Origin of the sequence: Streptomyces sindenensis, assembly GCF_014649035.1 — a bacterium.
Taxonomy (GTDB): domain Bacteria; phylum Actinomycetota; class Actinomycetes; order Streptomycetales; family Streptomycetaceae; genus Streptomyces; species Streptomyces sindenensis.
Window position 1 is genome coordinate 1 of sequence record NZ_BMSG01000031.1, and the last position, 89759, is coordinate 89759.

Sequence of the window (89759 nt, forward strand, 5' to 3'; positions counted from 1 at the left end):
CGACGCACCATGACCAGGATCATCTCTCACCACCCGATCCCCTTTGAAGACGACCCCTAGGGGCGAGCCGACCGGGGCCGGGGCCGAGGGGGCGGTGGGCGCACCGGAGGAGGCCGTGGTCAGGCGGCCCGGGTTGAGCGTCCGCCTCAAACTCACCCTGAGCTACGCCGGGTTCCTCATGGTCGCGGGGATCCTGCTGCTCGCGGCGGTGTGGGTGTACCTCCTGCAGTACGTTCCCGATGACTGGGACCAGCGCATGCTGCACGAGAACCCCAACCGCCAGCTCCTCGCGTACACCTTCGCCCCGGCGGCGGGCACCGTCCTGGCGATCCTTCTCGTCTTCGGGCTCGTGGGCGGATGGTTCCTGGCCGGCCGGATGCTCGCCCCGCTGACCCGCATCACGGAGGCCACCCGCACTGCCACGCAGGGATCGCTCTCCCACCGGATCCGGCTGCCCGGCCGCAAGGACGAGTTCCGTGAACTCGCCGACGCTTTCGACACCATGCTCGCCCGACTGGAGGCGCATGTCGCCGAGCAGAAGCGCTTCGCGGCCAACGCCTCCCACGAGCTGCGCACGCCGCTGGCCGTCTCCCGGGCGCTGCTGGAGGTGGCCCGTGCCGATCCGGACCGCGACCTCGGCGAGATCATCGACCGGCTCCATACGGTCAACAGCCGGGCGATCGACCTCACCGAGGCACTGCTCCTCCTCAGCCGGGCGGACCGGCGTTCCTTCACCCAGGAACGCGTCGATCTGTCCCTGGTCGCCGAAGAGGCCGCCGAGAGTCTCCTCCCTCTCGCGGAGGAACGCGGCGTCACCCTGGAGACGCGGGGCGACATCGCCGCCACGACCGGATCGCCGACGCTGCTGCTCCAGCTGACCGCCAACCTCGTGCACAACGCCATCGTCCACAACCTGCCGGAAGGGGGCACCGTCCAGGTCTCGACCGGCGTCCGTGCCGAGACCGTCATGCTGGTGGTCGAGAACGCCGGTGCCCCCCTTTCCCCCGAGCTCGTCCCGACGCTCACCGAACCCTTCCGGCGGGGCGCCGAGCGGCTGCGGACCCACCACGCGGGGGTCGGCCTCGGGCTGGCCATCGTCGAGACCATCACGCGCGCACACGACGGGACGCTCGTCCTCGCCCCGCGCGCCGGCGGCGGACTGCGCGTCACGGTGGAATTTCCCTCGGCCTGCGGGAGTGAGGACCGGGGACCGGCGCGGACGCTCCCCTCCCCCTGAAGCGACGGGGTCCGGACCCGGTACGGCAGGATGGTGCCATGAGCGTAGTCAAGATCAATGTGCTGACCGTCCCCCAGGAACAGCGCGAGACGCTGGAGAAGCGCTTCGCGTCCCGCGCACACGCCGTGGAGAGCTCCGACGGCTTCGAATGGTTCGAGCTGCTCCGGCCCGTCGAGGGCACGGACAACTACCTCGTCTACACGCGCTGGCGTGACGAGGCCTCCTTCCAGGCGTGGATGGAGGGCCCGATGAAGGCGGCCCACCAGGGCGGCGACGCCTCCGGCGGCGAGCGCCCCAAGCCCGCCGCGAGCGGGTCCACGGTGTGGTCCTTCGAGGTCGTGCAGCAGGCGGCGCCGAAGGGCGCGTAGTCGAGCGCGCACCGATGTGCCGGCCTGCCCGGCCGGTCCTTGACCGGCCGGGCAGGCCGCTCCCCCTGACCGCGGGGCGGCGGGAGTGCCGGCCCGGACCCCGGGCCCGCACTCCTGCGCCGTGTCAGTCCCAGGGTGCACGCGGTCTCCTCCCGGCGGTTGATTCCCCCCGTCCCGCGCGTTTTTAAGATCATTCTTCGGAGAACATCCGGGAACTTCGGGTAACGCGCGCAGAACGGACTGATCGACCGGTGGAGCACCACATGACGCTGCTGGATGTACTGCTGGACGCGGCCCGCGAAGCCCCCGGGCAGATCGTCGTGCATGTCCGTGGCGACGGAAGCGAGCTGACGGTCACCCTGCGCGAGCTTCTGGACGACTCGCTGCGGGTGGCCGGGGGCTTCCGGGATGCGGGGGTCGCGCCCGGGACCTGTGTGCCGTTGCTCGCCGATCGCAGCGAGGACTTCCAGCCGATGTTCTGGGGCGCGATGGCGGCCGGTCTCGTTCCCGTTCCGCTGGCCCCCGATGCCCGGCGGGTCCTGCCGGTGTGGGAACACCTGGGGCGGCCGCCCCTCGCTGTGGACGCCTCGGCCGGACCACTCGTCGATGAGCTGCCCGACGGTGCACGCGCCCTGCCCCTCGATGCCCTGCGCGAGGGACAGGCGCTGCGCGAACCCTCACCGGGCGGGCCCGACGACGTGGCGTTCCTGCAGTTCTCCTCGGGCAGCACCGGTGCGCCCAAGGGTGTGGAGGTGACGCACCGCGCGGTGCTGGCCAATCTGGAGCAGATACGGGCCGCCTCGGCACTGAGCGCCGACGACGTGGTGGTCAGCTGGATGCCGTACTTCCACGACATGGGGCTCATCGGTACACATCTCGCTCCGCTGGCCGCCCGGGCCCGGCAGGTCAAGATCGGCCCGCTGGCCTTCGCCAAGCGGCCCCGTCTGTGGTTCGAGGTGGCGGCCCGGCACCGGGCGACGGTGCTGTCCGCGGCCAACTTCGCCCTGGCGCTGGCCGTGCGCCGCGTTCCCGACGATGTTCTGGCCCGGCTGGACCTCTCGCCCGTACGGCTGCTGCTGGTGGGGGCGGAGCCGATCGCGCCCGCGGTGTGGCGTTCCTTCGCGGCCAAGACGCGGCCCGCGGGGCTGGATCCGGCGGCGGCCCAGCCCGTCTACGGCCTGGCCGAGGCGACGCTCGCGGTGACCTTCCCGCCGGCGGGGGACGTGGCCGAGCCGCTGGTCCTGGACCGGGCGTCGCTGAGCGGTGGTGTGGCGGTGGACGCCGAACCGGGCGTGGGAGCGGTCGAGTTGATGGACGTCGGGCGGCCGGTGGCCGGCTGCGCCGTGCGCATCGTCGATGACGGGGGCGAAATACTCGGGGACCGGCGGGTCGGGCACATCATGGTCCGCGGTCCCCAACTGGCCCGTGGCTACCACGGCCTTCCCCGCGTCAGCGCGGAGACGTTCACCGAGGGGTGGCTGCGCACCGGTGATCTCGGGTTCCTGCGGGAGGGCCGACTGTGCGTCACGGGCCGGCACAAGGACGTGCTGTTCCTCAACGGCCGCACCTTCCACGCCACGGATCTGGAAGAGGTGGCGGCGGCGACACCCGGGCTGCCGCCCGGCGCCCCGGCGGTGGTCGGTTCGACCGACCCGGTCACCGGTGCGGAGCGCGTCGTCGTGTTCGTCCCCTGGGCGCGGCCCCCGCGCGAGGCCGCGGAGGTGCTCGAACGCGTCGCGGCCCGGGTGCGCGAGGCGTTGTTCCATGACGATGTGCGGGTGCTGGCCCTGCCGCCGGGGGCGTTCCCCCGTACGACGAGTGGCAAGCTGCAGCGCCGGCGGTTGCGGGAGCGTTTCGAGGCGGGTGCGTTCGGGGCTGCCGCGCGGTCGGAGGGTGTGCGGCCGGCGGGCGGCAACGGTGCTCCGTCCTCGGCTCCCCGCGCGGACGTGCCCCGGGCCGAAGCGCCCCGGGCGCGGGCTCGGACCGTCGAGGCCGTCCGGGAGGTGTGGGCCCGGGTGTTGGCGCGGCCCGCCGAGTCGATCGGTGCGCACGAGCCGTTCGGGAGCCTCGGGGGGACGTCGCTCAAGGCGATGGAGGTCCTGGTGGCGCTGGAGGACGCCTTCGGGGTGACGCTGCCACCGGCGGTCATCCGCGACCACGGCACGGTGGCCGCCCTCGCCGGTCACCTTCTGACGGTGGCGCCCGGTCCGCCGTCGTCCGCCACCGCCACCGACGCCGGCACCGGGACGACCGGAGAAGCCGGGAAGGACGGGAAGGACGGGCAGGACGGGAAAGCCGTCGCCGCCGTCATCGGGATGGCGTGCCGGTTCCCCGGCGCCGAGACCCCCGAGGGCTTCTGGGACCTGCTCATCGACGGGTACGACGCCGTCGCCCCCGTAGCGTACGGGCGTTGGGACGACGACGTCCACGACGCCCGGGCCGTTCCCCGGAAGCGTTGGGCAGCGCTCCTGGAGGACCCGGCCGCCTTCGACGCCGACCACTTCGGTGTCGGCGAGGACGAGGCCCGCGCGCTCGACCCGCAGGCGCGACTCTTCCTCGAACTGGCGCACGAGGCACTCGAACGCGCCGGATACGCGGGGCCCCGTCGGCGTGGCCGACGGATCGGCGTGTTCGCGGCGGCGGGCGACAGCGGCTACCGCGAAGTGCTGGACCGGGCTTCGGCCGACGGCTCTCCCCTGCCGGCCTCACTCACCGGAAACCTGCCCGCCCTCATCGCCGCGCGGGTCTCCCAGAGCCTCGACCTCGACGGGCCCGCACTCGCCGTGGACACCGCCTGCTCGTCGGGTCTGGTGGCCCTGCATCTGGCCCGGCGCAGCCTGCTGGACGGCGAGTGCGACCTCGCCGTCGTCGGCGGGGTCAACCTCCACCTGACCTCGACCCCGCACCGGCTCCTGGAAGAGGCCCAGGCCCTGTCCCCCACCGGGCGCAGCCGCGCTTTCGGCGCCGATGCCGACGGCTTCGTCCCCGGTGAGGGCGGCGCGGTGATCGTCCTGACCCGTCTCGACGCGGCCCGGCTCGCGGACGACGAGGTGCTCGCGGTGGTCCGGGGCACGGCCGTCAACAACGACGGCCGCTCGATGAGCCTCATGGCACCCAATCCGCTGCGGCAGCGCGAGGTCATCACCCGGGCGTACGAGGCGGCAGGTGTAGATCCCGCGTCGGTGACCTACGTCGAGGCCCACGGGACGGGCACGGCCGTGGGTGACCCGATCGAGCTGCGGTCGCTGGCCCACGCGTTTCCCGTACGGCCCGACGGCGAGCCGCGGTTGCTCGGCTCGGTGAAGACGAACATCGGGCATCTGCTGAACGCCGCCGCGATGCCCGCTCTGGTGAAGGTCGTGCTGGCGCTGATCCACCGTCGGCTGCCGCCCTCCCTGCACCACACCCCGCCCGCGCCGGGGCTCGCCCCAGCAGGCTTCTCGGTGGTCACCGAAGCCCGGGACTGGACGTCCGCCGGGCCCCTCGTCGCGGGCATCAACGCGTTCGGTTTCGGCGGCACCAACGCCCATGCCGTACTGGAGGAAGCCCCGCCCCTGCCCCCGGGGGCCGTCTCGGCCTCGCCGTCGGGTGCCGTCCGGGAGGCCGGCGTCGAGGGACCGCACCTGCTGACGCTGTCGGCGCGGAGTGCGGGTGCGCTCCGGGACGCGGTGGGCCGCCTCGCCGCGCATCTGGAAAGCCGTCCGGAACTGGGCGAGGGCGATGTCTGCCGGACCGCGAGTACGTCCCGGGACGAGGGGCCCCACCGGCTCGCCGTCGTCGCCGACGGTGATCTGCGGGAACGGCTCACTGCCATCGCCGCCGGGACAGGCGGGGCAGACGGAGCAGGCGGGCGTACCGCGTCCGGTGGATCCCGTGGATCCGGCGTGCCCGGGGCGCATGTCGTCCGTTCCCGGCCGCGCGTGGCCTTCCTGTTTCCCGGGCAGGGTGCGCAATCCCCCGGCCAGGACCGGACGCTGTACCGCACGGCTCCGGTGTTCCGGGACACGTTCGACGAGGCGTCCGCTCTCCTCGGCGCTGTCTGCGGGCGGCCCCTGCGGGACTGGGGGCTGGACCCGGAGGTGGATCCGGCCGCGCAGGCCGTGACCGAGGTGGCGCAACCGCTCCTCGTCGCCTCCGGGGTGGCGCTCGCCCGCCAGCTGCGCAGCTGGGGTGTGGAGCCCGAAGCGGTCGCCGGGCACAGCGTCGGAGAGATCACCGCCGCCTGTGTCAGCGGGGTGCTGACGCTCCGGGAGGGGGTGCGATTCGCGGCCGAACGGGGTCGCCTCATGGGTGCGTTCACCGATCCCGGTGCCATGCTCGCCGTTCGCGGGGGTGAGGAGGCCGTCGCTGCGGCGGTGGCGGAGTCGGGCGGGAGCCTCTTTGTGGCCGCGTACAACGGGCCCGGACTCCAGGTCCTGTCCGGGACCGTCGCCGCCGTGGAGCACGCCGCTCTCGCTCTCGAAGCCCAGGGCGTCCCCACACGCCGCCTGCGGGTCTCGCGGGCCTTCCACTCACCGCTGATGCGTCCGGTGGCCGGCCGGCTCGCCGACGCGGCCCGTGCGCTGACGCCGCGGGTCCCGTCCGTGCCGCTCATGAGCACGGTCACCGGTGCCTGGCAGCCGGTCCTCGGCCCGGAGTACCTGCGCGACCACGCCGAGCGCCCGGTGCTGTTCGGGGCGGCCGTGGAACGCCTGGCCCGGGAGGGGTACGACACCTTCGTGGAGATCGGCCACGGGGCGACGCTGTCGGGTGCGGTCCGCGCGGCGGCCGAGTCGTGCGCGCCGGGTGAGTCCGGTGGTGGCGTCTCGGTGATGTGCGCCCTGCCCGGGCGTGCCGCCGAGCCGACGAACGACGCCTCGCCGCCCGCTGACGGGCGCGGCGGGCGCGGAGAGCTGCTGGAGACCGTCGGCCGGCTGTGGTCGCTCGGCATGCCGCTGGACCGGACCGCGCTCGACGCGGGCCACCGCCGGGTCCCGCTGCCCACCTACCCCTTCCAGCGCCGCCGTTACTGGGCCGGTCCATCCGCGCCCCGTCCTCTGCTGCACCGGGTCCTGTGGGAGGACGACGCCCTGCCCGGAGAGGGGGCGGGGGTGGCGGGGTCCGTGTGTTCGGTGCTGCTGACCGGACCCGACCCCGCGTCGGTCGACCGGCTCGCCTCACAGCTCGCCGCCGCGGGGGTGCGTCGGTACGGAGCGGGCGACGCCGGGCGGCCGGATGCCGTGGTCCTGGTGGCCGGGCCTGCTCCCGCCCAGGACACCGGCGATGCGCTCGACGGGGCTCTCGCTGCCGCGTCGGCCGCCTTCGGCGAGGCCCTCGTGCGGTTCGACGAGACGCACGCGGACCGGCTCCTGGTGGTGACCGAGGACGTGTATGCCACGGGCACCGTACGGGAAAGGCCGCGGCCCGCCCATGCCGTCCTCGGCGGACTCCTGCTGGCGCTGCCGCAGGAGACTCCGCGTGCTGCGGCCACCGCCCTCGACCTCTGCTCGTCGGACACCCCGTCCCAGCGTCTGACGGCCGTGCTGGCCGAGCTGGAGTCGGGTGGTACCCCGGGCGGCGCGGCCATCGTCGCCTGGCGCGCGGGACGCCGGCTCACCCGCCGTTTCGTCCCCCTGCCGACGCCCACGGGCGGCCCCGGGACGGGGCGGTCACCGCTGCCGCCCGACGGCACCTTCCTCATCACCGGGGGCGGTGGCGGAATCGGCGCCGCACTCGCCCGGGACCTCGCGGGCCGGGGCCGGCCCACCCTCGTCCTCACCGGACGCTCCCCCGGGCTTCCCGCGGACCTGGCCGACGAGCTCCGTGCGCTCGGCGCCACCGTCCACTACCGGGTGGCCGATGTCTCGGTGGAGCGGGAGGTCGACGCGCTCCTCGCCGGACTGCCCCGCCTCGACGCCCTCTTCCACGCCGCGGGTGTCGTGCGGCCCGGCACCCTGCGGAACAGGCGCCCGGAGGAGACGGCGGACGCCCTGGCCGCCAAGGCGCGGGGCACCCTGCTGCTCTCCCTGGCCCTGCACCGGCACGGGCTCGACCCGGCGGTCCGCGTCGCCTTCTCCTCCGTGAGTGCCGTGCTGCCCGGGCTGGCGGGCGCGCTGGGTGACTACGCCGGTGCCAACGCCTTCCTCGACGCGTTCGCCGCGTCGGAACGCCAGGCTGGCAGGCCCTGGCAGTCCGTGAACCTCGCCGCCCTGGCGGGGACGGGCATGGCGGCGGCTCTCGGCACCGGGGCGGAAGCGGGCTCGGCCACCGTACGGAACACCGGAGGGCGGCCCGTTGCTCTCGCTCCGGCGCTGGCGGCGCTCCGCACGGCGTGCGGTGTCGACGCGGCGCAGTTGCTGCTCGCCGATCCGGCACGGCCTTCGCCGCCCGTGGCACCGCGGTCCCCGGAAGCCCCGGCCACGGCAGCGGAAGCCACCGGAACGGGAACGGCGGTATCCGGGGGAACCGGCACCGGCTCCGGCACCGCCGCCTTGCTTCGGCGGCTGCTCGCCTCGGCGCTGCGGCTGCCCACCAGCGACGTTCCGGACGACGAGCCGTTCCTCGCTCTCGGCCTCGACTCACTCGCCGCCGTCGACCTCGTCAGGCAGCTCGAACGGGAACTCGGCAGGTCTCTGCCCGCCACCCTCTTCTTCGAGTACCGGACCGTCGCCGAACTGGCCACGCACCTCGACAGCGCGCCTGCCGTCGTCGCCCTCGCCCTCCCCGGTACGCCGGACCCCGTCCCGGACGGGTCCCCCTTCCCGCTCACCCCCGTCCAACTGGCCCTGCACACCAGCAGCCGGCTCCACCCGGATGTCCCGGCCCACGGTTACCTCCGCCAGACCGTGCGCGGCCCCCTGGACACCCGGCTCCTGGGCCGGGCGCTCGCCGCGCTCGCCGACCGGCACACCATGCTGCGGATCCGCATCGACGACTCCGCCGGCACCGAGGGCGGGACCGGTTCCGCGTCACCCGTCCAGTACGTCGCACCGCCCGCCGATCTCTCCACCTGGTACGAGGTCCGCGAGCTGCCCGGTCGTATCGAGGAGCTCGAAACGGCCCTGTGCAACCGGCCGTTCGATCTCGCCGCCGAGCCTCCCGTGCGCGCGGTCCTCGCTCGGGAGAGCCCCGAGTTCTCGCATCTGGTGCTGGTGATCCACCATGCGGCCGGTGACGGATACAGCCTCAACGTCCTCGCCGGGGAACTCTGGTCCCTCTACACCGCTTTCGCCCATGGGGAGACACCGACGCTGCCCGCGCTCGGCACCGACTTCGCGCGGTACGCGACCGCTGCCGCCGAACAGCGGTCCTCCACGGACGGCGTGCGCGATCTCGCCGCCGACCGGCGGTACTGGGCGGACCGGCTCGCCTCCCGCGGCGAGCCGTTGCGGCTGCCGTACGACGGTGATCCGTCGGCCCTTCCCTCGGCTCCCCTGACCACGCATCAGAGCGGTATCGACCTGTCGCTGACCGCCGCGTTGGAGAAGCGGGCAGCGGGCCTGGGGGTTAGCCTGTTCCATCTGCTGCTCGCCGTGCACGTGTGCTGTCTGGCCCGGTGGAGCGGGCAGCGCGAGATCGCGGTGAACGTCGCCCGCGCCCGGCGGGACGACCGGCTGGCAGGTCTGGACCGGCTCGTGGGGCCGCTGGCCGACACCCTCCCCCTGCTGTGTTCGACAGACCCGGACGAGCCGGTCGGGACCCTGGCCGGACGGCTGGCGGGGATCTGGCTGGAGAGCGAGCAGCACGCCGGGGTCACCGGCCTGGACCTGGCACGGCTGCTGCCGTCGGACCCGGTCGGGTCCGGGCCCCGGACGGCCGGTCCGGCCGGCTTCAGCTTCTCGCGCTTCCCGGCCGCCGTCGACGAGCGGTGTCCGGTGAGCGTGCGGCCGACCGCCGCCGGCACCGCCACCGCCGCGACCCGGCTGAGCCTGCTGTGCTGGCAGGACGGGGAGGTCCTGCGCTTCTCGTGGAACTTCCCCGTCCGGCTCTTCGCCCCGGAGACGGTGGCCCGCCTGGACCGTGAATTCCACGACGCGTTGGCCGCGGCGGCCGCCGCACCGGCCGCCACGGCCCTCCCGGCCTCCGGGTCCGGGCCCGCCACGCTCGTACGCCGACTGGTCGAGCGGTTCCGGGCCACCCCGGACGCGGTCGCCGTCGACACCGGCGCCGCCACCCTGACGTACGGCGAACTCGACCGTGCCTCGCAGACTCTCTCGGCCTCTCTCCTCGCCCGGGGCGTCACCCCGGGCGGCCTCGTCGGGCTCCTCACCGAGCCCGGCGCCGACACCGTCGTCGCCGTCGTCGCGGCCCTGCGTGCCGGGGCGGGCTGGGTTCCGTTGGACCCGGGGCACCCGACCGCGCGCCTGGTGGACCAGCTCACACGCTCGGGGGCCCGTGCGGTGCTCTGTCACGCCGCGACCCGCGCGGTGGGGGAGGCGCTCGGCGACGTGACCCTGGTGCCCGTCGACGTACCGGCGTCGCCGCTCCCGCAGGATCCCGTGCGCTACGGGAGCGGGGCACCCACGCCTGGCCCCTTGGCCGACGCCGATGCCGATGCCGACACCGTCACCGACGCCGACGGCATCGCGTACGTGATCTTCACCTCCGGGTCCACCGGACGGCCCAAGGCCGTGCCCATCACCCACCGGTCCTTGGAGAACTACCTCGACTGGGCCATCGAAACCTTCGGCTACGACGAGCACGACCGGCTCGCCCAGACCGCGTCGCCCTGCTTCGACGCCTCCGTCCGCCAGCTCCTCGCCCCGCTGCTCGTCGGCGCCACCGTGGTCACCGTCGACTGGGACCTGTTGCGCGATCCCGACCGGCTGCTGACCCACGTCGAACGCCGCCGAATCACCGTCTGGAGCTCCGTCCCCACACTCTGGGAACAGCTCCTCAGCGCCTCCGAGGCACGCGTACGAAGCGGTGCGCCGCTACCGGACCTTTCCGCACTGCGGTGGGTCCATGTCGGCGGCGAGGCCCTCTCCCCCGCGCACGTACGCCGCTGGTTCGACCTCTTCGGCGGCGGTCAGCGCATCGCGAACCTGTACGGCCCCACCGAGGCCACCATCAACACGAGCTGCCACATCATCCGCGACCGGCCCGGCGACCAGGTGCGGCGACTGCCCATCGGCCGCCCGGTGTCGGGTACGGAGGTGGAGGTCGTCGGTCCCGACGGGGAGGCGCTGCGGTCCGGTGAGGCGGGCGAACTCCTCATCGCCGGAATCGGTCTCACCCCGGGATACCTCGGGGAGCCCGCCCTGACCGAGGCCGCGTTCACCCTTCGGCGCGGGCGGCGCTGGTACCGCAGCGGCGACCGCGTGCGGCGTTCGCAGGACGGCACCCTGGAGTACCTCGGGCGGCTGGACGACCAGGTGAAGATCCGGGGCAACCGGGTCGAGCCGGGCGAGATCGAAGCCGTGCTCCAGACGCATCCCGACGTCACCCACGCCGTCGTGCTCGCCGAGGACGGACGCCTCGCCGCCTTCGTGACCCCCGGGCCCGGAGCAGACGGGTCGGCCGAGGCGGACGCCGTGGAACTGCGGCGCCATCTCACAGAGTCGCTGCCCGCGTACATGATTCCGTCCCGGATCACCCGCGTCGACACGATGCCTCTCACGGGCACGGGCAAGATCGATCGCCGTGCGCTGGCGACTCCCGGGCAAGCGCCTCCTCGTTCGCCCTCCCGTACGGCGGCGGCCCGCACCGCGCCCCGGACGCCGACCGAGATCCGGCTCGCCGCCATCTGGTCCGCGCTGCTCCGGGCGGACGAGGTCTGCCGCGAGGACGACTTCTTCGCCCTGGGCGGTGACTCCCTGCTCGTGCTGGAGGTGTTCGCCCGGCTGGAGCAGCAGGGCGGATCACCACTCCCCCGGCCTACCGTCATCTACCGCAACCGCACGCTCGCGGCCCTCGCCTGCGCCGTGGACGCGGCGGCGGACGAAGTCGTCGGCACCGCCGCCGTCGCTACCTCCGCCGTCGACACGGCCGCCGTCGATACGGCCGCCGTCACCGGGGTGCCCGCTCCCTTCCCTCTCACCCCCGCCCAACGGGGCTTCCTGCTGGCCGAAGCGATCGCGCCGGGCACGACGTCGTCCTGGCTCACCCGGTTCCGCCTGCACGGCCGCCTCGACACGGCCCGCTTCCAGAGCGCGGTGGACACGCTCGTCGGGCGCCACCCGATGCTGCGCACGGTCTTCCCCGCCGGGGCGCGCCCGGCCGTCCAGCAGGAACTGCCGTCCTCGCTGCGTCTTCCGGTCGACTTCGAGACCCTCACCGACCCGGGGCAGGTGGAGGAGCGCGTCACCGCCGAGCGGGCGCGCCGTTTCGAACTCTGGGCCTGGCCCCTGCTGCGTCTGCGGGTGCTCACCCTCGCTCCCGACGAGCACATCCTGGTGGCACACGCCCACCACATCATCGGCGACGGTTACAGCGCCGCGCTCCTGGTGCGGGAGCTGATCACCGTGTACGACGCCCTGGCCCGGGGCGAGGTGCCCGCTCAGGCGCCCCTGCGCAGTGCCTTCCGCGACCACGCCGTCCGCCTCGCGGAACGCGCGGATGCCACCACGACGGATCCCGGGGCCCCGCCCCGTGCCGACCGGTGGGCCCGGCTGAGCGCCCCCTACCGGCCTCCCGTGCTCTCCGCCGGTACCGACAACGGCGGTCCGTCGGACACCGGCGGTCGGTCCGACACCGGCACTCGGTCCGACACCGGTTCTCGGTCGGACACCGGTTCTCGGTCCGACACCGCGGCGAATCCGCTCTTCCACACGCACGGGTTCACGGTCGACGCCGGCCAGGTGGAGGCGTTGCGCAGTCTCGCCGTGCGCATGGGAACCACCCTCTACGCCCCCGTGCTCACCGCCTACTACCGGGCGCTCGCAGCCACCACCGGCCGGGCGGATCTGGTGCTCGGTCTCGCGGTGAGCGGCCGGGACGACGCCCTGCCCGACGTGCACCGGGTGTTCGGCCCGTTCGTCACGGCGGTTCCGCTCCGGCCCGCGGGTCCCGCATCGGGGCGGGGGGACGGCACGGGGTTCGAGGGCGATCTGCGGCGCCTCGCCGAGGAGGCCGCCGAAGCGCGGATGTACGAGGGCGCTGTGCCCTCGCTTCCCAACGGGCTGCCCCTGGCCTCGCAGTTCTTCTTCACCTATCTGGACTTCTCCGCCCTGGGCCCGGAGAGCGGACAGACGCTGACGGTCGCCCGGGAGGACGGCAACAGCGTGTACACACCGCCTCCGGCCGGTACGGATGTGTTCCTGGCGGCCGGACCGGAGGGCGGGCGGCTGCGGATCACCGTCCGCGCGTCGGCCACGGCGTTCACCCCTCGGGCGCTGGCCGCGTTCGCGGACGCGGTGCGCGAGAATCTGGCGCGCGCGGTGGCCTCCGCCGGGCCCGCAGGCACCGGCACCGGTCCCGGCGGGCCCGGCACGACGAGCCGTCCCGAGGGGCCCGGCACGTCTGACCGCGCCGGCCGGGCCGAGGCGGTGGACGCCGCGCTCGTCGGCTACCTGCCCTCCCCGGCCGACCTCGCCCGGATGGCGGGACTGCCGGAGACGGCCTTGCCTCGCGAGGAGTTGCGGAGCCTGTTGTTCCCCGACGGGCGGCCGCGGCTCCTGGAGACGCTGCGCACTCCGCTGGGCCGTTCGGGGTTCGTGTGCGTCCCCCTGTTCGCGGACGAACTCGCCCCCGGCGACGGTCTGCTCGGGCACACCACACGCGGCGTGGACCTCGCCTCGCGTCTCGGGGCGCGGGCCGTGTCCCTGGCCGGAATGATCCCGTCGCTCACCGGCTACGGCTTCGATGTCCTGCGGGCCGTCGGGACGGGCGGATCGGCTCCTGCCATCACCACCGGTCACGCGGCGACCGTCGTGTCCGTCGTCAGCACCGTGCACGCCGCGCTCGACGCGACGCGGCAGCAACTGGGCTCCCTCACCGTCGCGTTCGTGGGGCTCGGCTCGATCGGATCCTCCTCGCTGGAGCTGCTGCTCGCTCTGGCCCAGGAACCGCCCGCCCGGCTGCTGCTCTGTGACGTACCGGGCAGCCGGCCGCGTCTGAAGGAGCTGGCCGACGGCCTTCTGGAACGCCGCCTCGCCGAGGTCGTGGAGGTGTACGAGTCGGACCGGGGGCTGCCCGACGCCGTGTACGGGGCCCGTCTGATCGTCGCGGCGGTCAGCGGGGGCGGCACGCTCCTGGACGTCGAGCGTCTCCGCCCGGGTACGACGGTGGTCGACGACTCGTTCCCGCACTGCTTCGACACCACGCGCGCCTTCGGGCGGATGGAACGGGCGCAGGACGTGCTGGTCGTCGGGGGCGGGCTGCTGAGCGCCGGGCCCGCCGAGCGGCAGGTGGCCGAGGGGTTGCCGGCCGCCGCGGAGGCCGGCTATCTGGCGCAGCCGATGGTGGCGGACACCGTCGCGTCCTGTCGGCTGGAGTCCCTGCTCCACGCCTCGGATGCCGCGGTGCCGCTCGTCCACGGTCCGGTCGACGCGGCCACCGGGCTTGCCTACTGGGAAGCGGCAAAGGCGGCGGGCATCCGCGCCGCGCCCCTGCACCTCCTCACCCGCACCATCGGCCCGGGGATGATCGACGGCGTTGTCAGTGGTCGGGACTAGGTTCGTTGATGTCCCGCCACGAAGGCGTGGACGTCCCCTTCGGCATGTATGGGAGTTGGCGCGTTGTCGGTCTGGGAGCAGTCGAGTACCGCGCGGGTGATGGCGCCCGCGCGCCCGCGGAAGCTGGCCAAGGTGCCATTCGTCGAACTGGCCGACGGGCGGTTGCAGGGGGTCGTCTCCAGCGGGTCGGACATCGGGCGGGTGTACGTGTCGTCGGTGGCGGCGCGGACGTACGCGTTCGCGTGCAGCACCAACAACAACCGGCCCTGCGGCGGTGCGCGCGGCATGTTCTGCAAGCACATCCAGGCGCTCGTCGGCGAGGCGGTGCTGCAGTACGGCGCCGAGCGCGTCGCCCGTTATCTCGCGGTGGAGCCCCCGGACGGGGAACCGGACGCGCAGTCCGTCACCGCCGCCATGGCCGCGACGCGGCCCGAGAAGGGTGATTCCTCGGCGGCCGCCCAGGTGTTCAGCCGGTTCCTGCGGCACCTCGCCTATCTCGAACTGGCCCCGGTCACCGCGCCGTTGCCCGAGATGCAGTGGTTCCCGCCGACGCGGGCGGTGGCCTGATGCGCGCCGATCTGCTGTCCGATCCGGTCGAGGGGCTCGACGAGGCGCTCGCCGCCGTCGAGACCTTCGACCAGGCGCTGGTGTCCGGTCTGCTGCGGCCGGGGGCCGCACAGGCGGCCGCGGTCGCCGGGCTCGCCGAGTCCGTCGCGGGGACGCCGCTGGCCGTCCGGGTCGCGGAGGCGGCCGAGCGGGCGGCGGCCGGGGCCGCCGGGGAGGATCACTTCGTGGCGCTGGCAGCCGCCCGCGGCGCGCTGCTCGGCTCCGTGCACGACGCGTTGACGCTGCGCATCGACGAGGCCGTCGGCAGGCCCGCCCCCGAAGAGAAGCCCGGCCCGGCCACCGCCGGGCCGGAGCACGGGACGAACCTTCTCGCGGCGGCTCGTACGTGGCTGTGCGACCTCGCGCGCAGCGGCTGGCGGGGCATCGACCACGAGCTGGTCGCCGGGGCCGCCCCGGTGGTCTCCGCGATGCTGCCCGAACCGGTTCTGCGCCGTCGGGCGACGCTGCTCGACGGGTTCGCCGCCGAGCTCGCCGCGTCCTGCCCGGGGGCGACCCTGGAGCGGGTTCCGGTGCGCCGCTGGGCCGATCTGTGGTCCCGTGCCCTGCTGTTGACGGTCCCGGGCTCCGCAGGGGAGCGGCCCGACGGGTCGGTGACCGGGCGGCTGCTGCCGCTCGGCGTCGATGTGCAGGAGCATGCGACGGCCGTACAGGCCCAGGTCCATGCCGTGTTCGAGCCTGCGGACGGGGGCGCGCCCCGGCTGGTGCGTGCCGGGGTGTCGGCGCCGAAGCCCGACACGGTCGTCGGGGCGGGGCTGTGGCAGCTGCTGCGTCCCCGGATGTCGTTGCTCGGTGCCGTGAGCGAGGGCCGCTCGATGGAGCTGGCCGACATGCCGGTGACGGCCGAGGGGGATCTGGTCTGGGACGACGAGCGGGCCCGTGCGGGCGAGCCGGCCGATCCCTTCGCCACGGCGCGGGTGAGGCTGTCGGCGGCGGCGGCCTTCCGGGTCGCTCCGCTGGACCGGCATCCCGTGCGGATCGCCGTGCCGGTGCTGCTGGAGGGGTACGCCGCACACAGCGAGGAGGGGCGGCTCGCGTTCGATCTCGCCGGGCAGCGCCTTGCCGTGGACACCGACCGGATACCCGCCGCCGGCCCGCTGACGCCCGAGGCGGTCGCCGCCTCCCACTCCTGCGTCGGTCTGCTGCGCTGGGATGCCGGGGAGTTCCTCCTCCAGCCGCTCGCGGTCGAGACGACCGTGCGGAAGAAGACCGTCGCCGTGCACGCCGGGGCGTGGGCGGGCGGCACCTCCGACAAGGCCGGTCTCCGGGCGGAGAAGGCCGCCACGGATGCCGTCGCCGTGCTGCGCGAGCGCGCCGGAAGGCTGTTGCGGAAATGACCGAGGACCTCACCGGGCAGTCGCCCGGCCCCGTCGCCGACCCGTCGCCTGCCGGGCCCGACCCGTACGAGAACCGCCGTCAGGTGCTGTACTGGCGGCTCCTGGCCCGTCTCCTCGACGGTGAGGAGCAGCCCGCCCTGGAGTCGGCGAGCCTGGGGGTGGTCGAGGACATCGGCCTGCCGTCGGCGCTGCTCGATCCGGGGACATCGCTCGACTCGGTGGTGCAGCGCCATCCGGAGCTGGCCGACGAGTTCGACGGGCTGATGACGCCACAGGACGATGCGGACGGCGCCCGTGACCGGGCGGCGGAGGTACGGCGCGCCGCGCTGGTGTCGAAGGTGCTGCTCAATGTCTTCGCGACCGGTTCGAGCGCGGTGACCGCCGAGCAGTTGGCGCGCTGGCAGTCCGACGCGGGCTGGCTGGAGCGTGCGCTGGGCTGTCCGCCGGGCGGACTTCGCGGCGGACGCGCAGGGGGCGCGGGTCTGGACGCCGGCGGTCTCGGCCCCGAGCTGGCGGCGATCGAGGCGGATCTCGTGGGGCGCATGCGGTTGCGGGAGGTGCTGGCCGATCCGGCGCTGGCCGCGCGGCTGACGCCCAGCATGTCGCTGATCGAGCAGTTGCTGCGGGACAAGGGCAATCTGTCGGGTGTGGCCCTGGCCAACGCGAAGTCCCTCATCCGCCGTTACGTCGACGAGGTGGCCGAGGTGCTGCGTACGCAGGTGGAGAAGGCCACCGTCGGCGAGCTGGACCGTTCGGTGCCGCCCAAGCGGGTCTTCCGCAATCTCGACCTGGACCGCACGATCTGGAAGAACCTCACCAACTGGAGTGCGGAGGAGGAGCGGCTGTATGTGGACCGCCTCTACTACCGGCACGCGGTGCGCCGGACGACACCGCAGCGGTTGATCGTCGTCGTGGACCAGTCCGGTTCGATGGTCGACTCGATGGTGAACTGCACCATCCTGGCCTCGATCTTCGCCGGGCTGCCCAAGGTGGACGTCCATCTCATCGCCTACGACACCCGCTCGATCGACCTCACACCGTGGGTGCACGACCCGTTCGACGTGCTGCTGCGCACGAATCTCGGCGGGGGCAACGACGGGCCCGTCGCGATGGCGATGGCGCGCCCGAAGATCGCCGAGCCGAAGAACACCGTCATGGTGTGGATCTCGGACTTCTACGAGTTCGACCGTTCCCAGCCTCTGTTCGAAGGCATCGAGGCCGTTCACCGCTCCGGGGTGAAGTTCATCCCCGTCGGCTCGGTGACCAGCTCCGGGCGGCAGGAGGTCAATCCGTGGTTCCGGGAGCGGTTCAAGGCTCTGGGCACGCCGGTGGTCTCCGGGCACATCAACAAGCTCGTGCACGAACTCAAGACATTCCTCACCTGAAGTCCTGCGGGGTCCTGCGGGGTGTGGTCGCTGCCCGTCATCGCGTGCGCTCCCCTGCCGTGCCCCCCTTCTTCTCACTTTTCCCGCCTGTTCAGAAAGGCTTTTTGATGTCCGACGTGTTGCGTGCCCCCGCCGAGACCAAGTACGCCGAGGAGCTCGACTGGCTGGAGTCGATCGACGACAGCCCGAAGCCGTTCTCCTGGCGGCTCTCCCCGAAGATGGTGCGGCTGTTCATCCTGGGTTCCGAGCGCGCCGACGGCCTGGACCGGGAGATCTCACAGAAGTGGTTCGGCGACCGGAGCTTCGTCGAACGGTCCATCGTCACCCTCGCCTCCGACCGGGGTCTGCTGCTGATCGGAGACCCGGGCACCGGCAAGAGCTGGCTGGCCGAGCTGCTGTCCGCCGCGATCTCCCGCAACTCCACGCTGGTGGTGCAGGGTACGGCCGGCACCACCGAGGACCACATCAAATACGCGTGGAACGTGTCCATGGTCATCGCCAAGGGGCAGTCGCGTGAGTCGATGATCCCGTCGCCGATCATGACCGCGATGGAGACGGGCGCCATCGGCCGATTCGAGGAACTGACCCGTTCCACCAGCGATGTCCAGGACGCACTGATCTCGATCCTCTCGGAGAAGTACATCTCCGTCCCCGAGTTGCAGAACGACGGTACGGACGCGGGCGACAACATCGTCTTCGCCAAGCCCGGCTTCTCGATCATCGCGACCGCCAACAGCCGCGACCGGGGTGTGAACGACCTGTCGTCCGCGCTCAAGCGCCGGTTCAACTTCGTACGCATTCCGGTCGTGACGAACAGGAAGAGCGAGGCGGAGATCGTCCGCTTCCGCACCGAGGAGCTGCTGCGCCGCCACGCGATCGACCTGGACGTGCCGCCGACGCTCCTCGACGTCCTGCTCCGGAGCTTCGCCGATCTGCGGGCCTCCGCAGCGGCGGCCGGCAGCGACGACGAGAAGCTGGAGTCCTCGCTGTCGACGGCCGAGCAGATCGGTGTGCTGGAGGACGCCGTCCTGCACAGCAACTTCTTCGGCGAACGCACCCTGACCGCCCGGACCCTCGCCTCCTCGCTCGTCGGCTCCCTCGCCCGGCGCGACCCCGAGGACCTCGCCATCTTCAACAAGTACCTGCACGGTGTCGTCGAGCCGCGCAGCAAGCAGGAAGGCGGCTCCTGGCCGGAGTTCCTGGACGGCGGCCGCGACACGATCGCCACGCTGTCATGACCGGGTCCCCCACGAACGGGCCCGGCCGGGCGCCCTCCACCGACGGGTCCGCCCCGACGTCCGCGAACAGCCCCGGGCAGGCGTCCTTCGCGGCCTTGCGCGAGCAGCTGCACGAGGCCGCGACCGCCTTCGCGGACGGGCCCGGCGCCCTGGAGGGCATCCTCCTCGGCATGGTCGACGACGTCGACCGGGCGGTGCGCGAGCCGCTGGAGATCTTCCCGGTCTGCCACCACTCGCCCGCCTCCGCCCTGGCCATGGCCCGGCGACTGCGCGAGAAGCAGCCCAAGGTCGTGTATCTGGAGCTGTGCGAGGACATGGCGCCGCTCCTGGACGAGCTGCGCAACTGCCGCCTGCCGGTGGCGGTCCAGGCGTTCGCGAGCGACGTCGACGGGTTCCCCGCCGAGTGGGCGCCGCTGTCGGTCGTCGCCCCGATCACCGAGGCGTCCGCCGAGTACCAGGCCATCGCGTACGCCCTGGACACCCCGGGCGTCGAGCTGGTTCTCGTCGACCGGTCCTCGGACCATGTCTTCCAGTGGGACAGCCGCCACGGCGATCGCACCCCGCAGGAGCCGCCCGCTCCGGCGGACGGGGTGCCGGAGCCCGAGGCGGCGCTGCACGGCGAGGCGGTCGGCGTGGAAATCGGCGACCTGCGGCCCCGCTTCGCCGAGCTGGAGGAGCATCTGCTGCGCCACGGCAAGGTGCGGCACTGGTCGGAGTGGTGGCACCAGTACGTCGAGGTGCCGCTCGGCGACAGCGATCACGAGGCCTACCGCCAGGTGATGTTCCTGGTCGGCAGCCTGTTCCGGCGGCTCGCTCCGGGCGACGGGGACCGGGTCCGCGTGGACGAGGACCGCGAGCGGTACATGTGGACCCGGATCCGCGAGCACCTGGCAGCCGGCGGGGCGGACCCGGAGGACTGCCTGTATGTGTGCGGCGCCTTCCACGCGGCCAGCCGGGTCGAGGAGTTCGGCGTGGCGGGCAGCGGATCGTTCACCGTCTCGCCCCGGTCCGCCACTACCTGGCAGCACGGGCTGATCCCGTCCAGCCATGCCGCGATCGAGGCGCAGTTCGGGCTGGCTCCGGGGTCGGTGTCGATCGCCGCGACCCAGTGGGCGAAGAACCTCAAGCGGACCCGGGTGCAGCCCTACCGGCTGGCGGGGCAGGACGGCGCGAAGAAGCCCCGCGCGACGAAGAAGACCGCCCCGGCCATCGCCGCTCCCCCGCCGGAGGCGGCCGATGACCGGCTCTCCGGGTTCCTGCGGCGACCGCCGGTCCTCGACACGCTGGACGAGGCCGAGCTGCTGGGCTGGTCGGTGGACATCGTGCGGGCCGCGCGGCGCAGCGGCTATCTGGCGTCGACCGCCGACGCCATCGCGGTGTTCGAGACGTCGATCCTGCTCGCCGGAATGCGGGACCGGGCCAAGCCCACCCCGTACGACTTCCAGGACGCGGCGATCACCTGCATCGAGAAGGACGCGGTGCCGGGCCGGCGCGATGTGCGGCGGCTCGTCGAGATCATGATGGGCGGCGACCGGATCGGCCGGGTCGGTTACGACGCGCTGCCGCCGCTCGCCCGCGATGTGCACGACCGGCTCGCTCCGCTGGAGCTGAAGCTCCAGCAGCGGGGTGTGCAGCGTGCCCTGCTGGACCTGAACTCCCGCCCTGAGCTGGCGGCGTGCTCGGACGTGCTGTGGATGCTGCGTCGGCTGATGCCGCACGGTGCGGCCCGGCCGATCATGGGTGAGCGGAAGCTCGGCGAGAGGTCGATCCAGGAGTCGTGGGACCTGGCGCTGGGCACCCATCAGCGGGCGCTCATCGAGCTGGGGTACGAGGGCGTGAGTATCGAGCAGGTCCTCGAACAGCGGCTGCGTCGCGATGCGTACGGGCCGCGGGCGACGACGGCGGTGGTCCTCGCCGCCGTCGAGGACGCCACGCTGTATCTCGGCAGCCGTCGGCTCGCCGATGAGCTGGGTGCCCGCGCCCTGGAGGTCCTCGCCGCCGAGCGCACGGTGGACGGGGCCCCGGAGGTGCTGCGCCGGGTGCGGGGGCTGCTGGCGTACTACCGGACCGCCGAGCCGGTGCTGCCGCCGTGGGTCGAGTCGTTCGTCAAGGCCGGTTACGCGCACTACTGCACCCTGCTGCCGACGGCGTTCACGGACGAGGACGCGACCGTGGGGCAGGTGGCGGCGATGCTGGGCTTCCTGTTCAGCATGGAGAGCCTCGCGCTGTCCCTGGGCTGCGACCGGGCCCAGCTGGAGCTGGCCGTCGCCCAGTCCCGCCCCACGGACCCGGAGCGGACGGCGCTGCTGTGGGCGGCGCAGGTGCAGCTCGGTGCCCTGTCGCGGGCCGAGCTGCGGGAGCGCTGCGGTGAGCTGCTGGCCAACCCCATGGTGGTGCCAGCCTATCCACGCTATCTGAGCGGCTTCGTACACGCGTTGGTGCCGGTGCCGGGGCTGGCGGACGTGGTGGTGGAGGCCGTGTCCAACGCGTTCGGGCGGCTGCCGGACCCGGTTCTGCTGCCGTGGCTGCCGAGCCTGATCACGACCCTGCGCGCCGGAGCCGCTGATCTGGCCCCGCTGTTGATCCGGGAGGCGGGGCGAATCTTCCCGGCCCGGCTCGCGGCGCTGGACGCGTGGGTGCCGCCGTGGCGGGAGGTGCCGGAGGCGGGTGCGCCGGACGGCGGCCGGAGGAGGGCGGCCGGTGGCGGGAGCCGTGGCGCCGGACTGCTCTTCGCCCACCCGGGGACGCTCGACGCGGTCGCGGAGCTGCTGGGCTGCGACGGTACGTGGGCCGCTTCCGGCGACGGCCCGGCGGGCGCGCACGGCGCCGCACTGGCGGGCCGTCACCCGGACACCGCGATCGCGTGGGAGTCGCTGCTCACGGGTGCGTGAGCGTGGTGTGCGGTGCCGGGGCGATTTGAGCCGCCCCGGCACCGGCCCGGGCATCGCTCAGGTTCCGGTGCCGCGCCGTCGCCTCTCCGCGCCCGGCACCCGCCCGCCGCCCTTCGCCCCACCGCCCCCCTTCACCCTTCGCCCCGTTCACCGCGCCGCCTCTCCGCCCTCAGAGCCCGATGCCGCCCGTGGCGTCGATGCTCTGGCCGGTGACCCAGCGGGAGTCCTCCGAGGCGAGGAAGCCGACGACGTCGGCGATGTCGGCCGGCTGGCCCATGCGGCCGAACACGGAGTGCGCGGCGAGAACCGCCGCGGCCTCGGGCGTCTCGCGCCGCCGGGCGTTCATGTCGGTCTCCACGAAACCGGGTACCACGGTGTTCGCCGTGATGCCTCGCTCCGCCACCTCCTTTGCCACCGCAAGCGTCAGTGTCTCCAGCGCGCCCTTGGTCATGGCATAGGTCACGGACTCCGGAAAGGACCGGTGGGCGGCGGCGGACGAAATGTTGATGATCCGGCCCCGGTCCCGCATCAGGGTCAATCCCCGCTGGATGAGGAAGAGCGGCGCTTTCACGTTGACCGCGAACAGGCGGTCGAAAACCTCGGGTGAGGCGTCACTTATGCGACCCGACCCGCTCACACCGGCGTTGTTGACGAGAATGTCGAGCACGGGGTCCTCTCCCCGGTCCGCCATTCCCGCGCCGAACGCCTCGTACAGGGCTTCGACGTCCCCCGGCACCCCCAGCAGGGACCCCAGCGCGAATGCCTGTCCGCCCGCGCGCGTGATCTCCTCGACCACTTCCTGCGCCACGTCTCCCCGCGCACCGTAGTGAACGGCGACCAGGGCCCCGTCACGTGCGAGCCGCCGGGCGATCGCCCGGCCGATCCCGCGGCTGGCACCGGTGACCAACGCGACCTTTCCCGTCAGCGAACTCATGAATCGTTCCCCCTGGCTCGGCCTTTCCGCAGATTTCGCGAAGCGCATTCACCCTACCCATCGGCCGCGACGAAATGCGCGACCGCGAAGTGGTGACCGCCCCGCCCCGGCAGTGGCACCCGGAGGCGACGGGAGCCGTGGACGGGGCGGGGCGGGCCGCACCGGGCGCACGAACCCGGCATCTGTCTGCTTGATATTGCTTGAAACGGCTGCCTAATATGCAGCTTCGAGCATCGATCGCCGCGAACAGGGAGCACTGATGACGCACGTGGCTCAGGAGCTGGCCAGCCAGCCCGACTGCTGGCAGGTGGCCGCCGGCATGGCGGACGGGCTGTCCCACCGGCTTCCGGCAGCGGGCGAGCGCATCGCCGTGGTCGGCTGCGGGACCTCGTACTTCATGGCCCAGGCCTACGCTGCCCTCCGGGAGGGCAGCGGCCAGGGCGAGACCGACGCCTTCGCCGCCTCCGAGTTCCCCGCCGGGCGCCCCTACGACCGGGTCGTGGCGCTCAGCCGCTCGGGCACCACGACGGAAGTGCTCGGGCTCCTCGGCCGGATCGGTGACACGACCCGCCGCACGGTGGTCATCGGCGACCCCGACACCCCGATGGCCGCCATGGCCGACGACACGATCGTGCTCGAGTTCGCCGACGAGAAGTCCGTCGTGCAGACCCGCTTCGCGACGTCGGCGCTGACCCTGCTCCGCGCCCATCTGGGGCTGCACAGCGACGCGGTCGTCGAGGACGCCCAGGTCGCGCTCGCCGAGCCGCTGCCCGCCGGTCTGGTGGAGTGCAGCCAGTTCACCTTCCTCGGGCATGGCTGGAGCGTCGGGCTCGCCAACGAGGCGGCGCTGAAGATGCGCGAGGCCGCGCTCGCCTGGACCGAGGCGTACCCGGCGATGGAGTACCGGCACGGCCCGATCAGCATCTCCACCCGCTCCACCGCGACCTGGATGCTCGGCGAGGCCCCGTCCGGGCTGATGGACGAGGTGCACGCGACCGGCGCCCGGTGGGTGGCGGGCGGCCTCGACCCGCTGGCGGAGCTGGTCCGGGTGCAGCGGCTGGCGCTGGCCATCGCGAACACGCGCGGCCTCGACCCGGACCGGCCGCGCCACCTCACCCGCTCCGTCATCCTCAGCACCACGGCCTGACGGCGACACCACGGCCCGACACGCCGGGCCGTCCCTTCCCGCCCGCCGGTCCTCAGCCGCTCAGCCTCATCCCGGAGTCGCCATGCCCCTCGCCGCCACCGGCGATCTGATCGCCGAGGCCACCGCACAGCACCGTGCGGTCGCCGCGTTCAACGTCATCACCCTGGAACACGCGGAAGCCATCGCCGAGGGCGCGGAGGCGGCGGGGTCACCGGTGATCCTGCAGATCAGCGAGAACGCCGTCGCCTACCACCGGGGCCGGCCGCGGCCGATCGCGCGCGCCGCGGCGGAGGTCGCGGCCCAGGCCGCCGTCCCCGTCTCCCTGCACCTCGACCATGTGCAGTCGACGGAGCTGTTGCACCGGGCGGCGGACTGCGGTTTCAGTTCGGCGATGTTCGACGCCGCGCGCCTGCCGTACTCGGAGAATCTGGCGGCCACCCGCGCCGCCGTCGTCTGGGCGCACGAAAGGGGCCTGTGGCTGGAGGCCGAGCTCGGGCAGGTCGGCGGGAAGAACGGGGAGCCGCCGCTGAACGCCCATGCGCCCGGGGCGCGTACGGATCCCGAGGAGGCGCGGTCGTTCGTCGCGGCCACCGGGGTCGACGCGCTGGCCGTGGCGATCGGCACCTCGCACGCCATGACCTCGCGGGACGCCGTCATCGACCACGATCTGCTGGGCGGACTGCGGGCGGCGGTGCCGGTTCCGCTGGTGCTGCACGGTTCGTCCGGGGCCTCCGACGAGGAGCTGGCCCGCGCCGTGGCGGGCGGGATCCGCAAGGTGAACATCGGGACCGCGCTGAACATCGCGATGACCGGGGCGATACGGGAACGGCTGGCCCAGGACGACCGGGGCGTGGACCCGCGCCGGTATCTGGCGGACGGCAGGGACGCGATGGCCCGGACCGTGACCCGGCTGATGGCGGTGCTGGCCCCGGGGCGGGCGCACGCCGCGTGACGACGAGGACGGCGGGGACGGCGGGCGGTGCGCCCGTCGGCCCCGGCGTCTTCATGACGTCTCATCAGGCCCTCCCCTCCGGCCCCCAGTCCCGCAGCAGGGCCGTGAGGTCCGCCCGTACCCGACGCCCCGGGGCCGGCGCGATCGACCCCGCCGACGGCACGGCCAGTACCCGGCAGCCCGCCGCCTCCGCAGCGGCGACCCCGGTGGGGCTGTCCTCGACCGCCAGACAGGCCTCGGGCGGCAGCCCCAGCCGCGCGGCCGCCTTGAGATAGGGGTCCGGGAAGGGCTTGGAGCGGTCGCTCTCGCCGTCCGCCACGGTCGTACGGAACGCCTCGCCGCCCAGGGTGCGCAGGACCGTGTCCACCACCCGGCGCGGCGAGGCCGACACCAGAGCCGCGGGCGGGCCTTCCCTCTCCAGCCGGTCCAGCAGGACACGTGCTCCGGGCCGGAGTTCCACGCCCGCCGCGACCGAGGCGAGGAACGTGTCCTCCAGCTCGGCCTCCAGCCCGGCGACGGTGGTGGGCTCCGGGCACAGCTCCGCGAGGGTGACGGCCGTGTCGGCGCAGGTGCGGCCGAGGACCGAGGCGCCCTCCGCCTCGGTGAGATGGTGACCGTGGGCCGCCGCGACGGCACGCGACGCCTCCAGCCAGAGCGGCTCGGTGTCGACAAGCGTGCCGTCCATGTCGAGGAGCACACCGCGCGGCACGGTGGACACCTCCCGGCCGTCGAGCGTCCAGTGCGCGTCGGGCGTACGGTCCAGGGCCGCGTACACCAGGGCGGCGGCGTCTTCGTGCCGGACGGGGCGGGCGGGGCGGGCCCCGGCGGTGACGTCCGGGCCCGCGCAGGCGAGCCAGGCGGTGCGTTCGGCCGGGCTGTCGCCGCCGTGGCCGCCCTCGTCGCGGTGCCCGTGGTCGGTGACGACGAGGACGGTCCAGGCCTCGTCCCCGTACGTGGGCCGGGCGCGCAGGGCGGCGAGGAGGTCGCCCAGACGGTGGTCGGACGTCTCGACCGAGGTCTCGTACGCGGTGCCGCAGCCGAGATGGTGGGCGGTCTCGTCGGGGGCGCCGAGGTAGACGAAGGACGCCTCGGGATCCTCGTGGGTGAGGACGGCCACCGCGTCGCGCACGGTCGAGGCATCGGCCTCCTCCCAGGCGGCGGGGGTGTCGGCGGCCGGTGCGTGGTGGGTGAGCCGGGTGGGGCGACGGAGCATCGGGCCGCCGTCGGCAACGGTGACCAGCGGTTCCCAGGCCGCCGCGACATAGGTGCGGCGGCCGTCCTGACGGGCCAGGCGGGTGGCGAAGTCCGGGAAGACGCCGAGGCGGTGGCCGCTGAAGTCGTTGCTCCACACGGCGTGCTTGGTGACGCGGACGCCGGTGACGACGGTCGCCCAGCACGGGCCCGACATGGTGGGGGTCTCCTCCCCCACGGTCACCGGGGCCAGGAAGCCGGCGTCGGCCACCGCGTCCAGGTGCGGGGTGGGCACCCGGCGCAGGGTGTCGAGGCGCACCCCGTCGATGCCGACGACGAGCACACGGCGGGCACGGGACATGGCGGGTCTCCCGGTGAGGTACGTGGGGTGGGTACGGGACGGGTTCAGGCCTGTTGGTGCAGGGTGCGGGGGTCCACCGCATGGGCGAACGGCAGGCCGTGCGCGTACCGTTCGAGTTCGTCGACGGCGGCGTCGGCGAGCCGGTGGAGTTCGCCGCCCTGGGAGCCTGCGATGTGCGGGGTGAGCAGGACGTTCGGCAGGTCGTAGAGGGGCGATTCGGGAGGCAGGACTTCAGGTTCCGTATGGTCGAGGACGGCGTTCAGACGCCCGGTGACCGCTTCCTTCACCAGCGCCTCGGTGTCCACCAGGGAGCCGCGTGCGGTGTTGACGAGAGTCGCCCCGTCCCGCATCAACGCGAGGCGCGGGGCGTCGAACAGATGGCGGGTGCCGGGGAGTTCGGGGGCGTGGATGGTGACGACGTCGCTCTCGGCCGCCAGGGTGTCGAGCTCGGTGCGCTCCACGCCGAGGGCCCGGGCGTCCGCCTCGTCGAGGTACGGGTCGTGGACCAGGACGCGCAGGTCGTAGGGGCGCAGCAGTTCGATCACGCGGCGGCCGATGCGGGAGGCGCCCACGATGCCCACGGTGCGGCGGTAGTTGCCGACACCGGGGAACCGTGCGAGGAGGTTCACCCGGGAGCGTGCTTCGCGGTAGACGCGGGCGCTCCCCAGGATGTTCTTGTTGGCGAAGAGGATCGCGGCGACCGTGTACTCCGCGACCGGGAGCGCGTTGGCCGCGGCGGCGGTGCTCACGGTGATGCCCCGGTCCCAGACGTCCTGGGTGATGTGGTGTTTGACGGATCCCGCGGCGTGGACGACGGCGCGCAGCCGGGGCATGGCGCTCAGGGCGGCCGGGTCCAGCGGGGGGCAGCCCCAGCCGGTGAACAGGACCTCGGCCTCGTGGAGTCCGGTGCGCTGCGCGGAGTCGTCGGCGCCGAAGTCGGTGACGAGGAGGCGGGGGTCGAGGTCGGCGACCCGGGCGAGCCGGTCCAGGGCCTCGGGGGCGAGGATCGCGTCCCGGGTCTCGCCGCTCATCGCCAGGACGGTGCGGGGGCGGGTCGCCCGGGGCGGGGCGGGGTGGCTCACTTGACGGCTCCTGCGGTGAGGCCCGAGCGCCAGAAGCGCTGGAGGCAGAGGAAGGCGACGATCAGGGGGACGACGGCGACGAGGGAGCCGATGATGACCATCGGGTAGAGCTCCGGCTGCTGGTAGACGTTCTGGTTCCACATGAACAGGCCCAGGTTGACCGGGTAGAGCCGGTCGTCGTTGAGCATCATGAGCGCGCCGTAGAAGTTGTTCCAGCTCGCGGTGAAGGTGAACAGGAAGATGGTCACGAAGCCGGGTGCGAGCATCGGCAGGGCGACCGTGACGAAGGTCCGCACCTCGCCGGCTCCGTCGACGCGGGCGGCTTCGAGGACCTCGCCCGGCACGTACCCCTCGGAGAAGACGCGGGCCAGGTAGACGCCGAAGGGGTTGACGAGGCTGGGGATGAGGACGGCCCAGTAGGTGTTGACGAGGCCGAGTTCGGAGGCCATCAGGTACAGCGGGAGCTGGACGACGGTCGAGGGGATGAGGACGCCGACGAGGACGACCCCGAACCACTTCTCCCGGCCGCGGAAGGCGTATTTGTCGAAGGCGTAGCCGCAGGCGACGGAGATGAGGGTGGAGAGAAGCGAGGCGACGACGGTGTAGAGGAGGCTGTTGAGCATCCAGCGGACGAAGACGCCGTCGTTGTACTCGAGGAGGGCGTTGAGGTTGGTCAGGAGGTGGAAGTCGCCGACGCTGAAGGGGTTGGTGGCGAACAGGTCCCGGTAGCTCTTGGTGGAGGCGATGAGGAGCCAGGTCAGCGGCATCAGCGTGTAGACGGCGACGACGGCGAGCACGGCGTTCACCGCCACCCGGGAGGTGAGGCCGCCGGTGCGGATCCGGCGCGCGGACGGCCGTGGTGCGGTGCGACGTCCGGTCCCGTCGCGCCGGGGGGCGGCGGTCGGTGCCTCGCGGTGGGCTGTCTGGGTGCTCATGAGGCCTTCCACCGGTTGCCGAGCTTGGTGACGACGAAGGACAGCAGGCCGGCGACGAGGGCGAGCAGCAGGGAGCTCGCGGCGGCCAGGCCGTAGTCGTGGCCCTTGAAGGCCGCGGTGTAGATGAACATGGTCGGCGACCAGTCCTCGCCCATGGTGTTGGCGCGGAGTTGGACGAGTTTGGGGGCGTCGAAGAGCTGGATGGCGCCGACGCAGGTGAACAGCAGGGTCAGGACGACGGTCGGCCAGATCATGGGGATCTTGACCTGGAGAGCGGTGCGCAGAGCGCCGGCTCCGTCGACGGTCGCGGCTTCCAGGACCTCGCGGGGAACGGCCTGGAGACCCGCGTAGAAGATGATCATGTTGTAGCCGGTCCACTGCCAGGCGGAGATGTTGACGACGGAGAAGATCGCCTCGTCCTCGCCGAAGAAGTTCCAGTGCGCGCCGAACGCGTCGAGGGCGTCGGTGACGGGGCTGAGGCCGGGCGTGTAGAGGTAGAGCCAGATCAGCGAGGCGATCAGGCCGGGGACCGCGTGCGGCAGGAAGTAGGCGATCTGGAAGAAGCGTCTGGCCCGGGCCATGGACGAGTCGACGAGCAGGGCGAGGATGAGCGCGCCGCCGACCATCGCGGGGATGTAGAGGGCGCAGTAGAGGGCGATGTTCCCGAAGGAGCGGAGGAACGCTTCGTTGCCGAGAGCTTCGGTGAAGTTGCCGAATCCGGCGAAGACGCGCTCGGTTCCGCCGAATCCCAGGCCGGAGGATTCCTCCCGGTAGAGGCTCATCCAAGCCGCGTAGATCAACGGCAGGACGGTGACGGCGGCGAAGAGCACGAAGAACGGGACGGTGAACAGGGCGACGGCCCGGCGCTGTCCGCGTCGTGTGCCGGGTCCGCCCGGGGCGCCGGGCCTTACCGGTCCGGCGGATCCGGTGGTTCCGGCGGGAGGCGGCACGGCCGGGGGTGCCGGGGTCTTGGCCGGCCGGGCGAGTGGGGCTGCCACCTGGTGCTCCTTCGGCGAGGTGGGGCGGTCGGTCGGGAGGGGTGCCCGGCACGGCGGGTGCCGGGCAGCCGCGCATGGCTACTTGTCGAGATTCAGACCGCGGTCGGTGACCGCCGTCTCGCCCTTCGCCTGACCGGTGCTCAGCATCTTGGTGTGGTCACCGCCCGCGGCCATCTGCACCGAGGTGACCTGCTGCTGGACCGGGCCCCAGGTCCAGCCGGGCACGATGGTGTCGGCGGCCTCGCCGGCCAGCGCGTAGACGTCCTGGTCACCGAAGTAGGAGTTGTCGAACTGCTTCGCCGCCGCGGCACGCATGCCCTCGTTGGCCGGCAGGGCGCTGCTGGGGGTCTTGAGCGAGCTGAGGCGGGCGGTCATGGCCTCCGGGTCGGTGGTGACCCACTTGATGAACTCGGCGGCGGCCTCGGTGTGTTCGCTGCCCTTGGGCACGATGTAGGAGGTTCCGCCGTACATGCCGGTGCTCGCCTTGCCGTCCCAGGTGGGCAGGGGTGCTATGCCCCACTTGCCCTGGGAGTCGGGGTAGCTGACGGGGAAGTTCCCGGCGCTCCAGGCGGCGCCGATGATGGTGGCGACCTTGCCGGTGGCGCGTTCCTTGTTCTCGCCCTCGCCCCAGAGCGGGGTCTTGGAGGCGAGGCCCTCGGCGAGGAGGTCGTCCCAGTAGGCGGCGACCTTGCGGGAGGCCGGGTCGTCGATGTCGACCTTCCAGGCGTCGCCGTTGGTGCCGTACCACCGGGCGCCGGCCTGCCAGGCGAGGCCGGAGAGCAGGGCGGGGTCGCCGCCGCCGAAGTTGGTGATGGTGACGTCGGGATCAGCGGCGTGGATCTTCTCTGCGGCCGTACGGTATTCGGCCCAGGTCGTCGGCACGTCGACGCCGTGCTTCTTGAACAGGTCCTTGCGGTAGAACAGCTGGATGGGTGTGACGTCGAAGGGGACCGCCCAGGTGGACCCGCCGAGGTTGACCAGGGACTGGACGGCCTCGGGGAACTCCTTCTCCACCAGCTCGCCGGAGCTGGGGGTGAGGTTCTCCAGGTTGCCCTCGCTGGCGTACTCGGGCAGGGCTGAGTAGTCCATGGTCGCCACGTCGGGGGCGTTGCCGCCCTTGACCGCGTTGGACAGTTTGGTGACGCCCTCGGGGCCCGCGGGGACCATGGAGAACTTCACCTTGATGTCGGTGTGCGTCTTGTTGAAGGCGTCGGCGGTCTCCTTGGCGCCCGCGGTGGCCGACCAGAAGGTGAGGGTGACGGGGTTGCCGTCCCCGGGGCCCGAGGCGTCCGAGCCCGAGCCGCCGCAGGCGGTGACGAGCAGGGCGAGTGAGGCGGCGGACGCCGCGAGGGCGAGGCGGGACGTGCGGGCGATACAGGGCATGGGCCGGCTCCTACGAGACCTCGAACTGCGGGAGATGAGGTGAACGACACACATCATTTTGCGCAGAACCGATCGCCGTCAAGAGCGAATGACCAATTCAATCGAATCGATCATCCGGGGGCGTAGCGGCCGTTCCCGGCGCCCCTCGCCCCCTGGGAACGCGAAAAGCCGTGCCCCAGGGTCCGTTGTCCCCGGGGCGCGGCTCGTGGCGCGGTGCTTTCAGTGTCAGGGAGCGGCGGCGGCCGCCCCGCAGGAGACCCGGACCCGCAGGGTGGGCAGGATGTCCAGATGCCGACGGGCCCCGGCCCCCGGGGCCGGCGCGTCCGACGCGCCGGGTTCGGCCACGCCGAGGCGGGACAGCAGGAGCCGGGCCGCGGCGGCGCCCACGGCGTACTTGTCCGGGGCCACCGCGGTGAGCGGCAGGTCGGCGAGCGACGCGACCTCGTCGTCGTACGCGATCACCGCGAGGTCTTCGGGCACCCGCACCCCCCTGGCCTGGAGGCGGGGGATGAGGACGATCGCGTCGGCGTCGCTGTGCACGATCGCGGCGGTCACACTGCCGCTCGCCACGCCCTGGCACAGGTACTCCAGAGTTCGCTCGAAACGATCGGCCTCCGACCGCGACGGGGCCCCGTCCAACGGGGAGGTCGGCACCGGAGTCAGCCCCAGCGCCTCCACGGCGGCCCGGTAGCCGACCCGGAGCCGGGGAGCGGTCGGACTGTCCTGCACGGCGAGCGCGATCGCCCGGTGGCCGAGCCCGGCAAGGTGCGCCACCGCTTCGGCGGCCCCGTGCGCATGGTCCGAGCGCACCCGGTCCAGGCGCGCCGCCGGATGACCGAGGGGCGCCGAGCGTTCCACGAGGACGACGGGGGTCTTCGGCTCCACCGTCCACAGCCCCTCGCCCCGCTCCGGGCAGCCGCGCTCCCAGCTGGGTGTGAGCAGAAGCCCGTCGGCGCCGGTGGACAGCAGCCGCCGGGCCTGGGCGGCGTCCTCGTCGGGGAGGTAGCGGGAGAGCCCGATCGTCAGCCGGGCGCCCGCGGCCTCGACGGTCTCCCGGGCACCGCGCACCACGTCCGCGTAGTAGTACTCGGTGGTCGGCACCACCATGCCCACCACCAGCCCTTCGGCGGACGGAGCGGGGGCCGGTGCGGGCCGGGACTGCCCGGCGGGCCACACCACCGCGCCGTGCAGCCGCTCCACCAGCCCCTGGGCCGCCAGCGCCTCGACGTCCCGGCGCAGGGTGACGGCGGACATGCCGAGTTCCTCGGCGAGCTCGGCGACGCGCAGGCTGCCGCGCTCGCGGACGAGTTCGAGCACCCGCTCGTGGCGCTGGTCGACGTGCAGTCGCATGGATCCCCCTGGACTCGGAAGCGGCTGGGCTCGGGCGAACGGCGTTCCGGTGGCGGAAGCACAGGGTTCCCGTCCCCGGGCGGCCGCCGTCCGGCCTGGGTCAACCATATCGATCGCATCCGCTCGAAACGATCCGAGCGGTGGTTTGCGGCGACCCGAGCTGTGCGAGCCGGCTCCTAGGCGGGAGAGCCCTACACGCCCCAAGAAGTGATCGATACGATCAATTCGGCCAAAGTTATTGAGCGTGTCGTCCGGCGGCTGCTAGAAAGTGCCCGCCCGCTCAGAACAGTCGGATCCCGGGGTCGGTTCAGCGCCCGTTCCTTCGGTGCCGTCCACGCGCCGGGTTCCCGCCGGAGACACGTCACCGACCCGGAGCTCTCCCATGACTTCTGCCTGGTCCCGCCGTACCTTCCTGGCCACCTCCGCGGTGCTCACCGCCGCGGGCGGCGGGGCGCTGATGCTCGCCGCGCCCGGCGCCGCCTCCGCCGCCCCCGAGGACGATCCGTACGCCGCGCTCCGCACGACCTGGAGCGCGCTGATCCTCGGCGAGGGGTTCAGCCCGACAGCCGAGCCGTTCAGGAGCCGGCTGGCCGACCTCGGCGCGAAGGCGTCGCAGTGGCTGGAGGCGATGACCCCGAGGGAGGGCTCGCTCTGGCCCGACGCCGTCTTCGCGGATCCTGATCCCGACACGGACGCGGAGTCGTACGTCTTCTCGGGGCGGATGGCCGACAGCTTCATCCGCCTGAACACCATGGCCCAGGCCTACCGCCAGCAGGGCACCGGGCTGACCGGGAACACCGCCCTGCGCGACGCCGTGCTCACCGGCCTGGAGCACCTCAACACCCAGGTCTACAACGACGGACAGACCCGGTACGGCAACTGGTACAGCTGGCAGATCGGCGCGCCGCAGGCCCTGCTGGACGTGTGCGTGCTGATGTACGACGCCATCGCCCCGGCGAGGCTCGCCCGCTACTGCGCCGCCGTCGACCATTTCGTCCCGGACTCCGCCGTCGCCTCCTACACCGGGACCAGCACCGGGGCGAACCGGGTCGACCTGTGCCGGGTGCTGGCCCTGCGCGGGGTCGTCGGAGGGACCGCGGCGAAGATCGCGCTGGCCCGGGACGCCCTCTCCCCGGTCTTCCCGCTGGTGACGAAGGGCGACGGGCTGTACGCCGACGGCTCGTTCATCCAGCACACCACCGTGCCCTACACCGGCAGCTACGGATCGGTGATGCTCGGCGGGCTCGGGCTGCTGTTCGCGCTGCTGAAGGGCACCACGTGGGAGATCACCGACCCGAAGCGGCAGGTGGTGTTCGACGCGGTGGAGAACGCGTGGGCCCCGTTCCTCTACAACGGCCTGGTCATGGACTCCGTCGCGGGGCGCGCGATCAGCCGGGGCGAGGCCGACGACCACCGGCGCGGTCACCCCGTCCTGGCCTCGATCGTGCTGCTGGGGCGGGGCGCGTCGGCCGCCGAGAACGCCCGGTGGCGGGCGCTCGTCAAGGGCTGGGCGCAACGCGACTACTACAGCCTGCCGCTGAGCAACCCCTCGCTCGGGCTCACCGCGCTGGCCCGGATCAAGAGCGTCCTGGACGACACCGCCCTCACCCCGATCCCAGAACCGGCGGGCCACCGGCTCTTCCCCGACATGGCCCGGGCCACCCACCGCCGTCCCGGCTGGTCGGCGTCACTGAGCATGGCCGACCGGCGGATCACCTATTACGAGACCGGCAACGGCGAGAATCTGCGCGGCTGGCACACCGGGAACGGGATGCTCTACTGGTGGGGCGGCACCTTCGCCAACGGCCAGTACAGCGACGCGTTCTGGCCCACCGTCGACCCGTACCGGCTGCCCGGCACCACGGTCTCGCGCAAGGTGCTCGCAGACGGGGCGGGCGGCGACTGGGGCAACGCGCTCCCGGATGTGAACTGGGTCGGCGGGGTCACCGACACCAAGCGCGCCGCCGTGGGCCAGTACGTCAAGGGCCTCTCCAGCACGCTGATGGCGAAGAAGTCGTGGTTCTTCCTCGACGACACGGTGGTGTGTCTGGGCGCGGGCATCCACGGCCGCGACGGCACGACCGTGGAGACCACGGTCGACAACCGGAACCTGGGGCCGACGGGCAACGCCCCGTTCACCGTGGACGGCTCGGCGAAACCGGTCACCGCCCCCTGGTCGGCGACGCTGGCCGGCGCGTCCTGGGCGCACCTGGCCGGGCACGGCGGTTACGTGTTCCCGGGTGGGGCGAGTGTGAAGGCGCTGCGGGAGAACCGGACGGGCCGCTGGCGCGACATCAACCGGGCGGGCTCCACCGATCCGGTGTCCCGGAAGTACCTCACCCTCTGGTTCGACCACGGCACGGACCCGTCGGCCGCCACTTACGCGTACCAGCTCCTGCCTGGCGCGTCCGAACAGCGCACGGCAGCGCGGGCGGCGGACAGCGGCTGGCTGCGGGTGCTCGCCAACACGGACGACCAGCAGGGGGTGGCGGTCCCCTCGCTCGGCCTGACGGCGGTCAACTTCTGGTTCGGCGGGAGCGTCGGACCCCTGGTGGCGGACGCCCCGTGCTCCGTCATGGTGACCGAACTCGCCGACGGGACGGCGACGGTGTGCGTGAGCGACCCCATGCGGATGCGCACCAGCCTGACCCTCACCTGGAACCGGGCCGTCGCCTCGGTCGTGTCGAAGCCGGCGACGGTGACGTCGGCGACCACGGGCGCATCGCTGCGGCTCGTCTTCGGCGACCTGTCCGGGACGCGCGGGGCGACGCACACCGTGAGGGTGCGGCTGGCCTGAGCGAACGCCGTCACGCGGGGGCGTTCAGCCGCTCCTCGATCCAGCGGACGCCGAACTCCACGGCCGGGCCGGCCTCGAACAGGAAGCTCTCGGCCGCCCCGACCGCGCCGGACCGGCCGATGCCCGCGTCGAGCATGGCCCGGACGATCACCGAGAAGGGCTTCGAGGAGGCCGAGCGTGGCCGGGTCGTCCCCGCTCCGGTGCCGTGTCACCGGCCCCCCGGAACGCCGCAGCAGCTCTCGTACGTCCATGCCCCGGAGCCCAGGCAGCTCTCACGCGAAAACCCGGCTGCCCGGAGATCGCGGGGCGGACATACTGTCGGCCGGCACCACGGAACCGAGGGAGACCACCATGACGAGTGACGATCGGGTCGGGCCCCCGCTGCTGGGCGGGGAGCGCGAGACGCTGCGGGCCTTTCTCGACTACCACCGCGAAACCCTGGCCATGAAGTGCGCCGGGCTGAGCGACGAGCAGTTGCGCGAGCGGTCGATGAAGCCGTCCACGCTGTCCCTGCTGGCTCTGGTGCGGCATCTGGCAGAGGTGGAACGCGCCTGGTTCCGGAGGGTGTTCGAGGACGAGGACGCTCCGATGGTGTGGTCGGAGAAGCCCTTCGACTTCCAGGCGGCGTACGACGCGAGCGCCTCGACCGGCGCCGAGGCGTTCGCCGCCTGGAAGGCGGAGGTGGAAACCTCGCGCCGGATCGAACGGGAGGCGGCTTCGCTGGACCTGGTGGGGCGTCAGCCGCGCTGGGAGAAGGACGTCTCGCTGCGGATGGTCATGGTGCACGTCCTGCTGGAGTACGGCCGCCACAATGGTCACGCGGACCTGCTGCGGGAAGGCGTGGACGGCACGGTGGGGGCCTGAGTCCGCAGGGCGGGGGCGTGCCGGTCGGCGGTGGCCCGAGGCATCGCGGGCCTCGGCCGGTCCCCTACGCCCGTCCACCGCCGTGGGCCCGCTCATAGACTCGGCTCCATGACTCAGCCGCCGACGCCCTCCCCCCTCGTCTCCTCGTTCGCGCCCAGCGGCGCCCTGCGTGCCTCGATCAACCTCGGCAACCCGATCCTGGCCCACCGCGATCCGGCGAGCGGCGAGCCGGCCGGGGTTTCGGTCGACCTGGCACGGGAGTTCGGGCGGCGGCTCGGGGTGGCCGTGGAGTTGGTGGCCTTCGAGCGGGCCGCGCTGTCGGTCGACGCGGTGCGGGCCGAACGGGCGGACATCGGGTTCTTCGCGGTCGACCCGGCGCGGGGCGAAGGACTGCGGTTCACCGCACCGTACGTCCTGATCGAGGGCAGCTATCTGGTGCCGGAGCGCGCTTACCTGACCGAGAACGACCAGGTGGATCGTGAGGGCACGCGGATCTCGGTCGGGGCCGGATCCGCCTACGACCTCTTCCTCACCCGCGAGATCCGCCGTGCCGAGATCGTCCGGCTGGAGGGCGCCCCGCGCGCGCTCGCGGCCCTGCGGGCGGGCGAGGTCGAGGTGGCCGCCGGGATCCGCCAGTTGCTGGAGGCCGAGGCCGCGCGGGAGGCGGGCGTACGGGTGCTGCCGGGGCGGTTCATGGTGATCCAGCAGGCCATGGGGGTGCCGGCCGGACGAGGGGCGGCGGCGCAGAAGCTGCTGGCGTCGTTCGTGGAGGAGGTGAAGGCGGACGGTTTCGTCGCGGACGCCCTCCGGCGTCATGGCGTCGAGGGTGCGTCGGTGGCTCCCGAGGCCTGAACTCCCCGCCGGGCCACCGGCGGACAACCGGCGGGTGACCTGCGGACCACCGTGGTCAGCGGCGGAGGGTCAGCACGCGGGTGGTGCTGCCGTCGTCCTCCTCGATGTCCCTCACGTACGCGAAGCCGATCCTGTCCAGCAGGGTCAGCGAGGCCTCGTTCGCGGCGGCGACGGTGGCGTGGACCTCGTCCAGCCCGAGAGTGTCGAAGCCATGGGCGATGACGGCCCGGGCCAGTTCGGTCCCGAGGCCGGATCCCCACGCCGCGGGCGCCAGGGCATAGATGATCTCGTGGCCGTCGACGGTGTCGGTGCGCTTGATCTCGGCGTGCCCGACCAGTCGGCCGTCACGGCGGACGGCCCAGACGGCGAACAGGTCCTGGGCATAGACCTTGGTGAAGACCCGTCCGAACAGGGCCCGGTCCTCCGCCTCGGGGGAAGGGCCGTCACCCATCCATCGGGACACCCTGGTGTCCTGGAACAGGGCGACGAAATCCTCTTCGTCCTCGGGGACGTACGGCTCCAGCAGGAGCCGCTCGGTGCGCAGGGTCGGGGTCACGGGGCGTGACGCTACCCGGGCGGCGAGCGCCCGGGCAATCGGCTTTCCTCCGCACGGCGGGCATGGGGCCGATAAGGCGGGCCTCAGCGGCCGGCGTCGGGCGTGGGTTCCTCGCGCAGCAGTCGCAGGGCCTTCGCCCGCAGTCGTCGGCGGTGCTCGGGGTCGGTCGCCCGGTCTGCGGCCCGGCCCAGTTCCTCGGCGCGTTCGCGGGTGCGGCGGGCTCGTTCCGCCGGGCTGTCGTACAGGTTCATGGGGGGTGTCCTCCGTCGTGGGTCCTCCGTCGGCGACCGGCGTTGCGTGCGCGACCGGAGCCCCAGCGTCACCGGAGTCGGTGCGGTCCGCATCTCGTGCGGCTACGTTCGGTGACGGCGGGTGGGGCGAAGGTTTCCCGATACGACGGGCGACGGTCAGTCGGCGGTGTGGTCCGGATGCCCCTCGGTCCGCCGGGCCGCTTTCATCTCGGCCTCGTAGAGGTGGTCCCGGCCCTCGGCGAGGTCCTGTCGGATTCCCTGCTCGACCGAGCGGAACACGTCGTAGTAGGTGGCGTTGTACTCCTCGACGATCTGGAACGTCCAGTGCCCGGGGATGACGTTGCGGCCGAGGATCTCCCGTTCGACCTGATCGGCCTGTCGCCCGTGCCCTGCGGCGCGGAGCAGCCGTACGGCATCGTCGAGGGCCAGGTCGGCGCTCCCGGTGAGCTGGTGGAACGCGTACAGGGCGCCCCGGGCCCGCTCTGCCGTCTCGAGCGCCTTCGACAGGGCGCCGAGCGCCTCGACCGTCGTGTCGGTGACGCCTTCGGGGCGCCGGTGCCGGGGATCGGGCGGAGGGTTTCCGGGGTTCATGGGGCTCCTTGTCCACGTCGGGCGGCCGTTCGCTTCTCGCTTTCCTCCCCCGGAGCCCGCGACACCCGCCGAGCACGGCCGGGCGAGAGCAGGCCCACCTCATCCCTCCGCATCTTCCCTTGCTGAGGGATGCGAAGCCCTGACCGGCGCGCCGGTCAGCAGCACGGCCCCACGCCGGCCTCCGGTTGCCGCGCCGGGGCACGTCGAGGTGTCCAGCAACGTGCAGGTCGACGCGCTCGGTCCGGACTGCGGCCTCTTCACCCACGCCATCGGCCGTGCCTGGCGGCCGGTTCAGCCCCCGCCCGGCCTCGTCCGGCACGCCGACCGGGGCCAGGACATCTGGTTCCTCCCGGACCCCGACGCCCTGCGCGAGCGTCCGGCCCCGGACAGGACGGGCCGGAAGGCGGACTGGCCCCCTTCCGGCCCGGGGCTTCCCCGGGTCAGCCCTCCTCGCCGCTCTCCTCGTCCTCCTCGCCCTCGAAGGCGTCGCCGATCTCGTCGACGACCTCGGCCGCGACCATGCCGCCGACGACACCGACGGCCACGCCCGCCGCGGCCCCGGCCACCACGGCGCCCGTGCCGGGGCCCGCGCGGTGCCGGTCGCCGTGCTCGTCACCGTACGAGGGTGGCGCTCCATGGGCCTCGTGGCCGGCGATGACCTCCTTCAGCCAGGCGTCGACCTGGGCGTTCCAGTCGGTCTGCGGGGCCGCGTGGTGGGATGCGGTGAAGCGGTGGACCGTGTCGTGGCCCTCGGTGAAGAGCCCGGCGGCTTTGTCCGCCTCGATGACGACCTCCAGGCCGCCCTGCGAGGCGATGAAGGTCACCTCGATCTCGTTCACGGCGTGGGCGTGACCGGCCGGCGGGAGGATCTCGATCTCCTGGTAGCAGGGCAGCTGCTGACCGGTGCCGCGAATGTGGCCGAGCTCCAGGTCCGCGGACCTGAACACGTATCCGAGCTGCCCGAAGGCCTCCAGGATCGCCTCCTGGGCGGGCAGCGGTCCCACCGCGAGCGCGTCGAGGTCTCCCTTGTCACGCGCCCCCGCGATCTCCAACTCCGTCCGGATGCCGAGTACGGGGCCGAGGTGCTGGCCGTGGAGTTCGGTGATCGGCGTCTCCCACGGCAGGGTGACGGTGAACGGCACGGTGTGGTCGGCCCCCTCGGCCAGCCGGAAGCCGCCGCCGACGGTGAACCGTTCGAGGACGACCGTGGCCTCGACCTCCTCGTCCTGGCCCTCGCTCTCGACCCGGGCGACGAGGAAAAGGGAGATCCCGTCGACCATCACGTCCGACCCGCCGCCCCGCAGTCGGACCTCTCCGGAGAGGAGACCACCGGGCAGGGCCGGACCGGGTTGCAGAACCGTGTCGACCGAGGGGCCACCGACCCCGAGGGCTCCGAGCAACTTCTTGAACACCATGTGCGGCGTCCGCTCCTTCTGTGGATGGGCGATCGAGGGGCGTGAGCCACCTCGCCGGGCAGAAACTCCCGCGAGGTAAAGGATTTCCCAAGCCCGCGATCGCCACGCACAGTTCCGGCCATCAAGATCGCGGCTGATGACCCCGCGCCCGCACCCCGTCACCCAACGCGAGCCGATGCCCTTCGGGCGGCACCCTGTGTGACACCCGCCACTCCCCATTGCTTTGCGCTCCCTTTACTATCTATCAGACGGGTTTCGCACCCGTCCCCCACCGTCGATCCCGACGACCCGAACAGAGAAGGAGCTGCGGCACCGCAATGGGTGAGCCTCCCAGTACGAACCGTGTCATCCCCGACCCCACGCACCAGGGGACGGAGGTGACACGGTGAGCGAAGTGGTCCTTCTTCTCCTCGCCCTCGCGCTGACACTGGCCTGTGCGGTGTTCGTCGCGGCGGAGTTCTCGCTCACGACCATCGAGCGGAGCGAGCTCGAACGCGCCGCGAAGGCCGGTGAGCGCGGCGCCGAGAGCGCCCTCAAGGCGGCCAAGCGCCTCACCTTCCAGCTCTCCGGCGCCCAGCTCGGCATCACTGTGACCTCCCTGGTCATCGGCATGCTGGCCGAACCGTCCCTCGCGGTGCTGCTGCGCGGCCCGCTGGGCGCCGTCGGCCTGCCGTCCGGCGCCGTGTCCACGGTCGCCACGCTCCTCGGCGTGGCCGTGTCCACCGTGGTCCTCATGGTCGTCGGCGAGCTGGTCCCGAAGAACTGGGCGATCTCCAGCCCTCTCACGGTCGCCAAGGTCGTCGCCACCCCGCAGCGGGCGTTCACGGCCGCCTTCGGCCCGCTCATCCGCCACCTCAACAACACCGCGAACCGCTTCGTGCGGCGGCTGGGCCTGGAACCGGCCGAGGAGCTGGCCTCCGCCCGTACGCCGCAGGAGCTGGTGGCACTCGCCGAGCACTCCGCCCGCGAGGGCGCCATCGAGCAGGACTCGGCCGAGCTCTTCGTCCGCACCCTGCACCTGGCCGAGCTGTCCGCCGAGAACGTCATGACGCCGCGCGTCGACGTCCGGGCGCTGGAAGCCCACGCCACCGCGGCCGACGCGGCCAACCTCACGCTGGCCACCGGTCTGTCCCGCTTCCCGGTCTACCGGGACAGCCTGGACGAGGTCATCGGCACGGTCCACATCCGCGACGTCCTCGCTCTCGACGAGTCCGAGCGGCCCCGGACCCCGGTCACGGCGCTCGCCACCGAACCGCTCCTCGTCCCCGACTCGCTCCCCGTCGACCGGCTGCTGGCGCAGTTGCGCAAGCACCGGACGATGGCGGTGGTGATCGACGAGTACGGCGGTACGGCGGGGGTCGCCACCGTCGAGGACATCGTGGAGGAGGTCGTCGGCGAGGTCCGCGACGAGCACGACCCGCACGAGCGCCCCGACCTCGCACCGGCCGAGCCGCTCGGCGACGGCCGCCAGGTCTGGGCGGCCGAGGGCAGCATCCGGCTGGACCAGCTCGACCGGATCGGGTTCACCGCGCCGGAAGGCCCGTACGAAACGCTCGCCGGCCTGCTCGCCAATCAGCTGGCCCGCATCCCCGTCCGCGCGGACCGGGTCGAGGTCGGCGGCTGGCAGTTCGACGTGCTCGACATCGAGCACCACCGGGCCGACCGGGTCCGGATCACCGCGCCCCTGCCGGCGCTGGCCCTCGTGGAGGAGGACGCCCGATGACCACCATTCAGCTCGCCATCGGCGCGCTCACCCTCCTGACCAACGCGTTCTTCGTGGGCGCGGAGTTCGCACTCATCTCGGTCCGCCGCAGCCAGATCGAGCCGCAGGCCGTCCGGGGCAGCCGCCGTGCCAAGAGCACCCTGTGGGGCCTCGAACACCTGTCGGCCGCCATGGCCACCGCGCAGCTCGGCATCACGATCTCCTCGCTGGTACTGGGTGCCGTCGCGGAGCCGGCCATCGCCCATCTGCTGGAGCCGCCGTTCGACGCGGTCGGCGTGCCCGACGCGCTGGTCCACCCGATCGCCTTCGTGATCGCGCTGACGCTGGCGACGTATCTGCACATGCTCATCGGCGAGATGATCCCCAAGAACATCGCGCTGGCCGCTCCCGTCGCCACCGCCCTGGCGCTGGGGCCGTCCCTGGTGGCCCTGACCCGGGCACTGCGCCCGGTGATCTTCGGCATCAACGCCTTCGCCAACATGCTGCTGCGGCTGCTGAAGGTGGAGCCCAAGAACGAGGTCGCCTCGGTGTTCACCGACGACGAGCTCGTGCGTCTGGTGAAGGACTCCAGCGAGGCCGGGCTGCTGGCCCCGGCCGACGGCGAGCGGCTGCGGGACGCCCTGGAGCTCGGGACCCGGCCGGTCGGCGAGGTGATGGTCCCGCTGAACCGGACCGTCACCGTCGACCTGGGCATCACCCCGCAGGGCCTGGAGCGGGCCGCAGTCGCCTCGGGCTTCTCCCGGCTGCCGGTCACCGGCCCCGACGACGGGCTGCTGGGCTACTTCCACATCAAGGACGCCCTCGGTGTCGCGGAGCGCACCGAGGCGCTGCCGACGAGCGCCCTCCACCCGGTCATCCGGGTCGAGATCGACACTCCGCTCGACGACACCCTCACCGCGATGCGTGCCGCCGGTACGCATCTCGCGGCGGTCACCGGGGACAAGGGCACCGTCATCGGCTTCGTGACCATGGAGGACGTGCTGGACGAGCTGGTGGGGGCCGCCGCGGTCTGACCGGCCCCGCGCCGAACACCGGCGCACTAAGCGGAGGAAGAGGCGGCCCGTCGCACGACGGGCCGCCTCTTCACGCTTCCGTGCACAGGGCTCTCCCGGCCCCGCCCGAACGCGTAAGCTCGGCGAATGGCCAAGTACTTCGACGTGCACCCCGCAAACCCCCAGCCCCGCACCATCGGCACGGTGGTCGACAGTCTTCAGTCCGGTGCGCTCGTCGCGTACCCCACCGACTCGTGCTACGCCCTGGGCTGCCAGTTGGGCAACCGCGACGCCATCGACCGGATCAGGTCGATCCGGAATCTCGACGACCGGCACCACTTCACACTGGTGTGCCACGACTTCGCGCAGCTGGCGCAGTTCGTCCGCGTGGACAACGACGTGTTCCGCGCGGTCAAGGCGGCGACACCCGGCAGCTACACCTTCATCCTCCCCGCGACGAAGGAGGTCCCCCGTCAGTTGCTGCACCCGAAGAAGAAGACGGTCGGCGTGCGCATCCCGGACCACGTCGTCACCCAGGCGCTGGTCTCCGAGCTGGGCGAGCCGCTGCTCTCCAGCACCCTGCTGCTGCCGGACGAGGAGGAACCGCTGACGCAGGGCTGGGAGATCAAGGAACGGCTCGACCACGAGGTGGACGCCGTGATCGACTCGGGCGACTGCGGCACCGAGCCGACCACGGTCATCGACTTCTCCGGCGACGAGCCCGAGATCGTCCGCCGCGGAGCCGGGGACACGTCCCGCTTCGAGTGATCCGGGGCGCTTCCGGGGCAGACTGGCGGTCGTGACAGGTGAGCGACTGCGGTTCGACGGCTGGATCGCCGGTGTGGGGACCTCCTCGGGGACCCGGCTGGTGGTCGGACACTGGCCGCGTTCGCCGTTCGGGGCGTTCAGTGACGTCATGGTCGAGCATCCGGACGGTGAACGGGTCCTGCTGGCCCCGTCCCGGCGGATCGCCGATTTCGTCGCCGCCACCTACCGCTTCGACCGGATCGAGGTGGTGCCCGTGTCCGTCACGGCCGTCGCCCCGGCGAGGGCCTCCGCCTGGCTCGTCGAGGCGGGGCCGCTGCGCCTGCGACTGCGGACCGGACGCCGGTCGGCCCTCGGTCTGCTGCTCTCCGCCGTTCCCGCCCCGTTCGCCCGCAGCCCGGTCTGGGCGGCGCTGTGCGACGTACCGGCCCGGTTGCTGATGCCCGGCGTACGCACCCTGGGCCGCGCGGGCCCGGGACGGCGCGAGTGGTACGGGGCACGGGGGCTGCGGCCGGTGGTGGCGGCCGACGCCGTGCTGGACGGCGCGGGCCTGGGCGCGCTCGCCCCGCTCGAACCACCGGTCGCCTTCGGGTTCGGCTCCGCCCCGCGCGGCCCTTCTCTGGTCCGCGTCACCACAACGGTGGAACTCGCGCGCACCGGGCGGTGAGGGCCCTCGCGGCCCCCGGGGGCGGTGCGGGGGCCTCGTCCGGGCCGTCGTCGGGCCGCTCGCGAAGAGGTCCGGCCGGGGATGCGCGGGGGCGGGGTGCGTCGCAGGGTGGATCCATGGCAAATCCCCCGATCGTCATCCACCGTCCGACCCCCTCGGGCGGCCGCCGGGTGACCGTGCACTACGAAGGCCGGGACGAGATACTCGGGCTGGCCCACAGCGACCACGACGTGATCGTGTTCCTGAGCGAGGCCGGCCTCGAAGAAGCGGACCGGCTCCTCGACAACCCGGTCTGGGTGGAGTGGCGGGGCGGGCGGGCCCACAGCTACGAGGCGGCCTGACGGCCGCCGCCCCCGCACCGCCCCTGCCCCTCCGTGTCACCCCGCCGCGGCCCGCACCCGGCGGCTCACCCGCGCAGCCCGTCGAGGATGGCCGAAACCGTCTCCTCGGGTGTCTGGCCGGACGTGTCCAGCCACCGCCCGATCCGCGGCGTCCCGCTCCGCAGATGCGCGTCGAACGCCTCGACCGTCCACGCCCCGTACCCGGTCTTGCCCCGCGCCTCCTCCCGCTCGCGCACGGTTTCGGGCGAGGGGGCGAGCACGACGACGTGCAGGGGGCGGGTGCGGACCCTGTCGACGTAACGCGACAGATCCTCGCCGAGCACGATGTCCTGGACGACGGCCGTCCATCCGTCGTCCGCGTAGGCGTCGGCCACCTGCGCGGAGATCCGCTGGCGCAGATCGAGCTGGTGCCGCGCCTCCTCGGCCTCGTCGGGTGTCATCTCCGCGCGGCCGGAGACGATCATGCGGCGGAAGACGTCGCCGCGCACATGGACGGCTCGCGGCAGGCTCTCCGCCAGGAGCTGGGCGACGGTGGACTTGCCCGCCGCCATCACGCCGGTGATCAGGACGACGCAGGGGCCCAGGTCGGTGCCCGTCATGCCGTGCCCGCCTTCCTGGAATCCGCGCTCCCGAACAGTTCGCCGGCCTCGTCCGCGTCGGTCTCCCGCAGCTCGTCCTCCAGGAGGATCCACCGGGTGATGCCCACGGATTCCAGGAACGGCAGGTCGTGGCTGGCGATGAGGAGCGCCCCCTCGTAGGACTCCAGGGCGCTCGTCAGCTGGCGCACGCTGGCCAGGTCGAGGTTGTTCGTCGGCTCGTCCAGCAGGAGCAGCTGCGGGGCGGGGGCGGCGAGCATCGTCGCCGCGAGCGCGGCCCGGAAGCGTTCGCCGCCCGAGAGCGTCCCGGCCGGCTGCTCGGCGCGGGCGCCCTTGAAGAGGAACCGGGCGAGCTGGGAGCGGATCTCGTTGTCGGTGGTGCCCGGGGCGGTGCGGGCGACGTTGTCGGCGACGCTCAGCGCGTCGTCGAGGACGTCGAGCCGCTGCGGGAGGAACTTCAGCGGCACCGCCGCCGTGGCCTCTCCGGTGCTCGGTGCCAGCTCGCCGGTGAGCGTGCGCAGGAAGGTGGTCTTGCCGGCCCCGTTGCGGCCGATCAGGGCGATGCGCTCGGGTCCCTGCACATGGAGGGTGCCCTCGCGCAGCCGTCCGTGGGGGAGGCTCAGGTCCCGTACGGTCAGGACGGTGCGGCCCGCCGGTACGGCGGTGTGGGGCAGGCTCACCTTGATCTCGGCGTCGCGGCGGATGGCTTCGGCCGCTTCCTCCCTGCGCTCGCGGGCCTCTTCGAGGCGGTCCTCGTGCAGTCCGCGCAGCCGGTCCCCGGACTCCTGGGCCGAGCGTTTGCGCTCCCCCGCGACGATGCGCGGGGCCTTCCGCTGACCGTCCAGCTTCTTGTCGTGGCGCTGGCGGCGGGCCACCTTGATCCGGGTCTCCTCCAGCTCGCGCTGCTGACGGCGTACGTCGGCGTCGGCGGCGCGCAGCATCCGCCCGGCGGCCTCCTGCTGGACGGCGAGGGCCTCCTGGTAGGCGGACCAGCCGCCCCCGTACCAGCTCACCGAGCCCGAGCGGAGTTCGGCGATGCGGTCGACGCGTTCCAGCAGGTCCCGGTCGTGGCTGACGACGATCAGGATGCCGGTGCGCCAGGAGTCGACGGCGTCGTAGAGCCTGCGCCGGGCGAAGAGGTCCAGGTTGTTGGTCGGTTCGTCGAGGAGGAGGACGTCCGGGCGTTCCAGGAGCAGCGCGGCCAGACGCAGCAGGACCGTCTCTCCGCCGGACAACTGCCCGACGGTACGGTCCAGTTCGACGGCGCCGAGTCCGAGGGAGCCGAGGGTGGCCAGGGCGCGTTCCTCGACGTCCCAGTCGTCGCCGACGGTCTCGAAGTGCTCCTCCCGTACGTCGCCGGACTCGATGGCGCGCAGGGCGGCCCGCCGCTCGGCGATGCCGAGGGCGGCGTCGACGCGGAGGCCGGTGTCCAGGGTGATGTTCTGGGGCAGGTAGGCCAGGTTTCCGCCGGTGGTGACGGATCCCGACGCGGGACGCAGGAGTCCCGCGAACAGGCGCAGGAGGGTCGACTTGCCGGCGCCGTTGGCGCCGGCCAGACCGGTGCGGCCCCGGGGGACGGTGAGGGAGAGCCCGTCGAAGAGGTGCGTGCCGTCGGGCCACCGGAAGGTGAGGTTGGAGGCGGCGACGGAGGCGCCGGGCGCGGTGGGATGGCTCATGGGAGTTCTCGCAGTCGGAAGCGGAGGAACACGGGGGCTTCGTATGCGAACAGCACGCGGCGACCCGGCCGGGGCCGGAGAGTGGTGGGGAGAACAGTCCTGAGAAGGTGAGGGACGGCTCAGCACCGAGGTCGCATCCACGCGGAAGTCACGGGCGGCAGACATGCCGACTGCGTCGTGACCGTGTACGGGCCAGGGCCGTACCGCGCGATGATCGCGGACCTCAGATGCGCAACGTCCACCTCTATCGGAGACAACAGGACCCGCCCAGCGTAACGGAGGATCTCGCGGAGCGTCGAGGGGTTTTCTCTACGGCGCGTTCCGCGAGGCCGGGGCGGGAGCCCGGGAATCGGCGGCGGCGGGGGTGTGCTGGTGCCCCACGGCGTCCTCCGGGCTGCGGCGGCGGGGCAGCCTGACGTCCGGGGGCACGACGGGGGTCCGGCGGATCGCGAGGGTGCCGAGGGCGACGGCGAGTCCGGCGAGGGCGAACCCGTAGGGCGGGGTGGCCCCCATGGGGTGCGTCTCGTACACCAGGGCCGCCGAGAGCACGATCAGGACGGCGGAGAGGCGGCCGTACGGTGCGGTGGCGGCGACGACGGCCATACCCCAGAGCAGGTACCAGGGCTGGACCATGGGCGACAGGGCGACCAGTGCGAGCAGCGAGAGGCCGAGCGCGTGGGCGGGTGTGACGGTGCCACGCATCGCCCGGCGGCCCAGGACGAGGATCAGGCCGAGCGCGACCGCCAGGCCCAGTGTCTGGACGGCGGACTTGACCGGCTCCGGGTCGACGTCCAGCAGGAGGCGGGCCAGCTCGCCGAGGCCGAGGCCGAGGTCGCTGGTGACGGAGAGCGCGGTGTGGATGTTCGCGGCGACGCCCTGGGTGGTGAGCCAGCCGAATCCGGTGCCGCTGATGAGCGTGGCCCCTCCGGCGACCGCGCAGGCGATCAGTCCAGGTGCGAGGAGCCCCTTGGCCCAGCGGCGCCACTGGGGGCCGGTCGCGGCGGCGTGCACGAGGACCCCGATGAACAGCAGCGACACGGCCGCCGGTGACTTCACCATCATGGCGAGGCCGACCAGTGCGCTGCCCGCGATCCACTTTCCGCGCAGGGCGAGGACGAATCCGGCGAGCATCAGGCCGATCATCAGCCCGTCGTTGTGCACGCCGCCGACCACATGGATCAGCAGCAGCGGGTTGAGGGCGCCCAGCCACAGGGCGCGGCTCCCGCTGAGGCCGTGTTCGCGCGCCAGGCGGTGCAGGGACCAGACGATCAGGGCGAGCGAGGCGAGTGCGACGAGCCGCAGGGCCAGGACCGCGGGAACGATCGTGCCGCCGGTGGTCCGGGCGACGGCGGCGGAGATCAGCAGGAAGAGCGGCCCGTAGGGGGCGGGGGTGTCGCGCCAGTGGTTGCCGACGCTCGCGGCGGCGTCGCCGCCGATGCCACCGGGGTCCAGGGCGGAGGGACCGACGGTGTAGACGTCGTGCCCTTCGACGACCATCGAGCCCTGGGCGATGTAGCTGTAGACGTCGGCGCTGTAGAGCGGGGGCGCGAGCAGGAACGGAGCCGTCCACCAGGCGAGGGTGACGAGGGTGTGGCGCACGGTGCAGGCGCTCTTGCCGTACTGCCACCAGGCCACGACGAGCACGGTCAGCCCGACGTAGGCGACGGCGGCGGCGACCGCCTTGGTGGTGGACCCGTGGTCGGTCCATACGCCCCAGGGGTCGTGAGCCGGGAGCTTTCCGGCGAACCAGCCGCCGCCGACGATCGCCAGGGATCCCACCGCACCCAGCCGCCGGTACCCGGCCGCGCTCAAAGCCCACATGACCGGCCAACCTATCGGACGGCCCGGGCCGGCCCTCAGCCCCTCCCCGGGCTCACCCGGCCGCCCGTGGCGGTCGGTCGGCGGGCGGCCGGGTGGGACCGGCCGGTCCAGCGCGGTGACAGGGGGCCGGAGCGCTCTCGCGGAAACCGGTTGGCGCGCCCTGGAAAGCGTGCCAGGCTTCAGCCCGTATCCAAGGGGCGTAGCTCAGCGGCCAGAGCGGCGGTCTCCAAAACCGTATGTCGCAGGTTCGATTCCTGCCGCCCCTGCCATCGCCGCCCGGCCCCCGTCACCGCACGTCGCCGCGCCAGTCCCACTGGTGGCTGTCCGGCGACCGGGGGCCGTACTCGGCGCGTCCGCCGGGCCCGTAGGCGCCGATCTCGGTGACCAGCCCGACGCCGTCGCGCAGGTCCGCCTCGTCCCAGCCGGTGACGTCGAGCAGCAGCCCGTCGAGCGGGCCGCCGACCAGCTCGCGGTAGTCGTGCCCCGCCCTGGGTCCCGGGCGGGGGTCGTCGTGGTCGGTGCCGTACACCCGTCGCTGCCTCATCAGCTCGTCCATGCGGGCAGCATCCCACCGAGCACTGACAACGGCTCGGTGCGAGCGTCCATCCGGCCACCGTCCGGCGGCGGGACGTGCGGTGCCGGGCCGTCCGGGCGAGCCCGCGGGCGGCCGCCAAAATCGGCGCGCGCCCGCCCCTCGGCTGTGGCACGCTCCACCGGTGACCATCGCACCCCGCCTGATCCCCCTGCTCGAGCAGTTCGACTTCGCGTGCGAGCGGCTCCTCGCCCGCCTGGCCGGCCCCGTCATGGACAGCGGCAACGGCATGGACGTGGGCGTCACCCCGCTCGGTGACGACGAATACCTCTGGGAACCCGTGCCCGACTGCTGGTCCCTACGCCGTCGCGGCGACGGCCCCGGGGCGCGGGCCACCGCTCTGGCCGGGGCCGGTGACTGGGGACGGGACGCGGCGGACTTCCCGCATCCGTATCCCCCGCCGTTCACCACCATCGCCTGGCGTCTGAGCCATCTCTCCGAGATGCTCGCCCTGCGCGCCGACCACACCCACGGCGGCAGGACGCTCACCCGCGAGGGCTACCGCACCCCGGGGGACGCCGCCGGGGCGGTGGCCGCCTTCGAGACCGCGTCCGCCGCCTGGCGCGAGGCGCTGCTCAGCGCCGACGACACGGCCTTGGACACCGTCGGGTACAGCGCGTATCCGAACGGCAGCGACGCCGAGGATCTCTTCGTCGACGTCGTCTGGTGGGTCAACCAGGAGGTGCTCCACCACGGTGCCGAGATCGCCCTCCTCCGCGATCTGTACCGCGCCCGTCCGTCCTGAGCTGCGCTCGGCCGCCCATCGCCGGTACGCGGCCGTCGCCGCAGTCGCCGCTCCGGGTGTCCCGCCATATGATTCAGGGACTTAACGCACCGCGGAGCGGCACATGAACCGGCGTCAGACTCCCCGCTCAGCCAGCGCCGAAGACCTGCTCAACACCTTGCAGGACCTCACCGCGCGCGCTCGGCGGGAGGTGGAGTTCCACCAGGCCAGGGTGGAACTGGCGCAGGCCCTCCAGCGCGACATGCTTCCCGCGGCCCTGCCCACGCTCCCCGGTCTGCAGTCCGCGGCCCGCTACGCCCCCGCCCGTCACGGACTGGACATCGGCGGCGACTGGTACGACGGATTCCCCCTCGCGGACGGGGCGCTCGGCTTCGCCATCGGTGACGTACAGGGCCATGACGTCGAGGCCGCCGCCTTCATGGGGCAGGTCCGGATCGCGATGCGGGCCATCGCGGGCACGGCGTCCGATCCGGGCGAGATCCTGGGCCGGACGAACGATCTGCTGGTCTCCGTGGACTCGGGGCTCTTCGCGACCTGTACGTTCCTGCGGCTGGACCCGACGACCGGGGAGCTGCGCAGCGCCCGGGCCGGGCACGTGGCGTCCGTGTGGGCCACCACGGGGGGCCGCTCCGGCGTCACGGAGGACCCGGGCGGCATGCCGTTGGGCATCGAGCCCGGCGAGGGCTATCCCGTCACCCGGCGCACCCTCGCGTGCGACGGGGCCATCGTGCTGCTGACCGACGGGGTGGTCGAGGGGCCGTCGCTGCTGATCGAGGACGGCCTGGAGCGGGTCCGGCGGCTGGTCGCCGCGCACGCCGGGGCGAGCGCGGCGCGGCTGGCCGACGAGGTCCTGGGCGCGGCGGAGGTGACCGGGCACGAGGACGATGCCGCCGTCCTGGTCCTGCGGCATGCCGCCGCCCGCCGCGGAGCCCGGTGACGCCGGACCGTACCGCGCGTGTCACCTGCCGACTCCCGCCGCGGTCGGTGTCTGATGAGTGGTGTGATCCGCAGCAAGGAAGCCAGACGTCGGGCCGTGTACGTGGCACAGATCCTGGGCGTGGCCGGCGCCTACTACCTGGCGGGGCGGGTCGGGCTGACGCGCCAGGTCGTCATCGACGGCGCGGTCGTCACTCCGCTGTGGCCGCCCACCGGTATCGCCCTGGCCGCGCTGCTGTGCCTGGGCGTCCGCGTCTGGCCGGGCATCGCACTGGGCACGCTGGTCACGGTCTCCGAGATCGGAGACGCGTTCACCGTGAGCCGTCTGGCCATCATGTTCGGCAACACGGCCGCCCCGCTGGCCGCGTACGCCCTGCTGCGGAGGGTCGGCTTCCGCAATGAGCTGGCCCGGCTGCGGGACGGGGTCCTGCTGGTCTTCCTCGGCGCGTTCGCCGGGATGCTGATCAGTGCCACCGTCGGGAGCTTCACGCTCCTGCTCGACGACAAGGTCCCGCCGGGGCGGTTCTGGCTGGTCTGGGCGTCCTGGTGGGCGGGGGACGCGATGGGTGTCCTCGTGGTCACCCCGGTCCTGCTGGTCCTGCGCGGGGTGCGGTGGCCCCGCCCGAGCGACCGCTGGCTGGAGGCGTCGGTCCTCGCAGTCGCCGTGGTCGTGGTGTCGCTGATCGCCACGCGCAGCTCGCAGTCGATGATCTACGTGGTGTTCCCGGTGATCATCTGGTCGGCCCTGCGCTTCCAGCTGCCGGGCAGCGCACCGTGCGCCCTGGTCGTCTCGGTGCTCGCCATCATCGCCGGTACGGACGCGCTGGGACCGTTCGCCGGGCACAGCCTGATGCAGATCATGGCCAATCTGTCACTCCTCAACGGCTGCGTCGCGCTCACCGCGCTGCTGCTGGGGGCCATCGTCGCGGAGCACAAGAACATCCGCCGGGAGACGGAGTACGCCGTCGAGGAGCTGGAGGCCCTGGTGGAGCAGCTCGCGCCGCTGTCGGGGCCGGCCCCGGGGCGGTACGACGACAGGCCGCGGCGGCACGGCCCGCTGGACGGCGGCCCTCACCCGGATGCCCCGTGACGTGAGGCGCACGGCAGTCCCGTAACCCGCACGGGCGTATCGAAACCGGGGCGGGCCGGGCCGGTCAGTACGGCAGGGGGCGGCCGGACGGGGTGCGCAGATCGAGCGGCGGCGGCCCCGAAGGGGGCGGGGGACGACGGACGACGACTCGGATGCGGCCCACGGCCACCACCTCCTCCTGGTCAACCGGTATCTGCCCAGTCGGCGCGGCTTCACACTTTCCGCGTCCCCCGGTCCCTGGGCCCCGGGAGCTCGCCGGGTCCTGGCGCGGATGCGGGCAGAGCCCGGTGCGGTGACCCTTGATGTGCGGGGGCGCAGAGCCGACGAGGAGGACGCATGTCCGCACTGGACAAGATCAAGAAGATGCTCAAGGGCCACGAGGACCAGGCCGGCAAGGGCGTCGACAAGGCCGGCGACATGGTCGACGACCGTACGCAGGGCAAGTACAAGGGTCACGTCGACACCGCCCAGGACAAGCTCAAGCAGCAGCTGGGCACGGACCGCGACCAGGACGGGCCGCCCCGCGCCTGAGCCGCGCCGCCGGTGACCGGGTGGCCGACGTCCGGTCGCCCCATTTCCGCGCACTGGTCTGCGGCACGGATCGGCTTCCGTGCCGCAGACCAGTGCGCGGAGTGCGCCGGGGCCGCTGCGCACGGTGCCGCCGTGGTCCCGGCGGGGCCGGGCGGCGCGGGTCCGTGACAAAGGATTCCGGGGTTGCTCGCCGGATTCTTGTTATCGTCCCGCCCTCACCCCGTCTCCCGAATGTGGGAAGTGACAGCACCGGACCCCGGAAAAGTGAGCACAGCATGGGCAAGGATCACCCGACGGTCTTGATCGCGGCCGCGCAGGGCGGCGACCAGCGGGCCAAGGACCAGCTCGTCTCGGCGTACCTGCCGCTGCTCTACAACGTCGTCGGACGTGCGCTGGACGGCCATGCGGACGTGGACGACGTGGTGCAGGAGACCGTGCTGCGCATGCTCCGGGGGCTGCCCGAACTGCGCGACCCGGAGCGCTTCCGTTCCTGGCTGGTGGCGATAGCCATGAACGAGATACGTACGCACTGGCGCGAGAAGCAGGCGGGCACGATACCGGCGGACCGGCTGGACGCCGCGTACGATCTGCCGGACCCCCGCGCCGATTTCGTCGAGGTGACGATCCTGGAGCTCGGCCTGACCGGCCAGCGGCGGCAGGTGGCGGAGGCGACACGCTGGCTGGACGAGGACGACCGCGCCCTGTTGTCGCTGTGGTGGCTGGAGACCGCCGGGCATCTGTCCCGGGCCGAGGTCGCCGCCGCTCTCGAACTCACCCCGCAGCACACCGCCGTACGGGTGCAGCGGATGAAGGCCCAGCTGGAGGCGGCGCGGGTCGTCGTGGGCGCGCTGGCGGCGGATCCGCCGTGCGTGCTCCTGGAGGACATCACCGCCGGCTGGGACGGCGTCCCCTCCGCCCTGTGGCGCAAGCGGCTGGCCCGCCATGCCCGCGAGTGCACGGTGTGCTCGGGTCATGGGGCACATCTGGTGCCCGCCGAGGGGCTGCTGGTGGGCCTCGCGCTCGTGCCGGTGGCAACGGCGGCGGGAGCCGGGGCCGCTCCCGAGCTGTTCGCCACGGCGGCGCACCTCCAGGCGCCCGTTCCGGGTGCGGACGGTGCCGGGGCGGGGCGCGCCGAGCGCAGACGGGTGCAGGCCCGGCGGCGCCGTCGCAACTCCGCCGTCGCCGCGGTCGTCGCGGTCGCGGCGCTGGGCACGGGCGGCGCGGCGGTGCACCTCTACACCGACGGCGACGACCGGGACTCGACGATCGTCACGGCCGATGCTCCGGCCCCCCGTACGCAGGCGCCCACATCGGCCGCCCCCAGCTCCTCGTCCCCCTCCCCATCGGCGTCCACCTCGCCCAGCGCCTCGAAGTCGCCGAGTCCTTCGAAGAAGCCGAAGCCCAAGCCCGAGCCGGAGAAGAGCACGACGCCGCCGCCCGCACCCAGCTCCGCCGCTCCGGCTCCGAAGCCGGCCCCTCCCGCTCCCGCGCCGCCCGCCCCGTCGGGGATGGCCGAGCAGGTCGCCGAGCTGGTCAACGCCGAGCGTTCCAAGGAGGGCTGCGGCCCGGTGTCCGTCAACGGCCTGCTCAACACGGCCGCGCAGCGGCACTCCGCCGACATGGCAGCCCAGGACTACTTCTCCCACACCTCGCAGGACGGCCGGGACCCGGGCGACCGGATCACCGCCGCCGGATACCGGTGGTCGACGTACGGCGAGAACATCGCCAAGGGTCAGCGGACGCCGGCCGACGTGATGCGGTCCTGGATGGACAGCCCGGGGCACCGTGCGAACATCCTCAACTGCTCGTTCAAGGAGATCGGCATGGGGAAGCAGGATTCCGGCGGCGGTCCGGTGTGGACGCAGGTGTTCGGGGCCCGCTGACCTCGCGCGGCACGCGCGGCGTGGCCGGGGGATGCCTACGATGCGGTCATGATCGCTGAACTGGAGTGCGTGGTCCTGGACTGCCCGGACCCGAGGGAACTGGCCGGCTTCTACGCGTCGTTGCTGGGGGGCGAGGTCGACCGTCCCGACCGGCGGTGGGGGTGCGACGCGGAGTGGTCGACGCTGCACACGCCCGGTGGGCTCGTCCTCGCCTTTCAGCGGGTGGCGGACTACCGGCGGCCGCGCTGGCCCGGTCAGGAGGTGCCCCAGCAGTTCCACCTGGACTTCGGCGTGACCGACCAGGAACGGGCGCACGAGGAGGTCCTGGCGGCGGGGGCCTCGCTGCTCGACGCCGGGGACGAGAAGCGCGGCTGGCGTGTGTACGCCGATCCCGCCGGGCACCCCTTCTGCCTGGTACGTCACTGACGTACCGGCTCCGCTCCTTCGCCCCCAAGGCCCCGGGTGCGGCCGGCCGCACCCGGGGCCTTGGGGATCAGCGGATGGCCAGGGTCACCGCCGTACCGAGGCAGGTCACCGCGCCCACCGCACCGACCGAGACGGCGACGCAGCGGGCCCTGAGCCGCGCGTAGCGCCCGGTGTACTCCTCGCGCAGTTCTTCCGCTCGGTCACGGATGCGGGTGAGCGACTCCCGCGATACGGCGACGCGTTCGGTGATGAACACCCGCTCGACGTCCTCGCGCTGCGCCGTGGTCAGCCAGGGCAACTGGTCGGTGAAGCGGCGTGCCTGCCGTCGCGCCCGTTCGACTTCGGCGTTCCACAGCAGAAAGCCCTCCAGTTGTGCCAGGCCCCTGGCGCTGTCCTTGTCGGGTTTCACCTGTCCTCCTCTCCGTCACGCCGTCAGGTCCGGGGCCGACGTCACTGCTCGTGCCGGTCCCCCGGAGCGACGATGTCGGAGGTGTCGGGGCGGTTGGTGGCTTCTTCCAAGGTGCGGATCGCGGGGTGGTGCAGGTCGAACGCCGGGGATTCGGACCGGATCCGCGGCAGGGTGACGAAGTTGTGCCGCGGCGGCGGGCAGGAGGTCGCCCACTCCAGCGAACGGCCATAGCCCCACGGGTCGTCGACGCCGACCTTCTTGCCGTACCGCGCGGTCTTCCAGACGTTGTAGAAGAACGGCAGGATCGACAGGCCGAGCAGGAACGAGGAAATGGTGGAGATGGTGTTCAGCGCGGTGAAGCCGTCGGCGTCGAGGTAGTCCGCGTAGCGGCGCGGCATGCCCTCGGCGCCGAGCCAGTGCTGAACGAGGAACGTTCCGTGGAATCCGACGAAGAGCGTCCAGAACGTCATCTTCCCGAGCCGTTCGTCCAGCATCTTCCCCGTGAACTTCGGCCACCAGAAGTGAAATCCCGCGAACATCGCGAACACCACGGTGCCGAACACCACGTAATGGAAGTGGGCGACGACGAAGTACGAGTCGGAGACGTGGAAGTCCAGGGGCGGTGAGGCGAGGATGATTCCGGTCAGACCGCCGAACAGGAAGGTGACCAGGAATCCGACGGCCCACAGCATCGGGGTCTCCAGGGAGAGCGACCCTTTCCACATCGTGCCGATCCAGTTGAAGAACTTCACGCCCGTCGGTACGGCGATGAGGAACGTCATGAAGGAGAAGAACGGCAGCAGCACCGCACCCGTGACGAACATGTGGTGCGCCCACACGGTCGCGGACAGTCCGGCGATGGCGATGGTGGCCGCGATCAGTCCGATGTAGCCGAAGACCGGTTTGCGGCTGAAGACCGGGAAGATCTCGGTGACGATACCGAAGAACGGCAGGGCGATGATGTAGACCTCGGGGTGGCCGAAGAACCAGAACAGGTGTTGCCACAGGAGTGCGCCGCCGTTGGCCGCGTCGAAGACATGGGCGCCGAATTTACGGTCGGCCTCCAGCGCCAGCAGGGCCGCGGCCAGGACCGGGAAGGCCAGCAGGACCAGTACGCCGGTCAGCAGGACGTTCCAGGTGAAGATCGGCATGCGGAACATCGTCATGCCGGGTGCGCGCATGCAGATGATCGTGGTGATGAAGTTGACCGAGCCGAGGATCGTACCGAAGCCGGAGAAGGCCAGGCCCATGATCCACATGTCGGCGCCGATGCCCGGCGAACGGACCGCGTCGTTCAGCGGCGCGTAGGCGAACCACCCGAAGTCCGCGGCGCCCTGCGGGGTGAGGAAGCCCGCCACCACGATGAGCGAGCCGAAGAGGTAGAGCCAGTACGCGAACATGTTCAGCCGCGGGAACGCCACGTCGGGCGCGCCGATCTGCAGCGGCATGATCCAGTTCGCGAATCCGGCGAACAGCGGCGTCGCGAACATCAGCAGCATGATCGTGCCGTGCATCGTGAACGCCTGATTGAACTGCTCGTTCGAAATCAGCTGGATACCGGGCCGGGCCAGCTCGGCCCGCATCACCAGGGCAAGGATCCCTCCCAGGCAGAAGAACGCGAAGGAGGTGACGAGGTAGAGCGTACCGATCGTCTTGTGGTCCGTCGTGGTCAGCCACTTGATGACCACGTTGCCGGGTTCTCCGCTCCGTACCGGCATTTCGTCCTCTTCGGCGGTATCGGTCTCCACCGGTTGCGAGATGCCTCTCGTCGTCACTACGACGCTCCTTCGGTCGACGGCCCGTATGGACTCGGCGACCAGAATGGACCCGCGGCCATCTGTGCGGTGGGACATCCTTCCCCGTCCGGCGCGAGCGGCCGACAAGGACACTCAAATGGCCTACGGCGCACGCTCCGCCCCGGTCGGCGCCACGCTGAGCGCACATCAACACCCAGGGGCCGTTCGGATATTCCTTCGCGGAGATCGGAATAGTCCCTCCGAAGGCGGAGTTGGTGAAGCGACAGAACCCACCCCTCTGCACCGGGCAAGCTAAGAAAGGTCTGATCCATGAAGATCGGCATCATCGGCGCGGGCAACATCGGCGGCAATCTGACACGGCGTCTCACCGCCCTCGGGCACGAGGTCTCCGTCGCCAACTCCCGCGGACCGCAGACGCTCACCGCTCTCGCCGAGGAGACCGGGGCGACGCCCGTGACCGCGGCGGAGGCCGCCGACGGCGCCCGGGTGGTCGTGGTCACCGTGCCCTTGAAGGCCGTGCCCGACCTGCCCGCCGGATTCCTCGACGGCGCGGCGGAGGGCGTCGCGGTCATCGACACCGGCAACTACTACCCGCAGCAGCGTGACGGCCGCATCGCCGCCATCGAGGACGGGCTGCCCGAGAGCCGGTGGACGGAGCAGCAGATCGGCCACCCCGTGGTCAAGGCGTTCAACGGCACGTACGCGCAGGACATCCTGGACCGGGGTCGCCCCCAGGGCACGCCGGACCGCCAGGCGCTCCCGGTGGCCGGAGACGACCCGGAGGCCAAGCGGACGGTGCGCGGCCTCATCGACGAACTGGGCTTCGACACGGTCGACAGCGGTGGCCTGGACGAGTCGTGGCGCCAGCAGCCCGGTACGCCCGTGTACGGCAACCGGGGCGACGTCGACGCCATCGTGAAGGCGCTCTCGGAGGCGTCGCCGGAGCGCCCGGCGGAGTTCCGCGCCTGACACCGGGCGTCCTCGCGCCTGTACGTGGTGTCGGACGTGAGGCAGGACCGGTCGGGATACTCCGGCCGGGCGGGAAACGGGGGTACCCGCCCGGCCGGATCACCGGCCGTCCTCGGACGGCAGGGCCGGGTCACCGATCCCCTCGGACAGCGGCCCCCCAACGGGAATCCACCCGCGAGTGACGGGAATCTACCCGCGAGTAAGGTGTGGGTCCGGGACGTCGGCTCCACGGTCCGTCCGGCGCCCGGGCATGGTCCTCCAACGACCGTGGACAAGGAGTCGCGTCATGTCCCGCACCATGTCCGTAACGGACAGCATCATCGTCGACGCCGCCCCGGCACTGGTCTACGACCGGCTCAGCGACCCCACGGCGATGGGGCGTTGGAGCCCCGAGAACCGGGGCGCGACCGTGCGGGGCGATCGGCGCGACGCGTACGTCGGCATGGTCTTCGAGGGCCGCAACAAGCGCGGCGCGGCGCGCTGGACGACCCGGTGCACGGTGACGGCGGCCGACCCCGGCGAGCGCTTCGCCTTCCGGGTGCACGCGATCGGTCTGCGGCGCCCGCTGCTGCCGGGTCCGATCGCCACGTGGGAGTACCGTTTCGAGGCGGTGGACGGAGCGACGCGGGTCACCGAGACCTGGACCGACGACCGCCGCCGCTGGCCGGACTTTCTCGCCAACGCCTTCGACCGCCTGGCGACGGGCGGGAAGACCTTCGCGCAGTTCCAGACCGGCAATATCCGTACGACGTTGAAGCGTCTCAAGGCGGCACTGGAGGCGGACGCACCGGGAACCGGACACTGACGGGCCGGGCGGCCGCGCGCGACACGAGGGGGACGCATGGGCACCGAGGAGAGCACCGGGTTCGAACCGGCGACCGGTGACGGTCCGCCGGTCACCGAGCCCGCGGCCGCGCGGGCCGCTTCGGTGCGGACCGCGTTCGAGGGACTGCTGCAGATCCGTCGCCTCACCGGGTCGGGCCGGCCCGACCCCGAGGCCGTGCCGGCTCCGTGGGAGCTGAACCGTCCGGTACGCGCGGTCGCGTTGGCGCTGGAGAGGTCGGGGGCGACGCCTTCGGCCGTCGATCCGTCGGGGCGCCGCGTGTCGGCCGGGTACCGGGTGAGCGAAGGGGAGTCGGCGGGTTCGGTCCGGGTCGAGTGGACCGGGCCGCCCGGCAGCGGAGCCGCGCACGACGAGGAGGAGGCACTCGCCGGCTGTGCCTCGGCCTTGCGGGAGGCGGGCTGGACGGTGCTGCTCTACCGAGGGCCCCGCAGACGGCGCTATCTGGAGGTGGAGCCGCCGAGCGGGTGGTCCGGCGGGCACGCCCGGTCATGAGGCGCTGTTGTCAGACCCATGAGAGATGCTTGACGGTCCGACAGCTCTGAGGAGGAGATGCTGAGATGGACAGCGACGAACTCGCCGCGGCGCAGGCGTACGTCCGCCTGCTGGAGGCCACCCGGGCGGCTCTCGCGGACCCCGACGACGCACCGGTCTATCTGCCGCTGCTCACCTCTCCGATGCGCGAGGCCGACCGGGCCCTGCGCAGTGCGGGACTGACGGGCAACGAGGACCGGTTGTTCGCTCTCGTCCGGGCGCTGCAGCCGAGCCTTTCCGGCAGCGACAGATAGAGCCCGGCGGGGCGGGCTGTGGGGGGGCGGGCTTGTGCCGGGCGGGCTTGTGAGGGGGGGCGGGCTTGTGCGGGGCGCCTCGGGCAGCGTCCTTCCTACCCGCGCTGCCCGCCCTGCCCGTCCCGTCCGTCCCGTGCGGAGATTCCCGCGGGCCCCGGAGCGAGACCGAGTTCTTGTTCGTCGGGGCCGAGCGGTGCGAAGAACCGGGCGACCTCCTGGTCGTCGACCTCGGCGAGGGAGCCCGGCTTCCACTGCGGGGCGTTGTCCTTGTCGATGATCCGGGCCCGGACACCCTCCACGAAGTCCGGGTGCTCGAACGCCCGGCTGGAGACCCGGAACTCCTGGTCGAGTACGCCTTCCAGGCTGTCGAGCCGGGCGGCGCGGCGGACCGCGGCCAGGGTGACCTTGAGGGCGAGGGGCGACTTGGTCAGCAGTTCGTCCGCCGCCGTCAGCGCCTCGGGGACACCGCTCTCGCGCAGGTTTCGGATGATGTCCTCGACGGTGTCCGCCGTATAGCAGGAATCGATCCAGTCGCGCTGCGCGGCGAGCTCGCCGGCGGGCGGGTCCGTGGCGAACCCCTGGACGATGTCCACGACGGACGTGCCCGGACCGGCCGGTCCGGTCGACTCCCCCAATGCGTCGGTCAGGGCAGGCAGGAGGCGGGCGGGGACGTGATGATCGGCCAGGCCGCAGAGGACGGCGTCGGCGGCCCCGACGGAGCGGCCCGTGAGCGCCAGATGGGTGCCCAGTTCGCCGGGGGCGGCGGCCAGCAGGTGGGTGCCCCCGACATCCGGCACGAAGCCGATCGCGGTCTCGGGCATGGCGACGCGTGAGCGTTCGGTGACGACACGGATGCCGGCGTGGGCCGACACCCCGACCCCGCCGCCCATCACGATGCCGTCCATCAGTGCGACGTACGGCTTGGGGAATCGGGCGATGCGTGCGTTGAGCCGGTATTCGTCACGCCAGAATTCCAGGGACGCGCGCCCCGAGGCCCGGGCGTCGTCGTGCAGGGCCCGGATGTCGCCCCCGGCGCACAGGCCCCGGTCGCCCGCCCCGGACAGCAGGACCGACTGGATCGCATCGTCCTGCTCGGCTCGGGCCAGGGCCTCGTCGAGCAGCCGCACCATGGTGTGGCTGAGGGCGTTGAGGGCCTTGGGGCGGTTCAGCGTGAGGTGCATGCAGGTGCCCCTGGTCTCCAGCAGGAGGGGCCGGTCGTCGTTCATGGGTGCGCTCCGCTCGCTGGGCTCGTGGGCACGTGGGACGGGTGGGACGGCCCTCCATGGTGACGTACGGCCCTGGTCCGTCGTCCCGCGGCCCCCGGACCGGCCGCTGTGGCACTCCGGTGCATGCGGCTCGACAATTGAGGCCTACGGGATGCGCCGACGCACGGCCCCGCCGGACGACCTCCGGAGCAGGAATGACCGACGACGAACGGCGGCAGGACGCCGAAGCCTCTCCGCTCCGCCGGATCGACCGGAAGACCAACGGTGAGATCCGGCCGACGGAACGCCTCGCCATGAACCGGACCGGCAGCTTCGACTGGGACCTGGACACCCGGACCCTGGACATCGACGAGGCCGGGCTCATGGTGTTCGGGGTGGATCCGGGGACGTTCGACGCACGTCCGGGCGCCCTGCTGGAGCGCCTGGAACCGGCGGAACGGGCCCGGCTCGACGTCACGATCGACGAGGCCATCACCGGCGGCGGCAATTCCTTCAGCGTCCACTTCCGCGTGCCCCTGGACGACGGGACCACGCAGTGGACCCATGTCCAGGCCCGGATTCTGCGTTCGCAGGACGGAATGGCCCACCGGATCGTGGGGGTCGTCCGGGACGCGACGGCGGAAGTCACCCATTCGGCCTTCGTGCTCGATCTGGAAAAACGGCGGCAGCGCCAGACCAATATCGTTGAACGAACAACGAGCGCCATGTCCCGGGCGGTGACCGTGGACGATGTGACGGCCGCCCTCACCGGGCCCGGCGGACTGGCTCGCCTCGGGGCGGACGGCCTCGCCCTGGGACTCGTGGAGAATTCCGCGCTGAACATCGTCGCGCTGAGCGGGGAGTCGCTCGAAGTGCTCGACGGGCTCGGCTCCGGCGACCTCGACCGCAATCTTCCCCTCGCGGACACCATCCGCAGCGGACGCCCCCGGTTCATCACCTCGCTCGCCGCGCTGGCCCGCCGGTATCCGGAACTGGAGCCGCACCTCGGCAGGCTCGGTTTCCGGGCCGCGGCCTACCTCCCGCTGGTGGCCCAGGCGCGGTCGCTCGGCGGTCTGGCCCTCTTCTACCGCGAGCGCACGGTCTTCAACGCGGACGAGCGCATCCTGTGCCTGGGGCTCGCCGCGATCGTGGCCCAGTCGCTGCAACGGGCGATGCTCTTCGACGAGGAGCGGGAGTTCGCCACCCAGCTCCAGTCCGCGATGCTCCCGCCCCGGATACAGGACGTCGAGGGCGGCGAGATCGCGGTCCGCTACCACGCCGCGTGGAGCGGCCGTCAGGTCGGCGGCGACTGGTACGACGTGATCACGCTGCCCAAGAACCGCTACGGCCTGGTCGTGGGGGACGTCCAGGGTCACGACACCCACGCGGCCGCCATCATGGGCCAGTTGCGCATCGCCCTGCGCGCTTACGCCTCCGAGGGGCATCCTCCGGCCACCGTGCTGGCACGGGCCTCCCGCTTTCTCTCCGAACTGGACACCGACCGCTTCGCCACCTGTACGTACGCCCAGGTCGACCTGGCGTCCGGGACGGTGAAGGTCGTGCGGGCCGGGCACCTCGGCCCGTTGATCCGCCACGCCGACGGGCGGGTCGGCAGTCCCCAGGTGCGCGGCGGGCTGCCGCTGGGCACCTCGACGGACCTCCTGGACGAGGAGTATCCGGAGACCCGGCTCGATCTGGTGCCCGGTGAGACCTTCGTGCTGTACACGGACGGGCTGGTGGAGGAGCCAGGCGCCGATCTCGACGCGGGAATCGACGCGCTCCGCAACGAGGTGAGCGCCGGACCCGCGGGGGCCGAGGCGCTGGCCGACCACCTGTCGGAACGACTGTGGGAACGGTGGGGGTCGGGGGACGACGTGGCACTCCTGGTGCTGCGCCGCAGCCCGGACGTGGGGTCGTCGCACGCGCCACGCCTCCACCAGTACATCCACCAGGCGGACCCGGAAGGGCTCTCGGACGCCCGCGCGATCGTCCGTCAGGCCCTCGCCGACTGGGACATGGCCGAGTTCGCCGACGATGCGGAGCTGGTCACGGGCGAGTTGCTGGTGAACGTGCTCCTGCACACGGAGGGCGGGGCCGTTCTGACCCTGGAAGTGCTGCCCGAACCGGTGCGGCGGATCCGGCTGTCCGTCCAGGACCGGTCCAGCGCCTGGCCCCGTCGGCGTACCCCGGGCGAGACCTCCACCTCTGGCCGGGGGCTGCTCCTGCTCGACGCGGTGGCCACGCGCTGGGGGATAGAGCCCCGCGGCGAGGGCAAGGCCGTCTGGTGCGAGATCGGCCCCCCTCCCCCGTCGGCCACCAGGCCGCCGCCGGCGCTCGCCGAGGAGTGAGCCGGCGGGAAGAGGGGCGGCATGCGGAGAGAGGCGGGTGCGCGGAAGGGGTGCCCCGCACCACCGCAGTAGTGCGGGACACCCCCGACCACGGCTCGTACGGCCTCAACAGCGGCTCACGCCGGGCATCAGCCCTGGGTGGTACGCCGCTTGCGGACGGCCCACAGGATGCCGCCACCGGCCAGCAGCACGGCGACAGCGGCGCCGCCGATGACCGGCGTCGCCGACGACGAACCGGTCTCGGCCAGATCCGGCGAGCTCGGGCTCGGGGCGGGCACGGCGGGCGCGGACTCCGAGGGCTCGTCGCTCGGCGTGGCGCTCGGCTCGGGCGTCCCGGTCGACGGCGTCTCCGACGGGACGGGCTCGGTCGGCGTCGGGCTGGGCTCGCCCTCGCACACCTCCGCCGTCTTCGTCTGGTCGATGGAGTGCTTGCCGTCGCCGTCGGCGTCCTTGACGACCAGTCGGACGGTCACCGGCTTGTCGTGCTCGGGAAGCGCCAGCTTCTTGTGGAACTCACGGCCGAACGTCTCGGTGGGCAGCAGGTCCTTGCCGTCCACCGATACGGTCACCGTGTTGGGAACGTCGCTCGTGTAGTTGGTGAGGTCGACGGTCACCTCGGAGCAGGTCACGGCCCAGGTGGGGGTGTGAGCGACGGCCGGACCGGCGGAGATGACGCCTCCGGTCAGACCGACGACCGCAGCGGCCACGAGAGCTCCCGCGCCACGCCACGATCTCCTGGGTATGGTCATGGATTCTTCCTCCAGATACTTCTCATCGCCCGAATGGCGGTGGGGCGCACAGTACTGCCATCGCCAGTGATCGACGCAGCCGCCCTGCGCGTAACCCGCCGCATGAACTCCGGGCATATCCGCGCTACTTCCGGCAAGGCGGGCAGACCTCTGGCAGGCTGTCCTCCAGAGGTGGCCGAATGAGAGGGTGGAATGTGCATCTATTTTCCGCCACCCGCGAGCCTGAGCCTGGAGCATGACCCGTTCTATGCGATTGCTGCTGATCCGTCACGGCCAGACACCGTCCAACCTCGGCCATTTCCTGGACACCGCGCGGCCCGGCCCCGGGCTCACCGACCTCGGGCTGCGACAGGCGGCCGCCCTGCCCGGGGCGCTCGCCGGGGAGGACATCGCGGCGTTGTACGCCTCCACGCTGACGCGTACGCAACTCACGGCCGCGCCCCTGGCCACGGAACGGTCCATCGAGGTTCGGATCCGTGACGGAATCCGGGAACTGTCGGCGGGTGACCTGGAGATGCGGGCCGACGAGGAAGCGATCCGGCAGTACCTGGAGACCGTCTTCGCCTGGCCCGCCGGGGACCTCGCCCGCCGACTGCCCGGGGGCGAGGACGGGACTCAGGCGCTGGCCCGCTTCGACGCGGTGGTGGCCGAAGCGGCGGAGGCCGAGCAGCACGGGACGGTGGCGCTCGTCAGTCATGGTGCCGCCATCCGTGTGTGGGCAGCCGCCCGCGCGCGGAACGTCACGGTCGACTACGCCACCCGGCACGGCCTGAACAACACGGGTGTGGTGGTGGTCGAGGGATCGCCGGACTCGGGGTGGACGGCCCTCTCCTGGGCCGGAACGGTCGTCCCGGGGGTCACCGCGAGCGACGTGGCGGACGGCGGCCCCGCGGGTCGCACATTGCCGGGCCCGGAGCCGGGACCGGCAACGGGTCGCCCCAGCACCTGATCGTCACAGGGTCTTGTGCATGATGTGCATCCCTACATAGCCCTCGGTCGGGTGGTTGAAGCCCTCGGGAAGAGTGCCGATCACCTCGAAGCCGATCGATTCATAGAGCTTGACGGCGTGCGTGTTCGTTTCGACCACCGCGTTGAACTGCATGGCTCGATACCCTTCAGCACGAGCCCAGTCGACCGAGTACTGACAGAGTGCGCGCCCCACGCCCCGGCCCGAGTGAGCTGGGTCGACCATGTAGGTGGCGCTGGCGATGTGGGACCCGTTGCCCATGTGGTTGCGGTTCATCTTCGCCGTGCCCAGCACCGTCCCGGCGTCGTCGACGGCGACGACCACCCGGCTCGGCGCCGAAACGAACCACCATCCCTCCGCGTCCTCCTTACCGAGGTCGAGCGGATAGGTGAGCGTCTCGCCCGCGGAGACGATCGTGTGGAAGAACGGCCAGATGGCGGGCCAGTCCTCGGAGGTTGCTTCCCTGATCAACATGCGGACAGGATGGCCCATCCGAGCGATCTTCGCGAAGCCTTATCCGGCACCCCGGCCCCGCCACCCCAGCCTGGCCAGCAGCCCCCTCCCCGTCGTCCGGCCCATCGCAGCGGGACGTGGCGCCCCGCTCCGGGCGGGCGGTGTCGGTGTCGGTGTCGCCAACTCGGCGGCAGGCGCCTGATGCACGGGCCGAGGCCGGGCTCCGGTCCGGGCGGTCCGCGCAGGCCGGGCGTGAGGTGCCGTCAGGGCTTCTCCGTCGTCGCCGGGGCGCGGGGCCGGCCGGTCCTCGCGGGCCGCGTCCAGCTCCAGCGTCAGGTTGACCCGCCGCCAGAGAATCTCGTCCGGGTCATCGGCGAGCATCAGCTCCGCCATGGCTTCCCTGGCCGCCATGGACCCCGGACGCCCGAAGACCGGCTCCGGCCGGACCCGTACGAGATAGGCGCGTTCGTAGGGGTCGTCCATCACTTCCGCCAGTTGCACCGGGTCCAGCGCCGACGCCTGAACCGCTGTTCGCGCCCAGGGGTCCGTCGTGCGGTCCAGGAGCCGGTCGATGCGCTGCGAACGCCAGTTGCGCGCCCGCCGATCGACGCCCGACTCCAGCATTGTGCGCATCCCCGGAGGTGTCCGTCCGGCGAGCAGCTCGGGCTCCCGCGCCGCGAACGCGGCCAGCTCGTCCGCGAGATAGAGCCAGACCACCGCGCGATACCGGTTCAGATAGAACGTGACCGGTGAGACACAGCCCGCCCGAACCAGCCGGGTGAACCGTGCCGGAGCGATGTCCAGCAGGGCCGCCCCCTGCGCCGTACCGACAGTGCGGACCCGCTCGACCAGCGCATCGGGGAAGCCCGGCTGCTCCCGCAGGCGGGCGATCTCTGCCTCATGCACCCGTGGTCGCCCGCCGCCCGGTGCTCCGACGACGGCGATCAGCCCCAGGTGCACCGCCAACTCGAACTCCGCACGGCGGATCCCCAGTTCCTGGGATGCTCGCCCGGCCGCGATCGTCGCCGCCTGGTCGGCGGACGAAGCAGCGTGCCCGCCCTCCCCCGGCGTCTCCACACCCGCGTTCCCCTGGGCCGCGATGTGCGCTCGGAGCACTTCCCTGACTGCCATGACTGTTCTCCCCCGTCGGCTCGAATACTCTCCGTAATCACGGTAGCCCGAGGGAGTCACCGTCCGTCAGCCCTGTGGATAACTCTTCAGCGGCGACGAGAACGGCAGGTCAGAAGGGTTCGATGCCGTCCGGTCCGCCCTGCCGGACGGAGACTCCGAGGTGTTCACCGACCCGGTTGACGAGCAGGGTCATCTCGTAGGCGACCTGCCCGACATCGGCTTCGGCCGCGGTCAGGACGCACAGACAGCTGCCGTCGCCCGCGGCCGTCACGAAGAGCAGCGCCTCGTCGAACTCGACCATCGTCTGGCGGGCCCGGCCCGCCCGGAAGTGGCGCCCCGACCCGCGCGCCAGACTCTGCAGGCCGGACGAGACGGCCGCCAGATGCTCCGCGTCCTCTCGTGCGAGACCGCTGCTGGCCCCGGTGACCAGTCCGTCGTTCGAGAGCACCAACGCGTGCCGTATGTGTTGCACCCTGCTGGTGAGATCGTCAAGGAGCCAGTCAAGTCCCCGGTCAAGCGGCATGTGCTCGTCCTCCCCGTACCTTCGTTCCCCGTTTCCCCGCTACGCGCGCAAGCCTCGCGCACCGCTCCCGTGGGGGCAAGCGCCTCTCACCGCCCGGGGTGCCGCTTCGCGCCATGCCGGGTTCGGCCTCAGGATGGGCCCATGGCACACCACATGACCGATGAAGAATGGCGGGCCTTCCTCTCGGAGGGAACCCGCACGGCGAAGGTTTCGACGGTTCGGGCCGACGGCCGCCCGCACATCGCACCCGTCTGGTTCCTTCTCGACGGCGACTCAGTGGTCTTCAACACCGGCAAGGAGAGTGTGAAGGGGCGCAACCTCGCACGGGACGGGCAGGTCGCCCTGTGCGTCGACGACGACCGGCCCCCTTACGCGTTCGCGGTGGTGCAGGGGCAGGCCGAGCTGAGCGAGGACCCCGAGGAACTCCTGCGATGGGCGACGCGGATCGCCGGCCGCTACGTGGGGGCCGACGCCGCCGAGGAGTTCGGCCGGCGCAACGGGGTGCCCGGCGAACTGGTCGTACGGGTACGGATCGACAAGGTGGTCGCGATGGCCGACATGGCCGACTGACGGAGGGTGCCGGGCGCCGGGCCGTCAGCCGACGGCGGCGAGGAGCCGTGCGGTGTGCATGCGCCCGGCATACTCGACCGTACGGATCAGGACTTCTTTTCCCGAGGCCCGGTCGCGGGCGTCGCACAGCACGACCGGCGTGCCCCCGTCGAGGTCGAGCGCCTGCGCGACATCGTGCTCCGTGTGGTCGGGAGCGTCGGGGAAGCGGTTGACGGCGACGACGAACGGAATCCGTCGGCGCTCGAAGTGATCGACGGCGGCGAAACAGTCCTCCAGCCGCCGGGTGTCGGCGAGCACGACGGCGGCGAGGGCACCTTCGCTCAGCTCTTCCCAGAGGAACCGGAAGCGCTCCTGGCCCGGCGTGCCGAACAGATGGAGCGAGAGGCCGGAGTGAACGGTGATACGGCCGAAATCCATCGCCACGGTCGTGGTGGTCTTCCGCTCCGCACCGCCGGTGTCGCTCCGCTCCGGTCCGGCCTCGCTCTCGCTCAGTGTCTCCTCCGAGTGCAGCGGGCGGATCTCGCTGACCGAGCCGATCAGGGTCGACTTCCCGGCACCGACGCCGCCGCCCACGACGATCTTCAGAGTGAGCTCGATGTCTTCTCCGATCATGGTCCGGCCCACGTTCGCGGAGGTTCGGTGGGCGGCACGGGAATGCTCGTCGTCGTGGACGGAGTCGCCGTAGACGGACTCGGAGGGCATACGTCCCTTCTCTCGCCAGGCCCCTCTTGCCGGGGCTCTTACCGCGGCTCTTGCCGGGGCTGTCTCAGGGCTCTGCCTTCAGAGCTCTTCTCTCGAATCTCCTGGAGGTTCGTGGCCGGCTTCGCCGTCACTTCGGGCTCCAGGGACCGGTCGGGCGGACAGCATGGCAACCGTTCGGCTTCGTTCGAGCGGGTTGATCGTTCTTGACCGATGAGACTTCGTATCCGTCGCCCCTTGCCGCATCCTGCCCCCCATTGCGTCTCTCTTGGGCGGCGGGGAGAGGGCGGGAGGAGGGCGGGACGTTCCGGACGGGCCCCGGCCACTTCCGCCACGGCCCCTACACTGTTCTTTTCGGCCGTCCGGAACGGGCAGCGGTGCCGGGTCCGTGCCGGCGGCCCGGGGACGAGGGGATGCGAGCGTGTCGACAGGTTCCGGCGGCGGTCTCCAGGATCCGCCCGCGGAGGTGCTGGCGGAGGCCGCCGCGGCGTTCGGGCTCCTGGCGACACCCGCACGGCTGCACATCGTGTGGGCGCTGGCCCAGGGCGAGAGCGATGTGACGGGGCTCGCCGAACGGGTGGGCGGTACACTCCCCTCCGTCAGCCAGCACCTGACGAAGCTGAAGCTGGCCGGGCTCGTCCGGTCACGCCGTGAGGGCCGGCGGCAGGTCTATCTGGTCGACGATCCCGATGTGGTGACGGTCGTCCGGCTGATGGTCGGCCAATTGGCCGCACGCGCGGGGCACCCCTCCCCCGCGCCCGTCCGCCTGCGTGAACTCGGTGCCTGAGAGCAGTCCAGCCGCAGGCCCCGGACACCTCACCATCGGCACGCCGCCCTCCGTCGCACCGTCCCCCGGCACCGTGCCCACTCCTCTCCAGACGCTGCGCGCCCTCGACAGCGGGCCGCGCGGGCTGCTGGAGGCGGAAGCCGAGATCCGGCTCCTCCGCACGGGCGAGAACGTGCTGCCCGCCCGGCGGCCCGTCCCCTGGACCCGCCGATTCCTGCGCAGCCTCCGGGACCCCTTCACCTCCGTACTCCTCTGCCTGGGTCTGGTGTCGGCCCTCGTCGCCGCCTGGGGCACCGCCTGCGTCATCCTGGCCCTCGTCGCCGTGAGCTGTCTGCTGCGCTCCACCGAGGAGCACCGCGCCGACCGGTCGGCCGCCGCGCTGCGCGAACTGGTGGCGACCACCGCGACCGTGGTGCGCCGTACCTCGGACGACTCCTCTCCCCGGGAACGGGACGTGCCGGTCGCCGACCTGGTACCGGGAGACGTGATCCGGCTGCGGCCGGGCGATCTCGTGCCCGCCGATGTGCAGTTGCTGCGCGCCGACGGCCTCACCGTGCATCAGTCGGCCCTGACCGGGGAGTCGGCGCCGGTGGTCAAGCGGGCCCTGGACGTCGCCGACCCGGCGCTGTCGGGGGCCGGACCGTTCGCACAACCCCAGTGGTGCTTCCAGGGCAGCAGTGTCGCTTCCGGCAGCGGTACGGCGGTGATCGTGGCCACCGGCGCGGACACCCGGTTCGCCGCCACCCAGGACGGCCGGGCCGGACAGCGGGGCGCGAGCGCCTTCGAGCGTTCGGTCCGGGGGATCTCCTGGACCCTCATCCGTTTCATGCTCCTCACACCTCCCCTGGTGCTGATGGCCAACGCGGCGCTGCGCGGACGGGGGCTGGAGACGCTGCCGTTCGCCGTGGCCGTCGCGGTGGGGCTGACCCCGGAAATGCTGCCGGTCATCGTCACGACGGCGCTCGCGCGGGGCGCGGCCCGGCTGGCGCGTACCAGTGGAGTGATCGTCAAACGGCTCCCGGCGCTGCACGATCTGGGAGCGGTCGACGTGCTGTGCCTGGACAAGACCGGCACGCTGACCGAGGACCGGCCGGTCGTCGCAGCGGCGGTCGACGGCGGGGACCGGCCCGACCCCGATGTCCTGCGGTGGGCGGCGGTCAATGCCCTGTGGACACTCCAGCTGGCGGACCTGCCCGCCGCCGACGCCCTCGACGAAGCGGTCCTGGAGGCCGTTGACACCGACGGTCCGTCCGCTGCCGGGGCGTTCGGTCCGGACGCGTACGAGGGCGTCGCCGTGCTGCCCTTCGATCCTGTGCGCCGCGTCGCGACCGCCGTGGTCAGGCGGCCCGGACGGCTCGGCGCTCACACCCTGGTCACCAAGGGCGCCGTCGAGGCGGTGCTCGACCGGTGCGCCCTGGACGGGGACGAGCGCGACCGGCTGCTCTCCCTGGCCGACCGGAAGGCCGCGTCCGGGCTGCGCCTGCTGGCCGTGGCCCTGGCCGACCGGGCGTCCCGGGCGGGTGCGTACACCCCTGCGGACGAGCGGGGTCTGACCTTCGTGGGCCTGGTGGCGCTCCGGGACGTTCCGGCTCCGAGCGCCGCCGACGCGCTCGCGGTGCTCGCACGGCGGGGTGTGCGCGTCAAGGTGCTCACCGGCGACCAGCCGGGCACCGCGGCCCGGGTGTGCGCGGACCTCGATCTGCGTCCCGAGACTCACTCCGGTTCCGACGATGTGGTGACCGCCGAACAGGTGGACGCCCTGTCGGACGCGGAGCTGATCGAGGTGGCGGACCGGGCCGTCGTGTTCGCGCGCTGCACCCCCGAGCACAAGGCCCGCATCGTCTCGGCCCTGCGCGCCGGCGGTCGCACGACCGGCTTCCTCGGCGACGGCGTCAACGACCTGCCCGCCCTCGGCGCCGCCGATGTCGGCATCTGCCCCCGCAACGCCGTGGACGTGGCCCGGGAGGCGGCCGATGTCGTCCTGGCGGAGAAGGACCTCACCGCGATCGACCGTGCGGTGCTGGCGGGACGGCGCAGCAGCGGGAACATCGCCTCCTATCTGCGGATCACCCTCTCGTCGAACCTCGGCAACGTCATCGCCATGCTGACGGCCGGGCTGATGCTGCCCTTCCTCCCGATGCTCCCGGCGCAGGTGCTGGTGCAGAACCTCTGCTTCGACGCGGCGCAGCTGGCCTTCGCGTTCGACCGCCCGCCGGTGTCGGTCCTGCGCCGCCCCACCGCGCTGCGGCCGCGTGACTTCCTGCGCTTCATCACGGGTTTCGGTCTGCTCAACGCGGCCGCCGACCTCGCCACCTTCGGGGTGCTCGCGCTCGCCCTCCACCACGCGTCCGGGGACGGCGGGGAGGCTGCGTTCCACGCCGGGTGGTTCACGGAGAACCTGCTCACCCAGGCCCTCGTGATGGTTCTGCTGCGGACCGGCCGCAGCGCCGCCGAACGCCGGGCGGGCGGGCCGCTGCGGGCCGCCGCGGCCGGTCTCTCCGCGGTCGGGGTCGCCCTCCCGCTCACCCCGATCGGGCCGTTGCTGGGCATGAGCGCCCTGCCGCCGCTCTACTACCTCTTGCTCGGCTCGGTTCTGGGGCTGTACGCGGTCGCGCTCACGGCGGCCCGCCGTCGCTACGAGCGCCGCCACCTGGCCGGCGTGCCCGACGCCGCGGAAGACGCCGCGAGGGCGTCGAGGGGCGCCCGTTCCGGCCTCATGCGCTAGTTGTACAGTTGCGCAATGCGGCAAGTGTTACCGCCGTGGAGAGACCCGTACGGAGAGAAGGGCGGGACCGGAATGCTGCGCAACGGCCTGCAACCCTGGCACCTGCTGATCCTGGCGGTCGTCGTGATCGCCGTCTTCGGCTCGAAGAAGCTGCCGGACACGGCCCGCGCACTGGGCAAGTCCATGCGCATCCTCAAGAGCGAGGCCAGGGCGATGAAGGACGAGAGCACGCCCTGACGATCCGGGGAACCGAGAGTGTCGCGCCGAGCGTTTGTAACGGATAGCGGCCAGCAAAAAGTGACAAGTGACAGCAGAACGGATCCGGTCACCGGACTCGGATGCGGTGAAGCCGCGGATTTCCGGATCACAGGTGCGGACCGACCGAGGACTGGAGGAAATCATGGGTGTGACCCTGGCCAAGGGCGGCAATGTCTCCCTGTCGAAGGAGGCCCCCGGCCTCACCGCCGTGACCGTCGGGCTCGGCTGGGACGTACGGACCACGACCGGGGCCGATCACGACCTGGATGCCAGTGCGCTGCTGTGTTCCGCGGCGGGCAAGGTCCTCTCCGACAGCCACTTCGTCTTCTACAACAACCTCAACAGCCCCGACGGTTCGGTCCGCCACACCGGTGACAACCTGACAGGTGAAGGCGAGGGCGACGACGAGTCGGTCGAGGTCGATCTGTCGTCGGTTCCCGCCGAGGTCGCGAAGATCGTGTTCCCTGTCTCGATCCATGAAGCCCAGAGTCGCGGCCAGAGCTTCGGTCAGGTGCGCAACGCGTTCATCCGCGTGGTGAACCGGGCGAACGGCGTCGAGCTCGCCCGCTACGACCTGAGCGAGGACGCCTCCACCGAGACGGCGATGGTCTTCGGCGAGCTGTACCGGCACGGTGCCGAGTGGAAGTTCCGGGCCGTCGGCCAGGGTTACGCCTCCGGCCTGGCGGGCATCGCCTCGGACTACGGGGTCAACGTCTGACCGGACGGGCCGGGTTGCGGCGCTCGCACGCCTCCGCCGGTTGCGCGAGCATGTTCTCATGACCGACGACCACACCCCTCCCCACACCCATGTCCTGGACTTCTTCACCCCGCGTGCGGCCGACTGGGACAGCCGGTTCCCCGACGACGGCCCTGCCTATACGGCGGCGGCCGGCCTGCTGGGGTTGCGCCCCGGCGATGCCGTGCTCGACGCGGGCTGCGGCACGGGGCGCGCACTGCCCGCGCTGCGAGCGGTGGTCGGGCCGGGGGGCACGGTGCTGGGCGCCGACCTGACCCCGGCCATGCTGGAGGCGGCGGCGCGGGCGGGGCGTGGAGCCAGCGGGACGCTCGTGCGTGCCGATGTCGCGCGGCTGCCCCTGCGCGACGGCGCCCTGGACGCGGTGTTCGGGGCCGGGCTGATCTCGCATCTGGCCCGGCCCGAGGCCGATCTGGCGGAGCTCGCGCGCGTGGTCCGGCCGGGCGGGACCCTCGCCCTGTTCCACCCGATCGGCCGGGCGGCGCTCGCCGCGCGCCAGGGGCGCGCCGTCACCGACGACGACCTGCGGGCCGAGCCCCGGCTGCGTGAGCTGTTGGCCGGAGCGGGGTGGCGGCTGGAGTCCTACACGGACGAGGACGACCGCTTCCTCGCGCTCGTCTCCAAGCGGCACTGAGTCCGGCGGCCCCGGTCCGGCCACCCCGTGCCCCACTCGACGGTGGACCGGCCGGGGCGGTCACGTCGCGCCCCGGGCTCGACGGCGTACCGGCCGGGCGGTCGCCGTTACTCGGCGGGTGTCTGCGACGGGCGGTGGCCGGGGACCGGGCAGCCACGGACCCCCGGAGTGGGGAACGCGCCGAGCCCCGCGATCTCGTACCCGTCCGGGTATCCCTTGATCTCGGGATTCTGGCGCGCGTAGTGAGGCTTCCGCCGGGGCGGCAGGAGGCGGACGGCACGGGCCCGCATCCGCAGTGCGCCCCTCGTCAGTCCGCGAGCCAGCGGCCCCGGCCGCCGATAGCGGAAGGCCTTGAGCAGCGAGTCGTCCAGGAGTGCGAGGCTGGCGCCGCGCACCACCGGGGCGAGGGGCGCCGGATACCAGGAGCCCATCAGGGCCAAGGTGGCGTCGGAGACCCGTCGGGCTCCTTCGTCCCAGCCGAAATGCTTGTCCTCGTAGGCGTCGAGGGTGCGCTCGAAGTCCTCGTACGTTTCCGGAATGTCCTTGATGCCCATCCGTGCGCCGAGCGTGCGGTAGTAGGCGGCGAAGGCTGCCAGCTCGTGGCAGCAGAGGCGTCGCCAGCCGAAATCGTCCAGCCATCGCTTCGGTGTGACGACGAACGTGCACAGGACGTAGCGCATGTCGTCGTTGCTGATGTCGTAGGCGCGGTGCATCTGGTTGATCCGGCGGACGGCCGTGCGGCCCTCGTCGGTGTCGAAGCCGTGCTCCACCACGGTGTCGAGCAGCAGGGCGGTGTCGTCGTAACGCTTCTGGGAGCGCTCCGTCAACTCCGCCGTCTCGTCGAGGAGTCGGCCGATGCTGGGCACGGCATAGGTGCGGTAGAGGGCCAGTTCCAGCGCGCGGGTGACGTCCCAGGGGAACTCGTACGTGACGGTGAGCCGGTAGATCTCCAGGAAGTCCCGCTCGGGGTCAAGTCGCTGAATCTCCTTCAGCCGGTCGTACCGCGTCACCATGCTGTTCCCCTCGTTCGGCCGGATGCCCAACTTTACGCGGAGACCTCCCGCGCGCTCCCGCTCTTCGGCTCTCCGGACCCGGACAGGGCGGGTCCGCTCCGGCGCGCCCCTGGGATGTCAGACCCTCGACGAGGTGGTTACCGACTGGTTAGGGTGCGCCGACGGACAGGGAACGACGGGATCCAGGAGCGACGGTCCCGGGAACGGCGAACCGGGAAGCGCGGGACTGGGCGAGGAGCGGGCAGACCATGAGCGATGGGGAGGGCACCGTGGCAGGTGCGAAGGACGCGGCCGCCGACGACGCGCTGCTGGTGCTGACCGCGATGCTGCTGACGCCCTCGCGGTTCCCCGGTGTGCTGGGGGACGACTATGTCGCCGCGTGCGATGCGCTGGCGCTCGAACCGTACGAGGAGGGGTACGGGCTCATCCTCGGGCAGGACGGTGAGGGGGCGCGGTGGACGGTGGTCGTCGAGGACACCTCCCAGGTGGCCGTGGCCATCGCGGCGTGGGACTGCGGCATGGAGCATGACCTCTCCCCCGACGAGCGCTCCATGGTGTGCGCCCTGCCGGGCTGGCCGATGGACCTGGCCGTCTCGGCCCCCGGTGTCCCGGATCCGCACGATCCGGATACGGACGGGGAGGGCCCGGCGCCCCTCGCCCCGCCCGACGCGGAGGCCTGGGGTCCGGCACAGCGCCGGCTCGGCGCCGACGAGATCACCGCGCAGTGGTCGGCCTGGCGCGAGCAGATCGACGACGCGCAGTTCCCCCTGCCCGGCACCACCGGGGAGCCAGGCGGGGGCGGCGGCGCCGAGGGGCGGGCGGCGAACGACATCGACGCCGGGAACGGCACCGGAGGGGATCAGGAGAACGACCCCTCCCGTTTCCTCCGGCACCCCGGTATCCGCAGGGCCCTGTCGGAGGCGACCGCCTACACGAAGACTCCGCCGCCTCCCGGCCGGATCCGCTCCTCCTACGCCTCGGCCGACGTACGCACCCTGCGCGTCGACGGCCCGGGCTGGTCGATGGTGGCGCGGACCGACGACATCGCCCTGTTCCTGCTGGACGAAGAGCCGGGCACGGTCATTCCCGTCGGCCGCGGAACCTCACTGCCCGGCCTGCTCACGGCCCTGGACGGGCTGGCCGCCCAGGCGCCGTGACGCCCCGACCGCTGTCACGTCCCACCGACGCCCTCGATCACCGACATCCCGTGTCAGCGACGTCCTGGGTCGGCGACGTCCTGGGTCAGCGACCGATTTCCTTGCGGTTGATCCTGCGGAGCCTGCGCCGCTGGGAGGGGTCCAGCAGCAGATAGCCCGCCACGGGGACACCGATCACGACCAGCAGTGCCCACCAGAATCCGATCAGGGGCCACAGGATGGCTGCCGCGAGCACGCCCCCGACAGCGACCTTCGCACCATTCGACATGGTCCACGCCTCCTTCGCGGCCGGCGCCGCTCCTGTTGGGTGAACGCCTCCGCGCTCCCTTACGTTCCCCGGCTTCCCGCGCTACCGCAGCGGCTCACCGACGTCGTGCATATGTGCCAGCGCCTGGCGATAGGACTCGATCAGCCCGGTCTCCGTGTACGGCATGCCGATGTCGGCGCAGTACGCCCTGACCAGGGGCTGGGCGAGCCGCAGGTTGGGGCGGGGCATGCTGGGGAAGAGGTGGTGCTCTATCTGGTAGTTCAGCCCGCCGAGGAACCAGTCGGTCAGAATGCCGCCGCGTACGTTGCGCGAGGTCAGGACCTGCCGCTGGAGGTGCCCCCAGCGCTCGCCCTCGGGGTCGGGCATCTCCATCCCCTTGTGGTTGGGCGCGAAGGCCAGGCCCAGGTGGAGGCCGAACAGTGCGTGCAGCACCAGGGCGAAGACGATCGCCCTGCCCGGGGACAGCGTGCTGAACAAGAGCGTGGCGCAGAGCGCGACGTGGGCGGTGAGCAGCAGCGCCGAGACGGCCCGCTCCCGGAGGGGCTGGCGGCGCAGGAACTGGACTCCGTAGATCTTCAGCGCGATGCCTTCGAGCAGCAGCATCGGGAAGAACAGCCGGGCCTGGTTCCTGGTCAGCCAACGCGCGAAGCCCTCCCGCTGCTCCGCCTGCTTCTGGGTCCAGACCAGGGCTCCGACGCCGACGTCGGGGTCCTTGTCGATGTGGTTGGGGTTGGCGTGGTGACGCACGTGCTTGTCGTTCCACCACGCTTCGTTCATGCCGAGGAGCAGATTGGCGTGCACCAGACCGATCAGCCTGCTTGTCCTGCGATCCGAGGTTATCTGCCCGTGCCCCGCGTCGTGGGCGACGAAGGCCGTACGGGTCCACAGAACCGCCAGCGGCGGGGTGAGGAGCAGGCTCCACCAGGTGTCGCCCAACAGAACGAAGCCGGTGACCAACAGGCCCAGGGCCGCGAGATTGGCGGCGATGCCGAGAACGTACCGGTCCGTGCGCCGGTCCAGCAGACCCTGGCCCCGCGCGGCACGCAGCAGCGGAGCGAAGTCGCTTCCGGCCGCCGCGGCGCGGGGCTCGGCCGGGCGGCCCGGACTGCTTTCGTCGGCGGAATCCGCAACAGTGGCTGTCGCCTGGGGCATGACGTCTCCGGTCTCTGGATCCTCTGGGGCGCTGACCTCATCGAACGTACGGACCGAGGGCCGCCGGCAGCCATGGCGCCACCACCCTGATCCGCCTGGGGCAGACCCCCGTATCCAGTGGTGGGGCTGGCTGCACCACGACGGCCCGGCCACCAGGAAGCCGGGAATCGAATGTCGGGAAACGTGACGCACACCACACAAGCAAGCGGCGCATCAGCGAGAAAAGTGGAGTACCCTCAGCGACTCCGCCCGCTAGTCAAATTTGAGGAATCAGCCATTCCTGTGCACAGGCACCCTGCGGCAACGCCCTCCGAGATCGCCGAACTGTCCCGTTGTTCTGCGGTCTTCGTCCCCGCGGACCCGGCCCGTACCAGCATGATCGCGTTCTGGGACCAGGACGGCAGCGCCCCTTGCGCCACCTCCGGGACCGTGTCGGAGCTGACCGTCGTCGAAGCCGACCTGCGGCCCCGTACGGTTTCGGCGCTGTTCCTCCCCGTCCGGGAGGCCCTTCCGGTACTGACCCGGGCACGCGCCGCCGCGCAGGCCTCCCCCGCAATTGCCTTCTGGGGCGCCGGGGCGCTCCTCGCCCTCCAGTTCGTCGCGCGCGGTCTGCTGCTGCCGGGGCTGAGCCCCGCCGACCACGACGCCTGGCGGGTCGGACCGCTGAGCGCCGAGGACCTCGAACGCGTACGGGAGCTGGCGGCGTCGATGCCGCCCGCGGCACATGCGACTCCGGTCCCGGACATGACGTCGGACGACGGAGACACCGACGGCGACGGCGACGGCGACGGCGACGGCGACGGCGACGGCGAACCGTTGCTGCCCGAACCGGAGCGCCTGCTGCGTGCGTTCCTCGATGCCGTGGCCGACGCGATGCCCCGGACCCCGGCTGCCGGGTTCGCCGCCGCCGGTCCCGCGTTCGCCGCGCGCCAGCCCCAGCACCTGCCCGAGGGGCAGGCCTGGGCGGCCGATGTGGCGGCGGGTCACGACGCGGGCGTAAGGCTCTCGTTGCGCATCGAGGTCACGGGCCTTGCACCGCGGCAGAGCGGTGGGGAAGCGGACCACGAGACCTCCCGGGGCATGGAGGACTCCGGATCCCGCACGGGCGCGGGCGAGCCGTCGTTCCGCGCCGTGCTGCAGATCCACAGCGTCAGCGATCCCTCCCTGGTCGCCGATGCGGCCGAGCTCTGGGCGGGCGGCTCCCGGACCGCAGCCGCGTTCGGGCCGCGGGCCCGGATGGACGCTCTGCTCACCCTGCGGCGGGCCGCCCGCGCGTGGCCCCCGCTGGCGCCCCTGCTCTCCGCCGCGGTGCCGGACTCGGTGGAACCGGCCGACGAGGAGATCGCCGAACTGCTGGGGTCCGCCTCGCGCGCCCTGGCCGCCGCCGGTGTGCAGGTGCACTGGCCCAAGGAGCTGGCCAGGAAGCTCACCGCGCGCGCCGTGGTCGGCCCGGACGACGGGGACGCCGCAGGCCGGGACGCCACGGGCCCGGACGGCGACGGGCAGCGGCCCGGAACACCGGGGCGTACCGCTGCGGACACGCCCTCGTTCCTCTCGGCCGACGCGCTGCTGTCGTTCGACTGGCGGTTCGCCCTCGGGGATCAGAAGCTGACCCGCGAGGAGTTGGACCGGCTCGCCGAGTCGTCCCGGCCCATCGTGCGGCTGCGTGGCCAATGGGTGCTCATCGACCCCGAGGAGGCACGCCGGGCGCGAGCGACCCAGGACCGCAAGGTCACCCCGATCGACGCGCTGGGCGCGGTGCTGACCGGTACGACGGAGCTGGACGGCCGGCGCGTCGAGGTGACGGCGACCGGCTGGCTCCAGCGGTTGCGGGACCGGCTGGCCGATCCGGAATCCGCTGCCCAGCAGTCGATCGGGCAGCCCGAGGCGCTCACCGCGACCTTGCGCGACTACCAGGTGCGCGGGCTGAACTGGCTCAACACCATGACCTCGCTGGGGCTCGGCGGCTGTCTCGCCGACGACATGGGCCTCGGCAAGACGATCACGCTCATCGCCCTGCATCTGCACCGGCAGACCGATCGCGACGCCGCCGGTCCGACACTGGTGGTCTGTCCGACCTCGCTGATGGGCAACTGGCAGCGGGAGATCGAGAGGTTCGCCCCGGGCACCCCCGTCCGCCGCTTCCACGGCGCGTCGCGCTCCCTGGAGGAGCTGGTGGACGGTGAGTTCGTGCTGACGACGTACGGGACGATGCGCCTCGACGCGCCCCGGCTCGCCGCCGTTTCCTGGGGCATGGTCGTCATCGACGAGGCCCAGCACGTCAAGAACCCGCACTCGGCGACGGCCAAGCAGCTGCGGACGATCGGTGCCCGGGCCCGGGTCGCGCTCACCGGGACCCCCGTGGAGAACAACCTCTCGGAGCTGTGGGCGATCCTGGACTGGACGACGCCCGGTCTGCTCGGCCGGCTCGGCACCTTCCGTACGCGGTACGCCGCCGCGGTCGAGGGCGGCAACGATCCGGGCGCCGCGGAGCGGCTGGCCGCGCTGGTGCGGCCGTTCCTGCTGCGCCGCCGGAAGTCCGACCCGGGCATCGCACCCGAGCTGCCGCCGAAGACCGAGACCGACCGGGCGGTGTCGCTGACGCCGGAACAGACCGGTCTGTACGAGGCGGTGGTCCGCGAGACGCTGGCGGAGATCTCCGCCGCCGACGGCTTCGAGCGGCGGGGGCTCGTGATGAAGCTGCTGACGTCGCTCAAGCAGATCTGCAATCACCCGGCACAGTTCCTCAAGGAGGAGCGGCCACGGATCGCGGACCGGTCGGGGAAGGTCGAGCTGCTGGACGAACTGCTGGACACGATCCTGGCCGAGCGGGGCTCGGTGCTGGTCTTCACGCAGTACGTGCAGATGGCCCGGCTGCTGGAGGAACACCTGGCCGCGCGCGGGGTGGACACGCAGTTCCTGCACGGCGGTACGCCGGTGGCCCGGCGCGAGGAGATGGTGGCCCGCTTCCAGTCGGGCGAGGCGCCGGTGTTCCTGCTGTCCCTCAAGGCGGCGGGGACCGGGCTCAACCTCACCCGTGCCGGTCATGTCGTGCACTTCGACCGATGGTGGAATCCGGCGGTCGAGGCACAGGCGACGGACCGGGCGTACCGGATCGGCCAGACGCAGCCGGTGCAGGTCCACCGGCTGATCGCCGAGGGCACGATCGAGGACCGGATCGCCGGCATGCTCGCCCGCAAACAGGGCCTGGCGGACGCGGTGCTCGGCTCGGGCGAGGCCGCACTGACCGAACTGACCGATGCGGAACTGGCCGACCTGGTCGAGCTGCGAGGGGGCGCACGATGAGCGACGACTACGGATACGACTACGAGGACGATTCCCCGTACGGCACGGAGACGGAGTACGGGGCGGGCGGCACGGACGTCTCGGGCGGGGACGGCAGGGCCGGCGCGTCGCGGGACGGCGGGCGCGGACCGGAGCGTACGTTCGCGGCGCTTCCCCCCGCGCACGGCCGGGGTTTCGCCACCTCCTGGTGGGGCCGGGCGTGGCTCCAGGCCCTGGAGGACACGGCGCTGGACGGCCAGCAGCTCAAGCAGGGCCGCCAACTGGCCCGTAAGGGCGGGGTCGGGGCGGTCTCCGTACGGCCGGGGCGGATCACGGCGATGGTGCGGGACCGCGACGGCACGGCCCACCGCAGCGATGTCCTGCTCCAGCAGCTCGGTCCGGGCGCCTGGGACCGTTTCCTGGACATGGCCGTGGACCGGGCCGGGCACATCGCGGCGCTGCTGGACCGGGAGATGCCGCCGCATCTGGTCGAGGACGCGGCGGGCGCCGGGGTCGAGCTGCTGCCAGGTATCGGGGACCTGGAGCCGGAGTGCACCTGCGGAGCCTGGGACCACTGCCCGCATTCGGGTGCGCTCTGTTATCAGGTGGCCCGGCTGCTGGACGAGGACCCGTTCGTGCTGCTGCTGATGCGGGGGCGCGAGGAACGCCGACTGCTGGACGAACTCCAGGTGCGCAGCGCCGCCCGTGCGGTCCGGCCGGGGGCCGGAGGGGAGGGCGGAGCCACCGGGGGCGCGGAGCGTGAGGTTCGCGGGGTTCCGGCCGGGGAAGCGTTCGCGGCGGCCGGAATCCTGCCGCCGCTCCCCGCTCCTCCGCCGGCTCCCGACGCGCCGGGACCCGGTCCGTCCCTGGACACGGAGACCCCGCCCGCGCCCGGCATCGATCCGGCGGCGCTGGAGGTGCTGGCGGCCGACAGCGCGGTGCGGGCCCATCGGATGCTGCTGGACGCCCTGGCCCCGGGGCATGAGGAGCAGCCGCTCCCGGTGGAGCTGACCCCGCAGCAGGACGCGGTGCGACTGGCCGCGGACGCCTGGCCTGACCACCGGATCGGGGCCCGGCTGGCCGCCGGGTCCGGCCGTCCGGCCGCGGACCTGGGCGCGGCGGTACGGGCCTGGCGGTACGGCGGGGTCGCGGCACTGGCCGTGCTCGACGAGGATTGGGCGCCGGACCCGGAGGATCTGGGGCGGGCCCGGGCCCGGCTCGGCGCGGCGTGGGACGCCGGCGACCGCCCGGCGCTGCGGGCGAGCGGGCGGGCCCGCTGGACCGTGGCGGGCGCCGACCTCCAGCTCCGGCTCGACCGGGAGGGGCGATGGTGGCCCTACCGCAAGGAGCGCGGACGGTGGGTTCCCGCCGGACCGGCGGACGACGATCCGGCGGGAGCGCTGGCGGGCGCCGAGGAGGGTGAAGCGGCGGACGGGACGAGGGGGTCGGGCGCGGCGGTCTGACACCCGGCCGGTTCCCGGGGGACTGGATCATCCCGCGGCCCCTCCGGAAACCGGGAACGCTTCCGCAGCAGGGCTGGACCATCCCCGGGGGGTGGTCCTCTCCCGCAACCGGGAACGCTTCCGCGTTGTCCGGGCGCGGCGCCGCACCCGCGTCGGGCGGCGCGTGAGCGGAACCGGGCATCCGATGCGCTCGTCATGTGCTGCGACAGGAATGATCGGCCGACCGGGGCCCCGGTTGGTCCAGCCCGGTCCCAGGAGCGCTGTTGCACCGTAGAAGGATCATCCAGTACGCCGCCGCGACGGTGGGTGCGGCGGCCGTCCTGCCGTCGTCGGTCCGGGCCGTTGCCGCGCCCAAGGGCCCCACCGACTACGCGAGCGCCCGGTGGGTTCCGGCCGCCGCCGCCAACTACACCGTCCCCTCCCGGCCTTCCGAGCGCCGGATCGACCGTGTCGTCATCCATGTCGCCCAACAGTTGTTCACACCGACCACGGGCATCTTCAGTACTCCCAGCAAGCAGGTGTCGGCCCACTACGTGGTGCGCTCCGGCGACGGCCATGTCGCCCAGTGCGTCAGGGAGAAGGACATCGCCTGGCACGCGGGCAACTGGAACTGGAACACCCGGAGCATCGGGATCGAGCACGAAGGGTGGGTGGACCGCCCGGAGTTCTTCACGGACGTCATGTACGTGCGGTCCGCCGGGCTCACCGCCGACATCTGCGACCGCCACGGCATCCCGAGAGACCGGGAGCACATCGTCGGCCACCACGAGGTGCCGGGCAGCGACCACACCGACCCGGGCGTCCACTGGGACTGGGAACGCTACCTCCGGCTCGTCCGCGACGCCGCCTGAGCCCCCTCCCCCCACCGCTCGTGTTGATGACTCCCCGCAGCGAGGTTGTCGCGGGGACCGACGGCGACGACGACGGGAGAGCGCGACGGCCCTGAACGGAGGGTGAGTTGACGGATCCCTGGGTGGCTCTGGCGGCGGAGGCCGATCCCGGCGAACGGAGCGGCGCGCTGCGCCGCGCCCACGATGTGTTCACCTCGGCGGGGCGGCTGGAGCGGCCGGTGCGCGCGGTGGTCGGCGCGTCCTGGCGACGCTCGGGCGGGTCAGCCCGGACGAGGCCCTCGTCGTGGAGCTCGGCCCGGAGGAGCTGAGTTCCCGTCGGTCGGCGCATCCCCTGGCCCGGGCGATGCCCGTGATCCGCGAGCTGATGGGTGCGTACGCCACGGACGGGGAACATCTGCTGGCCGTCTGCGACGCCCACGGCCGCCTGCTGTGGGTGGAGGGCCACACGGCGGCGCGGCGGGCGGCCGGCCTGATGAATTTCGTGGAGGGTGCCCGCTGGGCCGAGTCCGTGGCGGGGACGAACGCTCCGGGGACGGCCATCGCGGTGGACCGTCCGGTCCAGGTCTTCGCGGCCGAGCACTTCCTGCGGCCGGTCCAGCGGTGGACCTGTGCGGCATCACCGGTGCACGACCCCCGTACGGGCCGGGTGCTGGGAGCCGTGGACATCACGGGCGGGGACCGGCTCGCCCATCCGCACAGTCTCGCCTTCGTCCAGGCGGTCGCCCAGGCCGTCGAGTCGCACCTCGCGCTGCTGGCTCCCGCGCCCGGCTCGGACGTCGACGCGGTACGGCTGAGTGCGCTGGGCCGGGACGAGGCGCTGCTGGTGGCCCGCGGGCGACGACTGCGGCTCAGCCGCCGGCACAGCGAGATCCTGGTCGCCCTGGCCCGTCGGCCGGAGGGCCTGAGCGGGGACGAGCTGCTGGTCGAGCTGTACGAGGACGAGTCGGTGACCCCGGTGACGCTGCGGGCGGAGCTCTCCCGGCTCCGGCGGCTGCTGGGGCCCGATCTGCTGGACTCACGCCCGTACCGGCTGGCCGTCGCGGTGGACGCCGATTTCGACACGGTGACACGCCGGCTGGGTTCGGGCGCGGTGGCGGCGGCGCTGGACGCGTACGCGGGCCCGCTGCTGCCGGGCTCCGGGGCCCCGGCGGTCGTACGGCTGCGGCAGCGGGTCGAGGAGCAGTTGCGGGCCGCGTTGATCGCCCGGGGTGATCCGGGGCTGCTCGCCGACTGGGCGTACAGCCCGTGGGGCGAGGAGGACCTGGCGGTGTGGCGCGCGCTGGCCGGGGCGGTCCCGGCGAGTCAGCGGGCGGCGTTGCAGGCCCGGGTCCGGGGACTCGACGCCGAGCAACGCGCCTGAGAACCCGCCGCACGCCCCCGTTGCAACGCCTTTGCAACGTCCCCGTGCCTAACGACCTCGTGCATGGTTGGCGGTAGCGCGTCGAGAGCCGAGGGCCGGGGGATGTGTTCACGTTCGCGTGCCGCTCGCCGTGGCGGCCTGCTGGTGCGGGAGCAGCCCGGCGACGGATTGGATGATGTCGCTCATGTGCTCGCGGCGGCCGTGGTGGCGGGCGAGGGATCGCCAGTTCTTGAGGTGGCCGATGCCGTGCTCGCCCCGGATGCGTCGTGAGGAGTGGGCTTTGCGCTGGCGCTCGTGTATCTCCTCGTACCACTCGGGCGGGTTCTTCTTGAACTTGCGGTGCGGTGGCGTCACCACGCGGCCGCCGGTCTGGGCGCCCAGGCCCTGATAGTCGGCATCGGCGGGGATCTCCACGGCCGGACCGTCGGCCAGGAGCTTGACCAGGCCCAGCTTCCGGGCGTGCGTGATGTCCGCGCAGCTCGCGGGCTCGGCCGGACTGCGGAACAGCAGCCGCCCCTCGGCGTCCGTGACGACCATGGATTTGACGGTGTTCTGCTTGTTCTTCCCGGAGATGAACTTCTCCCGGTCCTTGCGTCCGGCAGCCGGGCGACGCACCCGGACCTCGGTGCCGTCGATGATGCCGGTCTGCCCACTCGCGCCGAGATGGTCGATGACCTCGGCGAGTGTGCGCAGTCGGATGTCAGGCGCGACGGTGCAGCCCCGCTCGGCGAGCAGGGGCCGCACGTCACCGATCGCCCGCGTAATGGTGGAGAGGTCCACGCCGAACCAGCAGGCCAGCACGTCGTGCGTCGTTGCATGGCGGAGGTGCACGAGTGTGGCCAACAGGCGGTCGACGAAGACCAGCTTGTACGTGGCCCCGGCACCGACGGCCCGGCGGCGAGGGCGTGACGTCAGCACGGCCTGGTGCCGCTCGTGCCACAACGGACCGATCTCTGCGACGAGTTCTGCGATCACGTCGGACGCCGGCCCGGTGATCCGCCGGCTACGGATGATTGCTGCACGTGTCCGGCTCCGGCTCCCCACCACACGGATCATGATCAACGATCAAGGTCTCGACGCGCTACCGCCAACCATGCACGAGGCCGTTAGCCTTCCCGCATGGGACTGGACATCACCCTGCTCGCCGTTGACTGGGCCCACCTGCACACGATCCCGGCCGACGCGCGCACCGCGTGGCTGGAGGACGCCGCGTGGCCCGACGACCAGTGGCCGCCGCCTGAGAAGCACCAGCCGGGCTGGACCTGGCCGGAGGGGCCGGGCGAACCACACTGGGCGCGGTACGACTTCACCACGAGCTCGTACAAGCCGCACTTTTGGGCCGGCCGCAGGTGGGACGACGTCCGGGACGCCGCCCATCCCGAACTGCGGGCGGCTCTCGACACGTATCTGATCGCGCTGGTGTGGGAAGGGCCCGACGGCGACGTCCGGCACGACGGCCCGGTCTTCCCCGGCGACCCGTGGGATCCGAAGCCGCTCGCCGTGTGCCGGCCGGCCGACTTGCCCGCGGTCGCCGCGGCCTGGGAGCGCGCCGCAGCGCTGCTCGACACGTTGCGCGCGCCGTACACGGAGCACGCCGAGGACCCTCACGGCTGGATCACGGACTTCGACCAGTTCGCGGCGTTCGTCCAGGCGTGGAGCGTGCCTGTCGAGGAGGCCGCCCGGCGCGGCTGGGGCCTGATCGGGCTGCGCTGACCGCCGTGTCCGGCGGTGGCCGTCCGTGCGGTCATCTGACTGGGAGCACCTGCGCACGGTCGGGAAAGGCTGGCGCTCCCCGCTCGCGTCGCTGCACACCGACCCGGCGCTCACAGCCGGTTGAGCATCGATGCCGCACAGCACTGTGGCCCACTGCCCCTCCGGATGGTGGGCCACTTCCGCGGTCTTCGTCACGCCCTCGACCCGGCGGTCGGCCGCCTGGCGGGACTGTTCGGCGTGGGTCTACCCGCGCCCGCACCGCGCGGAAGGGCCGGGTCGTCGTCCCCCGAGCCCACGTTGAAGAGATGCCTCACGGACCGGTTCGGCTAGGCACCTGGGTGAGCAACACCCGCAGCAGGCGCACCAAGCTGAGCGCCGAGCAGCGCGAGCCGCTCGCCGGGCTCGGCATCAACTGGGCCACGGCCTGAGGCCCCGTCCATGACCCCATCGTCCCGCGCCCCCAGGCCCGCCGCCCGGGGGTGCGGACCGAGCCACCCGCAGATCCCCCGGCCCGGACCCTCACCTACGACTCGGGGATACCGATGCACCCGACGGACGTCCTCGTGATCGCGTCGGCCCTCACCGCGAGCTACCTCACCGGCCGCCTGCAACCCTGGCGGCGGCTCGGGGACTGGGCCGTCGATCAAATCCGGCACACCGGGCCGTGGGGCAGGGGCGGGCGTCAGGCCGCCGTCGTCCTGGCCCACGTTCTCACCGCACCGCGCACCAGTCGGCGCATCATGCGCACCCCCGCGACCATCTGTTCCCCGAAATCTGCACCAATCAGGGGCCAGTACAAGCCAATTATCGAAAGGGGCATTTCCGGCATTGATCGATCATGCGATCTCTTGAGCTGGGCAAATAACGCACAGTCACAGATGCTGACCGGGGGGCGACTTGATGCATCTCCTGGGTCCGCACTCCCGGCCTGCTATCAAATACGTTCCGGGACATGACTGAATCATTGGACGCCTTCAGTGGTGCACTGACAGCACTCCTCCTCGTCGCCTTGTCTCATCCAGACCCCCGCATGCGAGCCACCGCTGAGCGACTGCTACGGATTATCTTCCGAGCCGAATGAGCCGCGATCACAGTGGATATGTCCCGACCGAGTCGGGAGCGCCCACCCCGGTCTCGACGAGGATCGCGGCCACCTCGGCGCCAACGTCCTCGTCGAGCATGTCGGGTGATCTGCACTTGGCCTTGGTCGCCGTGCTCACGGTTCCGGCGCGGGCGTACAGTTCCAGCGTCTTGGCCTTGGACTGCTCGCTCTCGGCGGCGGCGAGCCGGAACTGAAGTCAGGCAGGCGACTGCGCCAGTAACCCGCCTTCTTCTTCCGCGCGGGCGACGGCCGCCGGGACCAAGGCGGCGGCCAGGGCGGCAGGGAAGATCATCGGTCGGTTCATGATCGCTCAACCGCTCAAGCGGCCCCACCGTCACGGCCAGCGGGGCCGGTTCGCTCCGTCGAGGCCCGTGCCGACCACGACGTCGGATGGGGCCCAGCGGACGGTGTGGAGGCGGTAGCCGACCTCCGGTCCGCGTACGGCCGTCGGCTCACATGGCCGACACCGAACTTTCGGGTGTGAGCAACGCGACCGACCAACGGTCGAAGTCCGGCGATACTCACGGCAGAACGGCCATCACCGACAACGCCGTCGCCACGATCGCCGCCATAGCGGTTCGTGAGACCGAAGGCGTGCACTCCGCGGGGCGAGGAGCGTCCAAGTTCCTGGGAGCCGTCACGGGGCAAATGTCCCGGGTCATCAGGCAGACGACGCGCAGTCCAGGTTGTAGTCGGGGAGACAGGAGTACGCGGTCCAGCCCGCACCCTTTAAGCTACCATGCGGTAATCTGATGGCTCGTCCATCAGGGGGAACGCGTGGCCGCACGGGGCGAGTCGACCAGGCGGGCAGGACCGCGGCCGCTCTGGACCGGTCGACTCCAGCCCGGTGCCACTCCTAGCTCGGCACCCTCCGCCAGGTGGCCACCGTCGGCGGGACCCGCATTCCCTCCGGGGCCGGTCCCGGGGGCCGCTCGCCGTAGAGGTTGAGCAGGCGCCGCCAGGCGTAGTGGGCGCTGCCGGAGGTGATCCGCTGCTCCAGCACGCTCGGGACGAGGGACTCCATCACCAGCCCGGTCCGGGCCAGCCGCAGCCCGCCGTGCTTACGGTGCGCGGCCGCGACCACCCGGTGACGGAGCCGGAACGCGTCCGGCTCGTCGTCGGCACCGAGCAGCGCCGGTAGCTGCTCCAGCGCCCAGTGGCCGCCCGGGCCCCACGCCGTGCCGGTGATCAGCCGTCCGGCGACCGCGTCCGGGCCGTCGCTGATCCGGAGGGTGACCGGACCGTCGGGGGTGCCGGAGCACCGCCACCAGGTCCCGTCGGGTTCCTGCCGGCAGGCCGGGCCTCCGCAGCCGCGCCGCAGCACCCGCAGTGTGCGGGCCAGGTCGTAGGGCGCGGGTGGCGCCCAGGTACGGCTGGGCATGGGCCCCAACCTACGAGGACCCGCGCCTCGCAGCCTCTATCCGGCGGCTTCGGCCCGGAAGTAGCGGTGCCAACCACAGGCGGGCTGAGCTGTCCGGTGATCGAGGTACACCCCGGGGAAGTGATGTCACGCCCATCATGACAGGTCAGAGGGTGTTTTCGTAGGAGGAACGGCACATGCGACCTGCCTTGTTCGACCCTCTCCGGGGCGCCCAGAATCTCCGTTATGAATCACTCGGGGAAAGTCGATCAGGACGACATCGTGCGAGCGCGGAATGTACTACTCGCGTCGGGACGCCGCACGCCACGCGAGGAAGTTGACGCCTACCGGGTGCTCTCCCAGGTCAGCCCCGCCGGGTACCTTCCTCTCTTGGCCAGGGCGCTGCAACGTCTGAGCTATGACACCAGCGTCGGCAAGTGGCATCCGTCCTCGCTCGCGCTGTGCGAGGAGGCGGTGGCCGCTGCGCGGTCCATCGACCCGGCCGAGACTGCCCGGGCCAATGTTCTGTACCAGGCCCTCGACTCGTGCCAGCGACAGCTGTACATGGCGGGCCGACGCGCCGAAGGACTTGCCATGCGCGCCGAGATGCTCGCCATTGGCCGTGCACAAGCCGAACTGTCCGGAGACCCCGTGGTCAAAGGCCTGCATGAGTGGGCTGCCGGACTTTCCGAGGAAGGCCGGTATGCCGAGGCTGCTGATGCCATGACCGAGCTGGTCGCAGCGATTCTGCCCGATGGGCCCGCTAGCGGGGGTCTTGCCTGGTCACTCCTGGAGTGGATCGCCGCTCTCCACAACGCTGGCCGGTCCAGCGAAGCACTCGCCGCGTTCGAAACCCTCGTCAGCATGGAAGCGGCCGAAGCCGCGAACGATCGCGGCCCGATGGCCTGCCATCTCTACTCGCTCATCGGGTACGCGCAGATGCTCGACACCCACGGCCGAGGCGAGCAGGCGGTCCTCGCGAGGCAAGAAGCACTCGCCTTGCTGGCGGAGTTGGCCGATACCGGTGAGCGGAAGTCCTGGAGTGGCTATCAGGCGTCGTTCTGGGCGGTGCTGCTGACCTTCTCCAGTGCCGAAAGCGACCGGCCTGCGCCCGATGGACCGCGTCCGCCTTCAGGAGCTGCGCCCATGCAGTGGTCGCCCGATGCCAAGCGGCGCTACTGCAACAGCCTTCAAGCCCTCCGTGAAGAGGTGGACACCCTTGCTGCGCGAGCCACCGAGGATCCGGACCAACATCTGGCCGAACTGGTCCGGCTGCATCGGGTCCTCACCGTCCGCTCCGCCATTTACTGGGAGAACCGTACCCATCTGTTCGCGGAGCGAGTGCGCTCCCTGTTCGACGACGGAGTGTGTCTGGCAGGTCGGCTGTCTCAGCACGATCCGGCAGACGGAACGCGAACACTGGCCAGGATCCTGATCGACCGATCGACCTTCCACACCGCCGCCCGCGAGTTCGGGCCCGCTCTCGACGACTTCCGCCAAGCCCTGAACTGCCTGGGGGAGGTCAACTGACCCGAGCCGGGCGACGTCCGCCGTGAGACTCGTGCACACGAGCAGCTCGCGCCAGACCGAGAAGATCGGCCATTCCGCAACTTCCAATAGCCCGGGTTACCAAGTCGAAGGCTAGAGTGTGGGCCAAGCTCCACCGCCTGGTCCTTGACGAACTCGGTGCCCGCGGCGAGCTGGACTGGTCGCGCTGCGCGATCGACTCGGTGAACATGAGGGCCCTGAAAAAGGGGACCTGACAGGTCCGAATCCTGTCGATCGGGGCAAGTACGGCTCGAAGATCCACCTGATCACGGAACGGTCGGGTCTGCCCATATCCATCGGCATCTCTGGAGCCAACCTGCACGACAGCCAGGCCCTCATGCCGCTTGTGAAGGGCACCCCGCCGATCCGCTCGCGCCGCGGTCGCCGACGGCGCAAGCCCGGAAACCTCCACGCGGACAAGGGCTACGACTACGACCACCTGCGGCGATGGTTAGGCGAACGCGGCATCACCCACCGCATCGCCCGCAAGGGAGTCGAGTCTTCCCAACGGCTGGGCCGCCACCGCTGGCCCGTGGAACGAACCACGGCCTGGCTCGCCGGCTGCCGCCGCCTTCACCGACGCTACGAACGCAAGGCCGACCACTTCCTCGCCTTCACCAACATCGCCTGCACCCTTATCTGCTATCGCCGACTCACTAGATGAGCCAGACCAGGCAACTTCAGCGCCTGTGCAAGCCCGCGCCCCACAGCGCAGAGTCTTGCATGGCCTTGGCCCCGCCATCGGGACTGCTGCACGGATGAGTGACACCTGACCTGGCTTGCTGAGAAGCGGCCTGGAAGGAT

At 72.2% G+C, this 89759-nt stretch carries 72 protein-coding genes, 1 tRNA gene and 3 pseudogenes; 46 read left to right on the forward strand and 30 right to left on the reverse strand.

Annotated features, from left to right (window positions below):
* The first annotated feature begins 115 nt into the window (after positions 1-115).
* The 8 genes from IE145_RS26615 to IE145_RS26650 all read left to right on the forward strand — a co-directional run bounded on the left by IE145_RS26615 (position 116) and on the right by IE145_RS26650 (position 21673).
* On the forward strand, positions 116-1237 hold the full coding sequence (locus IE145_RS26615) for a sensor histidine kinase (RefSeq protein WP_189528058.1): 1122 nt from the start codon (positions 116-118) through the stop codon (positions 1235-1237).
* 38 nt (positions 1238-1275) lie between these two features.
* Positions 1276-1605 (forward strand): antibiotic biosynthesis monooxygenase family protein, encoded by a 330-nt coding sequence (locus tag IE145_RS26620; RefSeq protein ID WP_088573344.1) that lies wholly within the window; start codon positions 1276-1278, stop codon positions 1603-1605.
* Between the two features lie 251 nt (positions 1606-1856).
* On the forward strand, positions 1857-14198 hold the full coding sequence (locus IE145_RS26625; RefSeq protein ID WP_189527998.1) for a non-ribosomal peptide synthetase/type I polyketide synthase: 12342 nt from the start codon (positions 1857-1859) through the stop codon (positions 14196-14198).
* Between the two features lie 48 nt (positions 14199-14246).
* Positions 14247-14765, forward strand: a complete 519-nt coding sequence (locus IE145_RS26630; protein WP_189527999.1) for a hypothetical protein — start codon at positions 14247-14249, stop codon at positions 14763-14765.
* A complete protein-coding gene (locus IE145_RS26635) occupies positions 14735-16159 on the forward strand; it encodes a hypothetical protein (RefSeq protein ID WP_189528000.1) in 1425 nt (474 codons plus the stop codon). Before IE145_RS26630 ends, IE145_RS26635 begins: the two co-directional genes overlap by 31 nt.
* Positions 16156-17544 (forward strand): VWA domain-containing protein, encoded by a 1389-nt coding sequence (locus tag IE145_RS26640; RefSeq protein WP_189528001.1) that lies wholly within the window; start codon positions 16156-16158, stop codon positions 17542-17544. The genes IE145_RS26635 and IE145_RS26640 overlap by 4 nt, the downstream gene beginning before the upstream one ends.
* 107 nt (positions 17545-17651) lie before the next feature.
* Positions 17652-18782: an ATP-binding protein gene (locus IE145_RS26645; RefSeq protein WP_189528002.1), complete on the forward strand. Its 1131-nt coding sequence runs from the start codon at positions 17652-17654 to the stop codon at positions 18780-18782.
* Positions 18779-21673 carry a DUF5682 family protein gene (locus IE145_RS26650; RefSeq protein ID WP_229825835.1) on the forward strand — a complete coding sequence of 965 codons (2895 nt, stop codon included), beginning with the start codon at positions 18779-18781 and terminating at the stop codon, positions 21671-21673. The genes IE145_RS26645 and IE145_RS26650 overlap by 4 nt, the downstream gene beginning before the upstream one ends.
* Before the next feature lie 169 nt (positions 21674-21842).
* Here the strand turns inward: IE145_RS26650 and IE145_RS26655 are convergent, their stop codons facing one another.
* A complete protein-coding gene (locus tag IE145_RS26655) occupies positions 21843-22607 on the reverse strand; it encodes an SDR family oxidoreductase (RefSeq protein WP_189528060.1) in 765 nt (254 codons plus the stop codon).
* A gap of 259 nt (positions 22608-22866) precedes the next feature.
* Here IE145_RS26655 and IE145_RS26660 point away from each other — a divergent pair, with 259 nt between their 5' ends.
* Both IE145_RS26660 and IE145_RS26665 read left to right on the forward strand, forming a co-directional pair.
* Positions 22867-23754: an SIS domain-containing protein gene (locus tag IE145_RS26660; RefSeq protein WP_189528003.1), complete on the forward strand. Its 888-nt coding sequence runs from the start codon at positions 22867-22869 to the stop codon at positions 23752-23754.
* A gap of 82 nt (positions 23755-23836) precedes the next feature.
* Complete coding sequence (locus IE145_RS26665; RefSeq protein WP_189528004.1) at positions 23837-24706, forward strand: class II fructose-bisphosphate aldolase; 870 nt, start codon at positions 23837-23839, stop codon at positions 24704-24706.
* A gap of 64 nt (positions 24707-24770) precedes the next feature.
* Here the strand turns inward: IE145_RS26665 and IE145_RS26670 are convergent, their stop codons facing one another.
* From IE145_RS26670 to IE145_RS26695, 6 genes are all read right to left on the reverse strand, one after another.
* Complete coding sequence (locus IE145_RS26670; protein ID WP_189528005.1) at positions 24771-26258, reverse strand: HAD-IA family hydrolase; 1488 nt, start codon at positions 26256-26258, stop codon at positions 24771-24773.
* A gap of 44 nt (positions 26259-26302) precedes the next feature.
* Positions 26303-27340 carry a hydroxyacid dehydrogenase gene (locus IE145_RS26675; protein WP_189528006.1) on the reverse strand — a complete coding sequence of 346 codons (1038 nt, stop codon included), beginning with the start codon at positions 27338-27340 and terminating at the stop codon, positions 26303-26305.
* Positions 27337-28275, reverse strand: coding sequence for a carbohydrate ABC transporter permease (locus tag IE145_RS26680; protein WP_189528007.1), 939 nt, complete (start codon positions 28273-28275; stop codon positions 27337-27339). The genes IE145_RS26675 and IE145_RS26680 overlap by 4 nt, the downstream gene beginning before the upstream one ends.
* Complete coding sequence (locus IE145_RS26685; RefSeq protein ID WP_189528008.1) at positions 28272-29273, reverse strand: carbohydrate ABC transporter permease; 1002 nt, start codon at positions 29271-29273, stop codon at positions 28272-28274. Before IE145_RS26685 ends, IE145_RS26680 begins: the two co-directional genes overlap by 4 nt.
* A gap of 78 nt (positions 29274-29351) precedes the next feature.
* A complete protein-coding gene (locus tag IE145_RS26690) occupies positions 29352-30656 on the reverse strand; it encodes an ABC transporter substrate-binding protein (protein ID WP_189528009.1) in 1305 nt (434 codons plus the stop codon).
* 225 nt (positions 30657-30881) lie between these two features.
* Positions 30882-32006, reverse strand: a complete 1125-nt coding sequence (locus IE145_RS26695; RefSeq protein ID WP_189528010.1) for a substrate-binding domain-containing protein — start codon at positions 32004-32006, stop codon at positions 30882-30884.
* A gap of 382 nt (positions 32007-32388) precedes the next feature.
* Between IE145_RS26695 and IE145_RS26700 the strand changes: the two genes are divergently transcribed.
* Positions 32389-34803 (forward strand): polysaccharide lyase 8 family protein, encoded by a 2415-nt coding sequence (locus IE145_RS26700; protein ID WP_189528011.1) that lies wholly within the window; start codon positions 32389-32391, stop codon positions 34801-34803.
* A gap of 10 nt (positions 34804-34813) precedes the next feature.
* Here the strand turns inward: IE145_RS26700 and IE145_RS34025 are convergent.
* Positions 34814-34963: pseudogene (locus IE145_RS34025) on the reverse strand (aminoglycoside 3-N-acetyltransferase); the annotation flags it as partial.
* A 191-nt stretch (positions 34964-35154) separates the two neighbouring features.
* On the opposite strand from IE145_RS34025, the gene IE145_RS26710 reads away from it, so the two are divergent.
* Both IE145_RS26710 and IE145_RS26715 read left to right on the forward strand, forming a co-directional pair.
* Positions 35155-35667, forward strand: coding sequence for a DinB family protein (locus IE145_RS26710; protein WP_189528012.1), 513 nt, complete (start codon positions 35155-35157; stop codon positions 35665-35667).
* 108 nt (positions 35668-35775) lie between these two features.
* A complete protein-coding gene (locus tag IE145_RS26715; RefSeq protein WP_189528013.1) occupies positions 35776-36519 on the forward strand; it encodes a transporter substrate-binding domain-containing protein in 744 nt (247 codons plus the stop codon).
* A gap of 55 nt (positions 36520-36574) precedes the next feature.
* Here IE145_RS26715 and IE145_RS26720 read toward each other — a convergent pair whose 3' ends face one another.
* From IE145_RS26720 to IE145_RS26735, 4 genes are all read right to left on the reverse strand, one after another.
* Positions 36575-37075, reverse strand: a complete 501-nt coding sequence (locus IE145_RS26720) for a GNAT family N-acetyltransferase (protein WP_189528014.1) — start codon at positions 37073-37075, stop codon at positions 36575-36577.
* A gap of 83 nt (positions 37076-37158) precedes the next feature.
* Positions 37159-37326 carry a DUF6381 family protein gene (locus tag IE145_RS26725; protein WP_164873575.1) on the reverse strand — a complete coding sequence of 56 codons (168 nt, stop codon included), beginning with the start codon at positions 37324-37326 and terminating at the stop codon, positions 37159-37161.
* Positions 37327-37482: 156 nt separating this feature from the next.
* Positions 37483-37917, reverse strand: a complete 435-nt coding sequence (locus IE145_RS26730) for a hypothetical protein (protein ID WP_189528015.1) — start codon at positions 37915-37917, stop codon at positions 37483-37485.
* Between the two features lie 440 nt (positions 37918-38357).
* Entirely contained in the window at positions 38358-39332 is a 975-nt protein-coding gene (locus tag IE145_RS26735; RefSeq protein WP_189528016.1) for a sporulation protein, read from the reverse strand.
* 385 nt (positions 39333-39717) lie between these two features.
* Between IE145_RS26735 and IE145_RS26740 the strand changes: the two genes are divergently transcribed.
* The 5 genes from IE145_RS26740 (at position 39718) to IE145_RS26760 (ending at position 43820) form a co-directional block, all read left to right on the forward strand.
* The gene (locus IE145_RS26740) at positions 39718-41055 is read left to right on the forward strand and encodes a hemolysin family protein (protein ID WP_189528017.1); all 1338 of its coding nucleotides are present in this window, start codon (positions 39718-39720) and stop codon (positions 41053-41055) included.
* Positions 41052-42068, forward strand: a complete 1017-nt coding sequence (locus tag IE145_RS26745; RefSeq protein WP_189528018.1) for a hemolysin family protein — start codon at positions 41052-41054, stop codon at positions 42066-42068. Before IE145_RS26740 ends, IE145_RS26745 begins: the two co-directional genes overlap by 4 nt.
* A 126-nt stretch (positions 42069-42194) precedes the next feature.
* Positions 42195-42815, forward strand: coding sequence for an L-threonylcarbamoyladenylate synthase (locus IE145_RS26750; RefSeq protein WP_189528019.1), 621 nt, complete (start codon positions 42195-42197; stop codon positions 42813-42815).
* 31 nt (positions 42816-42846) lie between these two features.
* On the forward strand, positions 42847-43479 hold the full coding sequence (locus tag IE145_RS26755) for a hypothetical protein (RefSeq protein WP_189528020.1): 633 nt from the start codon (positions 42847-42849) through the stop codon (positions 43477-43479).
* 116 nt (positions 43480-43595) lie between these two features.
* Positions 43596-43820, forward strand: a complete 225-nt coding sequence (locus IE145_RS26760; RefSeq protein ID WP_010062441.1) for a hypothetical protein — start codon at positions 43596-43598, stop codon at positions 43818-43820.
* Positions 43821-43885: 65 nt separating this feature from the next.
* On the opposite strand, the gene IE145_RS26765 is transcribed toward IE145_RS26760, so the two are convergent.
* The 3 genes from IE145_RS26765 to mptB all read right to left on the reverse strand — a co-directional run bounded on the left by IE145_RS26765 (position 43886) and on the right by mptB (position 47913).
* Positions 43886-44419: an AAA family ATPase gene (locus tag IE145_RS26765; protein ID WP_189528021.1), complete on the reverse strand. Its 534-nt coding sequence runs from the start codon at positions 44417-44419 to the stop codon at positions 43886-43888.
* Positions 44416-46092, reverse strand: coding sequence for an ABC-F family ATP-binding cassette domain-containing protein (locus IE145_RS26770; protein WP_189528022.1), 1677 nt, complete (start codon positions 46090-46092; stop codon positions 44416-44418). The genes IE145_RS26765 and IE145_RS26770 overlap by 4 nt, the downstream gene beginning before the upstream one ends.
* A gap of 309 nt (positions 46093-46401) precedes the next feature.
* The gene (gene mptB, locus IE145_RS26775) at positions 46402-47913 is read right to left on the reverse strand and encodes a polyprenol phosphomannose-dependent alpha 1,6 mannosyltransferase MptB (protein ID WP_189528023.1); all 1512 of its coding nucleotides are present in this window, start codon (positions 47911-47913) and stop codon (positions 46402-46404) included.
* Positions 47914-48106: 193 nt separating this feature from the next.
* Between mptB and IE145_RS26780 the strand changes: the two genes are divergently transcribed.
* A tRNA-Trp gene (locus tag IE145_RS26780) sits at positions 48107-48182 on the forward strand.
* A 17-nt stretch (positions 48183-48199) separates the two neighbouring features.
* On the opposite strand, the gene IE145_RS26785 is transcribed toward IE145_RS26780, so the two are convergent.
* Positions 48200-48469, reverse strand: coding sequence for a hypothetical protein (locus tag IE145_RS26785; RefSeq protein ID WP_189528024.1), 270 nt, complete (start codon positions 48467-48469; stop codon positions 48200-48202).
* A 160-nt stretch (positions 48470-48629) separates the two neighbouring features.
* Here IE145_RS26785 and IE145_RS26790 point away from each other — a divergent pair, with 160 nt between their 5' ends.
* The 6 genes from IE145_RS26790 to IE145_RS26815 all read left to right on the forward strand — a co-directional run bounded on the left by IE145_RS26790 (position 48630) and on the right by IE145_RS26815 (position 54116).
* Positions 48630-49250 (forward strand): DinB family protein, encoded by a 621-nt coding sequence (locus IE145_RS26790; protein WP_189528025.1) that lies wholly within the window; start codon positions 48630-48632, stop codon positions 49248-49250.
* A 103-nt stretch (positions 49251-49353) separates the two neighbouring features.
* Positions 49354-50187 (forward strand): PP2C family protein-serine/threonine phosphatase, encoded by an 834-nt coding sequence (locus tag IE145_RS26795; RefSeq protein WP_189528026.1) that lies wholly within the window; start codon positions 49354-49356, stop codon positions 50185-50187.
* 63 nt (positions 50188-50250) lie between these two features.
* Positions 50251-51276, forward strand: coding sequence for an MASE1 domain-containing protein (locus IE145_RS26800; protein ID WP_189528027.1), 1026 nt, complete (start codon positions 50251-50253; stop codon positions 51274-51276).
* Positions 51277-51612: 336 nt separating this feature from the next.
* A complete protein-coding gene (locus tag IE145_RS26805; protein ID WP_107414640.1) occupies positions 51613-51807 on the forward strand; it encodes an antitoxin in 195 nt (64 codons plus the stop codon).
* Positions 51808-52082: 275 nt separating this feature from the next.
* On the forward strand, positions 52083-53690 hold the full coding sequence (locus IE145_RS26810; protein ID WP_189528028.1) for a sigma-70 family RNA polymerase sigma factor: 1608 nt from the start codon (positions 52083-52085) through the stop codon (positions 53688-53690).
* Positions 53691-53738: 48 nt separating this feature from the next.
* Positions 53739-54116: a VOC family protein gene (locus tag IE145_RS26815; protein WP_189528029.1), complete on the forward strand. Its 378-nt coding sequence runs from the start codon at positions 53739-53741 to the stop codon at positions 54114-54116.
* A 67-nt stretch (positions 54117-54183) separates the two neighbouring features.
* Here IE145_RS26815 and IE145_RS26820 read toward each other — a convergent pair whose 3' ends face one another.
* Together IE145_RS26820 and ctaD are read right to left on the reverse strand one after the other, a co-directional pair.
* Positions 54184-54525 (reverse strand): hypothetical protein, encoded by a 342-nt coding sequence (locus tag IE145_RS26820; RefSeq protein ID WP_097886059.1) that lies wholly within the window; start codon positions 54523-54525, stop codon positions 54184-54186.
* A 41-nt stretch (positions 54526-54566) separates the two neighbouring features.
* A complete protein-coding gene (gene ctaD / locus IE145_RS26825; RefSeq protein WP_229825845.1) occupies positions 54567-56243 on the reverse strand; it encodes an aa3-type cytochrome oxidase subunit I in 1677 nt (558 codons plus the stop codon).
* Positions 56244-56591: 348 nt separating this feature from the next.
* On the opposite strand from ctaD, the gene IE145_RS26830 reads away from it, so the two are divergent.
* The 4 genes from IE145_RS26830 to IE145_RS26845 all read left to right on the forward strand — a co-directional run bounded on the left by IE145_RS26830 (position 56592) and on the right by IE145_RS26845 (position 58880).
* Positions 56592-57251: an NADPH-dependent F420 reductase gene (locus tag IE145_RS26830; protein ID WP_189528031.1), complete on the forward strand. Its 660-nt coding sequence runs from the start codon at positions 56592-56594 to the stop codon at positions 57249-57251.
* Between the two features lie 286 nt (positions 57252-57537).
* Complete coding sequence (locus IE145_RS26835; RefSeq protein ID WP_189528032.1) at positions 57538-58056, forward strand: SRPBCC family protein; 519 nt, start codon at positions 57538-57540, stop codon at positions 58054-58056.
* A gap of 36 nt (positions 58057-58092) precedes the next feature.
* Entirely contained in the window at positions 58093-58587 is a 495-nt protein-coding gene (locus IE145_RS26840) for a hypothetical protein (RefSeq protein ID WP_189528033.1), read from the forward strand.
* Positions 58588-58652: 65 nt separating this feature from the next.
* Positions 58653-58880: a hypothetical protein gene (locus tag IE145_RS26845; protein WP_189528034.1), complete on the forward strand. Its 228-nt coding sequence runs from the start codon at positions 58653-58655 to the stop codon at positions 58878-58880.
* A 95-nt stretch (positions 58881-58975) separates the two neighbouring features.
* On the opposite strand, the gene IE145_RS26850 is transcribed toward IE145_RS26845, so the two are convergent.
* Positions 58976-60106, reverse strand: a complete 1131-nt coding sequence (locus tag IE145_RS26850) for an enoyl-CoA hydratase/isomerase family protein (RefSeq protein ID WP_189528035.1) — start codon at positions 60104-60106, stop codon at positions 58976-58978.
* A 194-nt stretch (positions 60107-60300) separates the two neighbouring features.
* On the opposite strand from IE145_RS26850, the gene IE145_RS26855 reads away from it, so the two are divergent.
* Positions 60301-62433: a SpoIIE family protein phosphatase gene (locus tag IE145_RS26855; protein ID WP_189528036.1), complete on the forward strand. Its 2133-nt coding sequence runs from the start codon at positions 60301-60303 to the stop codon at positions 62431-62433.
* A 128-nt stretch (positions 62434-62561) separates the two neighbouring features.
* Here the strand turns inward: IE145_RS26855 and IE145_RS26860 are convergent, their stop codons facing one another.
* On the reverse strand, positions 62562-63182 hold the full coding sequence (locus IE145_RS26860) for an LAETG motif-containing sortase-dependent surface protein (protein ID WP_189528037.1): 621 nt from the start codon (positions 63180-63182) through the stop codon (positions 62562-62564).
* 247 nt (positions 63183-63429) lie between these two features.
* Between IE145_RS26860 and IE145_RS26865 the strand changes: the two genes are divergently transcribed.
* Positions 63430-64131, forward strand: a complete 702-nt coding sequence (locus tag IE145_RS26865; RefSeq protein WP_189528038.1) for a histidine phosphatase family protein — start codon at positions 63430-63432, stop codon at positions 64129-64131.
* A 3-nt stretch (positions 64132-64134) separates the two neighbouring features.
* Here the strand turns inward: IE145_RS26865 and IE145_RS26870 are convergent, their stop codons facing one another.
* The 3 genes from IE145_RS26870 to IE145_RS26880 all read right to left on the reverse strand — a co-directional run bounded on the left by IE145_RS26870 (position 64135) and on the right by IE145_RS26880 (position 66256).
* Positions 64135-64623, reverse strand: coding sequence for a GNAT family N-acetyltransferase (locus tag IE145_RS26870; protein ID WP_189528039.1), 489 nt, complete (start codon positions 64621-64623; stop codon positions 64135-64137).
* 39 nt (positions 64624-64662) lie between these two features.
* Complete coding sequence (locus IE145_RS26875; protein ID WP_189528040.1) at positions 64663-65733, reverse strand: DUF6397 family protein; 1071 nt, start codon at positions 65731-65733, stop codon at positions 64663-64665.
* 109 nt (positions 65734-65842) lie between these two features.
* Positions 65843-66256 carry a roadblock/LC7 domain-containing protein gene (locus IE145_RS26880; protein WP_189528041.1) on the reverse strand — a complete coding sequence of 138 codons (414 nt, stop codon included), beginning with the start codon at positions 66254-66256 and terminating at the stop codon, positions 65843-65845.
* A 141-nt stretch (positions 66257-66397) separates the two neighbouring features.
* On the opposite strand from IE145_RS26880, the gene IE145_RS26885 reads away from it, so the two are divergent.
* Positions 66398-66826 carry a PPOX class F420-dependent oxidoreductase gene (locus IE145_RS26885; RefSeq protein WP_189528042.1) on the forward strand — a complete coding sequence of 143 codons (429 nt, stop codon included), beginning with the start codon at positions 66398-66400 and terminating at the stop codon, positions 66824-66826.
* A 24-nt stretch (positions 66827-66850) separates the two neighbouring features.
* Here IE145_RS26885 and IE145_RS26890 read toward each other — a convergent pair whose 3' ends face one another.
* The gene (locus IE145_RS26890) at positions 66851-67438 is read right to left on the reverse strand and encodes a GTP-binding protein (RefSeq protein ID WP_189528061.1); all 588 of its coding nucleotides are present in this window, start codon (positions 67436-67438) and stop codon (positions 66851-66853) included.
* Positions 67439-67946: 508 nt separating this feature from the next.
* Here IE145_RS26890 and IE145_RS26895 point away from each other — a divergent pair.
* From IE145_RS26895 to IE145_RS26915, 5 genes are all read left to right on the forward strand, one after another.
* Positions 67947-68312: an ArsR/SmtB family transcription factor gene (locus tag IE145_RS26895; RefSeq protein WP_189528043.1), complete on the forward strand. Its 366-nt coding sequence runs from the start codon at positions 67947-67949 to the stop codon at positions 68310-68312.
* A complete protein-coding gene (mgtA, locus tag IE145_RS26900; protein WP_189528044.1) occupies positions 68305-71037 on the forward strand; it encodes a magnesium-translocating P-type ATPase in 2733 nt (910 codons plus the stop codon). The genes IE145_RS26895 and mgtA overlap by 8 nt, the downstream gene beginning before the upstream one ends.
* Positions 71038-71109: 72 nt before the next feature.
* The gene (gene tatA / locus IE145_RS26905; RefSeq protein WP_010073017.1) at positions 71110-71274 is read left to right on the forward strand and encodes a Sec-independent protein translocase subunit TatA; all 165 of its coding nucleotides are present in this window, start codon (positions 71110-71112) and stop codon (positions 71272-71274) included.
* Positions 71275-71437: 163 nt separating this feature from the next.
* A complete protein-coding gene (locus tag IE145_RS26910) occupies positions 71438-72013 on the forward strand; it encodes a TerD family protein (protein ID WP_189528045.1) in 576 nt (191 codons plus the stop codon).
* A gap of 58 nt (positions 72014-72071) precedes the next feature.
* Positions 72072-72683 (forward strand): class I SAM-dependent methyltransferase, encoded by a 612-nt coding sequence (locus IE145_RS26915; protein WP_189528046.1) that lies wholly within the window; start codon positions 72072-72074, stop codon positions 72681-72683.
* A gap of 107 nt (positions 72684-72790) precedes the next feature.
* On the opposite strand, the gene IE145_RS26920 is transcribed toward IE145_RS26915, so the two are convergent.
* A complete protein-coding gene (locus IE145_RS26920; protein ID WP_189528047.1) occupies positions 72791-73696 on the reverse strand; it encodes an oxygenase MpaB family protein in 906 nt (301 codons plus the stop codon).
* Positions 73697-73944: 248 nt separating this feature from the next.
* Here IE145_RS26920 and IE145_RS26925 point away from each other — a divergent pair, with 248 nt between their 5' ends.
* Positions 73945-74853: a hypothetical protein gene (locus IE145_RS26925; protein ID WP_189528048.1), complete on the forward strand. Its 909-nt coding sequence runs from the start codon at positions 73945-73947 to the stop codon at positions 74851-74853.
* 85 nt (positions 74854-74938) lie between these two features.
* On the opposite strand, the gene IE145_RS26930 is transcribed toward IE145_RS26925, so the two are convergent.
* Together IE145_RS26930 and IE145_RS26935 are read right to left on the reverse strand one after the other, a co-directional pair.
* Positions 74939-75121: a tail-anchor membrane protein gene (locus tag IE145_RS26930; protein WP_069735941.1), complete on the reverse strand. Its 183-nt coding sequence runs from the start codon at positions 75119-75121 to the stop codon at positions 74939-74941.
* A gap of 81 nt (positions 75122-75202) precedes the next feature.
* Positions 75203-76273, reverse strand: a complete 1071-nt coding sequence (locus tag IE145_RS26935) for a fatty acid desaturase family protein (protein WP_189528049.1) — start codon at positions 76271-76273, stop codon at positions 75203-75205.
* A gap of 282 nt (positions 76274-76555) precedes the next feature.
* Here IE145_RS26935 and IE145_RS26940 point away from each other — a divergent pair, with 282 nt between their 5' ends.
* The 4 genes and pseudogenes from IE145_RS26940 to IE145_RS26955 all read left to right on the forward strand — a co-directional run bounded on the left by IE145_RS26940 (position 76556) and on the right by IE145_RS26955 (position 83232).
* A complete protein-coding gene (locus tag IE145_RS26940; protein ID WP_189528050.1) occupies positions 76556-79579 on the forward strand; it encodes an SCO1167/SCO6262 family helicase in 3024 nt (1007 codons plus the stop codon).
* On the forward strand, positions 79576-81021 hold the full coding sequence (locus tag IE145_RS26945; protein WP_189528051.1) for an SWF or SNF family helicase: 1446 nt from the start codon (positions 79576-79578) through the stop codon (positions 81019-81021). Before IE145_RS26940 ends, IE145_RS26945 begins: the two co-directional genes overlap by 4 nt.
* A 263-nt stretch (positions 81022-81284) precedes the next feature.
* Positions 81285-81872, forward strand: a complete 588-nt coding sequence (locus IE145_RS26950; protein ID WP_189528052.1) for an N-acetylmuramoyl-L-alanine amidase — start codon at positions 81285-81287, stop codon at positions 81870-81872.
* A 107-nt stretch (positions 81873-81979) separates the two neighbouring features.
* Positions 81980-83232, forward strand: a pseudogene (locus IE145_RS26955) (GAF domain-containing protein).
* Positions 83233-83340: 108 nt separating this feature from the next.
* Here IE145_RS26955 and IE145_RS26960 read toward each other — a convergent pair.
* On the reverse strand, positions 83341-84207 hold the full coding sequence (locus IE145_RS26960) for a transposase family protein (protein WP_229825838.1): 867 nt from the start codon (positions 84205-84207) through the stop codon (positions 83341-83343).
* A gap of 144 nt (positions 84208-84351) precedes the next feature.
* On the opposite strand from IE145_RS26960, the gene IE145_RS26965 reads away from it, so the two are divergent.
* Both IE145_RS26965 and IE145_RS34140 read left to right on the forward strand, forming a co-directional pair.
* Entirely contained in the window at positions 84352-84945 is a 594-nt protein-coding gene (locus IE145_RS26965) for a hypothetical protein (RefSeq protein ID WP_189528054.1), read from the forward strand.
* Positions 84946-84950: 5 nt separating this feature from the next.
* Positions 84951-85373 (forward strand): helicase associated domain-containing protein, encoded by a 423-nt coding sequence (locus tag IE145_RS34140; protein ID WP_506005044.1) that lies wholly within the window; start codon positions 84951-84953, stop codon positions 85371-85373.
* A 660-nt stretch (positions 85374-86033) separates the two neighbouring features.
* Here IE145_RS34140 and IE145_RS33785 read toward each other — a convergent pair.
* Both IE145_RS33785 and IE145_RS26975 read right to left on the reverse strand, forming a co-directional pair.
* On the reverse strand, positions 86034-86165 hold the full coding sequence (locus tag IE145_RS33785) for a hypothetical protein (RefSeq protein WP_268246824.1): 132 nt from the start codon (positions 86163-86165) through the stop codon (positions 86034-86036).
* 738 nt (positions 86166-86903) lie between these two features.
* Positions 86904-87428, reverse strand: coding sequence for a DNA-3-methyladenine glycosylase family protein (locus IE145_RS26975; protein WP_189528056.1), 525 nt, complete (start codon positions 87426-87428; stop codon positions 86904-86906).
* Positions 87429-87797: 369 nt separating this feature from the next.
* Here IE145_RS26975 and IE145_RS26980 point away from each other — a divergent pair, with 369 nt between their 5' ends.
* Both IE145_RS26980 and IE145_RS26985 read left to right on the forward strand, forming a co-directional pair.
* On the forward strand, positions 87798-88937 hold the full coding sequence (locus tag IE145_RS26980) for a hypothetical protein (RefSeq protein WP_229825843.1): 1140 nt from the start codon (positions 87798-87800) through the stop codon (positions 88935-88937).
* A 104-nt stretch (positions 88938-89041) separates the two neighbouring features.
* Positions 89042-89619: pseudogene (locus tag IE145_RS26985) on the forward strand (IS5 family transposase); the annotation flags it as partial.
* Positions 89620-89759: the final 140 nt, after the last annotated feature.

Excerpts from the sequence above, each read along its gene's own strand:
- IE145_RS26620 (WP_088573344.1), top strand. The coding sequence starts at position 1,276 with ATGAGCGTAGTCAAGATCAATGTGCTGACCGTCCCCCAGGAACAGCGC.
- IE145_RS26630 (WP_189527999.1), top strand. The coding sequence starts at position 14,247 with ATGGGAGTTGGCGCGTTGTCGGTCTGGGAGCAGTCGAGTACCGCGCGG.
- IE145_RS26640 (WP_189528001.1), top strand. The coding sequence starts at position 16,156 with ATGACCGAGGACCTCACCGGGCAGTCGCCCGGCCCCGTCGCCGACCCG.
- IE145_RS26645 (WP_189528002.1), top strand. The coding sequence starts at position 17,652 with ATGTCCGACGTGTTGCGTGCCCCCGCCGAGACCAAGTACGCCGAGGAG.
- IE145_RS26650 (WP_229825835.1), top strand. The coding sequence starts at position 18,779 with ATGACCGGGTCCCCCACGAACGGGCCCGGCCGGGCGCCCTCCACCGAC.
- IE145_RS26655 (WP_189528060.1), bottom strand. The coding sequence starts at position 22,607 with ATGAGTTCGCTGACGGGAAAGGTCGCGTTGGTCACCGGTGCCAGCCGC.
- IE145_RS26660 (WP_189528003.1), top strand. The coding sequence starts at position 22,867 with ATGACGCACGTGGCTCAGGAGCTGGCCAGCCAGCCCGACTGCTGGCAG.
- IE145_RS26665 (WP_189528004.1), top strand. The coding sequence starts at position 23,837 with ATGCCCCTCGCCGCCACCGGCGATCTGATCGCCGAGGCCACCGCACAG.
- IE145_RS26670 (WP_189528005.1), bottom strand. The coding sequence starts at position 26,258 with ATGTCCCGTGCCCGCCGTGTGCTCGTCGTCGGCATCGACGGGGTGCGC.
- IE145_RS26680 (WP_189528007.1), bottom strand. The coding sequence starts at position 28,275 with ATGAGCACCCAGACAGCCCACCGCGAGGCACCGACCGCCGCCCCCCGG.
- IE145_RS26690 (WP_189528009.1), bottom strand. The coding sequence starts at position 30,656 with ATGCCCTGTATCGCCCGCACGTCCCGCCTCGCCCTCGCGGCGTCCGCC.
- IE145_RS26695 (WP_189528010.1), bottom strand. The coding sequence starts at position 32,006 with ATGCGACTGCACGTCGACCAGCGCCACGAGCGGGTGCTCGAACTCGTC.
- IE145_RS26700 (WP_189528011.1), top strand. The coding sequence starts at position 32,389 with ATGACTTCTGCCTGGTCCCGCCGTACCTTCCTGGCCACCTCCGCGGTG.
- IE145_RS26710 (WP_189528012.1), top strand. The coding sequence starts at position 35,155 with ATGACGAGTGACGATCGGGTCGGGCCCCCGCTGCTGGGCGGGGAGCGC.
- IE145_RS26715 (WP_189528013.1), top strand. The coding sequence starts at position 35,776 with ATGACTCAGCCGCCGACGCCCTCCCCCCTCGTCTCCTCGTTCGCGCCC.
- IE145_RS26725 (WP_164873575.1), bottom strand. The coding sequence starts at position 37,326 with ATGAACCTGTACGACAGCCCGGCGGAACGAGCCCGCCGCACCCGCGAA.
- IE145_RS26730 (WP_189528015.1), bottom strand. The coding sequence starts at position 37,917 with ATGAACCCCGGAAACCCTCCGCCCGATCCCCGGCACCGGCGCCCCGAA.
- IE145_RS26735 (WP_189528016.1), bottom strand. The coding sequence starts at position 39,332 with ATGGTGTTCAAGAAGTTGCTCGGAGCCCTCGGGGTCGGTGGCCCCTCG.
- IE145_RS26745 (WP_189528018.1), top strand. The coding sequence starts at position 41,052 with ATGACCACCATTCAGCTCGCCATCGGCGCGCTCACCCTCCTGACCAAC.
- IE145_RS26750 (WP_189528019.1), top strand. The coding sequence starts at position 42,195 with ATGGCCAAGTACTTCGACGTGCACCCCGCAAACCCCCAGCCCCGCACC.
- IE145_RS26760 (WP_010062441.1), top strand. The coding sequence starts at position 43,596 with ATGGCAAATCCCCCGATCGTCATCCACCGTCCGACCCCCTCGGGCGGC.
- IE145_RS26765 (WP_189528021.1), bottom strand. The coding sequence starts at position 44,419 with ATGACGGGCACCGACCTGGGCCCCTGCGTCGTCCTGATCACCGGCGTG.
- IE145_RS26770 (WP_189528022.1), bottom strand. The coding sequence starts at position 46,092 with ATGAGCCATCCCACCGCGCCCGGCGCCTCCGTCGCCGCCTCCAACCTC.
- mptB (WP_189528023.1), bottom strand. The coding sequence starts at position 47,913 with ATGTGGGCTTTGAGCGCGGCCGGGTACCGGCGGCTGGGTGCGGTGGGA.
- IE145_RS26785 (WP_189528024.1), bottom strand. The coding sequence starts at position 48,469 with ATGGACGAGCTGATGAGGCAGCGACGGGTGTACGGCACCGACCACGAC.
- IE145_RS26795 (WP_189528026.1), top strand. The coding sequence starts at position 49,354 with ATGAACCGGCGTCAGACTCCCCGCTCAGCCAGCGCCGAAGACCTGCTC.
- IE145_RS26805 (WP_107414640.1), top strand. The coding sequence starts at position 51,613 with ATGTCCGCACTGGACAAGATCAAGAAGATGCTCAAGGGCCACGAGGAC.
- IE145_RS26810 (WP_189528028.1), top strand. The coding sequence starts at position 52,083 with ATGGGCAAGGATCACCCGACGGTCTTGATCGCGGCCGCGCAGGGCGGC.
- IE145_RS26815 (WP_189528029.1), top strand. The coding sequence starts at position 53,739 with ATGATCGCTGAACTGGAGTGCGTGGTCCTGGACTGCCCGGACCCGAGG.
- ctaD (WP_229825845.1), bottom strand. The coding sequence starts at position 56,243 with ATGCCGGTACGGAGCGGAGAACCCGGCAACGTGGTCATCAAGTGGCTG.
- IE145_RS26830 (WP_189528031.1), top strand. The coding sequence starts at position 56,592 with ATGAAGATCGGCATCATCGGCGCGGGCAACATCGGCGGCAATCTGACA.
- IE145_RS26835 (WP_189528032.1), top strand. The coding sequence starts at position 57,538 with ATGTCCCGCACCATGTCCGTAACGGACAGCATCATCGTCGACGCCGCC.
- IE145_RS26840 (WP_189528033.1), top strand. The coding sequence starts at position 58,093 with ATGGGCACCGAGGAGAGCACCGGGTTCGAACCGGCGACCGGTGACGGT.
- IE145_RS26845 (WP_189528034.1), top strand. The coding sequence starts at position 58,653 with ATGGACAGCGACGAACTCGCCGCGGCGCAGGCGTACGTCCGCCTGCTG.
- IE145_RS26850 (WP_189528035.1), bottom strand. The coding sequence starts at position 60,106 with ATGAACGACGACCGGCCCCTCCTGCTGGAGACCAGGGGCACCTGCATG.
- IE145_RS26855 (WP_189528036.1), top strand. The coding sequence starts at position 60,301 with ATGACCGACGACGAACGGCGGCAGGACGCCGAAGCCTCTCCGCTCCGC.
- IE145_RS26860 (WP_189528037.1), bottom strand. The coding sequence starts at position 63,182 with ATGACCATACCCAGGAGATCGTGGCGTGGCGCGGGAGCTCTCGTGGCC.
- IE145_RS26865 (WP_189528038.1), top strand. The coding sequence starts at position 63,430 with ATGCGATTGCTGCTGATCCGTCACGGCCAGACACCGTCCAACCTCGGC.
- IE145_RS26870 (WP_189528039.1), bottom strand. The coding sequence starts at position 64,623 with ATGTTGATCAGGGAAGCAACCTCCGAGGACTGGCCCGCCATCTGGCCG.
- IE145_RS26875 (WP_189528040.1), bottom strand. The coding sequence starts at position 65,733 with ATGGCAGTCAGGGAAGTGCTCCGAGCGCACATCGCGGCCCAGGGGAAC.
- IE145_RS26880 (WP_189528041.1), bottom strand. The coding sequence starts at position 66,256 with ATGCCGCTTGACCGGGGACTTGACTGGCTCCTTGACGATCTCACCAGC.
- IE145_RS26885 (WP_189528042.1), top strand. The coding sequence starts at position 66,398 with ATGGCACACCACATGACCGATGAAGAATGGCGGGCCTTCCTCTCGGAG.
- IE145_RS26890 (WP_189528061.1), bottom strand. The coding sequence starts at position 67,438 with ATGATCGGAGAAGACATCGAGCTCACTCTGAAGATCGTCGTGGGCGGC.
- tatA (WP_010073017.1), top strand. The coding sequence starts at position 71,110 with ATGCTGCGCAACGGCCTGCAACCCTGGCACCTGCTGATCCTGGCGGTC.
- IE145_RS26910 (WP_189528045.1), top strand. The coding sequence starts at position 71,438 with ATGGGTGTGACCCTGGCCAAGGGCGGCAATGTCTCCCTGTCGAAGGAG.
- IE145_RS26915 (WP_189528046.1), top strand. The coding sequence starts at position 72,072 with ATGACCGACGACCACACCCCTCCCCACACCCATGTCCTGGACTTCTTC.
- IE145_RS26920 (WP_189528047.1), bottom strand. The coding sequence starts at position 73,696 with ATGGTGACGCGGTACGACCGGCTGAAGGAGATTCAGCGACTTGACCCC.
- IE145_RS26925 (WP_189528048.1), top strand. The coding sequence starts at position 73,945 with ATGAGCGATGGGGAGGGCACCGTGGCAGGTGCGAAGGACGCGGCCGCC.
- IE145_RS26930 (WP_069735941.1), bottom strand. The coding sequence starts at position 75,121 with ATGTCGAATGGTGCGAAGGTCGCTGTCGGGGGCGTGCTCGCGGCAGCC.
- IE145_RS26935 (WP_189528049.1), bottom strand. The coding sequence starts at position 76,273 with ATGCCCCAGGCGACAGCCACTGTTGCGGATTCCGCCGACGAAAGCAGT.
- IE145_RS26945 (WP_189528051.1), top strand. The coding sequence starts at position 79,576 with ATGAGCGACGACTACGGATACGACTACGAGGACGATTCCCCGTACGGC.
- IE145_RS26965 (WP_189528054.1), top strand. The coding sequence starts at position 84,352 with ATGGGACTGGACATCACCCTGCTCGCCGTTGACTGGGCCCACCTGCAC.
- IE145_RS26975 (WP_189528056.1), bottom strand. The coding sequence starts at position 87,428 with ATGCCCAGCCGTACCTGGGCGCCACCCGCGCCCTACGACCTGGCCCGC.